At 59.2% G+C, this 109,744-nt stretch carries 117 protein-coding genes and 11 pseudogenes (2 of these 128 running past the window's edge); 65 read left to right on the forward strand and 63 right to left on the reverse strand.

Annotated elements, in window-relative coordinates:
• The 8 genes from MesoLj_RS22020 to MesoLj_RS22055 form a co-directional block, all read left to right on the forward strand.
• Positions 1–299 carry the 3' end of a hypothetical protein gene (locus MesoLj_RS22020; RefSeq protein ID WP_202322443.1) on the forward strand. Its footprint begins 349 nt before the window's first position, so only the last 299 of its 648 coding nucleotides appear in the window; its start codon lies off the left edge, out of view; it ends in the stop codon at positions 297–299.
• Between the two features lie 108 nt (positions 300–407).
• A complete protein-coding gene (locus tag MesoLj_RS22025) occupies positions 408–623 on the forward strand; it encodes a hypothetical protein (protein ID WP_202322444.1) in 216 nt (71 codons plus the stop codon).
• Positions 624–816: 193 nt separating this feature from the next.
• Positions 817–948: a hypothetical protein gene (locus MesoLj_RS36855; RefSeq protein WP_446720334.1), complete on the forward strand. Its 132-nt coding sequence runs from the start codon at positions 817–819 to the stop codon at positions 946–948.
• 126 nt (positions 949–1,074) lie between these two features.
• Positions 1,075–1,560 carry a YidB family protein gene (locus MesoLj_RS22035; RefSeq protein WP_202322445.1) on the forward strand — a complete coding sequence of 162 codons (486 nt, stop codon included), beginning with the start codon at positions 1,075–1,077 and terminating at the stop codon, positions 1,558–1,560.
• A gap of 55 nt (positions 1,561–1,615) precedes the next feature.
• Positions 1,616–1,882, forward strand: a complete 267-nt coding sequence (locus MesoLj_RS36860) for a DUF4112 domain-containing protein (protein WP_446720335.1) — start codon at positions 1,616–1,618, stop codon at positions 1,880–1,882.
• Positions 1,849–1,995, forward strand: a complete 147-nt coding sequence (locus MesoLj_RS36865; protein ID WP_202322447.1) for a DUF4112 domain-containing protein — start codon at positions 1,849–1,851, stop codon at positions 1,993–1,995. Before MesoLj_RS36860 ends, MesoLj_RS36865 begins: the two co-directional genes overlap by 34 nt.
• The gene (locus tag MesoLj_RS22050; protein WP_202322449.1) at positions 1,985–2,194 is read left to right on the forward strand and encodes a hypothetical protein; all 210 of its coding nucleotides are present in this window, start codon (positions 1,985–1,987) and stop codon (positions 2,192–2,194) included. Before MesoLj_RS36865 ends, MesoLj_RS22050 begins: the two co-directional genes overlap by 11 nt.
• A gap of 107 nt (positions 2,195–2,301) precedes the next feature.
• A complete protein-coding gene (locus MesoLj_RS22055) occupies positions 2,302–3,303 on the forward strand; it encodes a YihY/virulence factor BrkB family protein (RefSeq protein WP_202322451.1) in 1,002 nt (333 codons plus the stop codon).
• A 201-nt stretch (positions 3,304–3,504) separates the two neighbouring features.
• Here the strand turns inward: MesoLj_RS22055 and MesoLj_RS22060 are convergent.
• Positions 3,505–3,912, reverse strand: a pseudogene (locus MesoLj_RS22060) (IS5/IS1182 family transposase); the annotation flags it as partial.
• A gap of 280 nt (positions 3,913–4,192) precedes the next feature.
• Here MesoLj_RS22060 and MesoLj_RS22065 point away from each other — a divergent pair.
• Entirely contained in the window at positions 4,193–4,468 is a 276-nt protein-coding gene (locus tag MesoLj_RS22065; protein ID WP_202327393.1) for a hypothetical protein, read from the forward strand.
• A 570-nt stretch (positions 4,469–5,038) separates the two neighbouring features.
• On the opposite strand, the gene MesoLj_RS22070 is transcribed toward MesoLj_RS22065, so the two are convergent.
• From MesoLj_RS22070 to MesoLj_RS22085, 4 genes are all read right to left on the reverse strand, one after another.
• Positions 5,039–5,344: a hypothetical protein gene (locus MesoLj_RS22070; protein WP_244735126.1), complete on the reverse strand. Its 306-nt coding sequence runs from the start codon at positions 5,342–5,344 to the stop codon at positions 5,039–5,041.
• A gap of 397 nt (positions 5,345–5,741) precedes the next feature.
• A complete protein-coding gene (locus MesoLj_RS22075; protein ID WP_202322453.1) occupies positions 5,742–5,987 on the reverse strand; it encodes a hypothetical protein in 246 nt (81 codons plus the stop codon).
• A gap of 114 nt (positions 5,988–6,101) precedes the next feature.
• Positions 6,102–6,353, reverse strand: coding sequence for a DUF6894 family protein (locus MesoLj_RS22080; RefSeq protein WP_244735127.1), 252 nt, complete (start codon positions 6,351–6,353; stop codon positions 6,102–6,104).
• Positions 6,354–6,361: 8 nt separating this feature from the next.
• The gene (locus tag MesoLj_RS22085; RefSeq protein ID WP_202322457.1) at positions 6,362–7,087 is read right to left on the reverse strand and encodes a Crp/Fnr family transcriptional regulator; all 726 of its coding nucleotides are present in this window, start codon (positions 7,085–7,087) and stop codon (positions 6,362–6,364) included.
• On the opposite strand from MesoLj_RS22085, the gene MesoLj_RS36350 reads away from it, so the two are divergent.
• Positions 7,086–7,499 carry a hypothetical protein gene (locus MesoLj_RS36350; RefSeq protein ID WP_244735128.1) on the forward strand — a complete coding sequence of 138 codons (414 nt, stop codon included), beginning with the start codon at positions 7,086–7,088 and terminating at the stop codon, positions 7,497–7,499. The genes MesoLj_RS22085 and MesoLj_RS36350 overlap by 2 nt on opposite strands.
• A 46-nt stretch (positions 7,500–7,545) precedes the next feature.
• On the opposite strand, the gene MesoLj_RS22095 is transcribed toward MesoLj_RS36350, so the two are convergent.
• Entirely contained in the window at positions 7,546–7,962 is a 417-nt protein-coding gene (locus tag MesoLj_RS22095) for a hypothetical protein (protein ID WP_202327615.1), read from the reverse strand.
• A 216-nt stretch (positions 7,963–8,178) separates the two neighbouring features.
• Between MesoLj_RS22095 and MesoLj_RS22100 the strand changes: the two genes are divergently transcribed.
• Together MesoLj_RS22100 and MesoLj_RS36355 are read left to right on the forward strand one after the other, a co-directional pair.
• Complete coding sequence (locus MesoLj_RS22100) at positions 8,179–8,361, forward strand: hypothetical protein (RefSeq protein WP_202322459.1); 183 nt, start codon at positions 8,179–8,181, stop codon at positions 8,359–8,361.
• Positions 8,362–8,552: 191 nt separating this feature from the next.
• Positions 8,553–8,720, forward strand: coding sequence for a hypothetical protein (locus MesoLj_RS36355; protein WP_244735129.1), 168 nt, complete (start codon positions 8,553–8,555; stop codon positions 8,718–8,720).
• A gap of 144 nt (positions 8,721–8,864) precedes the next feature.
• Here MesoLj_RS36355 and MesoLj_RS22110 read toward each other — a convergent pair whose 3' ends face one another.
• The gene (locus MesoLj_RS22110; protein ID WP_202322461.1) at positions 8,865–9,620 is read right to left on the reverse strand and encodes a DUF1236 domain-containing protein; all 756 of its coding nucleotides are present in this window, start codon (positions 9,618–9,620) and stop codon (positions 8,865–8,867) included.
• 198 nt (positions 9,621–9,818) lie between these two features.
• Here MesoLj_RS22110 and MesoLj_RS22115 point away from each other — a divergent pair, with 198 nt between their 5' ends.
• The 3 genes from MesoLj_RS22115 to MesoLj_RS22125 all read left to right on the forward strand — a co-directional run bounded on the left by MesoLj_RS22115 (position 9,819) and on the right by MesoLj_RS22125 (position 11,876).
• Positions 9,819–10,118, forward strand: coding sequence for a DUF1236 domain-containing protein (locus MesoLj_RS22115; protein ID WP_202322463.1), 300 nt, complete (start codon positions 9,819–9,821; stop codon positions 10,116–10,118).
• Positions 10,119–10,447: 329 nt separating this feature from the next.
• The gene (locus MesoLj_RS22120) at positions 10,448–10,672 is read left to right on the forward strand and encodes a hypothetical protein (RefSeq protein WP_202322465.1); all 225 of its coding nucleotides are present in this window, start codon (positions 10,448–10,450) and stop codon (positions 10,670–10,672) included.
• A 907-nt stretch (positions 10,673–11,579) separates the two neighbouring features.
• Positions 11,580–11,876 (forward strand): ATP-dependent DNA ligase, encoded by a 297-nt coding sequence (locus MesoLj_RS22125; protein WP_446720336.1) that lies wholly within the window; start codon positions 11,580–11,582, stop codon positions 11,874–11,876.
• On the opposite strand, the pseudogene MesoLj_RS36360 reads toward MesoLj_RS22125, so the two are convergent.
• Positions 11,851–12,524, reverse strand: a pseudogene (locus tag MesoLj_RS36360) (IS5 family transposase); the annotation flags it as partial. The gene MesoLj_RS22125 and the pseudogene MesoLj_RS36360 overlap by 26 nt on opposite strands.
• Here MesoLj_RS36360 and MesoLj_RS22140 point away from each other — a divergent pair.
• Positions 12,517–13,098 (forward strand): hypothetical protein, encoded by a 582-nt coding sequence (locus MesoLj_RS22140; protein ID WP_202322469.1) that lies wholly within the window; start codon positions 12,517–12,519, stop codon positions 13,096–13,098. The pseudogene MesoLj_RS36360 and the gene MesoLj_RS22140 overlap by 8 nt on opposite strands.
• 90 nt (positions 13,099–13,188) lie before the next feature.
• Positions 13,189–13,410: a DUF768 domain-containing protein gene (locus MesoLj_RS22145; protein ID WP_202322471.1), complete on the forward strand. Its 222-nt coding sequence runs from the start codon at positions 13,189–13,191 to the stop codon at positions 13,408–13,410.
• 353 nt (positions 13,411–13,763) lie between these two features.
• On the opposite strand, the gene MesoLj_RS22150 is transcribed toward MesoLj_RS22145, so the two are convergent.
• The 8 genes from MesoLj_RS22150 to MesoLj_RS22185 form a co-directional block, all read right to left on the reverse strand.
• Entirely contained in the window at positions 13,764–14,060 is a 297-nt protein-coding gene (locus tag MesoLj_RS22150) for a DUF982 domain-containing protein (protein WP_342215770.1), read from the reverse strand.
• On the reverse strand, positions 14,038–14,370 hold the full coding sequence (locus MesoLj_RS22155; protein WP_202322475.1) for a DUF982 domain-containing protein: 333 nt from the start codon (positions 14,368–14,370) through the stop codon (positions 14,038–14,040). The genes MesoLj_RS22150 and MesoLj_RS22155 overlap by 23 nt, the downstream gene beginning before the upstream one ends.
• A gap of 132 nt (positions 14,371–14,502) precedes the next feature.
• Positions 14,503–14,715, reverse strand: a complete 213-nt coding sequence (locus tag MesoLj_RS22160; protein ID WP_202322477.1) for a hypothetical protein — start codon at positions 14,713–14,715, stop codon at positions 14,503–14,505.
• Positions 14,716–15,208: 493 nt separating this feature from the next.
• Complete coding sequence (locus tag MesoLj_RS22165) at positions 15,209–15,718, reverse strand: Hsp20/alpha crystallin family protein (protein WP_202322479.1); 510 nt, start codon at positions 15,716–15,718, stop codon at positions 15,209–15,211.
• 74 nt (positions 15,719–15,792) lie between these two features.
• Positions 15,793–16,260 carry an Hsp20 family protein gene (locus tag MesoLj_RS22170; RefSeq protein ID WP_202327397.1) on the reverse strand — a complete coding sequence of 156 codons (468 nt, stop codon included), beginning with the start codon at positions 16,258–16,260 and terminating at the stop codon, positions 15,793–15,795.
• 598 nt (positions 16,261–16,858) lie between these two features.
• On the reverse strand, positions 16,859–17,173 hold the full coding sequence (locus MesoLj_RS22175; RefSeq protein ID WP_202322481.1) for a DUF982 domain-containing protein: 315 nt from the start codon (positions 17,171–17,173) through the stop codon (positions 16,859–16,861).
• A 585-nt stretch (positions 17,174–17,758) separates the two neighbouring features.
• Positions 17,759–18,028, reverse strand: coding sequence for an usg protein (locus MesoLj_RS22180; RefSeq protein WP_202322483.1), 270 nt, complete (start codon positions 18,026–18,028; stop codon positions 17,759–17,761).
• A gap of 22 nt (positions 18,029–18,050) precedes the next feature.
• The gene (locus MesoLj_RS22185) at positions 18,051–18,398 is read right to left on the reverse strand and encodes a hypothetical protein (RefSeq protein ID WP_202322485.1); all 348 of its coding nucleotides are present in this window, start codon (positions 18,396–18,398) and stop codon (positions 18,051–18,053) included.
• 336 nt (positions 18,399–18,734) lie between these two features.
• On the opposite strand from MesoLj_RS22185, the gene MesoLj_RS22190 reads away from it, so the two are divergent.
• The 5 genes and pseudogenes from MesoLj_RS22190 to MesoLj_RS22210 form a co-directional block, all read left to right on the forward strand.
• Positions 18,735–19,049 (forward strand): co-chaperone GroES, encoded by a 315-nt coding sequence (locus MesoLj_RS22190; protein WP_202327399.1) that lies wholly within the window; start codon positions 18,735–18,737, stop codon positions 19,047–19,049.
• A gap of 56 nt (positions 19,050–19,105) precedes the next feature.
• Positions 19,106–20,737 carry a chaperonin GroEL gene (gene groL, locus MesoLj_RS22195; RefSeq protein ID WP_202322490.1) on the forward strand — a complete coding sequence of 544 codons (1,632 nt, stop codon included), beginning with the start codon at positions 19,106–19,108 and terminating at the stop codon, positions 20,735–20,737.
• Between the two features lie 428 nt (positions 20,738–21,165).
• Positions 21,166–21,745 (forward strand): annotated as a pseudogene (locus MesoLj_RS22200) (ATP-binding protein); the annotation flags it as partial.
• A gap of 788 nt (positions 21,746–22,533) precedes the next feature.
• On the forward strand, positions 22,534–22,845 hold the full coding sequence (locus tag MesoLj_RS36365; RefSeq protein ID WP_244735130.1) for a hypothetical protein: 312 nt from the start codon (positions 22,534–22,536) through the stop codon (positions 22,843–22,845).
• 49 nt (positions 22,846–22,894) lie between these two features.
• Positions 22,895–23,138 (forward strand): annotated as a pseudogene (locus MesoLj_RS22210) (chloride channel protein); the annotation flags it as partial.
• Between the two features lie 33 nt (positions 23,139–23,171).
• Here MesoLj_RS22210 and MesoLj_RS36370 read toward each other — a convergent pair.
• Positions 23,172–23,383 (reverse strand): annotated as a pseudogene (locus MesoLj_RS36370) (thiamine pyrophosphate-requiring protein); the annotation flags it as partial.
• Between MesoLj_RS36370 and MesoLj_RS22215 the strand changes: the two are divergent.
• The 5 genes from MesoLj_RS22215 (at position 23,333) to MesoLj_RS22235 (ending at position 27,713) form a co-directional block, all read left to right on the forward strand.
• Entirely contained in the window at positions 23,333–23,869 is a 537-nt protein-coding gene (locus MesoLj_RS22215; protein ID WP_342215771.1) for a hypothetical protein, read from the forward strand. The pseudogene MesoLj_RS36370 and the gene MesoLj_RS22215 sit on opposite strands and share 51 nt — an antisense overlap.
• A 604-nt stretch (positions 23,870–24,473) precedes the next feature.
• Positions 24,474–24,920 (forward strand): DUF2231 domain-containing protein, encoded by a 447-nt coding sequence (locus MesoLj_RS22220; protein ID WP_202322491.1) that lies wholly within the window; start codon positions 24,474–24,476, stop codon positions 24,918–24,920.
• The gene (locus MesoLj_RS22225) at positions 24,917–26,266 is read left to right on the forward strand and encodes a PQQ-dependent sugar dehydrogenase (protein WP_446720250.1); all 1,350 of its coding nucleotides are present in this window, start codon (positions 24,917–24,919) and stop codon (positions 26,264–26,266) included. The genes MesoLj_RS22220 and MesoLj_RS22225 overlap by 4 nt, the downstream gene beginning before the upstream one ends.
• 951 nt (positions 26,267–27,217) lie before the next feature.
• Positions 27,218–27,406 carry a DUF2934 domain-containing protein gene (locus MesoLj_RS22230; protein WP_202322493.1) on the forward strand — a complete coding sequence of 63 codons (189 nt, stop codon included), beginning with the start codon at positions 27,218–27,220 and terminating at the stop codon, positions 27,404–27,406.
• Positions 27,399–27,713: a DUF427 domain-containing protein gene (locus MesoLj_RS22235; RefSeq protein ID WP_244735131.1), complete on the forward strand. Its 315-nt coding sequence runs from the start codon at positions 27,399–27,401 to the stop codon at positions 27,711–27,713. The genes MesoLj_RS22230 and MesoLj_RS22235 overlap by 8 nt, the downstream gene beginning before the upstream one ends.
• A gap of 9 nt (positions 27,714–27,722) precedes the next feature.
• Here MesoLj_RS22235 and MesoLj_RS22240 read toward each other — a convergent pair whose 3' ends face one another.
• The 12 genes and pseudogenes from MesoLj_RS22240 to MesoLj_RS22290 all read right to left on the reverse strand — a co-directional run bounded on the left by MesoLj_RS22240 (position 27,723) and on the right by MesoLj_RS22290 (position 36,300).
• Positions 27,723–28,142, reverse strand: coding sequence for an HD domain-containing protein (locus tag MesoLj_RS22240; RefSeq protein WP_202322495.1), 420 nt, complete (start codon positions 28,140–28,142; stop codon positions 27,723–27,725).
• Between the two features lie 24 nt (positions 28,143–28,166).
• Entirely contained in the window at positions 28,167–28,598 is a 432-nt protein-coding gene (locus MesoLj_RS22245; protein ID WP_244735132.1) for a GFA family protein, read from the reverse strand.
• Positions 28,591–29,034 (reverse strand): PPC domain-containing DNA-binding protein, encoded by a 444-nt coding sequence (locus MesoLj_RS22250; protein ID WP_202322496.1) that lies wholly within the window; start codon positions 29,032–29,034, stop codon positions 28,591–28,593. Before MesoLj_RS22250 ends, MesoLj_RS22245 begins: the two co-directional genes overlap by 8 nt.
• Positions 29,035–29,051: 17 nt before the next feature.
• Complete coding sequence (locus MesoLj_RS22255; protein WP_202322498.1) at positions 29,052–29,369, reverse strand: plasmid stabilization protein; 318 nt, start codon at positions 29,367–29,369, stop codon at positions 29,052–29,054.
• A 68-nt stretch (positions 29,370–29,437) separates the two neighbouring features.
• Positions 29,438–31,030, reverse strand: coding sequence for a DHA2 family efflux MFS transporter permease subunit (locus MesoLj_RS22260; protein ID WP_202322508.1), 1,593 nt, complete (start codon positions 31,028–31,030; stop codon positions 29,438–29,440).
• The gene (locus MesoLj_RS22265; protein WP_244735133.1) at positions 31,027–32,001 is read right to left on the reverse strand and encodes an HlyD family secretion protein; all 975 of its coding nucleotides are present in this window, start codon (positions 31,999–32,001) and stop codon (positions 31,027–31,029) included. The genes MesoLj_RS22260 and MesoLj_RS22265 overlap by 4 nt, the downstream gene beginning before the upstream one ends.
• A 328-nt stretch (positions 32,002–32,329) precedes the next feature.
• On the reverse strand, positions 32,330–32,530 hold the full coding sequence (locus tag MesoLj_RS22270; RefSeq protein ID WP_202322511.1) for a hypothetical protein: 201 nt from the start codon (positions 32,528–32,530) through the stop codon (positions 32,330–32,332).
• 20 nt (positions 32,531–32,550) lie between these two features.
• Positions 32,551–34,263, reverse strand: coding sequence for an HAD-IIB family hydrolase (locus MesoLj_RS22275; protein ID WP_202327407.1), 1,713 nt, complete (start codon positions 34,261–34,263; stop codon positions 32,551–32,553).
• A 10-nt stretch (positions 34,264–34,273) separates the two neighbouring features.
• Entirely contained in the window at positions 34,274–35,242 is a 969-nt protein-coding gene (locus tag MesoLj_RS22280) for an SDR family oxidoreductase (protein WP_202322512.1), read from the reverse strand.
• A gap of 74 nt (positions 35,243–35,316) precedes the next feature.
• Positions 35,317–35,556, reverse strand: a pseudogene (locus MesoLj_RS22285) (pyrroloquinoline quinone-dependent dehydrogenase); the annotation flags it as partial.
• A 57-nt stretch (positions 35,557–35,613) separates the two neighbouring features.
• Positions 35,614–35,676 (reverse strand): annotated as a pseudogene (locus MesoLj_RS36870) (hypothetical protein); the annotation flags it as partial.
• 231 nt (positions 35,677–35,907) lie between these two features.
• A complete protein-coding gene (locus tag MesoLj_RS22290) occupies positions 35,908–36,300 on the reverse strand; it encodes a hypothetical protein (protein WP_202322513.1) in 393 nt (130 codons plus the stop codon).
• Between the two features lie 193 nt (positions 36,301–36,493).
• Here MesoLj_RS22290 and MesoLj_RS22295 point away from each other — a divergent pair, with 193 nt between their 5' ends.
• From MesoLj_RS22295 to MesoLj_RS22355, 14 genes and pseudogenes are all read left to right on the forward strand, one after another.
• A complete protein-coding gene (locus MesoLj_RS22295) occupies positions 36,494–37,150 on the forward strand; it encodes a cytochrome c3 family protein (RefSeq protein ID WP_202327411.1) in 657 nt (218 codons plus the stop codon).
• A pseudogene (locus MesoLj_RS36875) lies at positions 37,134–37,277 on the forward strand (TAT-variant-translocated molybdopterin oxidoreductase); the annotation flags it as partial. The gene MesoLj_RS22295 and the pseudogene MesoLj_RS36875, both read left to right, overlap by 17 nt.
• Before the next feature lie 18 nt (positions 37,278–37,295).
• Positions 37,296–40,118, forward strand: a complete 2,823-nt coding sequence (locus MesoLj_RS22300) for a 4Fe-4S dicluster domain-containing protein (RefSeq protein WP_244735135.1) — start codon at positions 37,296–37,298, stop codon at positions 40,116–40,118.
• The gene (nrfD, locus tag MesoLj_RS22305) at positions 40,111–41,484 is read left to right on the forward strand and encodes an NrfD/PsrC family molybdoenzyme membrane anchor subunit (protein WP_202322521.1); all 1,374 of its coding nucleotides are present in this window, start codon (positions 40,111–40,113) and stop codon (positions 41,482–41,484) included. The genes MesoLj_RS22300 and nrfD overlap by 8 nt, the downstream gene beginning before the upstream one ends.
• The gene (locus tag MesoLj_RS22310; RefSeq protein ID WP_202322522.1) at positions 41,481–42,008 is read left to right on the forward strand and encodes a DUF3341 domain-containing protein; all 528 of its coding nucleotides are present in this window, start codon (positions 41,481–41,483) and stop codon (positions 42,006–42,008) included. The genes nrfD and MesoLj_RS22310 overlap by 4 nt, the downstream gene beginning before the upstream one ends.
• Positions 42,005–42,544: a c-type cytochrome gene (locus tag MesoLj_RS22315; RefSeq protein WP_202322523.1), complete on the forward strand. Its 540-nt coding sequence runs from the start codon at positions 42,005–42,007 to the stop codon at positions 42,542–42,544. The genes MesoLj_RS22310 and MesoLj_RS22315 overlap by 4 nt, the downstream gene beginning before the upstream one ends.
• A complete protein-coding gene (locus MesoLj_RS22320; RefSeq protein WP_202322525.1) occupies positions 42,541–43,671 on the forward strand; it encodes a hypothetical protein in 1,131 nt (376 codons plus the stop codon). The genes MesoLj_RS22315 and MesoLj_RS22320 overlap by 4 nt, the downstream gene beginning before the upstream one ends.
• A gap of 4 nt (positions 43,672–43,675) precedes the next feature.
• A complete protein-coding gene (locus MesoLj_RS22325; RefSeq protein WP_202322528.1) occupies positions 43,676–44,164 on the forward strand; it encodes a hypothetical protein in 489 nt (162 codons plus the stop codon).
• Positions 44,161–44,916, forward strand: a complete 756-nt coding sequence (locus MesoLj_RS22330; RefSeq protein ID WP_202322530.1) for an SCO family protein — start codon at positions 44,161–44,163, stop codon at positions 44,914–44,916. The genes MesoLj_RS22325 and MesoLj_RS22330 overlap by 4 nt, the downstream gene beginning before the upstream one ends.
• A complete protein-coding gene (gene coxB / locus MesoLj_RS22335) occupies positions 44,913–45,872 on the forward strand; it encodes a cytochrome c oxidase subunit II (RefSeq protein WP_202322539.1) in 960 nt (319 codons plus the stop codon). The genes MesoLj_RS22330 and coxB (MesoLj_RS22335) overlap by 4 nt, the downstream gene beginning before the upstream one ends.
• On the forward strand, positions 45,869–47,509 hold the full coding sequence (ctaD, locus tag MesoLj_RS22340) for a cytochrome c oxidase subunit I (RefSeq protein ID WP_202322549.1): 1,641 nt from the start codon (positions 45,869–45,871) through the stop codon (positions 47,507–47,509). The genes coxB (MesoLj_RS22335) and ctaD (MesoLj_RS22340) overlap by 4 nt, the downstream gene beginning before the upstream one ends.
• Positions 47,509–48,147, forward strand: a complete 639-nt coding sequence (locus tag MesoLj_RS22345; RefSeq protein WP_202322551.1) for a cytochrome c oxidase subunit 3 — start codon at positions 47,509–47,511, stop codon at positions 48,145–48,147. Before ctaD (MesoLj_RS22340) ends, MesoLj_RS22345 begins: the two co-directional genes overlap by 1 nt.
• On the forward strand, positions 48,144–48,398 hold the full coding sequence (locus MesoLj_RS22350; protein WP_202322553.1) for a cytochrome C oxidase subunit IV family protein: 255 nt from the start codon (positions 48,144–48,146) through the stop codon (positions 48,396–48,398). The genes MesoLj_RS22345 and MesoLj_RS22350 overlap by 4 nt, the downstream gene beginning before the upstream one ends.
• 425 nt (positions 48,399–48,823) lie before the next feature.
• Positions 48,824–49,423: a cupin gene (locus MesoLj_RS22355; RefSeq protein WP_202322555.1), complete on the forward strand. Its 600-nt coding sequence runs from the start codon at positions 48,824–48,826 to the stop codon at positions 49,421–49,423.
• An 89-nt stretch (positions 49,424–49,512) separates the two neighbouring features.
• On the opposite strand, the pseudogene MesoLj_RS22360 reads toward MesoLj_RS22355, so the two are convergent.
• Positions 49,513–50,425, reverse strand: a pseudogene (locus MesoLj_RS22360) (IS630 family transposase).
• Positions 50,426–50,792: 367 nt separating this feature from the next.
• On the opposite strand from MesoLj_RS22360, the gene MesoLj_RS22365 reads away from it, so the two are divergent.
• Complete coding sequence (locus MesoLj_RS22365; RefSeq protein WP_244735136.1) at positions 50,793–51,023, forward strand: hypothetical protein; 231 nt, start codon at positions 50,793–50,795, stop codon at positions 51,021–51,023.
• A 29-nt stretch (positions 51,024–51,052) separates the two neighbouring features.
• On the opposite strand, the gene MesoLj_RS22370 is transcribed toward MesoLj_RS22365, so the two are convergent.
• The 4 genes from MesoLj_RS22370 to MesoLj_RS22385 all read right to left on the reverse strand — a co-directional run bounded on the left by MesoLj_RS22370 (position 51,053) and on the right by MesoLj_RS22385 (position 55,828).
• Entirely contained in the window at positions 51,053–52,846 is a 1,794-nt protein-coding gene (locus tag MesoLj_RS22370; protein ID WP_202322556.1) for a PAS domain S-box protein, read from the reverse strand.
• 267 nt (positions 52,847–53,113) lie between these two features.
• Positions 53,114–54,898 (reverse strand): thiamine pyrophosphate-requiring protein, encoded by a 1,785-nt coding sequence (locus tag MesoLj_RS22375; RefSeq protein ID WP_202327414.1) that lies wholly within the window; start codon positions 54,896–54,898, stop codon positions 53,114–53,116.
• A gap of 86 nt (positions 54,899–54,984) precedes the next feature.
• Positions 54,985–55,185 carry a DUF2934 domain-containing protein gene (locus MesoLj_RS36650; RefSeq protein WP_202327415.1) on the reverse strand — a complete coding sequence of 67 codons (201 nt, stop codon included), beginning with the start codon at positions 55,183–55,185 and terminating at the stop codon, positions 54,985–54,987.
• 406 nt (positions 55,186–55,591) lie between these two features.
• Entirely contained in the window at positions 55,592–55,828 is a 237-nt protein-coding gene (locus tag MesoLj_RS22385; protein ID WP_057143665.1) for a DUF6894 family protein, read from the reverse strand.
• 174 nt (positions 55,829–56,002) lie between these two features.
• Between MesoLj_RS22385 and MesoLj_RS22390 the strand changes: the two genes are divergently transcribed.
• Positions 56,003–56,722 carry a Crp/Fnr family transcriptional regulator gene (locus tag MesoLj_RS22390; RefSeq protein WP_202327416.1) on the forward strand — a complete coding sequence of 240 codons (720 nt, stop codon included), beginning with the start codon at positions 56,003–56,005 and terminating at the stop codon, positions 56,720–56,722.
• 136 nt (positions 56,723–56,858) lie between these two features.
• A complete protein-coding gene (locus MesoLj_RS22395; RefSeq protein ID WP_202322557.1) occupies positions 56,859–57,362 on the forward strand; it encodes a YciE/YciF ferroxidase family protein in 504 nt (167 codons plus the stop codon).
• Positions 57,363–57,452: 90 nt separating this feature from the next.
• Here MesoLj_RS22395 and MesoLj_RS22400 read toward each other — a convergent pair whose 3' ends face one another.
• From MesoLj_RS22400 to MesoLj_RS22415, 4 genes are all read right to left on the reverse strand, one after another.
• A complete protein-coding gene (locus MesoLj_RS22400) occupies positions 57,453–57,998 on the reverse strand; it encodes a hypothetical protein (RefSeq protein WP_202322558.1) in 546 nt (181 codons plus the stop codon).
• Positions 57,998–58,972, reverse strand: coding sequence for a hypothetical protein (locus MesoLj_RS22405; protein WP_202322560.1), 975 nt, complete (start codon positions 58,970–58,972; stop codon positions 57,998–58,000). The genes MesoLj_RS22400 and MesoLj_RS22405 overlap by 1 nt, the downstream gene beginning before the upstream one ends.
• 123 nt (positions 58,973–59,095) lie before the next feature.
• Positions 59,096–60,226, reverse strand: a complete 1,131-nt coding sequence (gene glf, locus MesoLj_RS22410) for a UDP-galactopyranose mutase (RefSeq protein WP_202322563.1) — start codon at positions 60,224–60,226, stop codon at positions 59,096–59,098.
• Positions 60,219–61,385, reverse strand: a complete 1,167-nt coding sequence (locus MesoLj_RS22415) for a glycosyltransferase family 1 protein (protein ID WP_244735137.1) — start codon at positions 61,383–61,385, stop codon at positions 60,219–60,221. Before MesoLj_RS22415 ends, glf begins: the two co-directional genes overlap by 8 nt.
• A gap of 171 nt (positions 61,386–61,556) precedes the next feature.
• Here MesoLj_RS22415 and MesoLj_RS22420 point away from each other — a divergent pair, with 171 nt between their 5' ends.
• Both MesoLj_RS22420 and MesoLj_RS22425 read left to right on the forward strand, forming a co-directional pair.
• A complete protein-coding gene (locus MesoLj_RS22420; RefSeq protein WP_202322565.1) occupies positions 61,557–62,381 on the forward strand; it encodes an amidohydrolase family protein in 825 nt (274 codons plus the stop codon).
• Entirely contained in the window at positions 62,381–63,577 is a 1,197-nt protein-coding gene (locus MesoLj_RS22425; protein WP_202322567.1) for a glycosyltransferase family 4 protein, read from the forward strand. The genes MesoLj_RS22420 and MesoLj_RS22425 overlap by 1 nt, the downstream gene beginning before the upstream one ends.
• A gap of 27 nt (positions 63,578–63,604) precedes the next feature.
• Here the strand turns inward: MesoLj_RS22425 and MesoLj_RS22430 are convergent, their stop codons facing one another.
• The 4 genes from MesoLj_RS22430 to MesoLj_RS22445 all read right to left on the reverse strand — a co-directional run bounded on the left by MesoLj_RS22430 (position 63,605) and on the right by MesoLj_RS22445 (position 67,460).
• Positions 63,605–64,273 carry a methyltransferase domain-containing protein gene (locus tag MesoLj_RS22430; protein WP_202322569.1) on the reverse strand — a complete coding sequence of 223 codons (669 nt, stop codon included), beginning with the start codon at positions 64,271–64,273 and terminating at the stop codon, positions 63,605–63,607.
• Between the two features lie 123 nt (positions 64,274–64,396).
• Entirely contained in the window at positions 64,397–64,585 is a 189-nt protein-coding gene (locus MesoLj_RS22435; RefSeq protein ID WP_244735138.1) for a hypothetical protein, read from the reverse strand.
• 884 nt (positions 64,586–65,469) lie between these two features.
• A complete protein-coding gene (locus MesoLj_RS22440) occupies positions 65,470–65,811 on the reverse strand; it encodes a hypothetical protein (protein WP_202322570.1) in 342 nt (113 codons plus the stop codon).
• Positions 65,812–67,268: 1,457 nt separating this feature from the next.
• A complete protein-coding gene (locus tag MesoLj_RS22445) occupies positions 67,269–67,460 on the reverse strand; it encodes a hypothetical protein (protein ID WP_202327616.1) in 192 nt (63 codons plus the stop codon).
• A 184-nt stretch (positions 67,461–67,644) separates the two neighbouring features.
• Here MesoLj_RS22445 and MesoLj_RS36880 point away from each other — a divergent pair, with 184 nt between their 5' ends.
• Positions 67,645–67,893: a DUF6894 family protein gene (locus tag MesoLj_RS36880; protein WP_446720251.1), complete on the forward strand. Its 249-nt coding sequence runs from the start codon at positions 67,645–67,647 to the stop codon at positions 67,891–67,893.
• A 238-nt stretch (positions 67,894–68,131) separates the two neighbouring features.
• On the opposite strand, the gene xth is transcribed toward MesoLj_RS36880, so the two are convergent.
• From xth to MesoLj_RS22470, 5 genes are all read right to left on the reverse strand, one after another.
• Positions 68,132–68,926, reverse strand: coding sequence for an exodeoxyribonuclease III (gene xth, locus MesoLj_RS22450; protein WP_202322571.1), 795 nt, complete (start codon positions 68,924–68,926; stop codon positions 68,132–68,134).
• A 37-nt stretch (positions 68,927–68,963) separates the two neighbouring features.
• A complete protein-coding gene (locus MesoLj_RS22455; protein WP_202322572.1) occupies positions 68,964–69,260 on the reverse strand; it encodes a SemiSWEET family sugar transporter in 297 nt (98 codons plus the stop codon).
• A gap of 480 nt (positions 69,261–69,740) precedes the next feature.
• Complete coding sequence (locus MesoLj_RS22460) at positions 69,741–69,932, reverse strand: DUF3606 domain-containing protein (protein WP_202322573.1); 192 nt, start codon at positions 69,930–69,932, stop codon at positions 69,741–69,743.
• Between the two features lie 654 nt (positions 69,933–70,586).
• A complete protein-coding gene (locus MesoLj_RS22465; protein ID WP_202322574.1) occupies positions 70,587–71,183 on the reverse strand; it encodes a general stress protein in 597 nt (198 codons plus the stop codon).
• 21 nt (positions 71,184–71,204) lie between these two features.
• A complete protein-coding gene (locus MesoLj_RS22470) occupies positions 71,205–71,945 on the reverse strand; it encodes a DUF4142 domain-containing protein (protein WP_202322575.1) in 741 nt (246 codons plus the stop codon).
• 255 nt (positions 71,946–72,200) lie between these two features.
• Between MesoLj_RS22470 and MesoLj_RS22475 the strand changes: the two are divergent.
• The 3 genes and pseudogenes from MesoLj_RS22475 to MesoLj_RS22485 all read left to right on the forward strand — a co-directional run bounded on the left by MesoLj_RS22475 (position 72,201) and on the right by MesoLj_RS22485 (position 75,559).
• Positions 72,201–73,350: pseudogene (locus MesoLj_RS22475) on the forward strand (zinc-dependent alcohol dehydrogenase).
• 361 nt (positions 73,351–73,711) lie between these two features.
• Positions 73,712–74,605: an SDR family oxidoreductase gene (locus MesoLj_RS22480; RefSeq protein ID WP_202322577.1), complete on the forward strand. Its 894-nt coding sequence runs from the start codon at positions 73,712–73,714 to the stop codon at positions 74,603–74,605.
• A gap of 33 nt (positions 74,606–74,638) precedes the next feature.
• Complete coding sequence (locus MesoLj_RS22485) at positions 74,639–75,559, forward strand: c-type cytochrome (RefSeq protein WP_202322579.1); 921 nt, start codon at positions 74,639–74,641, stop codon at positions 75,557–75,559.
• 2 nt (positions 75,560–75,561) lie between these two features.
• Here MesoLj_RS22485 and MesoLj_RS22490 read toward each other — a convergent pair whose 3' ends face one another.
• The 7 genes from MesoLj_RS22490 to MesoLj_RS22520 all read right to left on the reverse strand — a co-directional run bounded on the left by MesoLj_RS22490 (position 75,562) and on the right by MesoLj_RS22520 (position 83,645).
• Positions 75,562–75,978: a c-type cytochrome gene (locus MesoLj_RS22490; protein WP_202322581.1), complete on the reverse strand. Its 417-nt coding sequence runs from the start codon at positions 75,976–75,978 to the stop codon at positions 75,562–75,564.
• A complete protein-coding gene (locus MesoLj_RS22495; protein WP_446720252.1) occupies positions 75,971–76,849 on the reverse strand; it encodes a cytochrome c oxidase assembly protein in 879 nt (292 codons plus the stop codon). The genes MesoLj_RS22490 and MesoLj_RS22495 overlap by 8 nt, the downstream gene beginning before the upstream one ends.
• Before the next feature lie 292 nt (positions 76,850–77,141).
• Positions 77,142–77,744, reverse strand: coding sequence for a cytochrome c oxidase subunit 3 (locus MesoLj_RS22500; protein WP_202322583.1), 603 nt, complete (start codon positions 77,742–77,744; stop codon positions 77,142–77,144).
• A complete protein-coding gene (gene ctaD, locus MesoLj_RS22505) occupies positions 77,741–79,651 on the reverse strand; it encodes a cytochrome c oxidase subunit I (RefSeq protein WP_202322585.1) in 1,911 nt (636 codons plus the stop codon). The genes MesoLj_RS22500 and ctaD (MesoLj_RS22505) overlap by 4 nt, the downstream gene beginning before the upstream one ends.
• Positions 79,648–80,643, reverse strand: coding sequence for a cytochrome c oxidase subunit II (gene coxB / locus MesoLj_RS22510; RefSeq protein ID WP_202327422.1), 996 nt, complete (start codon positions 80,641–80,643; stop codon positions 79,648–79,650). The genes ctaD (MesoLj_RS22505) and coxB (MesoLj_RS22510) overlap by 4 nt, the downstream gene beginning before the upstream one ends.
• The gene (locus MesoLj_RS22515; RefSeq protein WP_244735140.1) at positions 80,634–81,218 is read right to left on the reverse strand and encodes a c-type cytochrome; all 585 of its coding nucleotides are present in this window, start codon (positions 81,216–81,218) and stop codon (positions 80,634–80,636) included. The genes coxB (MesoLj_RS22510) and MesoLj_RS22515 overlap by 10 nt, the downstream gene beginning before the upstream one ends.
• A gap of 30 nt (positions 81,219–81,248) precedes the next feature.
• Positions 81,249–83,645 carry an FdhF/YdeP family oxidoreductase gene (locus tag MesoLj_RS22520; protein ID WP_202327424.1) on the reverse strand — a complete coding sequence of 799 codons (2,397 nt, stop codon included), beginning with the start codon at positions 83,643–83,645 and terminating at the stop codon, positions 81,249–81,251.
• A gap of 414 nt (positions 83,646–84,059) precedes the next feature.
• Here MesoLj_RS22520 and MesoLj_RS22525 point away from each other — a divergent pair, with 414 nt between their 5' ends.
• Genes MesoLj_RS22525 through katE form a run of 3 tightly spaced genes read left to right on the forward strand, consistent with a single transcriptional unit; the run spans position 84,060 to position 86,998 of the window.
• On the forward strand, positions 84,060–84,368 hold the full coding sequence (locus MesoLj_RS22525) for a hypothetical protein (RefSeq protein ID WP_202322594.1): 309 nt from the start codon (positions 84,060–84,062) through the stop codon (positions 84,366–84,368).
• 12 nt (positions 84,369–84,380) lie between these two features.
• A complete protein-coding gene (locus MesoLj_RS22530; RefSeq protein WP_202322596.1) occupies positions 84,381–84,848 on the forward strand; it encodes a DUF6894 family protein in 468 nt (155 codons plus the stop codon).
• A 35-nt stretch (positions 84,849–84,883) separates the two neighbouring features.
• Positions 84,884–86,998, forward strand: coding sequence for a catalase (katE, locus tag MesoLj_RS22535; RefSeq protein WP_202322598.1), 2,115 nt, complete (start codon positions 84,884–84,886; stop codon positions 86,996–86,998).
• 155 nt (positions 86,999–87,153) lie between these two features.
• Here the strand turns inward: katE and lov are convergent, their stop codons facing one another.
• Positions 87,154–88,188, reverse strand: a complete 1,035-nt coding sequence (gene lov, locus MesoLj_RS22540; RefSeq protein WP_202322600.1) for a blue-light-activated histidine kinase — start codon at positions 88,186–88,188, stop codon at positions 87,154–87,156.
• Positions 88,189–88,421: 233 nt separating this feature from the next.
• On the opposite strand from lov, the gene MesoLj_RS22545 reads away from it, so the two are divergent.
• The gene (locus MesoLj_RS22545; RefSeq protein ID WP_202322602.1) at positions 88,422–88,667 is read left to right on the forward strand and encodes a hypothetical protein; all 246 of its coding nucleotides are present in this window, start codon (positions 88,422–88,424) and stop codon (positions 88,665–88,667) included.
• Between the two features lie 76 nt (positions 88,668–88,743).
• Positions 88,744–89,286 carry a cysteine hydrolase family protein gene (locus MesoLj_RS22550; protein ID WP_446720337.1) on the forward strand — a complete coding sequence of 181 codons (543 nt, stop codon included), beginning with the start codon at positions 88,744–88,746 and terminating at the stop codon, positions 89,284–89,286.
• Between the two features lie 60 nt (positions 89,287–89,346).
• On the opposite strand, the gene MesoLj_RS22555 is transcribed toward MesoLj_RS22550, so the two are convergent.
• Together MesoLj_RS22555 and MesoLj_RS22560 are read right to left on the reverse strand one after the other, a co-directional pair.
• Positions 89,347–89,877, reverse strand: coding sequence for a YciE/YciF ferroxidase family protein (locus MesoLj_RS22555; protein WP_202322604.1), 531 nt, complete (start codon positions 89,875–89,877; stop codon positions 89,347–89,349).
• Positions 89,878–90,599: 722 nt separating this feature from the next.
• Positions 90,600–93,941, reverse strand: coding sequence for a DEAD/DEAH box helicase (locus tag MesoLj_RS22560; RefSeq protein WP_202322607.1), 3,342 nt, complete (start codon positions 93,939–93,941; stop codon positions 90,600–90,602).
• 349 nt (positions 93,942–94,290) lie between these two features.
• Here MesoLj_RS22560 and MesoLj_RS22565 point away from each other — a divergent pair, with 349 nt between their 5' ends.
• From MesoLj_RS22565 to MesoLj_RS22580, 4 genes are read left to right on the forward strand one after another with little or no spacing between them, the layout of a single operon-like run.
• A complete protein-coding gene (locus MesoLj_RS22565) occupies positions 94,291–94,689 on the forward strand; it encodes a hypothetical protein (protein WP_202322608.1) in 399 nt (132 codons plus the stop codon).
• Positions 94,686–95,906 (forward strand): NRAMP family divalent metal transporter, encoded by a 1,221-nt coding sequence (locus MesoLj_RS22570; RefSeq protein ID WP_202322610.1) that lies wholly within the window; start codon positions 94,686–94,688, stop codon positions 95,904–95,906. The genes MesoLj_RS22565 and MesoLj_RS22570 overlap by 4 nt, the downstream gene beginning before the upstream one ends.
• Positions 95,906–96,265: a hypothetical protein gene (locus MesoLj_RS22575; protein WP_202322612.1), complete on the forward strand. Its 360-nt coding sequence runs from the start codon at positions 95,906–95,908 to the stop codon at positions 96,263–96,265. Before MesoLj_RS22570 ends, MesoLj_RS22575 begins: the two co-directional genes overlap by 1 nt.
• Positions 96,266–96,267: 2 nt before the next feature.
• Positions 96,268–96,600, forward strand: a complete 333-nt coding sequence (locus tag MesoLj_RS22580; protein ID WP_202322614.1) for a hypothetical protein — start codon at positions 96,268–96,270, stop codon at positions 96,598–96,600.
• Between the two features lie 63 nt (positions 96,601–96,663).
• On the opposite strand, the gene MesoLj_RS22585 is transcribed toward MesoLj_RS22580, so the two are convergent.
• Complete coding sequence (locus MesoLj_RS22585; RefSeq protein ID WP_202322616.1) at positions 96,664–97,533, reverse strand: alpha/beta fold hydrolase; 870 nt, start codon at positions 97,531–97,533, stop codon at positions 96,664–96,666.
• A gap of 309 nt (positions 97,534–97,842) precedes the next feature.
• Between MesoLj_RS22585 and MesoLj_RS22590 the strand changes: the two genes are divergently transcribed.
• The 4 genes from MesoLj_RS22590 (at position 97,843) to MesoLj_RS22605 (ending at position 105,548) form a co-directional block, all read left to right on the forward strand.
• Positions 97,843–99,873, forward strand: a complete 2,031-nt coding sequence (locus MesoLj_RS22590; protein WP_202322622.1) for a sensor histidine kinase — start codon at positions 97,843–97,845, stop codon at positions 99,871–99,873.
• 171 nt (positions 99,874–100,044) lie between these two features.
• Entirely contained in the window at positions 100,045–101,586 is a 1,542-nt protein-coding gene (locus MesoLj_RS22595; protein WP_244735141.1) for an alpha,alpha-trehalose-phosphate synthase (UDP-forming), read from the forward strand.
• A gap of 276 nt (positions 101,587–101,862) precedes the next feature.
• Positions 101,863–104,532, forward strand: a complete 2,670-nt coding sequence (gene ligD, locus MesoLj_RS22600) for a DNA ligase D (RefSeq protein WP_202322625.1) — start codon at positions 101,863–101,865, stop codon at positions 104,530–104,532.
• Entirely contained in the window at positions 104,529–105,548 is a 1,020-nt protein-coding gene (locus MesoLj_RS22605) for an ATP-dependent DNA ligase (RefSeq protein WP_202322631.1), read from the forward strand. The genes ligD and MesoLj_RS22605 overlap by 4 nt, the downstream gene beginning before the upstream one ends.
• Positions 105,549–106,023: 475 nt before the next feature.
• On the opposite strand, the gene MesoLj_RS22610 is transcribed toward MesoLj_RS22605, so the two are convergent.
• From MesoLj_RS22610 to MesoLj_RS22620, 3 genes and pseudogenes are all read right to left on the reverse strand, one after another.
• Positions 106,024–106,587, reverse strand: a complete 564-nt coding sequence (locus tag MesoLj_RS22610; RefSeq protein ID WP_244735142.1) for a hypothetical protein — start codon at positions 106,585–106,587, stop codon at positions 106,024–106,026.
• A 343-nt stretch (positions 106,588–106,930) separates the two neighbouring features.
• A pseudogene (locus tag MesoLj_RS22615) lies at positions 106,931–107,334 on the reverse strand (GFA family protein).
• A 138-nt stretch (positions 107,335–107,472) separates the two neighbouring features.
• Complete coding sequence (locus tag MesoLj_RS22620) at positions 107,473–107,712, reverse strand: hypothetical protein (RefSeq protein ID WP_202322646.1); 240 nt, start codon at positions 107,710–107,712, stop codon at positions 107,473–107,475.
• Positions 107,713–108,032: 320 nt separating this feature from the next.
• On the opposite strand from MesoLj_RS22620, the gene MesoLj_RS22625 reads away from it, so the two are divergent.
• Entirely contained in the window at positions 108,033–108,341 is a 309-nt protein-coding gene (locus MesoLj_RS22625) for a hypothetical protein (protein ID WP_202322647.1), read from the forward strand.
• A gap of 24 nt (positions 108,342–108,365) precedes the next feature.
• Here the strand turns inward: MesoLj_RS22625 and MesoLj_RS22630 are convergent, their stop codons facing one another.
• Both MesoLj_RS22630 and ku read right to left on the reverse strand, forming a co-directional pair.
• Positions 108,366–108,671 carry a helix-turn-helix domain-containing protein gene (locus MesoLj_RS22630; protein WP_342215773.1) on the reverse strand — a complete coding sequence of 102 codons (306 nt, stop codon included), beginning with the start codon at positions 108,669–108,671 and terminating at the stop codon, positions 108,366–108,368.
• Positions 108,672–108,705: 34 nt separating this feature from the next.
• Positions 108,706–109,734: a non-homologous end joining protein Ku gene (gene ku / locus MesoLj_RS22635; protein WP_446720253.1), complete on the reverse strand. Its 1,029-nt coding sequence runs from the start codon at positions 109,732–109,734 to the stop codon at positions 108,706–108,708.
• On the opposite strand from ku, the gene MesoLj_RS36885 reads away from it, so the two are divergent.
• On the forward strand, positions 109,733–109,744 hold the beginning of the coding sequence (locus MesoLj_RS36885) for an SDR family oxidoreductase (protein WP_446720254.1). Its footprint extends 189 nt past the window's final position; only the first 12 of its 201 coding nucleotides appear in the window; it begins with the start codon at positions 109,733–109,735; the stop codon falls past the right edge of the window. The two genes, ku and MesoLj_RS36885, sit on opposite strands and share 2 nt — an antisense overlap.

Here is a 109,744-nt window from a genome sequence, read left to right on the forward strand (position 1 = left end):
ACAGGGCTGTCACGAACCTTGATCGGGGCAAGGCGCTAGCCGCGTCTGCCGGAGGGCTATTGATTGGCCGCGCGATCGGCCAGGCGTTCGAGCCGACGGACAAGGAACGTTCGTTGTTCGGAAAGGCTGGAGCCGAAGTTCAGACCGCAGCTGCTGAATTCGTCAGGCAGCACTCGCATGGCGCGAAAGTGGCGGCTGCGCAGGCCTTTGGCTTCGCACGGTACTCTGCCGCTTTCCTGGCTATCATGGCGGCGATGAGCGACTACATGCGCAAGCCGGACGACGGTAGCTATACCTGACTGTTGTCATCTAGCCCTGGGAAAAGCCCGTGATCGCGAGATCATGTTCAAAGTCCGGCGAATACGCATCCCAATCACGACGTTGGGCGCTTTATTGGGAGGACAGACATGCGCAAGGTCGTACTGATCATGACTGCCTCGATCGACGGTTTCGTCGTTGCGCCGGCCGGAATAGCCGTCGGCGCGGTGGCTGAACCGGCAGAGCTGAAGCGCTGGAAACTTGAGCGCATTCGGCCCGCCGGAACGCACATCATGGGCCGGGTGACCTATGAACAGATGGCCTCCTTTTGGCCGACTCCACGGACGACTACGCCGCGCCGATGAATGAGATCCCCAAAGTTGTGTTCTCCAAGACGCTTCAGGCAGCCAACTGGCCCGAAAGCTCCATTGCGCGCGGAAGCCTCACCGAAGAAATCGCTGCATTACGCGAACAAGCAGGCGGGGAGATCATTGCCTGGGGCGGGCCAGCTTTGCCCAGTCGCTGTCGCAAACTGGACTCGTCAACGAATACGTCGTGGTGACGCGGCCGGTTGTCTATGGAGGCGGCAAGCCAATGTTCCGCGATCTGCCGGAGGCACTTCACCTCGAAGTCCTCGCCTCTACAACTTACGCGAACGGGACCACACTTCACTTGTACCAGCCACAGTGACCACGACCGTCGCCCGGCCAAGCACCCAGACCGTCAAGGTCGCATCATAGAAGTGTGTGCTTAAGGTCGTCGCTGGCGGAACTTTTGTGGGGTTTAGCCCTTCTCCTGTGAACCGTGGAGGTAGCAATGGCAAATCTGGGTCAATTGGCGATCGCGATGCTTGGCGTCCTAGCATACCAAAATCGCGACAAGCTCGGCGACATGATCCGTAAAGCGGGCGAGCGTAACCCAAACGATACGCAGGACGGGATTCTGGATCAGATCTCCAAAGGCGTCTCGGGGACCGCGCTTGGCGACATACTTGACCGGTTTAGAGGGGCGGGGGCTGGATCAAAGGTCGATTCTTGGGTTGGCACAGGGCCGAATGAGCCGATCGAGCCAAATGAGGTGGAAGCAGCGCTGGACGAAAACACGTTGACAGCACTCTCGATGCAGACCGGCCTTTCGCGCGAGGAACTTATCAGAAGGATCACTCGAGATTTGCCTGAGGCAGTCAGCAAGATGACGCCAAATGGTGAATTGCCACCTGCGGAAGGCAACGACGAGACGACGCTGCTTGACGACGTGCCTCCGCGCACGACCCGGGCCTCAGCCGGTCAAAGCGATCGCTAGGATTATGGCACGATCCAGAGGAGCCATGTCCATTCGTGCAGGCCCGGCAGTTGGGATGAACAGGCATGGATATGGTGGCGCCGAGACCGACAAAGTCATTGCAGAGTTAGACTTGTTGGCCGCACTGCTCGATTCCGGTTGGCTCATTCCGGGCACATCAATTCTCTTTGGACTGGATGCCCTCGTGGGTTTGGTGCCCGTCCTCGGAGACGCCGCAACGGGCGTAGTCTCGGCCTACATCGTTTGCGTGCCAGAAACTGCGGTGCTGGAAACGGCCTCGTCGCCCGCATGCTGGGAAACGTGCTGCTTGATACGGTCGTAGGAAACGTTCCCATTCTCGGCTCAATCTTCGACGTTTATTTCAAGGCGAACAATCGTAACGTCAGACTGCTTCGCCGTCACCTCCAGAGCCGGAGAGAACGACATGGACGATAATCTAAAACAGAAGTTGATCGATCACCGCGCGCTCATGCAAACCCGAGCTGCCGAGTTGGCGACGCCTGATGGTAACACCGATATCGCCGCGTTGATGTCAGGCATCGCGTTGACGCTTGAAGCCTTGCTGGTAGTGGCTGAAGAGAGCAAAACACCACGCTCGGGGCCAACGGTGGAAGCGGCTGATCAGGTGCAGTAAGGCGTCACTTCAGTTGGCGGCCTGCAAAAACTTGGCGACGCTCGCCAGCGGAACATCGCAATCGCTACTGCATTGCTAGTGAACGGCAATGCAGAACGGGACACAAGATGCGACGCGCGATGATGGATACATGGGCCCTGATGCGAGAAAGCGTCGTTGGCTTTGTAAACGACAATGCTCTTAGCCATGGCGCGGCAATGGCTTTTTACGCCACCACATCGTTGGCGCCAATTCTGCTTATCGTGGTGGCAATCGCAGGTCTTGCCTTCGGTCATGAAGCCGCGCAATTGGCTTTGTCTGCTCAGATCTCGGGCCTGATGGGTCCAGAAAGCGCAAATCTCCTTCGAACCGCGCTAGAGAGCGCATCCGGAAAATCATCCGGCACCTGGGCGGCGGTCATTGGCATCATCACCTTGCTCGTGACCGCTTCCGGGGTCTTTGGCGAAATGCAGCAGTCGTTGAACACAATCTGGAAGGTCGAAGCGCAGGGCAGTTCGTTGTCGCGCCTGGTGCGCGCACGCGCCGCAAGTCTAGGACTGGTCGGGGCACTTGGTTTCATTTTGCTCGTCTCTCTCGTGGCGAGCGCGGCGATCTCGGCACTGGGCAACATCATCAACGCTCAGCTGCCGTTGGGCACAATCGTCCTCAGCGTGATCAATGCGGTTGTTTCATTTGTTCTGATCGCAGCCATGTTCGCTGCCATCTACAAGATCCTGCCTGATCGAACCCTGGAATGGCGCGATGTCGGGATTGGCGCTGTGGTGACCGCTGCCCTGTTCACGCTCGGCAAATCGCTTATCGGTTGGTATATCGGCTCCAGCGCGATCGCTTCCTCCTATGGGGCCGCCGGCGGGCTGCTCGTCATTCTGCTCTGGGTTTACTACTCGGCGGAAATCTTTCTCCTCGGTGCGGAAATCACTCGCGCCTATTCCGTTCGACATGGCAGCAGACCCGATCTGGATGCGGTGGTTCACAGTGCTTTGCCTGCAACACCGGTCGTCGCATTGCGCGCAGTGCAAAAGTCCAACTCTGCTGGCGTTGTCGTGCTGTTTGCGGTGGCATGCGCGAGCGCAACACTGACCACCTTGATGCTGGGTCTTCGACGCTGACCAGGCGATGGTCGACTGCCTGACGCCGCCGCTCCTCGCTCGATGCTGGGTCCGTAAGGTCAGTCCGCCTCGTCGCTCGAAGGCATTCGGAAAGGTCCATCCACGCCCCCACGGCGTGGCCATCGGCAGCAGCGGGGTCGCGGTATACATGAACCCATGATCTTCGGTTGGATTGATGTCGCCAAGTATTTCGCGATCAACGACGTGTCTCCTCACATCATAGGCCTTGTCGGCCCCCAGTGTGATGCGCCGCCAAGATGGTCTGCGGTCCAACATGGCGAGCGCGGCATCACGCTCGCTCGTGCCCGTGGCCTGGGTAATGCCGCCATCGACCGCCAACCCATGACGGGTCTCCATCAGCGCATGCCCCATGTAGCAGAGCTTCGCCGGCTGCCCGTCGCCCTTCTTGTAGAGCCGCGCCTGCGGGTCGCTCGTGCTCTGGTGTGTGTCGTTGGAGCGCTTCTCCTTATGAAAGCCGCGCTCGGCGTTACGCCCCGCCCCATCCGGGTCGTTGTCGCTTCCGTCCTTGCGGCGGAAGCTCTTGATCGAAGCCCAGGCCTCGATCAGCGTCCCGTCCACCGAGAAGTGATCCGACGACAGAAGCCGCTGTCAGCGGTCTCCATAGGTGCCACTAGGCGGGCGGTCGTGACAAAGACTTCTTCCGCAGTGCCCACCATCTATACCGCAAGCTTTTCGCGTTCGGGGACAGATGATTGCATCAGCGTCAAACCCTGCCATTTCCGATCTTGACATTGTGTTGCGCGTCTCGAATGCGGCAACAGGTGAGGCGTTTTCAACCTCAAAGAAGCCGGGTAAGCAGTGGAACCGAGTTCAGCTGATGACGTTTTTCCGGAAGGTCACGCTGAATGACCTAACCACGGAGGAAACGATGATCAAGACGCTCACAACGGGCGCGATGGCGCTCACACTCATGGCTGGTTCAGCTTTGGCTGGCAGTACATCCGCGCTCGACGATCCGGCAAAGATGTCGCCGTTCTTCACCGACGCCGGCATGAAAACCTTGAAGACGGAAAAGGATTTCAAGACCGCATGGACGGCCATGAAACCCGACGAACAGAAGGCGGTGTTGAAGGACTGCGGCGACACCACAATCAACAAGTCGCATGCGGATTTCTGCGCTATGGCGAAGATGATGGGCGGCTGAATGTAGGTTGAACGTCGAAGGCGGGCGCACCGAGCCCGCCTTCGAGGTGACTACAGGCGAGAGCAATCGGTGGCCTTCGATGGCTCGTTATTGCGTGCCTCAGGTCCGAATCGGACACTTACGGCGAAGCCAAGCGCTTCTTCGAACTGCACGACTGGCAGTTGCACGAAATCGTCCTGCAGTTGCCATGCCGGTGCAACGATACGGTCGAATGGGCGGCCGGCAAAGTGCGCGGGATGCTCCGAGGCAATAAGGTTCTTACTTGGCTGAGACGTTTAATGGCTCACGGTTGACTGCCAAATGAGGTCCCATATTGCACCGGCCATCCTTAGGAGCGGAATATCGGGGCGCTTCCGCTCTTGAACTTATTGGGAAATTGCTTGCCTGTCCTGTCTGCCAGCATGTCGGCGGATTCAACACGTGAACATGCCCTGCGTGGGACTGTCGACAGCCCTTTTTGAGCCGACTTGCGTTACTTCATGAACGGGCAATCCGGGAGGCCGTGGCCACGCAGGCGTTAGCCACGGCTAGGGATTTCGTCCTCCGCACAAGCTCAATGCCGCGGATGGTCTAGGTGGCGCTTCGTTCTCGGGTCATGTCGTCGTCTGGATGATCAAGCGTCAATGTTCCGTCACCGTCGATGTTGGCCGCCACAACCTGCGAGGAGTTGAGCTCGTACGCCGCCAGGGCTGATGTTGCCCGCGGCGACGTTTCAATCGAATGTTGCAGGCGAAGCAAATCCTCAGCGCTGGTCTCGCTGACGAGGGCCTCGGTTTGTGCTTTGACGCTTGTGGGCAAATCCTGAATGGAGACAATCAGTATATTGGCAAACTTCTGATCAGACGAACTTTGAGCGGGTGGATTTTGGTCAGGCACGGCGTTTGGTGGCGTGGGCCCGGCGGGTGAAACCGTTGATCGCGCGAAAGCCGGCGAGCCGAGCCAGGCCAAAGGAGCAGGCAAGCAAAATCAGCGTTCGCATGATCGTTCCTTTCGGTTTTGCTCAGGAGGACCAACTTGATCACGATACATCCAGCGTCGCCGATAATGGTTCCAGGGCGTCGAATTCAATCGCAAATCCGGCATCGATCGCGCTCTGCTCAACGAGAGTGCTATTTGCCAATCAGTAAGTTCACAAAGCGGAAACGTTCTCCTTACGGCGCGGATCACCTCGGATATTGAAACGCACGGGTTGTCGACAAAATTCATCAGGTGGCGGACGATCACTCGGCGAATATCCGCTGAGGTGGGCGTTTGGTCGAGTGCGGGAATCTCCCTAGGAATGGAGCCGCTTTTCTGAACCACTGCCCGTTGTTATGTCGAAAGCGACCGGCACACGATGAGCAATGCATGCTTCCGCAAGCAATTCTTCCAACTCGTGGTCGGTGGCCTTGCAAGCCGGCATGAGGGTTCTAATGGCGCGGATCGCCAGCGCGATCGACAGGAACCCGGCTTTGCCTCGCGAGCGCACGTAGGCTTCGGCAGCTTTTTCAACCGTCACTGAATGAAAGGCGTGGGCCATCGAGTACTCCTCCCAGCAACCACTCTATGGCCGGGTTTCTCCACCCTTCAAGGCTTTGTATGATTCCGGACAATGGGTGGAGGAGGGCAGACCAAACCGGTCCTCCAGGGCAAGCTAGTCCGATGCCAAGTCTGCCCCCTGAACCACCTCGCTGAACGGCATCACCAGTACGGTCCTGCCGCTTTCATCGGTCACTTCGAAGCTGCAGTCGAACCAGCTGCGGAGCGTGTCCATGCGGGTGCGAAAGACGAGATCATGCGCGTTGGCAAGGGCATGCCCGTGCACGGCTTGCTCGTTCGCAAGCTCATCGCCTTCAGGGTCGGGTATCAGCCGGCCGCGGTAGCGAACATTCATGAAGTAGCGCAAGGTCCACCTCATCTCTCTCGCTTGATTGGGAACTGAAAGACGTTCGAATATTCCTTTTCGGCAAACCCGTAGGACTGACCCGCGATCTGTTCCAGCTTCTCGCGGTCTCTCACCGTGACGTGGCCGCGCGTGGCCCGGATCACGCCGGTGCCCTCCAGCATCTGCACCGCCAACGTCACACCGGGACGACGCGTGCCCAGCATGACGCTCAGAAATTCGTGGGTCACAGGCATGTCGTCTCTCTCCAGACGGTCATGGGTCATCAGCAGCCAGCGGGCAAGCCGCTCCTCGATGGAATAGCCGGCGTTCGCATAGGCTGTCTGGCTGACCTGCACGATGAAGGTGTGCACAAACCGAAGAAGCAGCGCGCGCAGCGCAGCGCTGTGGTCCATCGCTGCCTGAAGTTCGGCCGCCCCGATGCGAAAGGCTTCGCCGGCAGCCTGTACCATGCAGGTGTGAGGCGTGCGATCGACGCCGAGCACGACGGCGGTGCCCACCAACCCCTCCGACCCCACCATGCCGACCTCGAACCGACCTTCTTCGGTGTCGGCGACGATCGATGCAATGCCCTCTTCGGGGAAGGTGACATGCGCGATTATTTGCTCCGCTCTAAACAGGTGTTCGCGCAACCCGAACGAAACGGCTTCGAGATGCGGCTGCACGAGTGAAAAATCGTCGCGCGGCAGTGACGCAAGCAGACGATTGCGAATGCTGGATTGCTGAAGCTGAGCCATGCTCTCGCCTCCCGGTTTGGGGCAAGAGCACACGCATCTCTCAGTCACCTGCGCCCATACAAGTCGGCAGGCGATGGCCCACAATCCTCGCAAGTGTCACGGCAGGCAATTGCGAATATCACTTTTGGGTCTCAAATATGGCCTTGGGTACGATTTCGAACAGTCGCCGAGAGTGCAGGCGGCGTTCTCGAACCAGCGCTGCATGGTTCTGCCGGAACAATTCCACACGAGCATGGCAACAATGGCCCGAGAGCAACCTCGTAACCTCGTCGAATTGCTGCGACGGCAGTTTTCCAGTGAAATTCTGAGACGGCACCTGCGCGGCCTGCCCATCTTTCGCGTCGAAAAATGGCTTCCCGATCGACTGCGGAATCTGGTGGATCGTTTGTCGCGGAAGGGAACAGAAAAGTAGTCACGGGTATTTGGTCCAGCCGCGCGCGATCTGGCCGGGGTACGTCCTATTCGACCCGCTGTATACGGCCCTTGTTCAGGCGGAAGACACCATTCTGACCGCCTTGCCTCTCAAAGTCGGCTTGGAGTTCATCCCATGTGCCCATATACGCTTCACAATCATCGCAAAAAATCGGGGTGTCAGGATCAGCGTTGGCGGGAATTCTCAGCCGTATGGTGAGGCAGTATGGGCACTCAAGCTTATGGTCGAGGAATTTTGGCGGCGTTAGCCGAGAATGTTCCGACTTGCGCGCTATCCAATCCAGCAGGTCTGGATCCACGGTGTCAAAGCCGGTGTATTCACGGATCATCTGCGCGGCGAAGTCGCGCCATTGGCTTTCCGGGATCTTCCCTTCAATGATTGCGCGGCGAAAGGCATTTCGCAGGATATCGCCGTCGGCTGCAGACACCTTGGTACGTGACATTTCATCCTCCCACACGGAAAGGCGGAAGCATCGCCCGCTTCGAAGTGCCCCGCCAATTTCACCGTCCAATGCGTGCGGTCCAGGAATTATACGCCGGTTCGGAACAGTGCCGAGTCCCGGGAAACGGTGGGTACGATTCCGTACCAGCATTTCTTATTGAAAGGACGATTTTGGCCGCCCTACAAATTTGAAAGATTGACATGCAGGATAATTGGGATGGCTGAAGTGGCACCTGGCGATCGGCGCGTTGAAGTGGTGGAAGCTGACGATGAATGGTTGGTCCGCGTGGTCGAGGACGATCAGGAACTAACCCGATCATTCGCGCTCCAATCTATTGCTCTAGCCTTCGCGGAGGGCCAGCGGATACGGCTTGGCCTTGCTGATTTCAAACGGATTTAGACACCTTCGGGCTCGAGGCCCATGGCTTACGGCACGGTCGATGCCCCCGACGCGGCTGTCGAATGAACCTCAAGCTCGTCGCCAAACGGGGCTGGCGGCAGCGGCTAGGAGTAACTCAAGTTCGCCGGAACACGATATTCCGCTGATGCGTTTCATGATCCTGCGAGGGACGATTTTATTGGAGGCTGAACATGCGCAGCTTCGAAATGATCGATCTGCTTTGCGTGGTCGAGGCCTGCAGGCAAGATCGAGCGGTTGGAAATTTTGTCCCGATGGCTGAAGGCGTGGAAGAGTTGCGGGTGCTGACCGGCGATTTCGTGTCATCGGACGACGTCGTGGCAAAAGCCCTTTCATGGTAGCGCTTGCGCGAGGCTGCTCAGTGTTATTCGACGAACAGGCAGGCGCCTCCATGCTGCGAGGTGGCCATCGCTTAGTCGGTTCATCGGACCTATCATAGAACGCCCGCCACGTGGGTATGGCGGGCGGTGCGATGGGTATAAAGGTCAGGTCAGGATAAGGACGATCTTCAACGTATCGGGATCGACGATGACGATCCGACCGTCGGCCAATACGAAATACTCGTAGCTTTCGTAGGCTGGCACGATCTTGACGATGCGCGCCGGCAGACGATGCAGCCGGATCTTTTGCCGAGGCACCTGGATGCCGACCGAAATGTCGAAATCGACCTTGGACACCGGCTCGACCCGGGTCTCCTTGATGACCTGGGTGATCTGGTTTTTCTGTTCAACCGTCACATTGCTGATGGAAGCAGTCGACCCCTGATCAGTCTGTGTCGACGTCTTGCCTTGAGCCTGCTCGTCGGTCTGGGTCTTGGCTTTCCCTTGAGCCTGCTGATCCGTCGGCACCTTGGCCTTGCCCTGGGCCTGCTGATCGGTGGTCGCATTTGCCTTGCCCTGGGCCTGCTGGTCCGTCGGGACCTTGGCCTTGGCGCCCTGGGCCTGCTGATCTGTGGTCGCATTTGCCTTGCCCTGAGCCTGGTCAGTCTCGACCTTAGCCTTGCCCTGGGCCTGCTCGTCGGTCTTGAGCTTCGGCTTGCCTTCAGCCTGTTGGTCCGTCTGGACCTTGGCCTTGCCTTGGGCCTGCTCGCCCGTCTTCATCTTCTGGCCTTTTTGACAGTTGGCCGCGCCGGCCGCACAATTGGCGTCACCGCCCGACTGGGTTTCAGGCTGCGTCTGAGCTATCGCGACACCGCATCCGATGCCGAGCGCAAGCATACTGGTGATCAGAATTTGCTTCATGAGAAGTCTCCTCGAACGTATCAGTCCCTTCGCAGGATAAACCTCGACGAAAAAACTTCGTTCCAGGTGAATTGGCAAAAGCGGCAGGCGGAAATTTGAAGGAACAAGCCATATCCGACGGCGTTATGACGGGAGCCCGTTGCTGGCTGCGAATGATGTGTATCGCCAGCGCAGGGCTTGCAAAGGAAAGGAGACATCATGAGGATGCATCTTACCACTACCGCGGCAGGACTCTTGCTACTCGCTGGCGTTGGCGCTGCCGCCGCTCAGGATGTGGTCATCCAGCCTGAGCAGGAAACGGTGATCAAGGAGTATGTGCACAAGCAACCGCTGGCTTCCGTCAAACTTCCAGGGGTTGAGCTCAATGTCGGCACGGCTCTGCCCGATACCGTCGAACTTCATGAAGTTCCCAACGTCAAATACCGCTACGTTGTGGTCGACAACCAAACTGTGGTTGTTGATCCTCACACACGCAAGATCGTCAAGATCATTCAGTGATCCAAGGCCAAGCCCGCCGCTTCGCGGTGGCGGGCTTTTGCCGCTCCGACAAAATCTGTTCGCCCGCTACCCCACTCGTTTCGCCATAGGCGCGCCCAGCCTGGGGGACGCAGAACACGCTGGCGATCATGCGGACTTTGCAATAGTTCCGGGCTTTTGCCCCGCTGAGAATCCCCGGACTGCAACAATGCCCCCAGCGTGATGCTGTGGGCATTGTTCGCCATCCGTTGATGACGCTTTCATGGGCGAGGCCACAAACGGAACCGGGTGATAAAGCCGCACGTTCTGCGTCTAGCCGAGTTTTTGAAGTTTAGCCCAGGAGCTTGCAGATGGTTCGTCGATTCGCAATTGCTACCGCATCCGTCGGCCTGTTCACTGTTTCGGCCATCGCTGCCACGGAATATTGGGTGGCGAAAGATGCCGTTTCAAAGCAGTGCGAAGTGGTCACGAAGAAGCCAGACGGAACCCTAGTTATCGACCTTGCGAAGTCCACGTTTAAGAGCGAGGCAGAAGCGAACGATGCATTGAAGAAAATGCCAAGCTGCAAGAAGTGATGTCGGTTGCGTGCTAGGTGGTCCGTGTTGACGCCGCAATCGAACAATTGACGATCCGCATCGTCCGGACGTTTGCGTTGTTGCCTTTGGGTGGCCTGCGAAAGAAGGCCTAGTCTTGAAACGCGCTGATCAACCGTCTGACCGCAATTCTGACAGGCGTAAATAGTTGTCTTCCTCCCGAGCCGCCTCGCTTCCGTGGCGCTTCCGGTTGTGGGGTGGTCCAAGGTCTGAAAGCTTAGTCATGGCGCGTCAGTCCTGTTCATCGATCATGCACCGGGAGGGGCCGTTGGCTGCTTTGAGCCCTTGGCAGAGGGAAGCGTTCACCCCCCTGATGGGGCGTGATGGCGCGGCGCCGCTTCCATGCTGTTGCCGGCTTTCAGGTAGCTCGCAAAAATCGAGAGCTTCGTTTCATAGCCTAGCCGCACCAGAGCTCTGCAGTTGTCGCACCTGAAGCTTCCGATTGTGCGAAGCCAGGAACCGAACCGTACCATAGGGTGTGAACAGGCCGGACATTGGAACTCCATCGGCACGTCGCTCAACTCATCGCACAAACTCATTTCCGTCATTCTCCCAACCCGGTGTTCGGGCCCATGGGGCCGGTCCGCCCGAGGAAACAAGAATGGCGTGGAAGTGTTCCCGACTGGGCCTTCTGGCTGATCGGGAAACGGACTTCAGTCTTACCTTAAGCGGACCTTTCTAGTGCCCGGCCGGTTCGGCCAAACTAAAACTCAGCCTGGGCAGTCCAATTTTGGAACTATTTTAGCGAAATCTAATTTAACTTCGGTCTGTCAGAGTTCCGCGCATGCGTTTGAAGTTCGTCGCGCCATTGATGCCGACCCTGGTCTCCCAGCCTCCGGAAGGTGACGTTTGGAGTCACGATGTCAAGTTCGACGGCTATCGCTCGCAGATGATCATCGATGAAGACGGGACGCGCATTTACACCCGCAACGGCCATGACTGGACGCCCAAATATCGCGACCTGGTGCAAGAGGCGAGCCGCCTCGGAGCGGAAAGCGCCATCATCGACGGCGAGATCATCGTGCTTAATGCTGGGGGTCTTTCCGACTTTGGCGAGTTGCGCAAGGCGATCACCCGCCGGCAGCACGATCTCTATTTTGTCGCCTTCGATCTCCTGCATCTCAATGGCCATGATCTGCGCGACATGGCGCTGGATGAGCGCCGCGAGATTCTGGGCAGCATTTGAAGAAGCGCTCGACGAGGTTGCGTGCCTTGTAGAGGAAGGCGCTGAAGCAGATCGGGTCCTTGCGGTTGGCCTTGGGAGGGATGTTGGCCCAAGCCCTTCGCTCGGTGACGGCATTGCGCAAGGCGTTGGCATCATGGCCCTTGTCGGCAAGCAGCATGGCCCCTTCCGGCAATTCCGTTATCAAGTCCGCTGCGGATGCGATGTCACTCATCTGACCTGCCGTGAGCATCAGCTTGATCGGCCTGCCTTTGGCATCGACAAGAGCATGGATTTTGGTTGTCAGCCCGCCTCGGGATCGACCGAGACAATGATTGCGATCCCCCTTTTTGCCGTCGCACCCTGTTGGTGGACGCGAACAATAGAGGTGTCGATCATCTGCACCTTGCCGTCATGGGCTTTGGTGACCGCACCCATCAGGCGGTCCCAGACACCGGCTTTGCGCCAGCGGTTGAAGCGATTGTAGATCGTGGTGGGCGGTCCATAGCGTGCCGGCAGGTCGGCCCACCGCGCACCGGAGCGCAATACCCAGAAGATACCATTGAGAACCCGCCGATCATCCACGCGCGGCACGCCTCGCGGCTTGTTGGGCAGATGCGGCTGGATCGCGCGCCATTCGAAGTCGGTTAGATCGTATTGATTCATGGGCAGTCTGAATCACAAACTGGCGCAACAGGAAAGCCGCAGGCTTGACCGCACCGTGGAAGGCGGACATGAAAGGTCGATGATGAGCGAAGATATGCCCCAGTTGTTCTACCCAGGCATGCCGGAGCGCACGGAGCCTTGGACAGGTGACTACGAGATCTTATGGAGCATCTACATACGCTGCAACAATAGGCAGAAGCTGCGCCGTGTTCACATCCCTGCGCTCGAAGCGATCATTGGCCAGCCCCACGGTGGACGAGGTTGGGTCATCGAGAAAGAGAACGACAATCCGGGAGAATTGAGATTGATGGCCACCGAAATCCTGGCCGGCTCCTACTCTGATGCCATGCTCCTTTCGTTGCTCAGGAAGCTTTACGCGCTCAGGCCACACTGGCATCTCACCGCAAGGCTAAACGCTGAGCATCCTCGCGGCGTCTATATTATGGCCACCTATGCGGAGAAGGAACCGAGCAGCGCCGCCCCTGCCGTATCCAACATCATGGTTGAGTTGCAGCCGGACTTCTCATGCTTGATCGATGGCACCACATCGCATCACAGCGGGAGCGGCAAAGCGTTTTGATGACCTGCTGTGGTGAGGCCGTCGGACGGACGCCTCTTACCATTCTCAGACGTCGCTCGCTTATGGGTATACGGCCTAGCTTAATGCTCAATGAGCACTTGCGGAATCGACTTCCTGGACCGATGGCTGGCCAACAACGTCCCCGAGACACCGAGAGCCGATGTCATTTCCGTTGACGAACTCACCCACAAACTGACTGCGGATGCCAAGTCAATTGGCATCACTCGCGGTGAGATCGATGAAGAGGTCGACAGCCTCTATCATACGATCCTCGATGCCATTGTGCATTACCACCCTGGCTTGCCCGACTAACCCTTACTGCAGCGCTATGACATAGGCCTGCAAAAAGGCCCCGGCGGAGGGTGAATCGCCGGAGCCTTAGCCATGTACGAGCTACTCAGCATGTCCGCTTATTACGATGCGCTAACATGCTTCAAGAAGCCGTAAATCCGAGACACAACCTAAAGCTGGTTTCAGGCGAGGGGAGGACAGGAATGTAGTCCTCGCGGTGCGGCGAGCGCCTAAAACGGAGGACGCCAATGGTCACCAAACTTTACACCTATCTCGGTATCCACGAAACCGGCAGCAGGCCAGTCATCTGACACCAGACTTCGCCTTAGCACTGAGGGATGGCTGAGGCGGCGTCGACCGCCGCCTCGCCGGCTTCAGACGTGGGATGGCCTCGCCTCCCAATTGGGTGGAGGCATATCTCCATCCTCGATAAGGATGTCCTTCTTTCGGGCAAACGCGGCGAAGATCCCCCTGGCCGTTTCCGCCTCGATGTCTCCAACCAACGCCGCCTTGCATGCGCGGAGCGCAGCTTTCTGCTCCGGACTGTTGCCGCACCAATCGCTGGCAAACTGATACGCGTCAACTACGGTGTTGATCTGGCGGGGGAAGCCCATCCCAACCCAAACCCGGATGGGTTTTTCGAACGGCTTAGAAAGCATCGCGACCTCCATCGCGAGACTTCAAGCGGCTAAGCCCACCGCGGGCGCGGGTGCTCACCATCCATGGCGGCGGCGCGCTCGGTTCCTCAAGTATCTTGGCTGATTTCGCGAAACCGCGGAAGGCGTCCATCGCGGCCCTTCGGGGGTAGTCGCTGTCGAATGCCCTTTGGCAGGCTCGTAGCGCCGTCTCGTAGATCGGTCCGCGCCTATTTCTCGGCCATTCGTAGAGATATTCTAGTGCGTCCTCGACGCATGCGATTTCCTGGATAAGGCTGCCTCCGCTTTTAACGAAAACAGGGCTGTCGAACATCCGGTCGTTCATTAGATCCTCCAAATCGAACGAACAATTGAGTTTCAGGAGAGCCAGGGGCCTACAGCAATGTCCCTGGTTCAAGGTCGATATGGGTTTGGGGATTTTCGTCGTCAAGAGGGTCTCGAATTGAGTGGCCAGTGATCAGCGCAACTTAGCGCCGATCTGCTTGGCGAGCCCTTCAAGCGCCTCCACATCGGGCGCATAGTTCGCCACATGCGTCGGGTACCGTTCCATCTGCTGGCGATAGAAATTCAGCCAATCCGATAAATCGCCGATCGGGAATGTACCCTGCCATATGCCCTTCTTAAGCGTAAATGTATCCGCTTTCGAATCGTATGTAGCCGTCGTTTTCATGCCGCATATAACCAGACATGCCGCCGCTGGCGCACTTTGATTTTCGGTTTATTGGATTGCGGTTTGCGTGAACTGTGCATGCGTTTAAAGTTCATCTAGCCTTATTTCTAACCCTGAGCGAGAACCACCAAAGGGCGGCTGCTGGATTCACGAAGTAAAGTTCGACGGCTACCACTCTCAAATCGTCCGCCATGAAGACGGAATCCGGGTCTACCCTCGCCGCGGCTCCATCGGGTGCCTAATGACCTCTATGTCGTGGCCCTCTATCTGCGGTCACAAGCCATTCGCCGACAATCGTCTCCACGAATTCGGGATTGGCCGTCCCATCTCGGCTGTCTGGTCAACGCGTCGTCGGTGCGCGGGTTTAGGCGAGTCCACCAGACGTTGAGGTGATGTAGGCTCATTTGTTTGGCTCGAGTATCTCCGACATTTTTGACGTCCTGGCCATCTGCGAGGACCGGGGCTCATCGAGCCCCGGCCTTTTCCCCGACGGTCATTTGTTGCCGTTAATTGCAATGCGCTTGGCGTTTGCCTGCGCCTTCTTGGTCTTCGGCAGTGTCACGGTGAGCACACCGTTGTTGAATGTCGCCGCCACCTTGTCGTCTTCAACCTCACGACCGAGGCTGAAGCGCCGCTCAAAGCGCCCATAGTAGCGTTCGCTGAACTGCCGGTCCTTGTCCTCGGTCTCCGCTTTCTTCTCGCCGCGAAGCGTCAGAACACCATCATCGAGCATGACTTCGACGTCCTTTTCCTCGAGGCCGGGGATTTCGGCCGTCACCCGAATTTCCTTATCGGTTTCCGAGAACTCCACGCTTGGCCAAGTGCCATTGAGAGGAGCCATACGGCCCAATACGGAAGGTGTGTCAAAGCCGCGGAACACCTCGTCGAATAGCCGGTTGACATTGCGGTGCAGCGACATGAACGCATCCATGTCGTCGTTGCGATAAATGCTTGGTGCCTGGCTGCTGCCGCGGCTCCAGGGAATCAAGTCACGTACGCTCATTTGACTTCTCCTTTCAATGTTTGGGTCGCACCCGGACCCCACCCACGACAGGACCGGGTGCCGGGCGCCAAAGATCAGGCCGCCGCGCTTTCAATGCGCTTGGATGACGCCTTCTTGTCGGTCTCGACATTGATCGCGATGCGGCGCGGCTTCATCTCCTCGGGAATTTCTTTCTTCAGGTCGATGATGAGAAGACCATTTTCGAGCTTTGCCCCGACAATGGTCACATGATCGGCCAGTTCAAAGCGGCGCGCGAACGGCCTGAGCGCTAGGCCGTGGTGGAGGTACTGGACCTCGTCGTTCTCTGTTCTGGCGCCCTCGATCACGAGCATATTTGGCTCATGCGTGATGGTGAGCTCTTCTTCACCGAAACCGGCGACCGCAAGCACTATGCGGTATGTGTCTTCGCCGAGCTTGGCAATATCATAGGGCGGCCAGTTGTCCGCGTTCTGCGGGGGGCTGGCGTTTTCGAGCAGGTTGAAGATGCGGTCAAAGCCGATGCTCGACCGATAGAAGGGGGAAAAGTCCAGGTTCGTTCTCATAACTACATCCTCCTTGGAGCAACATAGATACGAGGGAACGCCAAGAAGCCTGGCGCTCCCTGACACATCGGCCCCTTGTGCGGCAACCGACGAGGAATGAATTGGGAATTGACTTCCGCTGCGTCAAGAGGGACCGCCAAGGCAGTTTCGCGACCGCCGTCGAAATGGCTGGTGTCGCGGGTTTTCGACGAAGGAAAAACCATAACACGCCAGTATGTTGTCCCGCCCCTCCGCCCACTGGACAACGCGACGATGCCGAAATCATCGCGTCCGGTGCTTCGCTTAAGAAGTTGAGAGAGGCATCGGCCGCCTTTGATGAGGCGTTGTGGCAGCGTTAATCGAGCTGATCGAGCCCCACGACGAACCGACCTGGTGGATCCGCCAAATGGTCCCGGCGCTGGCTATTGAATGGTGAAGATGCCGTCTGCGGCTTCCATTCAGGCAGACGCACTCATCCGTGCGATCGCTTGGCGAATTGTATGTGCCGAATAAGTCCTCCGAAATGTATGAAGGCAACGGTAAGGGCTTGGCTTTCCAGCGCCCATTGCCCCGGTGACGCGCCGCTCTGATGCTGCGGCGGTAGATTACCGCAGTTAATTTAGCCATCACTTTCCATAAGAGGGTCTGCTCTGCCGATCTTCGGCCCCGTCATCCACTGTGGCGCTACGGGCACGTCCTCGATGACGCCGACCCTGCGTGCCCAATTCGTAAAGGCCTTGTTCGCAGCCTCGACAGACTTCCGGCCATCGTAAGCGGAATAGCATGCATCGGACGCCGCTGCGTGGAGAAGGCCGCGCCTTTCAACCGGCCATTCTTCTAGAAACTCTATCGCATCCATAACGCAGCCGATCTTTTGGGCACCGTAGGCGTCGTCCCTTACGAAAACCGGCTGTTTGAACGTCTCACTTTTCATTGATGACCTCCCTTCAAACCGTACTGCATCTGGTCCTGCCTCATCCTGTGCCGAGACGATGTCCGCACCCGGCAAAGCCTGACCGCGAGCTTGGCGAGCGCCACGGCAAAGCGGGGTGGAAACGGGAAAATCGTGTCCATGCGGTTTATCCGGTCTTGGTTCGACTTGACATCCGTCAAGCCGCGCTCGGGTAACTGGAAAAAAGATTGGAAACGCCTCTTTTCAGTTCAAGGGGGAGACGGCGAACCGCCAGCACCTTTATCAATCCGGGGCAACTACAGTCCTATTGCCGCTTGGCAAGTCGCATTGGACCAGTACAATATGAAAAACACGAAGCCTGCTGACGTCGTGTACAAACCCGCCAGCGCACGGATTCCTGTTTCTTGACTGCAAGACCGTTCGCTACAGCTGAAGAGGGCTGCGGCATTCAATTGTAGGCGCATCGAGCGAAGTCCAGCTGGCACCCCTTGCAATGCTCGATCGACTGCTTCCTCAAATTCAGTGGATCGGACCGCTCCGGGTAGAATCGGATTTGTTGGCGTTGTGACTGCTGCACCGCTATCGCCACAACGCGCCCGGGCCCGGCTATTGAAATGTGAAGATGTCGTCTACAGCCTGCCATTCGGAAGGCCGGATAAGGCGATGATGGGCGACTCGCACGGAATGCAGCGCGCCTTCAAGTTCGCGCTCCCAGTAATTCAGAAACCCTTTCAGAGTGGGGAATTCCGGTGCGAGATCATATTCCTGCCAAACGTAAAGCTGCAAAAGGCTTGGATGATCGGGAAGGTGATAGTGGATCTCCGCAGTTGTGAGACCGTAGCCCTCCATCTGCAGCCGGAATTCCCTGCTGACCATGCGTCTCTCCTATCGCGCGCGTTCAGGCATCGAGTCTTTGCGGGCGATCTCGGACCCGGCGCTGCTCGAGGTTACCGCCCAACTCGGTGCGACTGTCGTCCAGTCGGCGAAGTGCATCCATCACGGCGTCAAACGTCACCGGACTCGAAGCACCAGGCGGTTTTCGCAGCGCAGGCACGGATTCGACGGCGCAGGCATCAGAAGCCCAAGAGGCAAGAATGGCCCGCTTTTCCTGGATGTGGAGGGTACGATCTCCCACCACCTCATCGGGGTGGCTAAAGTGCCGCGCCGGAAACAGCAGACGGTCAAGCGAAGGATCAGAGGTTTCAGGGGTAAACGAAGGGATGATTTTCGACAAGGTTCGTTCCATCGATTGGCTCCGCTTCCTAATAATCTCCTTGGCATCCGTGGGTGTCGCAGGGACCCTTCCGGAACTGTATCGGCAAGCAATTTTGTGGAGTTCCGATCGAATTTCAAGACTGAAAAATCACTCTGCGCAGCAAAATAGCTTCATGATTTCACGTCCCTAGACCTCCTGAATGCATAGCGCCAAAATTTTTACAGCGACCTCTTGAAACTCGAAAAATGCAAAACTAGCTCGATGTGCGCGATGCCTGAACAAGGGTCGCCGCGCGCCGCACCGGCCGACATTGCCGGTCCGGTGCGGAGGAATCTCAATGGTCTGTTTGTCCTGAAGGAGAACAATATGACGTTCCGTCCATTGCATGACCGTATCCTGGTCCGCCGCATCGAAGCCGGGGAGAAGACGGCCGGCGGCATCATCATTCCCGACACCGCCAAGGAGAAGCCGCAGGAGGGCGAGGTGGTTGCCATCGGCCCAGGCGCCCGTGACGACAGCGGCAAGCTCACGCCTCTCGACGTCAAGGCGGGCGATCGCATCCTGTTCGGCAAGTGGTCCGGCACGGAGATCAAGCTGAACGGGGAGGACCTCCTCATCATGAAGGAAAGCGACGTGATGGGCGTGATCGACGATATCGCCGAAGTGAAGAAGGCCGCCTGACGGCTTCTTCGAATTCAATCCAGTCACTGAAGCTGCCTAGATGAAGGAGTGATCCAATGGCTGCCAAGGAAGTGAAATTTCATACCGAAGCGCGCGAGAAGATGCTGCGTGGTGTCGACATCCTTGCCAATGCGGTGAAGGTGACGCTCGGTCCGAAGGGGCGCAATGTCGTCATCGACAAATCATTCGGCGCCCCGCGCATCACCAAGGACGGCGTCACCGTCGCCAAGGAAATCGAGCTCGAGGACAAGTTCGAGAACATGGGCGCCCAGATGGTGCGCGAGGTCGCGTCGAAGACCAACGACCTTGCCGGCGACGGCACCACGACTGCAACGGTGCTCGCCCAGGCGATCGTCAAGGAAGGCGCCAAGGCCGTCGCCTCGGGGATGAACCCAATGGATCTGAAGCGCGGCATCGACAAGGCCGTCGAGGCGATTGTCCAGGAGTTGAAGACCAACGCCCGCAAGGTGACCAGAAATGATGAGATCGCCCAGGTCGGCACCATCTCGGCCAATGGCGATGCCGAGATCGGCCGCTTCCTTGCGGAAGCGATGCAGAAAGTCGGCAATGAGGGCGTGATAACCGTCGAGGAAGCGAAGACCGCGGAAACTGAACTGGAAGTCGTTGAAGGTATGCAGTTCGATCGTGGCTATCTAAGCCCCTACTTCATCACCAATCAGGACAAGATGCGCGTCGAGTTGGACGAGCCCTATGTGCTGATCCACGAGAAGAAGCTGTCCAATCTCCAGGCGCTGCTTCCGGTGCTGGAGGCTGTTGTACAGTCGTCCAAACCGCTGCTGATCATAGCCGAGGATGTCGAGGGCGAGGCTTTGGCGACGCTGGTCGTCAACAAGCTGCGCGGTGGCCTCAAGGTCGCGGCCGTCAAGGCTCCTGGCTTCGGCGATCGCCGCAAGGCCATGCTGGAGGACATCGCCATTCTCACCGGCGGTACGGCCATCTCGGAAGACCTTGGCATCAAGCTGGAAAACGTGACGCTGCAGATGCTCGGCCGTGCCAAGAAGGTGGTGATCGAGAAGGAGAACACCACGATTGTCGACGGCGTCGGCAAGAAGGAGGAGATCCAAGGTCGTGTCGCCCAGATTAAGGCACAGATAGAGGAAACGACTTCCGACTACGACCGCGAGAAGCTGCAGGAACGGCTGGCCAAGCTCGCCGGCGGCGTTGCCGTCATACGCGTCGGCGGTTCGACCGAGGTCGAGGTCAAGGAACGGAAGGACCGCGTCGACGACGCGCTGCATGCCACCCGCGCGGCGGTCGAGGAAGGCGTCTTGCCGGGCGGCGGTGTCGCGCTGCTTCGTGCAGCGAAGGCCCTCGATGTGGTGCAGACCGACAATGCCGACCAGAAGACCGGCGTGGACATCGTGCGACGTGCCATCGAAACCCCGGTGCGCCAGATCGCTGAGAATGCCGGCGCGGAAGGTTCGATCATCGTTGGCAAGCTGCGCGAGAAGAGCGAGTTCGGCTGGGGCTGGAATGCCCAGACCAACGAGTTCGGCGATCTCTTCAAGCAGGGTGTGATCGATCCGGCTAAGGTGGTGCGCACCGCCTTGCAAGATGCCGCATCCGTTGCCGGCCTGCTCGTGACCACCGAGGCGATGGTGGCCGAGAAGCCGAAGAAGGAGGCGCCGCTCCCTGCAATGTCGGGCGGTGGCGGAATGGACTTCTGAAGTCTTAATGAAACTGCCCGCTCCCTGATTGGGAGCGGGCGTCTATCAGGCCGACTTCTGAGGATGCCATGAATATGATGAGAGGTATTGGAAGCGTTCCGTCTCCGACACACCCGGCGAATGAGTTTCTGGCCCACGAAACGGAGTGCAGGGAGGTACTAAAGCCGCTGCTCGATGGCCTGCTCGATATGGCCGAATCCGCCGGTTGGAGCCGTCGCACGGCTGCCTCGACATTGATGTTCCTCGCCGCGCAGCACGTGTCGGCATCGGCGACATCCGTGAGCAGCGGATCGTGAATCGCAGGCCTCGCCTCTGGCGAGGTCTTTCCAGCAGATAAGCTGCCAGAGGAGGAGCCGAACCTTGAGGCTTTCCGCTTTCCTGCCATTCAAAATCGAAATTGACAGTTTGCACACAGCATTGGCGTCGAGATGACGACACATACCACCGCAACGGAAACGAGAACATTCGAGGCGAACGTCGCACGGCTGCTCCATATCATGGTGCATTCGGTCTATTCCGACCGTGACGTCTTCTTGCGCGAACTGATCTCCAACGCCGCTGATGCTTGCGAGAAGCTTCGCTACGAATCGATCAGCCGTCCCGAATTGCTTGGTGACGATCCGAAAACGCGCATCACCCTCGCCGCCGATCCCGACAGAAAGCAGCTTATCGCGGAGGACAACGGCATGGGCATGAGCCGCGACGAAATGGCGGAGGCGCTGGCACCATCGCCCGCTCGGGCACGCGTGCCTTCATGGAGCGTATCGAAGCCTGTAGGCGAGCGAAGAAACCCAGCTGATCGGCCAGTTCGGTGTCGGTTTTTACTCCGCCTTCATGGTGGCTGCCAGAGTGGACGTGATCAGTCGACAGGCGGGCAGCGGGGAAGCCTGGCGCTGGTCCTCTGACGGCAAGGGTTCTTATGAGATTGGTCTGGTCGCACTTGAAGAAGCGCCGAAGCGTGGCGCCCGCGTGATGTTAAACCTCCGAGCCACGAATGCCAGTCCAACTCGGCCCCAATGTTGCTGGACAGCTTTGCGCCTCATATCCATCATCTCAGCGGTGAAGTGGACATCGCTGGCGAGGGTCCAACAAGCAAGTTTGCGTCAAAAACGAGATCATTCGACGTCACGCTCCAACTCTGTTACTGCGCACTGGAGACCGAGTTGCCCCATAGACGCGAAACTCCCTATCCCGGCAAAAGCAGGAACTGAAGGCTAACACAACCATGTGAATTGTGATTTGCGACGATGAGTAGGGCTGAGGTGATCATCTTACTGACGGCGCTAGCAGTGCTGATCGCGTTCTTATTTACCGTCTGGCTTCTGAATGCGCCCGACTGGTCCGCGCACCTTTGAATTTCAGCCTCAAATTTGAAACTGGCCCACTACCCGTAATCCCTTGCATGCGGCAGTGACTCATCGCGAATGTTCCGTCGCGGACATCTCTACTGACTGACTTGCCAAAGCCCGCACGCGTGAAGCTACGAAGGGGCGCATAGCCGAAATTGGCTGGCAGCGACCTCTAGCGTGCGGCTTTGATCTCTGCCCCCCACTTAGGAAATCCGATCGCTCCATCTCCCGCCGCGCCGGAACCGATCACATAGTCGTGTTGTCGTAACGATTCCCATCGCACCTTCGAAGTCTGAAGAGGGGAACCATGCCCTTGCTAAATGGGAGTATGCAGAATGAATTCGATCAAGCTCGCTGTCATCGTTGGCCTCGTCGGCCTTTCCTCATCTCAGGCGTTTGCCGAAGACGCGATGGGCACAATGACCATGATGAAGGGGCGGGGAAGTGATGGCGATCATGCCGGATGGGCATATGGGAACCATGATGCCAGACGCCAAGATGGGCGTCGAGATGATGAAAATGGCAAAGCCGATCAAACACTGCATGATTATGATGACCGACGCCAAAGGAAAAGCCTTCATGATTGATGCGTCGACCAAGAGGGCCATGGTGAGAATTGGGCCTCTAAAAACACACGTGCCGGCGGAACATATCGCGGACAGTATCTTTCGGCTCGCCAATGAGACCTCACTCCCTCGGCCACTGCCTTGGCAATGGGAGCCATACCTGTGCGGTAAACCGGCCGAAAAGCTGGCTTGATCGACTTCACGCTTGTGCTAGGCCTAGGGATTGATCTCGACGACGAGGCATGGCCGGCACACCCCGAAAATACCGTTGGCTGCGGCGTTCGCTCGATGTGGGGCTCGCGACGCGTCTGGCAGCCGCGACTGGTGTTTTGGGCTGGCGCCATCTCGATCAGATTGATTAGCGTGTTGTTCGCGCTGCTGGCCGACCAGGCGCAGGCCTTGTTCCACGTTGTAATCGGCAGTGCGGGCGGCTGGCGCTTCTATTTGCCGCTGGCGATGACGCCGCTTGGCTTTGTGCTGTCCGCTTGAGCAGGTTGGATTCCCCATGAAGTCGGCGATGATGTCCTGCAGGTCGTTCGGCAGGATCAAAGCCGTTACTGTACGATTTGCCAGCGCGATCCGAATAGCGCGGTCGACGAGATGACGCACCTGCCCGGGAACGGCAGCCTGATGAACGTAACCGCCGGCAACGTCCTTGAATAGGGAAGCGAGTCGACCTCTTGTTGGTAGTGCCCGCCGATCGCTGCTCGCGCCTGCTGGCCGACAATGGATCATCAGGTCGTGCAAGCCAAGAGCGAATTGTTGCGCCGCATGAACGCGGACGATTTTGCGCGCTTGCAGCCACATCTCGAGAGGGTATTCTTGAGTTGTGCACGCCGTTGGAGACTGCAGATCGAAAGATCGAAGCCGTCTATTTTCTTGAAAGCGGGCTGGCCTCGGTGGTGGCGAAGACGTCAGGGAAAGAGGAGGCGGAAGTCGTGATCATCGGGTTCGAAGGTATGAACGGATCGGCCCTGATCATGGGGTACGACCAGGCAAACTTCGATTGCTATATCCAGTCGACGAGCGAGGCCTCACGGATAGCCACCGGCCCATTCCTGGCGGCCTTGGAGGACAGCCACACCTTGCGGCCGTTCTTGTTGCGCTACGTCCAATATTTTCATGTTCAAACGAGCTACACCGCAGCGATCAATGCCCGGCAAAGCCTGGAGGTCCGACTGGCGAGGACCGCACTATCGGCGACAGGCTTGTTATAACCCATGAATTTCTGTCCATCATGCTCGGCGTGAGGTGTCCCGGCGTCACGGTCGGTCTCCAGATCATCGAGAGCTATGGCTATTGGCGAAATCACGGTCCGCGATCGCGATGGCCTTCTGAAGTTGGCGCAGGGGTCCTACGGTCCTCCGGAAAATCCAATATCGCCCGCTTGTCGGAGATCTCGGTTCAAAGACCCCTTCAAGGCAGGAGCGGCCCGGCGCTTGAATTCGAGCAGGCGCAGCGCGCCTCGAACTGATCGGATCAGGTTCATTTCGAAGTGGCCGGCACTATGATGCGGTGAGACACCATTGCCTGAGCCATCGCGCCGGCCACTGCGGCATGATTTGGGGGTGCCGCGTTGCCAAAATATTCAGCGCCATTCAACAGGCAATCTTTGCCAACGATTTGGTAAGAACCGTACATAGGCAGCCGCCTGCGTTGTTTCGATCGCTGCATGATGTCCGCAATCAGTAGTCGCCTACCTCCGAGATCGGATAGCAGGCGGGCTATCAGCGTCATCACGAGTTCTTGAACGCAAACCCGTGCGGGAACTTCTCAACCGCACGTTGGTTGGGGCCAAGGGCCGGCTTTGAAAGATGGAGGATGTCCGTGGCCAGTGCACAATCCATGCTCGTGGTCGCCAAGCGTCCGCTTCACAAAACACCGATGGCAGTCGCCAACGCGTGCTTCATTGGCACCTTGCTGACCGATATCACTTATTGGCGAAGCGCGGAGATGATGTGGGCCGACTTTTCCGCCTGGCTTCTCTTTGCCGGCCTGGTGGTAGGCGTGCTTGCAGTTCTGGCCGCGATCGTCGATCTGTTTACCGGTCGACTTTCCCGTGCGAATAGCCCTGTGTGGCCATATCTCCTCGGCGGTGTGGCTGTGCTCGTCATATCGTTCTTCAATGCGCTGGTGCACAGCCGTGATGCCTGGACCTCGGTCGTGCCGACAGGGCTGACTTTGTCTGCTGCGGCCGTGATCGTCCTGCTCCTCGTCGGACTGCTGGGATGGCGTTCCAGCCGCAATCGTGTGGAGGTCGTCGAATGAGCGCTATGTTGTTTTCCAGAAGAAATTTCCAGCGCGTCGCCAGCCTCGGCGTTCTGTGCGGATCGCTTCTGGTGCTGCCCGCATGCAGCGACAACGAGCCGGACCCCGGTGATCAGGTTGGAGCCAATCCGACGCTGCCCGAGCCGTCCCAATATCTAGTCCCGCCGATGCATATCGCGTCAATCATCGGCTGGAAACAGGATGAGACACCAATCGTCGCCAAAGGTTTGCAGATCAAGGCTTTCGCCAAAGGCCTGAAGCATCCGCGTTCGCTCTACACATTGCCCAACGGCGACGTTCTGGTCGTCGAGTCCGTGGCCCCGCCCGGCGCCCCGATGAAGCGGCCGAAAGACCTGATCATGGGTTGGATCGAGTCAATGGCGACGTCGGGCGGCGGCACCGAAGGAAGCAACCGCATCACGCTGCTGCGCGATACCAACGGCGATGGCGTGCCTGACGTGCAAGACGTGTTCCTCGACCATCTCAATTCGCCCTTCGGTGTAGCTCTGGTCGGCAACGATCTCTATGTCGCCAACACCGACGCCATCGTGCGTTATCCCTACGCGCCTGGCGACACCAAGATCACGGCGCCGGGGACTGTTTTGACGCCGCTTCCCGGCGGGCCTATCGATCATCATTGGACCAAGTCCCTGGTCGCTAGTCCCGACGGATCGTTGCTCTATGTCGGCGTCGGCTCCAACAGCAACATCACCGAGAATGGCATACAGGCCGAAAAGGATCGTGCCGCCATCTGGGAGGTCGACAGGGCCACAGGCCGCCATCGCATTTTCGCAAGTGGACTGCGCAATCCCAACGGCCTGAGCTTTGAGCCACAGAGCGGGGCGCTGTGGGCTGTGATCAACGAGCGTGACGAACTCGGTCCCAATCTCGTTCCCGATTATATGACATCGGTCAAGGATGGCGCATTCTACGGCTGGCCGTACAGCTACTACGGCCAGCATGTCGATCCGCGCGTGATGCCGCAGCGGCCGGATCTGGTCGCCAGGGCGATCCCTCCGGACTATGCCCTGAGTTCCCATGTCGCGCCTCTGGGTCTGGCCTTCTACGCTGGAACCAACCTCCCCGAGGCCTATCGCAACGGCGCGTTTGTCGGCGAGCATGGCAGCTGGAATCGCAAGAAGTTCAACGGCTACAAGGTCGTGTTCGTCGCCTTCAAAGATGGCCACCCCCACGGCAAGCCACAGGATATAGTCACCGGTTTCCTTGACAACGACAATCAGGCGCATGGACGGCCAGTCGGCGTTGCTTTCGACAAAGCGGGCGCGTTGTTGATCGCTGACGATGTTGGCAACACCGTTTGGCGAGTGACATCGGCAAGCCAGTAGCCATGCATCGGAATCGAGCGCTCAAGGCTTTGTGTCCTCCGTATCGAGAATTCCCAGCTCACGAAAGTTGGGCGAGGACAAACCGCTTAGTAAGATTCGTATAGTGAAAACGCATCAATTTTGAATGACGAAACTGCGGGTTGGTGGGATAAATACGGTTTCGTTAGCCTTGGGAGGATGCCGTGGATAACCCCCAGAACGGAAGCAATGTCGTATCCCAAATTGAGGTCGTTGAAGCGTGCGGCGAATGGCTCGTGCGATGAACGATGGTCAGGAAACCACCAGTCAGTTCGATCTCGAATCCCTTGCCGCTTACCTATCCCGAGGGCCAACGGCTCCGCCTGAAGGTCGAGGCGATCAGGCGCCTCTACGTTAAGTTCCCCGCGCCGCTCGGCGGCCGGTTGGACGGACTAAGCTGGAATTCAGCAGCTGTTCTAGCGTTTGGGGCGGTGCACCGGGATTTGCACCACATTTTCAGTGTCGGGCAGATCGAAGCCCGATGGCCAGCTGTCGCGCCGAGGCCATCTCAACGATCAGTTCCTCGATTGAGGAGTCAGGCGACCGTGTCGTCACTTTCCGCCTTACCCTGGCTGCAAGCTCATGGACCCGGACGGGAACAAACGCGGTTCTCCTCGAGCAGCCTGCCGATTTCGATCACCACGTCAGCGTCAATGTCCTTCGGCAAATTCTCGCATGGCGTCACCGTGGCATCGCCACAGCTCACACTGCGGGCAATTAGGCATTGGGCGGCATGCATCGGGTGGTTGCCCGTGCGCAGAGGCCAATTCATAAATCTGCCGGCGCTGCAGTGTCACGCAAAATTTTTGTACGAAAAATTACCAACCGAACTCATCTGACAGATTTCAACGCCCCCAAGCCGTTCTCCTCGGGGCCAGAGAGGAACTAAAAATATCCTGCCGAATTGGAATTGGAGTATCGGAGGATCAAACCATGGACAGCAGAGAAGAGCGCATCAAACGGCGAGCCTACGAAATCTGGGAACGGGAAGGGCGCCCAGCCGGCCGCGCCCAGGAGCACTGGGATAAGGCCGTGCAGGAAATAGAAGCGGAAGGCCCGGAGACTGAACGCAGGGAGGCCGGTCCAGTGGTTGGAGTTGGCTCAAAAGGCACCAGTGGTTGAAGGCCTTGCCAAAGCAACCAAATACGCTGCAACCGGAGGAGGCCTCATCCCGTTCGAGGACATCTATTTCGAGCTTTTCGAAAAGACCAACACCACGAGCGAATGCCCGCTGAAAGGCACGGCAAGCTATTGGCGCGTCCATGCCGTGGGCAGTTCGGCGAACGACGTCCTGTGGGCGTATGAGACACCAGACACTGGGGCGAGGGCGATCGCGGGCCACGGCGCGTTCGATCCTGAAAAGGTGCGGATCGAAGTCGAGCCGTCGGAAGACAAACGGCATACGCCTCATATAATCGAACAGGAATGAAGGGCGGCACTAGCGACGCGGGAGTTCCTTGTAGAGGATGCACAGACCCTCTTCGTATCTGGCCGCCGACGCTCCGATCTGCTGCGATTGCCAGATGTTGTCTTCCAGATCCGCACGCTTGACCGGCAGCGCCAATGGATTCGATGCCGCCCGCCGCACGAAGGCAAAATAGTCCTCGCCATCCCTGCGCGACATGGCGTCGACTGCAGAAGCAATCGCCGGACCAAAACCTGCCTGCTCGATCCTGGTCCGGCTCCAGCCGTCACCTTTTTCCAGCACATCATGGAGATAGGCTACAGCTTTCTGGTCGATGGTTTCGACGGCATCGGCGACACGGCGGCAATGCTCGATATAGGGCCGCCCGGTCTTGTCGTGCTGGCCGGCGTGAACGTCCTCGGCGATCTTGGCTGCCCGGTAGAGAATGCTCATCTGCTTCGGCTCCGTGGCATGGCTTCACCATTGCTCTTCGGTGTCGTGGTGCGGCAGGTCCAATCCGCAACAAACCCAACCGAGTCGCTGCCTCGAGCCATAATTGTAGCGAGGTTCCAGTCGCCCCGGATTGTCGAATGTGCCGACATGCAAGGCGATTTCGCCGGGTGAAGCGTCGTACGCGAGGCTAAGCGGCGAGCCGCAGGCCGGGCAGAATCCCCTCTGGGCAATCGGCGATGACCGGCGATAGGTTGGTGCTGCGGCAATCCAGGTCACGCTTTCGGACGGCAACCATGCCAGCACCGCGAAGGCACTGCCGGTCGCGCGCCGGCACATGTCGCAATGGCAGTAGTGGACTCTCGGTTCGCTGCTGACGCTGAAACGGATATTGCCGCAAAGACAGCCACCGAGCATGGGCATGCCGTTGCCGGAATCTCGGCCGCCGACGTTAGCCATCCAGATCGATCAGAGCGACGCCCAATCCGGCACGCTTGCGGCGGCGCAGATGACCAGGCGATTCCACCAACGTCACCTCAAGCGTTGGCCGAACGGTGCCCTCAAGCAAATGCCCGCCCCTGGTGGTCCCATCGCTCAATCCAAGCACTGCATGGACATGAAGGCTGGGCTTGCCATCGTCGCCCAGCGCTATATCGCCGATCGCGCTCAGCACTTCGCATTGTTCGTCAACGCGGATTTTGCGATAGGACTTCGTGTTCAGGTCGAACCAGCCGACGGTGGCTCTTTCGAACGCACCGATGGCTGTCAGGGACGCGCTGCCAATCCTTTGCTCAGCCGCGAATGCGGTCAGCGCACCGAACGCCTCTTCACCGGGATCGAGCACCACGACGAAGGTTCTTTGTTCGCCGACTTCATTGACGAGCTGCGCTTTCATAGCTCAATCCAGACCGGTTATTGAGCGCGATTCTCGGCATTGCGTTTCCGGGTCGCCGCAGCCTTCTTTGCCGATTCCGAACGGCTGGCGGCTGACCGCGATGCCGATGCCTTGCCGCCGATCCTGCCACCCTTGTGCGCGGCTGGGTGACCCGTGTGCTCACCGCGCCCGGAGCCGCCTTCCTTTTTGCCGCCGCCGTCGTCCTTGTTCACCGTCGCCCACGCGCGCCGTTCGGCCTCCTTGTCGGAGATCCCCCCCTTCTCATAACCCTCGGCAATATGGTCGGCCTTGCGTTCCTGCTTGTCGGTGTACTTCGATTTGTCGCCTCGTGGCATGATAGTTTCTCCTCTTCGACGAAGTTTGAACGTAATGCCGGCGCTCAGGTTCCAACCGGAGATAGCGGCTAATTTTTCCCAGATTTTGGCGAGCGCAGCAGCAGGGCAATCGGTACCAGCAGGGCTGTGATTATGGCGCTGTAGCGAAAGACGTCGATATAGGCGAGCAGGGAAGCCTGGCGGCCGATTATCTGCGCCAGCCAGCCGATTGCCTGCTGCTTCGCCTCTATTATAGGCGCTTCTTGCGAAGCGAAATGCTGCGTCGCCTGCTGCAACGCGTTCTGGTAAGCCGAGGATGACTGTGCGGTGTGAGCGACCAGGTTCGACTGATGGATCTGCGCGTTCTGCGCGATGACGGTGTTCGACAGTGACACACCTATGCTGCCGCCGATGTTGCGGGCCACGTTGATCAGGGCAGAGGCCTGGTTGGTCTCTTGCGGTCGCAATCCGACATAGGCAGCCGTCGAGATCGGAATGAACAGGAAGGGCAATCCGATTGTGATGAAGATGCGGGCGTAGACGAAATAGCTGAGGCCGGCATCGCCTGATAGCGTCGTCAGGTGCCATAACCCAACCGCGACAGCCGCCATGCCGATCATGATGAGATATTTCGGCTGCACCATGCCGGAGGCGAATCCGGAGATGGGCATCAGCATCAGCATGGCGATGCCCCCCGGCATCATCGAGAGCCCCGACAGCGTCGCGGTATAGTCGAATGTCTCCTGCTGCAGCTGCGGCAATATCTGGGTGGTGCTGAACAGGACTGCGCCGACGGCCATCATCACGATGAAGGCGGTGCCGAACTGTCGGCTGAAAATCAGCCGCATGTCGACGATCGGGTCGCGATTGCGAAACTCCCATGGGATGAGGATGAGGAATGCAACTGCCGAGATGACGGCAAAGGTGGTTATGAGACTCGATTGGAACCAGTCATTGCGCTGGCCCTCGTCAAGGAAGATTTCCAGGCAGCCCAGCGCCATCGCGACCAGGATGAATCCGACCCAGTCGATTTTCAGGCCGCCCTTGAGCCGTTCCTTGCGTTCGCGCTCGAGCACGTCGGGTTCGACGACAAGCCATTGCACAAGGGCAAGCGACATGATGCCGAACGGCACGTTGATGAAGAAAATCCAATGCCAGGAGAAATTGTCGGTCAGCCAGCCACCGATCGTCGGTCCGACGGTGGGCGCGACGATGACGGCGATGCCGTAAAGCGCGAAGGCCTGCGAACGCTTGGCCGGCGGGAACATGTCGGCAAGAATGGACTGCTCGCTCGGCGCCATGCCTCCGCCGCCGAGTCCCTGGAGAATGCGGAAGACGATCAGCATCGGCAGGTTTGTCGCCAGCCCGCAAAGCAGCGATGCGAGCGTGAAGGTCGCGACGCAGATCATGTAATAGCGCTTGCGGCCAATCACGCTGGATAGCCATCCGCTGATCGGAATGATCACGGAATTGGCGACGAGATAGGTGGTGATGATCCACGTGCTTTCGTCCATGCTCGCCGCGAGGCTGCCGGCGATGTTGCGCAAGGCGACGTTGGCGATGGATGTGTCGAGCACCAGCATGAAGGTGGCGATCGACACGACGGCAGCGATGATCCACGGATTGCGGCCGCCGGCGGCCGACCGGCTTTCGTCGCCTTGCGTCTGTGCCTGATCGCTCACCGCACCTTGACCGTTGGCACGACGGAAAGGCCCGGTCCAAGCAGCACGTCCGGCGGGTTGTCGAAGACGATCTTGACCGGCACGCGTTGCACGACCTTGACGAAATTCCCGGTCGCATTCTCTGCCGGCAGCACGCTGAACGCCGTGCCGCTGCCAGCCTGGATGCTGTCCACGCGACCCCGGAATGTCTTGTCGGGATAGGCGTCGATATCGATGTCGACGGGCTGGCCGGCCCGCATCAGATCGATCTGCGTTTCCTTGAAATTGGCCTTGATCCAGACGTCATTGGGCACGAACATCATCAGCACCTGGCCGGGCTGGGCGTAAGTGCCCTTGGCCGCTGAAATGCTGGTGGCGCGGCCGGCGACAGGCGCCACCACGGTGACGCGCGACAGAGTTGTGCGCGCCTGGTCCTGGCTGGCCTTGGACTGTTCGAGTTTGGCTTGGGAACTCTTTCCCTGCGCCTGCAGTACGGTGATCTGGTTCTTGGCGGCGGCGACGCTGGCCTCGGCACTGTCGAATGCCGCCTGATCCTGCCGCAACGTCGATGAGGCCTGCTGTGCCTGCTGCTGTGTGCCCGCGCCCTTCGCCAGCAGTTCGCTGTTGCGCTTGTCTTCGGCCTTGGCGAAATCGAGCGCGGCCTGCGCCTGCGCAACCTGCTTCTGCGCTTCATCGACTTTGGCGTTCTGCGCCTCGATCTGGGCCGCCACGTCGACGATATCGGCCTCCGCGGATGCGACTGCTGCATCCGCCTGCTTGAGGGACGCCTGATAGTCGCTATCGTCGATGCGCAACAGCACGTCGCCGGCTTTCACAGGCTGGTTATCGGTCACCGCGACATCGGTGATGCGGCCCGATATCTCGGCGCCGATCGTTACGGTGCGGGCATCGATGAAAGCGTCGTCGGTCGATTCATACTGGCGCGCGTTCAGCCACCACAGGATTAACCCGACGGCAGCGAGCAGCAACACGATCAGAATCGCGATGGAGATGAAGGGGTGCCGTCGTGGGAAGCTCAGCAGACTGGGCTTTGGTTTTTCCGCCTTCGCGTCGGGCTTTTTGGGCTCTGGGGTGTCGGCCTCAGCCGTATCGTTCCTGCGTTTTGGCGAGGCGTCGGATTTGACTTTGCGCGATGAGCCCCGCGTATCGCTGGTTTCGTCGGATTCTTTGGTTTCGGTTTTGGCGTCCACGGGAGAACTCTCAAGAAAGCGACGACCGCATTCTGGCAGCGGCGAGTCAACGACAACTGTTTGGAAAAGTTCCTGGCAAGCCGACTCGATGCACGTCAGGTAAGGCCGGTCAGCCGATTGCGAACCTGACCACGACCGCCAGGACCAGGATACCCACAAGGCCTGGGATGAATATGATCCGACGCGCGCAGGCCCGCAGAATGATCTCGCCCTGCCGCGCCTGGTGCGCCGAAAAGACACGCCCGTCCTCGCTGTCGGCAGGCTGGCTGCGCCTGTCGTCTCCGGGATCGTTATGCCGATCGTCGCTCATAGGTCATTTCCTGTCTGGCGCTACTCATCGGGCGCGGTCGCCGGTGCCGTGTACCGCCGGCGGACGGCGTCGAGCACGCGCTTTCGACTTTTCTCGGCTGAAAGCTTCTTGTCCTTCTCCGCCTCCGCGGTTTCGCGGGCGAGGTCCTTGTCGCGGATTTGATGGCGGAACCATTCGGAATAATCGCCGGACCGCAGATGGAACTCCCAGGTCCTGTCATCGATACCCTCGGCGATCTGGGCAAAAATCATCAGATTGTGAGCCCTGAGATTCATCGCATTGTCGGGGCCGTGGAAGTAGAAGCTGCCGGCTTCATCGAGTTGCCCCTCGGCATATTTGCGGCTGTGCCGCTTGAGCGATTGACGCGGCTCGGTGACCTTCACCGTCTTCAGCTTCTTGCCGGACTGCGGTCGCCAGAACAGCACGCGCGAGCCCTTCGGCGTGGGTATCTCTTTCGGCGGCTCCATGCCGGTCTCGTGACAAAAGGCCTTGAAGACATCCTTCGCCTTGGGGCCCAGCGCGGTGACAGCCGTTACCAGGCGCAAGACATCGGTCGAGATTGCCTCGGGATCAACGGTGATTAGGATCGTGCCCGGCAACTCTAGGGACAGGATCGCGCGCGTATCGTCGCGTCGCTTCGGCAGAAGATGGTGGGCTTCGTCGATGACCAGCCACTGTGGCCGCGCCGTGCGCCTGCGGAAGCTGCCGAGGTCGGGCAGGAGGTTGGCAAAGAAATCCGGCCGCTCGTCGACACGCAGTGCCAGCCCGTTGACGACGACATTGCTGTCGGCCTTGGCAATCAGGTCCAGAACCTGCGCCTTCGTCGGTGGGGCGGAGCCATCACCCAGCCGGACGGCGCCCTCAAGCCCGTCATAGTCGCCTTCGGGGTCGAAGACGCAGAACTGGAACTTGCCTTCGACAAGGCGTTCCGTCAGCGCAGTGGCCAAGGTGGATTTGCCGATGCCCGAGCTGCCGGCGATAAGGACGGTATCTGTCGGCGCCAAATAGACGTCGTCGCCACCGGCCGATCCGAGAACGATGCCGTCATGGCGCCTCGACACGATCCCATGATCGCGCTTGATCATTCTGTCGATCAGTTGCTCCACGCCTTTTCCACGCGCGCCGCGCATGACCAGATTGGCGGTGTCCTTGACCGCGGGGATGGCGTTGTCGACGGCGACGCTGCAGCCGCAAACCTTGAGGAAGGAATGGTCGTTTTCGGCGTCGCCAACACCAACGACATTGTGCGGCGACAGCCGAAGGTCCTGTAATGCCGCGGCCAGTCCGGTGGCCTTGTTGACACCGCTCGGCAGGATCATCACCGCGCCCTTGTTGAAGATGATTTCGAGCCCCACCCCCATCGTCTTGATGACTTCTAGGACGGTCGCCTGATGTGGCTCCCAGGTGGCGACGATCGACCTGCCGACCGACAGCGGCTTGACTCCCGCCTTCTTCAGTCTGGCGACGAATTTGGGATCGGGCGCCGGCGAGATCGTCCGCTCCTCCTCACTTGCCGGCGTGTAGATCATCGCGCCGTTTTCGGCGACGACCTTGTCAAACAGGCCAACTTCGGGAAAGACACGCTTGAGGTCGGGCAGTTCGCGCCCGGTGACCAAGATCAGCTTGCGGCCGCTTTTCTTGAAGCGCTCAAGCGCCGCAATTGTTTTCTTGGTGACGATCCCGTCATGCGCCAGCGTGCCGTCATAGTCTGTCGCCAAAGCAATGAAATACATCGCCTTGGCCTCAGTAGCCGCCGACAACCGGAAGGATCTCGCCGGTGATGTAGCTTGAGCATTGCGAGGAGGCGAGGAACACATAGGCCGGGGCGAGTTCCTCCGGTTGTGCCGGCCGTTTCATCGGCGTGTCCGCGCCGAATTTCGACACGTCGTCGGCTTCCTTGTCCGAGGGATTGAGTGGTGTCCACACAGGTCCCGGCGCGACCGCGTTCACGCGAATGCCCTTGTCGATGAGATTGCCTGACAGGGCACGCGTGAAGGCGTGAATGCCGCCCTTGGTCATGGAATAGTCGACCAGTTCCTTCGAGCCATCGATGCCGGTCACCGATCCGGTGTTGATGATCGCGGAGCCGGGTTTCATGTGCGGCACGGCTTCCTGTGCCATATGGAAATAGCCGTAGAGATTGGTCTTCAACGTCGTGTCGAAATGTTCCTCGGTCAGGTCGCTGAAATCGGTGGAATTGATCTGGAAAGCGGCGTTGTTGACGAGCACGTCGATGCGGCCGAATTCTTTCACAATGTCTGCCACCGCGCTGTGGCAATCCACGCGCTTGGCGACATTGGCTTTTACCAGCATGCAGCGCCGCCCTTCCTTTTCGACAGCGGCTTTGGTTTCTTCGGCATCTTTGTCCTCCGCCAGATAGACAATCGCGACATCCGAGCCCTCACGGGCAAACAACACCGCGACCGAACGGCCGATGCCGGAATCGCCGCCCGTAATAACGGCTACTTTGTCTTGGAGTTTTTTCGATCCGAGATAGTACGGCGCATCATACAGCGGCACCGGCTCGACCGCCCATTCATGCCCAGGCTTGGGTTGATGCTGCTTGGGAAAAAGTGGCTCCGGATAAGTGCGAGCACCGGCCTGCATTGCGTGGGTTTTGCCGTTGCCTTTCGATTTGTCCTTGGCGTCGATGCCGCGCTGGATATGGCGTTGCTTGGCTGCTTCCGCTGATGTCTGCGACTTCGTTTGCATGGTTGTCTCCTCGGCTTGGAGAACGGACAACGTGCGGCGAGCAAAAAGGTTTGCACAGTGTGTCGAAAGAGGCGTCAGCCTTTCGGCAATGCATAAGCGATGACATCGTCGCCGACTTTCGTCTCCCTGAAATGGTGGCCGCCCGGCGCAATGACGACATACTGCCTGCCGTCGATCTCATAGGTCATCGGGGTGGTTTGGCCGCCAGCCGGGAGGTCAGTCTGCCAAACCTCCTTACCGGTCTTGATATCAATGGCCCGCAGCTTGTTGTCCGTTGTCGCGGCGATGAAGATCAGGCCGCCCGCCGTCACCACTTCGAGCGGCGTGTTTTCGGGCGAATACTTATCCTTGACCGCCTTGTCAGGCATGTCGCCGGTGTGGAAGTCCCAAACCTTGGTTAGCTGCGAAACGTTGTCTGCGTTGATTTGCTTCACCGGCGAGTAACGGTTGCCAGTTCCGAGCCGCCATAGACCGGCCAATCGGGCCCGGCTGGATGCACCGTTGAATCGGTCTGACCGGATGCGGCAGTGGCGTTCGCCTGGTTCGGCACTGGCGAGTTGGTGGCAGGCGGAGCTTCCTGCGACTACGCCGCCACGGTGAAGTGGTGAAACCCGAGTGAGCAGGCAAGCACCAGAACAGTGGCAGATGCGGTCGCGTAGGCGCCGTCACCAAGCCGCCTCATGCGTCGGTGGCCAGAGGCGGGCAGGGCCAACAGCACGAAAACAAGGATGACCGTCGGCGCCAGCACCCCGGGGCATCAGTCCCCAACTGTCCATGCCGACTTCCCAATAGGCCCAGGCCAGCGTGGCAATCCAGGTCAGAACGTAAAGCCAGATGCCGGCGACGTTGCCGCTCAAAAGCAGACCGCCTGCTACCAGCAGCGCAATTCCAGTCGGCAGATAGTACCAGGAGCCGCCCAGCGCGATCAGCCAAGCGCCGCCAGCGCCGATCAGTAAGCCGAGGATCACGAGCAAACCTCCCACGAACATGGTCCACCAGAAGGCGAGGCCGGAACGGCGGGGCTGCGTGGAGGTTGGGTCGGCGGCGACGTGGGGCATGGCAAGATTTCCAAATGCGGATCAATTGTGATCATCCCGAACGCCGGCCGTTACACATGGTTGCGAACGGCTCTGATTTTCGAACTGCTCGCGGCTCACCATTTTGTGAGCACTCGGTCTTGACGGAACCTTTGTCACATCGGCGTCGTTAGGCGCTCGATTGACAAGCTTGCTCATGCAAATCGGCGAGGGGATGCCGCAGGTCTTTTCCAGCAACGCCAACGGGATTGCCCGCTTCGTGCTGTGGGGAGTTTGCTTTTTCTCCTTGTTTGTCGCCATCGGCGGCACCGCACTTTTGCGATCAGGCTTCGTCACCGGCGTCGGACAACCCATCGCCCAACCCATCCCCTTCAGCCATAAGCACCATGTCGGCGAAATCGGCTTGGACTGCCGTTACTGTCACAGTGGTGTCGAGACATCGGCTTCCGCAGGTCTGCCTGCGACTGAGGTCTGCATGACCTGTCACTCGCAGCTCTTCACCAATGCAGACATGCTGGCACCGGTGCGCGCAAGCCTTGCCTCAGGCCAGCCATTGCAGTGGCAGCGCGTCAATTCCGTGCCGGACTTCGTCTACTTCAACCATTCGATCCACATTGCCAAGGGCGTCGCCTGCGAGACCTGCCATGGCGAGGTCGATGACATGCCGCTGATGCAAAAGGCGCATTCGCTGTCGATGGAATGGTGCCTTGGCTGCCACCGCGATCCCGGTCCCAATCTTCGCCCGCCGCAGGATGTTTTCGAGATGCATTGGAAGCCGCCGCAGGACATCGAAGAGGTCAGGCGCTCGTTGATCAGCATCCTCGATATTCACACCCAGACCATGACGGATTGCTATGTCTGCCACCGCTGACATCAAGCCGGTCGCGGCTTCCGACCTTGCCGCACTTCGGCTCGCCGCTGCGGGGCGTGGACCATGGCGAAGCCTGGATGAACTGGCTGATAGCGCGGAATTTCAACGCTTTGTCGAAGCTGAGTTTCCAGCAATTGCGGAACGCATGCCGCTCAGTGTGGACCGCCGGATGATGTTGAAGCTGGTGGGAGCGTCGCTGTCGCTTGCCGGCCTGACTGCTTGCAGCGAGGCTGAAAATATCGTGCCCTATGTGCGCCAGCCTGAAAATGTCATTCCCGGCAAGCCGCTCTACTACGCGACAGCTCTCTCCAGCGATGGCTACGGCATCGGCGCTGTTGTCGAGTGCCATGAAGGCCGGCCAACCAAGGTCGAGGGCAATCCGGATCACCCGGCATCACACGGTGCAACGGATGCCGTCATGCAGGGTGCGGTGTTGTCGCTGTTCGATCCCGAGCGATCTCGCACGCCGCTCAGTCGAGGAGAGCCGGCCAGCTACGACGATTTTCTCAAAGATATCGCCGGGCTTGCCGGTGGATGGACCGCCTCAGGCGGACAAGGCTTGGCTCTGCTGATCGAAGCGACGACATCACCGACAGCAAAAGCTCAGATTGAAGCGCTTAAGAACCGATATCCCAAGCTCCGCGTCTTCCAGCACGATCCGCTCGCGGCCAATTCCGGCGAGCAGGCAGCGGCGAGACTGTTCGGCAAGCCGCTGGTGCCGGTCTACCATTTCGACCGGGCCGATGTGATCGTCGGCCTGGATGCAGACTTTCTGGGGGAAGGGCCAGGTCGTCTGGCCTATGCCCGAGATTTCGCCAATCGGCGTCGCATGCGTAAATCGGCCGACACGATGAGCCGTCTTTACGTCATCGAGTCGACGCCGACGATCACGGGTGCGGCGGCCGATCATCGTCGTGCCGTCAGGCCAAGTGCCTTAGAGGGTATTGCGGCTGCGCTCAAAGCGGCTCTCGAGGGCGACAAAGTGACAGCCGGTCCGTCGCCGCTCGAGCCAACGTGGACGGCTGCGCTTGTCGATGATCTTCGCAGCGCGGGACGCAACGCACTCGTGGTGCCCGGTGCGCACCAGGCACCGTTTGTCCATGCGGCAGCGTTTGCCATGAATGCCAGGCTTGGCGCCATCGGGAACACGCTGGAATTCATCGAACCTCCTGATGCCATGCCAAGCGATGGCGACCTTGCGATACTCTGTCAGGCCATTGCAGACGGTTCGGTCGACACGGTGTTCGTGCTCGGTTCCAATCCGCTGCAGACCGCGCCATCGGACATCGATGTCCGCAAGAGCTTTTCCAGGCTAAAGCTTCTAATCCACTGGGGGCTCTATCGCGACGAAACGGCATTCCCAGCGCACTGGCATATTCCCACCGCGCATGAACTGGAAGGTTGGAGCGATATCCGCGCCTACGACGGCACGGCTTCGATCGTACAGCCGCTCATTCAGCCCTTGTTTGGCGGCAAGAGCCTGCATCAGATGCTTGCCGCGCTCGGCGGCGAATACGACGCTGACGAACAGGCACTGGTGCGAGCGACGTGGAAGACCATGGATGAGCCGGCCTGGCGCAAGGCGCTGCGTGACGGTGTCATTCCAAACACCGCCGCCGCCCCCTTCGTGGTCACCATGCCGGCGGATATTGGCGGACCTGCCAGTCAACCTTCCGTCGCCGATCGATTGGAGGCCCGCTTCGTCGCCGATCCCTGGCTGCGTGATGGCCGCCACGCCAATTCGTCCTGGCTGCAGGAACTGCCGCGGCCGCTGAGCAAACTTGTCTGGGGTAACGCGGCTCTGGTCTCGCCCGGCACCGCGGAGCGCCTTCAACTTGAGAACGGGCAGATCGTCAACCTGGCGCGCGGCGGCAAGGATATGGACGTGCCGGTCTGGATTACACCGGGCCAGCCGGAAGAGACGGTGACGCTGTCGCTTGGCTTTGGGCGCAAGATCGGATCGGTTGCCGCGCTGGCTGGCGGGTATGATGCCTTCACTCTGCGGACCACTGGCGCTCTCTGGTTTGCCGATGACCTCGTGCTGACCGCGCGCGAGGATTCGGCGCGCGTGATCACGACCCAGCACCATCAGGCGATGGAGGGCAGGGCGATCGTTCGTCGCGCGACGCTCGATGCCTTTAGAGACGATCCACATTTCGTGCGCGAGAATGTGCCCGCGGCGCCCACCGAGTCCTTGTATCCAGACTGGACGTACGACCAGGAAGCCTGGGGGATGGCGATCGACCAGTCGGCGTGTATCGGCTGCATGGCGTGCGTTTCGGCATGCCAGGCTGAAAACAACATCCCGACCGTCGGTCCGGACGAGGCGGCACGCGGCCATGAAATGCACTGGCTGCGCATCGACCGCTACTACGAGGGCACCGTCGATGATCCCGACATCTTCTTCCAGCCGGTGCTATGCATGCAATGCGAGAAGGCGCCATGTGAGGTGGTCTGCCCGGTCAACGCGACGACCCATACGCATGACGGGCTGAACGCGCAGGTCTACAACCGCTGCATCGGCACGCGCTACTGTTCGCAGAATTGCCCCTACAAGGTGCGGCGCTTCAACTTCTTCGCCTATCAGGATTTCGACAAGGACGCGGCCGGACCCCAACAGGCCGTGCACAATCCCGACGTCACGGTGCGTTCGCGCGGCGTCATGGAAAAATGCACGTACTGCGTCCAGCGCATTTCCGAGAAACGCATCCGCGCGCAGATCGAGAACCGCGAAATCGCCGCCGACGAGGTGGTGACCGCCTGCCAGCAGGCGTGTCCGACGCAAGCGATCAGCTTTGGCGATCTCAACAGGAAGGGTTCGAAAGTCGTGCGCGAAAAGAGCGCGCCGCACAATTATGCCCTGCTCGAGCAACTGAACACACGGCCACGCACGACCTATCTCGGCAAGATCACGAATCCGAACAGCCTGCTTGCCGGAAAGCCCACGGGGGAGACTGGCGATGGCTGAAGAGATCGCCGGCAGAACGGGTCCGCCGCGCCCGCCAGTGCTGCGCGGCCATCACGATTTCCCCGAGATCAGCGGCCGCGTCAGCGCGATCGTCCTGGACGGAAAATTGCCGCGCCTGTTCTGGGCTGCATTCTTCGTCTGCTTTGTCTTCGTGCTGCTGTTTCTGTTTTCCATCACCTACCTGATTTCGGTCGGTGTCGGCGCCTACGGCATCAACATTCCCGTCGTCTGGGGCACGCTGATCTCAAGCTTCGTCTGGTGGATCGGCATCGGCCATGCTGGCACTCTGATCTCGGCGGTATTGCTGCTGTTGCGCCAGCCCTGGCGCGCCTCGATCAACCGCTTCGCGGAGGCAATGACGCTGTTTGCCGTGGCAATGGCCGGGCTTTACCCCATCTTGCATCTTGGCCGGCCGTGGTTCTTCTATTGGCTGCTGCCGCTGCCCAACACCCACATGCACTGGCCACAATGGCGTAGCCCGCTGGTCTGGGATTTTGCCGCGATTTCCACCTATGCCACCGTCTCGCTGCTGTTCTGGTATATGGGCCTGGTGCCTGACCTCGGCGTACTGCGCGACCGGGCAAAGTCGCGCACAGGACAAGTTTTTTACGGTATCCTTGCACTCGGCTGGCGCGGCTCGGCCTTCCATTGGGCGCGCTACCAGACCGTGTATTTCCTGATGGCGGCGCTGGCGACGCCGCTGGTGGTGTCGGTGCACTCGATCGTCGCGCTCGATTTCACCTTTGCCATCACGCCGGGCTACCACTCGACAATCTTCCCGCCTTATTTCGTCGCTGGTGCGCTGCTGTCCGGCTTCGCCATGGTGCTGACGATCGCCATCCCCTTGCGCTGGGCGTTCGCGGTCGAGGATCTGATCACGCTGCGCCATATGGAGAACGCCGCCAAGCTGATGATCGCGGCCGGTATGATCGTCATTTACGGCTACGCGTCGGAAGCTTTCTTTGCCTGGTATTCGGGGCAGCGCTACGAGCGAGCCATGATGGCTGAACGCGCCGTCGGTCCGTACGCTCCCTTGTTCTGGACGATGCTGTTTTGCAACTGTGTCGTGCTTCAGTTGCTGTGGTTTCGCCGTGTTCGGCTCAACATGCCACTGCTGTTTTCCATCGCGCTGGTCATCAATATCGGCATGTGGCTGGAACGCTATGTCATCGTCGTGACTGGCCCAAGCCGCGACTATTTGCCGTCTTCTTGGGGCGAACAGTCGCTGACCTGGCTCGATTTCGGTATCCTGTTCGGCTCGATCGGCACCTTCTTCGCGCTGGTCTTTCTGTTCATCCGCATCCTGCCGGCGATCACCATCTTCGAAGTCGAGGAACTGGCTGAGGAGAAAGGTGGTCGGGCATGAGCCTCTATGGCGTCATCGCGGCTTTCGCCGATCCGGATGCGCTGACGCAAGCGGCACGGACGATGCGCGACAAGGGCTATCGGCACATGGACGCCTTCTCGCCCTTTGAAGTACGTGGCCTTGCCGATATTCTGGGCATGCAAAAGACCCGGCTGCCTTGGGCCGTGCTTTTCGGCGCTGTTGCCGGCGCCGCGCTCGTCTATGGCCTGATCCTTTATTCGGTCGAGGTCGATTATCCTCTCAATGTCGGCGGGCGGCCGCTGCACTCGTGGCCGCCTTTCACGGTGATCGCGTTCGAGGCGGCTATTCTGGGTGCTGCACTGGCCGGCTTTGCCGGCATGCTGTGGGCGAACGGTCTGCCGCAATATTACCACCCGGTCTTCAACGCCAAGACCTTCACCTACGCGCGCGGCGGCAAGTTTTATCTGCTCGTCGAAGCGGTCGACCCGAAATACCGCAAGGGCGTCACCAAGGGTCAATTGACGCGGCTTGGTGCCGAAACGGTCGAGGAGGTGGAGGCATGAGGGGCCTTATGCTCCTGTTGTCGCTCCTAGCGCTGATCGCCGGCTGCAAGCAGGATATGGCCGACCAGCCGCGCTACAATGCGCTCGCAAGCAGCACGCAGTTCGCCGACGGCATGTCGGCGAGGACACCGGTTGAAGGTACAGTGACGCGGGACGCTGACCTGACCCCAACGCCCAACGGCATTCCCTATCCAATCACCATGGCGCTGCTCCAGCGTGGCCAGCAGCGTTTCGACATATTCTGCTCGCCCTGTCACGGCCGCACCGGCGACGGCCATGGCATGGTGGTCAAGCGCGGCTTTCCGGCGCCGCCGAGCTATCACCAGGACGCGCTGCGCAACGCGCCGGATCGACATTTCTACGACGTCATCACCAACGGCTATGGCGCCATGTATTCGCATGCCGCGCGCGTGCCGCCAAACGATCGCTGGGCGATCGTCGCCTACATCAGGGCTCTGCAATATTCGCGATATGCATCCGCCGACGCGTTGCCGGCCGCTCTTCGGACGAGACTCGATGCGGAGGCTGCGCGATGAAACGGCCTGCATGGTCCGATGGATATTTTGCTCCGGTGGTTATGCTGGCCGTCGCGGGACTTCTGCTGTGCAGCATCGGTCTGTTCCTCGATCCACGCAGCACGCTAGCCGGCTGGCTGACGGTTGCGCTCTTCCTGCTTGGATTGCCGCTTGGGGCAATAACGATCCTATTGGTGCATGCGCTGACCGGCGGTCGCTGGGGCGAGGCATTGCGTGCGCCGTTACGCGCCCTTGTCGCGACCTTGCCGCTGGCCCTGCTGTTGCTTCTGCCTGTTGTCACACGGGTTGATCTGGTTTTCCCATGGGCGGGAACAGACCCAACCATGCTGCCGGAGACGGTGCGGCAAAAGCTTGCCTATCTCAACGTGCCGTTCTTCATCATTCGCTCCATCGTCTGCGCCTTAATCTGGCTGGTGCTTGGCCGGCTGATCCTTGGATGGACAGCGCCTGATAAAAACAGGGCAAGAGCCACAACGAGCCGTCCCCAGGCAATCGGGCTCATCGTTCACGGCCTCGCCGTGACCGTGTTTGCCATCGACTGGATGCTATCGAGCGAGCCGGATTTCTATTCGACGATCTACGCCATGCTGGAGGCTTCAGCAGAGGTCGTCGGCGCCTGCGCACTGGCATTGGCTGTACTGGCCGCGGGCCGTGCGATCGAGACGATGCCGGGCGGCGAGGACGATACGGCGCTGGGCGAAGACGTCGCCAACATGCTGTTCGGTTTCATGCTCATCTGGGCCTACCTGTCCTTCATGCAATGGCTCATCATCTGGGCCGGCGACCTGCCGGAAGAAATCCACTGGTATATCCTCCGCGGCCAGCATGCCTGGCAATACCTGCTGTGGCTGCTGATCGCGCTGCAATTCGTTGTCCCATTCGCAGGCTTCCTCAACCGCTCGGTCAAGCGCAGTCATCGCGGCCTGCTCGGGCTTGGGGCGCTTGTGCTGGCCGGACATTTCGCCGAAGTCCTCTGGCGCATCCGCCCGGCTCTGTCGGCGCCGATGTCGTGGACGGACCTGGCGGCTGTCGCGGGTGCCGGCAGCGCATGGTGCGCGTGGTTCCTTTGGGCCTTGTCCGAGCCGAACCGGATTTCATTGTGGCGCTGGAGGCAGGTCCGTGGCTAAGGCCTTGCATCCCGAAACGCGCGATGTGCGCCCACGGTCGCTGCTGCTCTTCGGCGCCGGCCTGCTCGTCTTCCTGACGCTGGCCGCGATAGCGCTGAAGCTGATTTTCAATACGACGCCATACTGGCCGCTGACGGATGCCGGGGCGGACAACAGTGAAACAAATCCAATGTTGCAACGGGAGCCGGCAACCGACCTTGCTGCATTCCGCAAGCAGGAAGACGCGGAACTCGAAAAGCTCGATTGGGTCGACCGCAATGCCGGCCTCGCACGCATCCCGATCCAAGACGCGATGAAACTGATCACCGTTCAAGGACTGCCGGACTGGGCGAATCAAGTCGTTTCGACAGGTCAGGATTGTGCTTTGCTCAAGCAGCAGGTCCCCCGGAAGCCCCAAGCCCACAAATGCAACACGGCTGCTGATCCGGCACTCCCCAATGGCGCGGCGAAGCCGCACGACCTTGTCGCGCCGGCCCCTGCGGTGCGGCCATGATACGCTCGCTCCTGGTCTTGGCTGTGCTGCTCGCTTCAAACGCGGCCGGAGCGGTAGAGCGCCCATCCTTCGATCCGCATATCGGCGCGCAGCTCGGTCTCGACAAGGTCTTTCGCGATGCGTCGGGCCAAGAGGGCCAACTGTCCGAAATTCTCGGCGGCCGACCGGCGCTTGTCATCTTCGGTTACGACAAATGCCCCAATCTGTGCGGCGTCACCCAGCAGGCGGTTGCCTCGGACCTGAACAAGACGGGCCTCGATCCCCAGACCTACCGGGCGCTTTTCGTCTCGATAGATCCGTCCGAAACCACTCAGGACGCGATCACGGCACGGGCCGAAGTCGCGCCGTCTGCTGGCGAGGAGGGGCTGGCGGCGTGGCGGTTCCTGACCAGCGGCGACGATTCCGGCGCCGCGCTCGCCGCCGAAGCGGGCATCACTTTCGACCGGCGCGATCGGATCGCCCAATATGTCCATCCAATCGCCGTCATCGCGCTGACGCCGCAGGGACGGATCGCGCAGGTGCTGCCGGCCCTGACCTTCGAGCCGCGCGATCTCAGGCTGGCCCTGGTCGAGGCTTCGGCCGGCAGGTTGGGCACTATCGCCGACCATGTCTTCCTGCTCTGCTCCGGGTTCGACACGTCGAAGGGCCAGTACAGTTCGGTGATCCAGGCCATTGTGAAGGTAGCGGGCGTGGCGACCATGCTGGCGCTCGGCGCCGCCGTGTTCATGCTAACGCGTCGGAGGCAAATTTGAGCTTCGGCATCCCGTTCACGCCACCGGAAGCCTCGTCGATCGCCGGCGGCGTCGATACGCTGTTCTACACGCTGCTGGCCTTCACCGCGCTGCTCGGCGTGTTCCTGACCAGCCTCGTCGTCTTCTATGCCATCAAGTACCGGGCAGGTTCCAGCGCCGACCGCACAGGGCAGCGGGCGCGCAGCCTGCCGCTCGAGGTGACGTGGACCGTTGCCAGCCTGCTGATCGCCTTTGTCATCTTCGGTTGGGGCGCCGTGCTGTTCCTGCGTCGCGAGCATCCGCCTATCGACGCGCTCGAAATCGCCGGCTTGGGCAAGCAATGGATGTGGGAGTTCCGCCATCCCGGCGGCCAGCGTGAAATCAACGAGCTGCATGTGCCGGTCGGCAAGGCGGTCATCGTCTCGCTGGCGTCGCAGGACGTTATCCATTCGTTCTTCGTTCCGGCATTCCGGGTCAAGCAGGATGCCGTTCCGGGGCGCACCACGCATGTCTGGTTCATCGCCGACGAACCAGGACGTTATCATCTGTTCTGCGCGCAATATTGCGGCACCCAGCATTCGGAGATGGGCGGCTGGGTGACGGCGATGCCGCCCGAAGCCTACGCCGCGTGGCTTGGTGACCAGGGAAGCGGCGATACGCTTGCCGCCGCCGGTGAAAAGCTGTTTCGCGCACTGGGCTGCTCGGGCTGTCACGAACAGTCGAGCAAGGTGAGGGCACCCAATCTGGCCGGCATCTTTGGGCGGCCGGTGGCATTGGACAATCAGCAGACGGTCATCGCAGACGACCGCTACCTCCGCGATTCCATTCTCAATCCGAAAAAGGAAATCGCCGCCGGCTATGATCCAGTGATGCCGAGTTTCGACGGCGTGGTCGATGAGGGGGAGATGCAGATGCTGCTCGCCTATCTCAAATCCCTGTCGCCGCGCGCCGCGACCAAGAGCGAGGCAGTTCAATGAGCACCGGGGCATCGAGGCCGTCGAGCTATTTGGGGGAGGGTGCCGGTCCTGCTGCGTGGCTGCTGACAACCGACCACAAGCGCGTCGCCTGGCTCTATCTCATCTCACTCACCGCCTTCTTCTTCCTCGGTGGCGCCTTTGCCGTTCTCATACGCATAGAGCTTGCGACACCTGCCGGCGACCTCGTCTCGGATGACACCTACAACCGGCTGTTTTCCCTGCACGGCATCATCATGGTCTGGTTCTTCTTGGTGCCATCCATCCCCGCCACGCTCGGCAATTTCCTTCTGCCGCTGATGATCGGCGCGCGAGACCTAGCCTTCCCAAGACTTAACCTGGCGAGCTGGTATGTCTTCATGCTCGGCAGCTTGTTCGCCCTGGCTTCGGTGGTCTTCGGCGGCGTCGACACCGGCTGGACCTTCTACACCCCGCTCTCCACCCTCTACGCCAACGGCTTCGTCTCGATGGCGGCCCTTGGCGTCTTCATAGTCGGGTTTTCGACGATCATGACGGGCATCAATTTCATCGTCACCATTCACACGCTGCGGGCGCCGGGCCTGACTTGGTTCAGGTTGCCGCTCTTCGTCTGGACGATGTATGCCACCGCCCTGGTCATGGTGCTGGCAACACCGGTGCTCGCCGCCTCGCTGGTCCTGATCGTGCTCGAACGGGTGTTCGGCATCGGAATCTTCAATCCGGCGCTTGGCGGCGACCCGCTGTTGTTTCAGCATCTGTTCTGGTTCTACTCGCACCCGGCCGTCTACATCATGATCCTGCCCGGCATGGGGGTGGTCTCGGAAGTGCTGCCGTGTTTCAGCCGGCGCCCACTGTTCGGCTACAAGGCTGTGGCGCTTTCGTCGATGGCGATCGCGGTGTTCGGCTTCCTGGTGTGGGGTCACCACATGTTCGTCTCCGGCCAGTCAGCCTATGCCGGCGTCCTGTTCTCGTTCCTGTCGTTCTGCGTTGCCATTCCCTCGGCGATCAAGGTCTTCAACTGGAGCTTGACGTTGCGCAAGGGCGAGATCTCCTTCGAGACGCCGATGCTCTACGCCCTATTCTTCCTGGCTTTGTTCACCTTCGGCGGACTGGCGGGCCTGTTCCTGGCGGCACTCGCCGTCGACGTTCATGTCCACGATACCTACTTCGTCGTCGCGCATTTCCACTACATCATGGTCGGCGGCATGGTGACGGCCTACATGGCGGGGCTGCATTTCTGGTGGCCGAAGATGACCGGACGTCGGTATTCTGAAACCTGGGGCCGGATCGCCGCGACGGTCACGTTCCTCGGCTTCAACCTGACCTTCTTTCCGCAGTTCGTGCTCGGCTTCCTGGGTATGCCGAGGCGCTATCACACCTATCCGCCCGAGTTTCAGTTCTGGCACATATTGTCGTCGGCCGGCGCCGTCGTGCTGGCCGTGGGCTATCTGATGCCGCTGTTCTATCTCGGCTGGTCGCTGTTTCGCGGGCCGCGCGCGCCCGCCAATCCTTGGGGCGCAACAGGACTGGAGTGGCAGACTGCTTCACCGCCGCCGCCCCAAAATTTCGATACCATGCCCAGGGTCAACCGACCTGCCTATGACTATGCCATGAAAGGGCTTCAGCACGAAAAATTCAGTCCGCACAAGGACGAAGGCTGATGACTGCCTCGAATGAAAGCGTCGCCTTCGACACGCCAGCCCATGAACAGGCTGCCGATGCATTTGCCATGTGGGTCTTCATCGGTTCGGAGGCGATGCTGTTCGGCGCGATCCTGTTGGTGTTCTTGATCGGGAGGATCAGCTACGGCCCAGCCTTCGCCGCCGCATCACAACGCCTGTCACTGCCCCTCGGCACGCTGAACACCGTCGTGCTGATCACGTCCAGTTTCGCCATGGCGCTCGCGCAGCTCTTCGCCAACAACCGCCGCTGGCGCGCATCGACCTGGTGGCTCGCCGCAACGGTGCTTCTGGGTTCGGTTTTCCTGAGCATTAAGGCGGCGGAATACACGATGGAGTTCCGCGAGGGGATCGCACCGGTGCTTGGCGCCCCGTTCACCTATGATGGACCCGATCCCACGCATGCCGAGTTCTTCTTCGGCCTCTATTTTGCGATGACGTCGCTGCATGCACTCCATCTCATTGGCGGCATCGTCGCCATCGCAGGCGTGTTGGTGATGTGGTCGCGCGCGACGCAGTCCAGTAGACTTCGCCGTGTGCGGGCGATCGGCCTTTACTGGCATTTCGTCGACATCGTTTGGGTCTTCCTGTTCCCAATTCTCTACCTGATCAACCGATGAGCAACATTCGTAAACTCACCATCGCCTATCTGGGGCTCCTAGTCCTGCTGAGTCTGACGGTCGCCTCGTCGTTCCTCGACCTTGGTGGTTTGAATTCCGCGCTCAACCTGGTGATCGCCGCCGCCAAGGCCGCGATCATCGCTATTCTCTTTATGCAATTGACTGGTGAGGGTATCTTGCCGCGTCTGGCGGTTGGGGCGACAGGCTTGTGGTTGGCCATTCTGTTCGGGCTGACGCTGATCGGACGGTGAGAACTACCTGTCCTTCTCTGGTGTGCTGATGTGGAGGATTGGAGAAACGAGCGTCGGGATGGCTGCCCCGTCTCACTCGGCCGCAATAACGCCTTTCGAGAACCCGGCACCAGCCGCTTCGCAAGCTCCATCACCCGGCTTCGTCGTCGACCAGCAAACCGAAATGCCGCCCGTATCGCTTCGATGGACGCGTGGTGAAAGGGGGCGCGTGCGGTTGTATTTGCCGTCCCAAGTGACGAACATGCAGATGTCTATTTCTTTGGCGCGGTCACTCCGACGTTCCACTGCCGGTAATGACGATGGTACAGCTCTATAGCGTCCTTCGCACGACCACGTTTTTTAAGCACCGCCTCTGTTTGCTGGAACCGACAGAAGGTTCAACGGTTGAGAACATCGTCTTTAAAATCTGCACGCGAGGAAGTGCCATGAGTATTATCCAGGCCGCGAAAAAGGCGACCGAGCAGGTTACGAACATTGCCTCTCCTGGCAAACTTGATCTGATCGACGTGGTTAAACCGCGCAAACCTATTGCCTTTGTCTTCAAGGACGACGGGTTGATCCCAAATCACCCGGCGTGGCCACTGGTCGTCTATCGCGGTGCGGTCAAGCTGCCCGAAAAATTCGACCCCGCAGCCGTCATGGAAGCACTGTTCGAAGACAATGGATGGGGAAGTACTTGGCGCAATGGCATCTACTGCTACGCCCACTATCACTCGCAGATCCACGAGGTCCTCGGCGTTGCACGTGGCACTGCGAAGGTCCGCTTCGGCGGCGAGGGAGGCAAGACCTTGATTTTGAAGGGCGGCTCCGTGGCGGTTCTACCGGCCGGCACCGGTCATCAGTGCATTGCGGCATCGGACGATTTTCTCGTCGTCGGTGCTTACCCGCAGTCCGGAACCTATGACGAATGCACGTCGAAGGAGCAGCACGACAGCGCGGTTCTGAAGATCGCCAAGGTAAAGCGACCTCGCAATGATCCAGTCTACGGCGCGAATGGCCCACTCCTTGCTAGTTGGGGGAACTAGGTCAGCGTCGGCTGCGAAGCAGGGTCTATGTTTCCGGTCCAGGTTCGTGCATGAGTACCTATTGGTGCGGCCTCGGAAATTAGGGCGTTTCACGTTTCGACGGAAGCGTAGCCGGCGTTTACGAAGTATTTCCTGCATTCGGCCGCTTCGATGGTTTCGACGAGGTGGCCGATGTGGCGCCATGTGTCCTCAACGGTGCGTTTCTGAAGGCCTGCTCGATCGGATTGAGGTCCGGAGAGTAGGGCGGCAGGTACCAGAGCCTGGCACCGGCAGCCTTGATCAGCTGCCTGATAGCCGCCGACTTATGGCTTCCCAGATTATCCATGACGACGATGTCGCCGGGCTTCAGCACGGTGATGAGCTGCTGCTCGACATAAGCGCGGAAGCATTGGCCATTGATCGGGCTGTCGAAGATGCAAGGCGCTGTGAGCCGATCCCAGCGCAGCGCGCCGAGGAAGGTCAGCGTGCGCCAGTGGCCGTGCGGAGCCAAGCCGCGCAGCCGCTTGCCCTTCGGCTCCCAACCTCGCAGCGGAGCCATGTTGGTCGTGATCCAGGTCTCATCGATGAAGACCAGGCATTGCGGATCGAGGCTGCTCTGCCAGGACCGCCATCGCTGACGCCTGCGGGCAATATCAGCGCGCGCCTGCTCAAGGGCGAACAGCGTTTTTTTTGAAGCTCAGGCCCTCGCGGCGCAGGAACAGCCACACCGTATTGTGCGAGACCTTGACCCCGCGCGCATCCAATTCGTCCTTCAGCCGATGCAGCGTCAGTTCAGAGGTCTGATTGATCCGCTCCCCGATGAAGGCCCGATGCGGCTCCAGAACGCGCTTGCGGTGTCCGCCCATCTTGCCCGGCGCCACCGGTCGCACGGTAACGCTGCGACCACTTCACTACAGAGGAAACTGCAACGCCAAAGCGCGAGGCAACCGCACGTCAGGTCTCCCCCTCACCAACTGCCGCTACTGCAGGCTCACGAAGATCATTTGACAGCGCTCGCGTTATCAGATGCTGGCCTCCAATCCAGCCAGCATCTTGAATCACAAACACCCTTCTTTGGGAATCCTACGATTCTCTCAAATCAAGAAACGCTCTAGATGAATCGCGCGGCAGCGACACGGCGTCGGGTAGGATGTCGCCGGCGCTGGTCGAGATTACGCATTGGCACTTGGTCTTGGCCGGGCTCGAAAACAACTTGCGCTGGCAAATGCTGATCGATGGTTGATGCCCTTCAGGACGCCGTGCGCCTAGGCATGCACCGCTCGAATCGTATGGCCGCAGTCTTTGGATGGGCGCTCTAATCGCCGCTTCCTGCCGGTCTAGGGGTTTCGGCAATACCATCGGCCTTGCAAACGGGGCATTGGAGCGTAGATTGCGTTACGCCGTGACTAGCCAATATCTGAATCATCGCCTCGAGTGCCCGCACTGCCTGACCATCCGGCTGAGAATCCCCGCTGATGCTCAGCCCGACACCTGGATAGTCTGCAGCGACTGCGGCGAACCCCTAGGTACTTGGGACGACCTGCAGACCGATTTTGAAAAGCAGGGTGGCAACGCGGGCGTATTCCGTCTCGATAAAGGTCGCATCAAGCGAATCGAGTGACAAGAGCCGTAGGCAGGATAGATCGTGCTTTAGGCGTGATTGGCAATCGAACCGACCACGCCAGCCAAGGGCGCCTCCAGCTTCCAAATGATCCCGTGCGGACCGTAATCGAGATTTCCTTGCCCGCCCACCGCAGTGGGTGCAACCCGTTTTAGGACCACGGTGCCAAAGCCGCCCTCTCCGAGGTTTTGGACACGCGGCCCGTCTATTTCAGACCAGGTGAGGTGAAAGAGCCGCGATGCTCCGGAACCGGTGATGGTCCATGTGACCGATATCTGCCCATCATCCCCTGAGAGGACGCCATATTTGGCCGAGTTGGTCGCAAGTTCGTGGAAGGCAATCCCAAGATACTGGACCGCGTTCGGACTAAGCACCAGCGATGGGCCTGACATATCGATAACATCACTCCGCGGGAATGGCTGGGCCTGGGCAGCCAATAGCTCTCCGATTGTTGCTCCCTTCCAGTCGGCCGACACCAGCAGGTCGTGGGATCGCGATAGCGCCATGATGCGTTCGCGCACCTGCGATTCAAACTGCTTCGGCGTCTCCGACCGCTTGTTGGTCTCCCTGATCATCGACAGGATCACAGAGTACTGGTTTTTGACCCGATGGTTGACCTCGCGCATTAGCATGTTGATACGCTGCTCGTTTTCCCTCGCCGACGTGATGTCCCGCGCAATCTTAGATGCGCCGACGATCTGTCCCGTTGCGTTACGCACAGGCGATATCGTCAGTGAAACTGGCACCAGGCTGCCATCCTTACGCTGCCGCATCGTTTCGAACGGTTCCACCCGCTCGCCGCGGCGAATGCGTTCGAGGATGCGCGGTTCCTCGTCCTGGTGGTTGTCCGGAATCAACATGGTCACCGACTGGCCGATCGCTTCGTCAGCGGCATAACCGAACAGCCGTTCGGCGCCATGGTTCCAGCTTTTGATGATGGTATTCAGATCCTTGCTGACGATTGCATCGAACGACGACTCTACAATCGCCGACAGGTGCTGCCTGACCTCCTCGGCACGTTGGCGGTCGGTCAGATCGAGCAGCATGTTTACGGCCCCAATCAGATTGCCATGCTCATCACGCAGCGGGGTGGGATAGGGCAGGAACGGAAAAAAGGATCCGTCAGGACGCTGCGCTGTGGCCTGCTGGTTGCGGACCGGCCGGTTTTCCTTGAGCGCGATGGCCATCGGACACTCGTCGTGCGGGAGTTGCTTGCCGTCGGCCGTGAACAGCTTGAACGTCACGCACCATTTGTCCTTGCCGATGCGGGGCTGCCGTCCTGCCAGGTCGGCAGCAGCGCGATTATAATACGTGATGGTTCCATCCTTGTCAGTCGTGTAGATGGCGACCGGAAGGCCGTCGAGGATCTGGTGATAGGTCCTGTCCTGCTGCTTGAGCTCGTTGCGGGTGCGTTCCAGATCGGTCACGTCGACTGTGAAGCATCTGGTGTTGATCAGCTTGCCGTCCCGGAAATGACCGCTTGAGGTGATTTCGACATGCTTGATCGAACCGTCGCGGGCCCGTAAACGCGCCGGATACCTCGCGATCTTCTCCCCACGGCTGAGCCGAGTTAGAATGTCGTCGATCATGTCCCGCTCGGGATAGAATTCGGCGATATGGCGGCCGACGTAGTCTTCTGTCGGATAACCGAGGAGATCGAGTTCAGCCTTGTTGGCGTGCAGAATGACACCATCTGCGCTCACCAGATGGAGGGCAACGGCACCGTTTTCGAAGAAATCGTGATAATCGAAATCGAGGCTATCCTCTGAGGACATTCCCGGATTGTTGAAGGCAACAACGTTCCCCTGTGGTAGTTCATTCATTCCGGAAATCCCGATACGCCATAACGTGCAATAACGCAGCACTTAGCCTATCGTTCCAAGCCCTCGCCGTTCACAACCTGCGCATTTGCGGCAGAGCACGCCGCCCGGCACCAGCGGCCCGAAACGATGCTGGACATCTCACTTCACCTGCTTAAAAGCTTGACGGAACTGGCAAAGTCATATCTGTCGACCGGCGTAAATGGCTGAACGAGCACTGCTCACCTGGAGCAAACCCGTCGCTGCACGAACACTGGCATCGACCGCACTCTAACCCTTGCCTGGCAAGATCGAACCGAGCACCTGATTGACTGTGCCCCGGATGACGCCGGCTTCATTCGGGTCGCCCTTCGCCAGCGTCGCCGTCAGGTTTTTGACTTGCGCAAATGTAAGATGCGGTGGCAGCGGCGGCACTTCGGCATCGGTCTTGACCTCCAGTACAACCGGGCTGTCCGACGCGAGTGCCTCGTCCCACGCAGCCGCAAGGTTTTCAGGGCGATCGACGAACAGCCCCTTGAGACCGATCAGTTCGGCGAACCGATGATAGGGCACGTCCGGAATATTCTGCGAGGCCTCGAATTTCGGATCGCCTTCCATCACGCGCTGTTCCCAGGTGACCTGATTGAGGTCCTTGTTGTTGTAGACGCAGATGACGAACTGGCCGTCTGCCCAACCCTTCCAGTATTTCGCTACGGTGATCAACTCCGCCATGTTGTTCATCTGCATCGCGCCATCGCCAACCAGTCCGACCACCGGCCGATCTGGATGGGCGAACTTCGCGGCGATCGCGTAGGGAACGGCTGCTCCCATCGAGGCAAGCCCGCCAGAAAGAGAGCCCATCATTCCAGGTCTCATCTTGATATCGCGCGCATACCAGTTGGCGCAGGACCCTGAGTCGCTGGTCAGGATGACGTCGTCTGGCAGCCTTGACGACAGTTCCCATGCGACCAGTTGAGGGTTCACGGGATCGGCCTTCGCGTGTGCCCGCTTGTCGAGGAGCTTCCACCACTCGATAACACCCTTCTCGACCTGTTTGCGCCATTTGCCCTTCTTCTGCTTCAAGAACGGCAGCAAGGCCTTGAGCGTCTCGGCGGCGTCGCCGACAAGGTTGATCTCCATGGGATAGCGTAGCGACATCATGCCGGGTTCGATATCGATCTGAACGCCTCGAGCCTGGCCTTCTTTCGGAAGGAATTCCGAATACGGAAATCCCGACCCGATCATCAGCAACGTGTCACACTCGCGCATAAGATCCCAGGACGGCTCGGTGCCGAGCAGTCCTATGGAGCCCGTGACCCAGGGAAGGGTATCCGCTAGCACAGCTTTGCCGAGAAGTGCCTTGGCGGCCCCGGCATCCAGGCGGTCGGCAACGGCAATGACTTGCGCCGTCGCGCCAAGAGCGCCAGCGCCAACGAGAATCGCGACACGTTTGCCGTTGTTAAGAACACTCGCCGCGGCCTCCAGATCGTTACGGTGGGGAACGATCAACGGCGGTGCGTAGCCGATGCCGGAATGCACCGTGCCGTGCGCGCGCGCAGGTTCTTCGTACGCCATCTCCTGCAGGTCGTTGGGCAGGATCAGCGCTGTCACCGTGCGGTTTGCCAGCGCGATCCGAATGGCGCGATCGATGAGATGGCGCACTTGCCCGGGGACGGCAGCCTGGTGAACGAAATCGCCGGCGACGTCCTTGAACAGGGACGCGAGGTCGACCTCTTGTTGGTAGTGCCCGCCGATGGCAGCGCGCGCCTGCTGGCCGACAATGGCAAGGACTGGTTGGTGATCAAGCCGCGCGTCATAGAGCCCGGTAACAAGATGCGTAGCGCCTGGACCTGAGGTCGCAATGCACACCCCCAGTTCGCCGGAAAACTTGGCGTAAGCGGACGCCATGAAAGCAGCCATTTCCTCATGCCGCGCTTGGATGAATTCGATTGCGCCGTCCGCCCGATTGAGCGCGCCGAACACGCCGTTGATGCCGTCACCCGGGTAGCCGAATAGCTTCCGTACGCCCCAGGCGTGAAGGCGTGAGACAAGAAAATCGCCAACGGTCCGAGACATGAGGAAGAACCTTGTAACTGCTGTTGTGAACGCAAAGGCCGGTACTCGCATAAAGCAGGTCTGCGAGTTGGAGCGATTGTCGCGCGTTAGGAATCCCGCTCAACGTTCGGCTCGTCAGGCACAGCGCCATCTGCGTCTTCGCCGTCAATCTCTGTCCCAGCTTGGTGCCAATGCTGTTCATGGGAGCCGTGGCGACGGCCTTCGCGTTCCCAGATTTCGTAAGCTCTGGTTCGAATGCGATCGGTTCGCGTGTCCGCTGGCGGGTCTCGGCCGAAAGCATCGCCCAGATCGCCGTCGAAGTCCTCAAGGACCTCGCCAGCTGCGTCCGGATTGCTTCTCGGGTCATCACTCGCTGGGAGATAGCCCCGGGGCCTTGTTTCCGGGGGGCCCTCCCAACGCGGAGACTGATCAGTTGTGCCCGGTGGGCCGTCTTTCGGTTTTTTGCTCATGAGTGTCTCTTTTTTCTACATCAGTGACCGAACTGCGACAGCGCGATGAAGTTCCATTTCGTCCATTCTTTCCGCGAAAAATGGCCGAAGGAAATGCTCAGAACAACTCAGGGGCGACTGGCATGCGGTAGCCTACGCTTTACTCCTGAACCGTCAGGTGCTGGATCGTGCAAGGCTCTGGCACGAACGGATGGCCGCCATCTTCGTCGCGGCTGCTAAATCCCGGCGCAACTGTGACACGATCCTAAGCACTCCAGCCCGATGTCAGAATGAGCGACGCTTCGAACATCTGTGCCCCGCCATCACCCCTGACCTTCACTGTAAGCTTGACCAGGTCGCGGTCAGGCATCTCATCGCGCGCGATGTCGTGCAGGATTCGCAGAGCCTCCGCTCGGGCGCGGTCGCGCGACTCGAGAAATTGACCGTCGTCGTCGAGAACCTGGCCGTCACTGTTGTAAACATCGAAAAAATATCGGTTCATTGAGAGGCAACTCCGAGAGATCGGATTCTAAATCTCCTCGATGAATCGTGGTTCCTTCACTGCTGGCGTTTCGGAAAATAATACATCAGATTGTGCCGGCGAATTCATTTGGAGTTGCCGGACTTGCAGCTCTTCCTGCGTGATGGGCGGTTCTCCTCATCTAAAAGACATGTGATGCTTGAATCTCTCTTTTTGCAGCTTGAACAGCACGATGTCGTCTCAGATGCCGAACGGGATTTGCTAAAGCAGGCGATATCAACCGGACGTGATTTCGCCATCGGCCAGGATCTCGTGTCTGCCGGATCCCGTCCGACCTACAGTACCCTGTTGGTCGAGGGACTGGCGGCGCGCTACAAAGTGCTGGAGGATGGCGGCCGACAATTCACGTCGCTTCAGGTGCCGGGCGATTTCGTCGACCTTCACGCTTTCCTGCTCAAAACCATGGACCATGGCATTATCGCCTTGTCGGCTTGCCGTGTGCTTTTCGCTGATCATAATCAACTGCGAAAGATCACGGAGACGGCGCCACATCTTACGCGCCTTCTCTGGTTGGACACACTGGTCGACGGGGCGATCCATCGGGAATGGATCGTTGCTATGGGACGCCGGTCGAGAATCTCCCATCTGGCCCATCTCATTTGCGAACTTTACGTCCGGTTGAAGGTGGTGAATCGCACAACTAGCCTGAGTTTTCGCCTGCCGATAACGCAAACGGAACTCGCCGACGTGTTGGGACTGTCGGTCGTTCATATGAATCGCATCGTGGGCGAACTTCGCAAGCTCGGCGCCATCACCTGGGCGGATCAGTCGTTGACGATTGTCGACTGGGAGCGCCTGCAGGAGATCGCGGAATTTGATCCGACCTACCTAAGTATGGTGCGAGATCCGCGCTAACCGGCGCCATCAACTCAGCGACGGAACCGTCGCACTTATTACACGTTGCAGCCCTGATACGCGCTGAACCGACCGTTGCCCGCGCGCCGTCGCTTCTGCGTGTCAACCGCCACTCGAACAGAAGAAGGATAACGCTATGGGATTTTTCTCCAAGGACATCAAAACTCTCAATGACCTGTTCGTGCACACATTGCAGGACATCTACTATGCCGAGCAGCAGATCGAAAAATCACTACCCAAGATGGTCAAAAAGGCGACCGACCCCGACCTGAAAGCTGGCTTCGAGGAGCACCTCGAACAAACGAGGGAGCATATCGTCCGGCTCGAACAGGTATTTGAAATTCATGGCGAAGCCGTGAAGGGCGTCGATTGCCCGGCCATCGACGGCATCCTTGAGGAAGCCGACGAAGTGAGCGGTGACGTCGATGACAAACAGGTGCTGGATGCCGCGTTGATTGCATCGGCGCAGGCGGTCGAACACTACGAGATGACCCGCTACGGAACGCTGATCGCCTGGGCCAAGGAATTGGGACATGAAGACTCTGCCAGCATCTTGGCGGAGACGCTTGAGGAAGAGCGGGCGACGGACCAGAAACTGACCGAAATGGCCGAAAGCGGCGTGAACCGCCAAGCAGCATAAAATCCTAGGCGCGGCGGCGGATCGCCGTTCCCTGCCGCCGCGTTTTTCAGGCAGGTCAATAGCTCCGGCCGGCAAGATTATCAGGATGGATCAGCGCTGATGTGCCGTGGCAGAGGTATGTGCTGCCGGGGGTTCGGCGACCCGGTACTGGTTGTCGCGATTTGCGGCAACCAACTCGTAGGTCCCGGTAAGTCCGTCGATCACAAGGTCGAGGAATGCGTTGCAGGCGGCAACCCAGTCCACACCGTCACGCACCGTGAGCGAGAAAGTCTTGCCCGGGCAATAGCTGGCAAACAAGACAACTGGGGAGCCGCCTCCGGTGTCCCCTACGCTCAGCTCAACCCATGCATTCGGCGATCCTGGCTGCTGGGGTGCAGCCCTGGCTGGAAGTCGCCGGCGGCTGCAACATTCTCCCAGGATCGATAGCCGCCGGTCGAATCCTCGGAGCCGGATCGCGGGCGATTTGCCCAACCTCTTTCGCGGCGCACGCCACCAGCCCGTCTGGGCAAGCACGGGATGGCCGAACGACTGCTTATTCACCAAGGCCGATATGGCGTCAGCCATAATTGTTCTGCGCGGAAGGTGTGCCCTCACATCGAACACCCCGCATTCGTAGTACCCATCGTCGCGCATCATCATGGAATTCCAGTCCACGGCGCCGAACAGTGACCAAGACGTGACGGCACGTACGTCAATGCCCGCAACCGCGCATTCGACTGCGGCGTCCCATCCCTCCATGAACCAGCGGAGCTGTTCTCACGGGTGCAGGCATTGTGCACTTCTCCGATTGCAACCGGCAGGGCGTAGCGGCCCCACACCTCGCGCAGGCGGGAGGCAAATCCGAGTTCGCACTCCGGCACGCCAGCGCGGATAGCCGCAATGTCGACATACGGCTCGATGCCGTTGCCACCGATAGGTTCTTGAGGGTGCCGTTCGAGGCGATGATCGAGGAACCTGTCGCTGGTGAGGTAGTAATCAACGCCGATCAGGTCCGGAGGGCAGGGCGCGGCCGCCAAGTCGGCCAGATGGTCGGGATCGACACCAGCGTTGAGGAGGCGTTCATGGAACGGATGACGCGGACCGACATGTCCACAAAGCAAATCCAGCGATAACCATCGCCGGCCATTCTCGTACTCAGCCTGGTATGCCAGCTTTGGCGTCGCAAAAATCTTTCCGAAATCCTCGGTCTGCAGAAGGCGGGCATCGGGGATGACCTTTCGGATAGCTGACATCGTCATGGCTATCGCACGGCACTGGGCAACAAGAAGCCGCAGGCAACTTGGCTCGTCAGCGCGGTGCGGATGCCAAAACCCATAAAGGCCGCTTAGACGGGCGGTTGCCATCGGTTCGTTGATCGGCGTGAAAGTCTTTACCCAGGGGTACCGAAGAGCAAGCCGCCCTCCAAACGCCGCGAGGCGTTCTGCAAAATCCGGCGCGAGAATGGACGTCCAGGATGGCCCGCTCCCGTGGTGGATAAGGGCTGCGATCGGAGTGATGCCGAGACGGCGCATCCTTTGATATCGCTCGTCGTGCCAGCTCCAGTCATCCCGCCCCTCCACGACCTCGACGTGTTTCCCACAACGCAGGATATCGAAGCGTTTTGATGCCAAGGGAAGCGACGAGGTCTAAATCCTCGATGCGGTTTGAATGACCGGTTTCGGCGAGCTGATCGCGGATCTCGCCACCGACACGAACCACGCTGCATTCAATACCGCCCCAAACTTCCACCATGACTATCCCGCCGCGCCCTTGGCAAGGGATACCTCCGGCGCGCCCGTCTTCTGAATGCGATTGAACGCGGCCAGCGCCTGACCAATCACCTGGTCCATATTGTAGTAGCGGTAGGTTGCCAGCCGACCGACGAAAATCGCATCGGTTTGCTGGGCAGCGAGTGCCTCATATCGCTTGTAAAGCACCTCGTTCTCTGCCCTGGGCACGGGATAGTAAGGATCACCGTCATCCGTTGGATATTCGTAAGTCAGGCTGGTTTGCGGATGTTGCTGTCCCGTCATATGCTTGTATTCCGTGATCCTGGTGAAGGCCTCGGTCTGCGGGTAGTTGACGACGGCGACCGGCTGAAACCGTGGCGTGTCGAGTGTGACGTGCTCAAACCGCAACGATCGGTACGGCAATTTCCCCAGCCTGAAGTCGAAGAATTCATCGATTGGACCGGTATAGATGAGGCGGCGATAGGGGATGACCTCTCGAACCTCGCGATAGTCCGTTTGCAGCATCACCTTGATATTGGGATGGGCCAGCATCCGTTGAAACATGCGTGTGTACCCGCCCGCCGGCATGCTCTGGAACGTGTCGGCGAAATACCTGTCATCACGATTGGTTCGTGTCGGCACTCGCGCGGTCACTGACTTGCTCAGTTGCGAGGGGTCGACGCCCCACTGTTTTCTCGTGTAGCCCTGGAAGAACTTCTCGTAGAGCTCCCGCCCCACCGTTCCCACGACCACGTCCTCGGCGCTGCGGATCTCTTCCACGCTCTCCCTGCGTTCGGCCAAAAACCGCTCCATCTGGTCGGAGGTCAGGTCGAGGCCATAGAGGCGATTGATCGTGTCCAGATTGATCGGGATTGGCAAAAGCTGACCGTCTACCTTGGCCAGTACACGGTGCTCATAGGGACGCCACGCCGTGAACTGGGACAGGTAGGCGACAATGGCCTCAGCATTGGTGTGGAAGATGTGCGGCCCATACCGATGCACAAGAATACCGGCTTCATCGTACCAATCGAAAGCGTTGCCGCCGATGTGACTGCGACGGTCGACGACCATCACTGTCTCTCCGCGCTGACTGGATAGGCGCTCTGCCAAAACGCTTCCGGCAAAGCCTGCGCCGACAACAAGCCAATCAAACATGGTCCACCAAGCTCCTGAATGCCTGATGACGCAAAACCTTCGCAGGCTTGAGCAAATCGTGCATTGTGCTCCAGGTCGTGTCCCAAGACATTCCTGAGAGGAACGCGTCGACCTTGGCCGTTTCACAGCCCTTGCGCAGAGCGGCATCGAGGGCGGCTGGCATCGAGCCTGCATCAGCAATGTCCACCAATCCGCGACGGCCGTAGGTTTCCACCACATCAACGATTGCAGTCGACACCACAGGCAGTCCGCCGGCTAAGAATTCAGGGGTCTTCGTCGGACTGATATAACGCGTCGCATCGTTCAAGGCGAAAGGCATCCACCCTACGTCCCAACCGGCCATGTATCCGGGCAACTCGGCATACCGCTTGGCGCCCAACCAATGAATGTTTGAGCCGGTGGGCAGCGTGGCCGGGTCGATCTTGACCACTGGACCGATTGTGACGAACTGGACGGTAGGCATCGCTGCAGCGGTTCGAGCCATGAGGTCAATATCGAACCGCTCGTCGATGACTCCGAAGAAGCCTACGCGGGGATGCGCAATGCTCTGCTGGTCTGCAGGGTCTGCCTGAGGCCGGCGCGCCTGATGGAAGTGCGCCGTGTCAATGCTGCTTGGAAACGCGTGGACGGAGGGATGCCGGCGGCGCTTGGACTCATAAAGGCTCATTCCACCGGTGAACACGACGTCGGCCTTGCCAAAGAGCTGCTCTTCCAGTCGCTCGAGTTCGGGAGGCGCGTTTTTGAAGGCAGAGAGTTCGTCCATGCAGTCATAGACGCAGACATCCTCCTGCAGCGCATCGGTGAACTTCAGGGCCATGGGGGTGTAGTACCAAGTCACCAACTGGTCGTGCTCGATGCCTGCGACGAGATTCTCAAGCAGAATGGCGATAGCTCTGTCGACCTCAATTCCGGACTGACACTGCGGCAGTATTGGCGTCACAACTTCCAGGCCTGGCGCAACCGCCTTGCGGCGCAGAAGAGGCATCTGAACAGCGTCGAAAAGGGGTTCCTCGAAGAACACAACGGCGTAGTCGGCTGCCGCGCGCGTCATCAAATGCTGCGGGCGTTGAAAAACAAAGTCCCACCGCAGGTGGGAAAAACATATCAGGAGTGGGTTGTCAAAAGGCACGAGCAAGGGGTTGGATACGGTCTGATCCATTGAAACAATCCGCATTAGGGTTGGCTTATGGTGGATCAAGCTCCGTTCGCAGATCGGGTTCCACGGCAACGCGGAATTTTGTCTTTCTTAGCCGAACATCAAAGGCGCCACGATTTCTCGTTATGGCTGGAACGGGCCTCGCCTCCGTAAGTTGTCGGCGGGGAGGCGCCAATGATCGTCGATGCACATCTTCATACGTCGGGCCGCGAGACAACAGCGGATGTACTGCAGTCACTTGACGATGCGGGCGTGGATATCGCGTTCCTGCTGGCGCCGTTCCTGACACCGCCCTATTCGCTTGATGACCGCGAGTCGCTACGCGCCGGAAACCGGTACCTTTCCGAGCTTGTCAAAGGCCACTCGGATCGGCTCATCGGGTTCGCGGTTGTCAATCCGCTCCATCCGCAATCGGCCGACGATCTTGAGGAGGCAGCTGCACTTCCCGGCATTCGCGCGCTGAAAATGGTTCCCACCGGCTGGTATCCGTATGATGAATGCGCTCATCGCGTATACGCGGTCGCCGCAAGGCTCGACCTCCCCATATTGTTTCATAGCGGAATATTCATTGACGGCCGATCTGGCCGGTTCTGCCGGCCATCCTTCTACGAGGCGGTTCGCGATCACCCCGGCCTTCGCGTAACTTTGGCTCACCTTGGCTGGCCATGGTGTGACGAAGCCAACGCAGTTGGCGTTATCGATCGGATCAATGGCGTCGAGCCAGCGGACAGCCAGTTTCGCTTCGACCTGTCCTTTGGACCGCCTCCGATCTACCGCGGCGAGGTCTTTCGCAAGGCGATCGACGTGATCGGCCCACGCTCACTGCAATTCGGCAGCGACCGTTTCTTGCCGTGCAGCGGTGCCCACATCCACGCGGCAATAGGCGAGGTCACGGCAATTCTAGATCAACTCGACGTCGCAGCCGATGACCGAATTGCGATCATGTCGGGGACGGCAATGGATTGGCTGAGGCTGCACCCGTCGCAAGGAGGAAACTGATGGCCCGGACCCCACGTGTCCTGCCAGGCGGCCAAACTGATGAGCGCGCGCACGTCCTTGAGGTCTTGGGCAACGCCATTGTGGGCGGCATGGAAAATTACGTTCGCAATCTAGCTGCGAACCTGCCCTCGAACGAGTTCAAAGTCTCGCTCCTGTGCCCGTATGAAAGCCAATACACCGCACTGCTCCGGTCTGAGGGCAGGGACGTCTACATTGCACCTCTGCGTGACGATCCACCTTGGAAGACAATCGAACTCATCTGCACGCTCGTTCGCGAAACCGGTATCGACCTGCTCCATGCTCACCTGATGAACGCGCATACCGTGGCTGCTATGGCCGGCCGACTGAGTGCGACGCCGACAGTTGCCACGCTGCATGGGATGAGCTTGCATCCGCAGGAAACCAGTGTGGCGCGCACAACCGGGAGCCATACCATTGTGGTGTGCCGCGAAGCATGGTCGCAAGCACTTGCGGTGGGATTGTCGCGCGAGAATGTAAGTCTCGTTCCTAACGGGGTCGATCTCGCAATGTATCATCCAATGTCGGCTGACCCCTTGGAATTCCGGCAAACGATCAACGTCGCCCCTGACGATATGTTGGTCGGGTTCGTTGGCAGGCTGGCCTGGGAAAAGGGCCCCGACAAATTCCTCAAAGCAGCCGAATTCATACTGCAAAGGCGGCCCGAGGTGCACTTCGCAGTGGTTGGCACGGGGTCGATGGAAAAGGATCTGACCGCCACAATTCGTCGTGCGGGACTCGAGTCGCGCATCCATATGGTCGGGCTCGCGCGCGAACCCCATCGGATCTATCCGGCCCTAGATTTGCTGTTGCACACGTCGCGCGCTGACGCGATGCCGCTTACCATTTTGGAGGCTATGGCATCTGGCGTGCCGGTCGTGGCTATCGGCGTCGGCGGCGTCCCGGAAATCGTCTCTGCGGGGGAGACCGGGATTCTTATAGGAACCACCGAATGGCCCGGCATCGTCTCGGAATATCCCGGCGACTGGGAAGGTGTTGCCTTGGCGGCAATCTCGCTGCTATCCAATCCCGCCAGGCTAAAGTCGATGGCTGGCGCGAGCGTGAGGCGGGCGCAATCCAGCTTCGATATCCGACAGTCGGCCACTATGACGAGCCATATTTTCCGTCAGTTGCTGGGACCTCGTACCGACAAGGCGCGCCTCCACTCCGTTCCCTGACCTCAGGATAGCACGAGCACAGCAGGATCAGAATTTGGTGGCCCTGATCCCGGTAATGACAGGGTAGAGCGGATCAACAACGTCAAGGCTTGCGCGGTCGATCTCCTCGAAAGAGAGGCCTTGCAGAAAGGCTGTGGCGGCAAGCACGTTGCCGAATTGCTGGACCTCCAATCCGGCCGCCCCGAACCTTTCCACGAACAGGCGTCGTGCGGCACTCTGTGTCATGGCCCAGAACCATTTTTCTGGCCCGTCCTGCGCGTCGATGGGAGTGATGCCTGGTACCGTCGCCAACACGACGCCACCTGGTGCCAAGGCGCGATGGATCGTAGCAATTGCACCACGTACGTCGTAGATCATGTGCAGCGTCTGGGTCACGATGATGCAGTCAAGGCGCCCGGCCTCCACTTCATTCTCGTTCTGGAGATCGATGCAAATCGTGGCCTGAGGATTGGCACTTTCGGGTGAGTCGATGATGTCGGAAGTGACGACTCGTGCCGAACCAAAACGGTGCGTATAGACATTGTCGCCGATCTCCGCGACGCGTCCTCGAATGTCCCCCGCATGACGCTGTAGGAAACTCTCGATGTAGTAACGGTCGAGTGGCGTGCCGCGATCGCCGCCAAATTTACGGCTTAGGGGCTCGACATCGCCGAGGTCTCCAAAGACCACCGTACCGGGCGCCGGGATAGTTCGCATGTGTGATTAAACCGCGGGGGCGTAGCGCATCAAGGATCGTACCGTGTCGCACCGTTCAGGCCACCCGACCTGGGGGCAGATCGCTGGCACAACGGTGAGGCATCTCTGCGGAAGCCTTCTGGATCAGCCATCGGCTTTCTTCCTCGCTGCCGTCGCATTTTGACCGCTGGGAGCTGTTGTCTTTACGTCCTTTGAGTGAGCTGCCAAAGCGGGACCAGCGCCGGTCGCTTTACGCATGTCGCCGCTGCGCTTTTCTGGCGGTTCTTTTTTGCCCAAGAGGCCGGAAAAATACTTCCCGAAAAACCCCATCATTTCCTCCTCGTTCAAGCGTTTCAGATATGCCTAATAGGAATTTTCCGGGAGATGATTTGTTCCCTCCGGGAGCACTTCAAGGTTTGATGTCGTTCCAAACCAGCAGGGTCGCGCGATGCGTCGCTTTTTGGAAGACTTCGATTTGCGGCCGAGGCTGTGGAACGTCCTTAGCTGATCCACGTTGCCGATAATCTCCACTGAGGACACTCGGTATGATGATGTTCGCCGAGACCAAGGCTCAACAGATAGCTGAAGACGGACTGCTTTCGACTGAAGAAAAGATCGCGCAGTTTGTGCGAATTGGACGCTCCTCTCGACGCGTCAAGGTTGGTCTGTAACGTCGCCCCTTGTTGGCAGTTTGTTGGCCTAGATGCACTGAGGAAAGCGTTCACCGCAGCGGTGGGCACGGTGTCCAATTGAGCGAATTGCCTAAGCAAACCGGGATCTCGCGGTTCAATAGACGGCGAGCGATTGTCATGGTCAACTACCGTTGCATAAAGCCGGCCGCAAAGTCTTGACGTTGCCGCTATGCGCGCGAATTTTGTGATCGCCTATCCACCTTGGCGATCGAGGAACGAGCAATGCAGGGCCGAAGGTCACATGAGCGGACGGGGCAATACGGCGCAGATGAATTCGCTTCGAAGCACGGCTTGTCCGAGAAGTCGGCTGCGATCATCCTCAATCTTTATGGACCATCCAGGCCGGCGTGCGATGCCGCTGCAGCGGCTTTCAAGGACGCGGTCGCACAGCGGCAGGCAGGCCGGTTGATAATCCTCCTAAACATCGACTAGGACGCGCGGATCCCTACGGATCAGAGCCCGCACCGATTCAATGCGGACGAGAACCTAACGACGCTATGTGGTGTCGGTGGACCCGATTAATCCTCAATGTGCCGCGGGTTGTGACGGCTGCACCCCTTGCTGGTCACCGCCTGTGCTGGACTGCGGCGTTGGATTCTTGTCCACCTTGGGATTTTGGTCGATCGGCTGGCTGTTGATACTATCAGACCGAGATTGAACGGGATCTGTCGATGCCGGATTTGGGCTGGTGGTCGCATGCGTCTGGCTGTCTTGCTGGTCTGTCGACGGCCCTTTGATGACCACCCCATAGATTTCAGCGACACCCCAGGCGGCAATGGCTAGCAGCAGCGCGGCTATGAGCACAACAAGGACGGGCCTGCCAAGAGGGCCTTGTCGGGCTTGGTTCTCGGGAACGTTGTTCGTCATAGGACACCTCGGGAAAAAATCTGGCCCTTGCCTGCGACCGGCGGGCCGACCGAGACGAGGAACATCTTGGCCAGCGGCAGGGCCGATGAACGTAGTACGTCAGTTCAACCTTGACTGGTCTCAAAGGTTCCGGCCGGTGAGAGACAGTTCCATGACAAACGACAATGAAGCATCGATTTCTGCGACTGCCCCAGTCGCTTGGACCTGGGTCGGCAAGTCTCCGATCGGCTTGGAGTGCCGAAGCCAATGTGACGCGCATGCGCCTCAGGAAGACTGTAGGCAGCCAATTGCAAAGATGTGGGGACACAAGCGCTCATAAACGAGCAAATATGCGTATACTTTGGCAAGAGCCAAGTCTTGGCCTGCGCTGAGCCTCAACTACTCAGCCGGGCGGTCTTGGCATCTCTGGCCTGGCGTTCGGCGTCGATCAGCTTGCGCGCTTCACGATCGGCTCGTTCAAATTTTTCCTTGTCGATTCGACATTTTGCCAAGGCAGCCTCCTGTTTTGCCGGCTTGTTGGAAACTTCGCCGTCTAGATCAATGCGGACTTTCCAATCGGCTCATCGAGTCTATATCCGCGTAAAATCTGCGAGTGCTAACCTCCGCCGTTGGCCCTCCGCGTAGGCCAAGGCAAACGATTCGATCTCGAAAGAACGGGTGTGCTCGTGGTCTTCCTCGATCACACGGACGTGCCATTCGCCGTAACCTTCGACCAATTCAACGCAGCGAACGTTCATTTCGGATTTTTCCACCGGTTGTCTCACTTCTAGATGACAATGGAATCTTATCTTCGTGGGACTCGGCTGCATTAAGAAATGTTGGTACGGAGTCGTAGCCAAGTCGCCTGTGGCTTCGGAAAATGCTCTTAGCCATTGCGCTGGCTAGGACGTGGCGGGATAATTAAGTCATCGCTTGCCGACTGTTCGGGCGCCAGCGGCTGAGAGATAGCGGTGCTCGTCCTCTTGCCCGAGACCGGAGGCTAAGAGCATGAGCCAGGCTCCTCAATCGACCGTTCGCAACCGTCTGTTGGCTTCGCTGTCGGCGGATGACGATGCGCTTTTGCGACCGCACCTATAGACGGTACATTAGAGGTGCGCGACCATTTGTTTCGAGCAGATCAGAAGATCGCACATGTGACTTTTCCGGAATATGGAATCGCCTCCATCGTGGCGGATACCGGGGAGGGGAGGTTCGAAGTCGGCAATCGCGTTTGATGTAGCAAGGGCTTCGGGCTCAAAAAGTCTGCGCGCGCAGAGCCAACGTCCTCGACAGTCTAAGGAAGACGTTGCTGCTTGACCAACATACCGATCGGGAGGTGACGATCTCATCGCGCTGATTGCTGTCGATGCTGGATTTGCGATGGAATTTGATGGCTCGGCTCGCGCGTTAAAGGCCAGCATCTGGATGTACCGGAAACTGGCTCCCGCTCGGCATCGAGCTGATCTCCACCGGCGCCGTCACCCGAACTCCCGCAGGTCTTTCGCTTCTCTTTCGAGGATTTCCGCCACCTCCTCATGATCGAGATGGGTAAGCATTACCGCGATGCAACATTCAAGATATGTGAGCGACGAGCGGCGGAGAAAGTCGGCAGTGGCGCCTTCTGCCAACTCGTCGATCCGCTTCACCTCGCTCCGACGAGCCTCACTCATCGCCTCACCTCAGCATTTTTCGATCCGGTCAATCGCAGGACCAGCATGACAACTTCCGACATGCGAAGAAGTGGCATCGCCGTTTCAATTGTTCTTCCACAGCGATGCACTATTGGATCGCTCGCGCGTCCGGTCGGTTTAAATCGAATATTGAACCTTTTCCAATCCCGCAAATTAGACGGCTATGGCGAGATATTTCTTCGACGTACCGGATGCTGACATCGCTGATCCAAACGATCTTGTCGACGTCCACGACGCGCGTGAGGCAGGACTGCGAGCCCTCGCAGCGATCATGAGGGAAGCACATCCGGACGGCACCAAGCGTGCCTTCGAATTCAACGTTTGTGATGAAGCAGGCCGACACCATCTGCACCTCACCATCACGCTTGAATGGAGGGATGCACCGGGCCATCCTTCCATGGCAAGCCATTAACCCGGCGACCGCAAGGACGTAACGTTGTCAGGCTGGTCGCGACTTGAGGTGTGCACCTGCCGATATCGGTGGTCGTTGTTGCTTGATCTGGTGCGGGCCTTTACTTTAGCATTGCTCGCCGATCTTCTTTGCGGGCCTCCATGCGACCTGAAGCCCAGAAATGTTCGGTTGACCCGTCGTGAGAGTGAGTGGGGAACTGATGCTGAATTTGCGGATGCCATATAGCATTGCGCACCGTTCAGCTTCGGCCGTTCTGCTCATCGATCTCGATCCAGGCCGGCGCGTGATCGCTTGGTTTCTCCCATCCGCGTGTCTCCACATCGACGCCGGCACTGCGCAAATGGGAAGAGAGGGAAGGACTCACCAGGAGATGGTCCATTCGAAGTCCTGAACTCCGGTCGTATCCGACTCGATAGGAGAAGTTCCAGTAGGTGTAGATGGCGTTCCCTGGATGAGTGTGACGAACGGCATCGATCCATCCTTCAGCAAGCATCCGGCTGTAGGCGTCCCTGCTTTCGGGGAGGTACACCGCGTCGCCGGTCCATCGCCTCGGCACGCCCGCATCGAGTGCGGTCGGAACCACATTGTAATCTCCGCAGAGCACAGTTGGCCTGCCGGCTTCAAGCAAAGACTGACCGTAGCTGATAAGCCTTTCAAACCAGCCGAGCTTATAATCGAAGTTGGGACCTGGCGCTGGATTGCCATTAGGCAGGTAGAGACAGCCGATCACAAGCCCATTTACGTCGGCCTCGATGTAGCGGCTATGCGTATCGTCGGGATCGCCAGGCAAACCGCGTCGGCGTTCTACGGGATCCGTCCCGCGGGCAAGGATTGCAACGCCGTTATAGGACTTCTGGCCGTGCCAGATAGCGCCATATCCAGCGTTGCTGATCGCATCCAACGGAAACTTTTCGTCAGATGTTTTGAGTTCCTGAAGGCAAACGATGTCGCACTTGGCTTCATCCAGCCATCTGAGAAGTACTGGCAGTCGACCGTTGACGCCGTTTACATTGAAAGTTGCAATACGGGTCATGCGGACCTCTTATTGCGCTGTGCGTTCTGGATGCGCGTTAATGATCCGGATCAAGAACGTCGGCGACTGCATCCTTCTCATCGCGAGGTAGAACCGTCATCGTAAAGATGAAGGCTGACAGCAAAAGGCAGACGCCGTTGGTTATGATTATGGGCCATTCCAGCTTCATCATGCCAAAAGCCAACCACAACGCAAAACCCAAAACGGTGATTCCATACATCGGCGCGGAGATCCCGCCTGTGTCTCGCGTTTTGATGATCTTCCAAGCCTGTGGTGTAAAGCTGGTCATGGAGCAGACAGTTGCGAGGTAACCTATAAGCGTGACTGCGTTCATGCGTGCCGCCCTAATGAAGCTGGTCTTCGGACATGCGTGCCAGCTGTCGCGCAAGCAGGCGTCCGAGCTTCCCGCCTAAGGTGCAGACCCATTCCCGGGAATGGGGTTTTCGGTTACTTTTCCGCCTGCTCAATAACGTGAAACGCGCTCGTTTTTCCGCCCGCAGCAGGTCTTACCCTAATCCACGGTTTTCCGGATGCTTTCCCGGGCATCATAGGCTTAGGGACGGTCTCAACCACCGCGTGCACATGGCTTTGCGCCGCAACTGAAAGGCTCCGCACGACCTTTTTGCCATTCATCAATTCGACCCGAAAGCTTTCCATCAGCTTGCCCCCCGCACCTAGAGTTTAGCGAACGTCCCAATAGAAAAAATTAACAAAAGGACGCGGCGAGGCCGAGTATCCCTCACAAGCCAATTTTTGGGATCGATCGGGCGGCACAAATACGCGCCGCAACCGACAGGATTCAACACCTACCTCATCAGGCTCGGCCTCTCAGCGCCAGTGCTTCCCTTTCCAGTGTCTCACGGCTGTTGCCGTGCCTTGCGATGAGTTCCCTCACTTGCTGGGGGGTGATGCCTGTCTTGCTTGCGAAATATTCGACCTCATAGTCCTCGTCAGCCGATACACGATCGCGGTCGCGAAAGTCTCGTTTGCTCTTATCATCAGCCATTTTGTTTCTCCATACAAAGCGATCGACGGAAACGCCATTCGATGCGATTTGTTTCAACCTATCTCATTGGCGGGCTAGCAAATTTTTTGACGCTGACTTGCATCCCGAATTCGTGAGGCAACTCATATCATGACATCCGCCGGGCTCTTGGGGCGCATCTTGTCGAGACGTGGAAGCGCGACACATATATACAAGATATCGTCGAACCTGGCGGACGTATCCAGAAGCTAAAGCCGGGCGAGGCCAAGGCGATTTTCCATCTTATCGGCGGTGTTGGACTGACGCGGCTGCCACACGTTAAATATCGTCAGTCTTCGGTTTTAGTGCTTCAGCTTCCCGCTTGAGTTTGGGCCAGTCGGCGCCGTGCTTTTGAAGGAGCCTGCGTGCCTGCCTCGGTGTTATCGATGCGACCTGTGTAAGATGGTCGATCTCAAGCTCTTTCCCTTTTACGACGCGACTTGAATCGTTCGACTTGTTTACGCTCATAGAATTGAATCCTGCTCCAGCCAGCGAACAGCAACGAACGTTACGAAGCGCGGTTTCGATTTTGGGCGCCTGACCTCAAAATCTGGCGAGGGGCTCGGCTCCCGCTGATGAGCGATGAGCGGATCTGAAAAGGAGCAAGGCGGCCTTGGCCGCCTTGCGAGTGTCACATCAAAGATCGCGTCCACGTCGAGCCCGCTGTAGGTCTTCTCCGCTATAGACGTCGGCGTTCGGGTCGAAACCGGTCCAGCCGCCAGCCTCGTATTCATTGCGTCTGCCAGCGACGTCGACCGAATTGTATTGCTTGAGGATTTGTTCGGCATTCGGCGCAAGATTATCGTCGACCTTGGCCGTGACCATCGTCCCGCCGCGACGAACGCCTTCGGCATAGACATGAGCGTCGTTTTCAGGAACGCCGGCGTTTGTCATGGCGCCGATGATGCCCCCTGCTGCACCACCGACCACGGCCCCGCCAACCGCGCCGACAGCAGTGGCAGCCAACCACCCGGCTGCAACCACAGGTCCTACCCCAGGAATGGCCATCAGACCGAGGCCTGTTGCCAGGCCGCCGGCGCCGCCAATGACGGCGCCCACGCCAGCGCCAGTGGCCGCGTCCTCGCCAGCGTCGGTCTCCTCATCCTTGTGCCAGCCGGTCGCATTGTTGGCCACAATGCTGATGTCATCGCGCGGGACGCCGGTGGCCACGAGTTCGCCTACGGCGTCATTGGCATCGTCATAATTGTCGAACAGTCCGGTTACGGTTTTCATCTGGTTCTCCTCGCTTTCTATTCACTTGGTGCCGGCAACAACGTTGCCTTGGTAATCGAGCGCGATCGGCGTCGACTTCCCGTCCTTGCTCGCTGTTCCGCGCCAGATGCCGTTGTCATCCTTTGTCAGGGCAGAGACGTCGGCATAACCCGCCTTTTCGATCGCGCTCTTGGCCTGGGCTTCGGTAAAACTGTTGGCGCCGGGGACTGGAGCTGCCGGATTGGTGGCGCCGCTGGTGACAGCCGGTGTGCTGCCGTCAGAAGCAGGCGCCGTCGTTGCAACCTTCTGAATCATGTCCTGATGCATCTTGAGTGTGGGCAGCGTGTCAGCCGCAAAAGATTTCAGGGCGGCGTTGTCGCCGTCCTTGGCATAGGCCTCGAAGAGGCTGACCGCATCGGCATGGGCCGCCTTCTGCATGTCTGCATAAGATGCGTCTACTGGCGCCGCACCCGCCTGCAGCTTGTCGACATCGCTTTTGTGTGCAGCATCGAGGTCGGCGGGCACCTTCAGCTTCTGTTCGCCGGCGATGCTTTCAAGCTTCGCATTGGCGGCGCCATGATCGGAGATCATCTTCTGGGCGAAGTCCTTTAGGCCTTGGTCCTGCAGCTTGTCTTGGGCGACCTTGCTCGACTGGACTTCGAACATTCCGCCGATCGCGGCCTTGGTGACGAAATCCTGGGCGGTCTCGGCAGCGAGCGATGGCCAAGCAAATACCACCGACGCGGCTAACGATAGCGACGCCAGACGAAGACTGTTTCTCATGGTGATGTTCCTCAGTTGAGATTGGTGAATCCAAACCTGCTCGCGGCGTGTTTGTTCCCAGGCAAATACGAAGCTACCAAATTCACTGACGGCGCTGTTCGTCGTTCACATGCGTTGAAGCAGGCGAAAAAGTTTTGCGGGCGAGTTCATTGGTTGTTTGCGGTGTGAATATCAAACCTAGCAAAGGTTCGCGCTGGATCAGGAACATTTTGTCAAGCGGCAGGTTAGCCGACGCACAACCAACGGAGAATGACAATGAAGGCGCTCACCTGGCACGGCAAAAGTGACATATGGTGCGAGCAGGTGGATGACCCGATCATTGAGACGACCGCGATATTATTATCAATACGGCTTGTGCGATCTGCGGGTCAAACCTTCATCTGATGGGAGGATTTGTCCAGAAATGCACGCCCATGACGTGCTTGGGCACGAGACCATGGGCGAGGTCGTTGAAGTCGGGAAGGGTCACTCCAAGTTCAAGATGGGCGAGCGCGTCGTGGTGCCGTTTACGATCGCCTGCGGCGAGTGCCGGATGTGCAAGTGGCAGCTGTTTTCGCTCTGCGAGAGATCGAACCCAGCCGGCGCCAAGCAAGCCATGCAGATGGGGTATCCAACTGCTGGGCTGTTTGGCTATTCTCACATGTATGGCGGCTTCGCGGGTGGCCAGGCAGAATTCCTGCGCGTACCCTATGCCGACGTTGGCCCTATCAAGGTGCCAGATCGCCTGACGGACGAGCAGGTACTGTTTCTCTCCGATATTTTTCCCACCGGGTATCAGGCGGCGGAAAACTGCCACATTCAATCCGGTGATACAGTGCTGGTCTTCGGCTGCGGACCAGTTGGCCAGTTCGCAATCAAGTCAGCCTTTCTCCTAGGCGCGGGCCGGGTCATCGCGCTGGACATCGTCCCCGAACGGCTCGCGCTTGCGCAAGCGTCGGGCGCGGAAACGCTGAGATATGACGGCGAAGATCTGCAAAAGCAGATCCTGGCTATGACAGGCGGTAAAGGGCCGGATTCTGTCATCGAAGCGGTCGGCATGGAGAGCCACGGCCCCGGTGGCGTCATGGAGACCTTGCAAACGGACCTTACGGCGATGGAGAGGCCTTATGCGCTGCAACAGGCGCTGATGGCCTGCCGACCGGGCGGCACTGTCTCGTTGCCGGGGGTGTTCGTTGGAAGCGTTACTGTGCCCATGGGAATGTTCGTCGGCAAAGGGCTGGCAATGAAAACGGGCCAAACACATGTCCAGCGCTACTTGGAGCCGTTGATGAAGCTCATTGAGGACGGAAAAATCGACCCGTCCTTTCTGATTACCCACCGCATTGGGCTCGGAGAAGGACCGGAGGCTTACAAGACCTTCCGCGACAAGAAGGATGGTTGCATCAAGGTCGTCATCAGACCGTAGGCTCAATCACCTGCCCGCAATCGCCTTCAATTCGATGGAAACTTACTTCGATTGCGCCACGTTGAGGGCTGCGGCGGGGGAATTCCATCTTGCATGGGTGCGAACTGCCCGAGATGAAGCTTCCTGCCATATTACGACATGCAGCAACTTTGTGTGTTCCTTTGCGCAGTAGACCGAAGCGAATGATGCCACGCCAGGTGATGTCGACCGTTGCGGCTTTGTCGCGTGCCGAGGCCGACGCAACTATTGGGCGGGAGATGACTTCTGCTGCGCGGCGACTGATTTCTAACCAGGCTCTCAGCGGAACAAAGGGTTTCTCCTCGCGTTGCGGCAAGGTCAACGAGGATATGGAGGCTTCACGGTGAATGATCGTGCATTACTTCGGGATCCGCGTCAGGAGTACCCGGTGCCGCCTTTTCCAAAACAGCCGCAGGCCATGCCTGGCCTTGCCGGAAATATGGACCCGGTGCCGGACCACGGCGAGGAAAGCTATCGGGGCTCTGGTAAGCTAGCTGGGCGCAAGGCGCTCGTGACAGGGGGCGATTCCGGGATAGGGAGGGCCGTCGCTATAGCCTTTGCGCGGGAAGGGGCGGACGTAGCCATTTCTTACCTTGCGGAAGAGGAAGCGGACGCCAAGGAGGTCATCGACCTTATCGAAACCGCGGGCAGGAAGGCGCTGGCGCTGCCTGGTGACATCAAGGATGAGGCTTGGTGTCGGGGTTTGGTAGACAAAGCTGTCTCCTCCCTCGGTGGCCTCGATCTGCTTGTGATCAATGCCGGGAGGCAGCAATATCGCGAGAGCATTGATGAGTTGACGACAGACGATTTCGACAAGACCATGAAAACGAATCTGTACGCGCTTCATTGGATCGCTCAAGCAGCCGCGCCGCATCTCCCTGCCGGCGCCTCCGTCATCACCACAGCGTCGATCCAGGCCTACGATCCTTCGGCGATCCTACTCGACTATGCCACCACCAAAGCCGGCATTGTCGCTTATACCAAGGCACTCGCCAAGCAATTGATCAAGCGGGGCATTCGGGCCAATGTCGTGGCTCCCGGACCTGTCTGGACCGTACTGCAGCCAAGCGGTGGTCAGCCGGATGAAAAGGTCGAGCATTTTGGCGAGGACAGCGATTTCGGCCGTCCTGGACAGCCAGTCGAGCTAGCGCCCGTCTATGTGCTGCTGGCCTCGCGGGAAGCCAGTTTCATAAATGGCGAAGTTTATGGCGTCACTGGCGGCAAGGGAATCGCGTGACCCTATATTGAGACATCGAGCTTCAAGGACGCCATGCGGCGCATCGTATACAAAGTTGCTGTCGCCATTCTCCTGACCGCAGCGGCTGCTGCGATCGCCGCTTTCTTGGTGACCTCGGCTCACCCGCCGTTCTCGCCAGACGATCCGCGATTCGAAGTGAAAGGGGATGTGGGCCGCGGCAAGCTGGTCTTCGCGGCGGGGGACTGCGCCTCCTGCCACGCTACCCCCGGACAGTCAGATCGACTACAACTGGGCGGTGGGATGGCGCTCGGGTCGCCGTTCGGCACTTTCAGGCCGCCCAACATTTCCCCTGATCCTGTTGACGGCATCGGCAGATGGAGAGCCGCCGATCTGGCAAATGCGCTGATCGGTGGAGTGTCTCCCAGGCGCGAACACTATTACCCGTCCTTCCCCTACACCAGCTTCACCGGCATGACCGTCGCCGACATCAACGATGTCTACGCCTATCTCATGACGCTGCCAAAAGTGTCTGGACGTGTGCCGCCGCACGATCCCGCAATCCTGTTCAGCATTCGCCGGTCCGTCGGATTTTGGAAGCTGATTTTTTTCCGCCAGGGCCGGTCGGCTGCGAACGCAGACGGCAAAACGATGCCTGATCGCGGCGCATACCTCGTCGAAACCGTTTCTCATTGCGCGGAATGCCACTCCAGCCGAAATGCGTTTGGAGCAATCCGATCCGAAACGCTGTTTGCCGGCGGCATCGACCCGCAAGGCACCGGGTTCGTGCCCAACATTACGCAGGAACGATTGGGGGCTTGGACCGAGACCGATATTGCCACGATGCTTAGAACCGGAGAGACGCCCAACCACGGCCGGGTGGGATCGTCGATGGCCGACGTGGTGACGAATACCGCCATGCTGCCTGAGGGCGACCGCGAGGCGATCGCCCACTACATCAAAGCGCTTCCGCCGGTCGCGACTCCACACCCATAGGTTCATTGGGCATAAAGATAAGCTGCAAGATCCCGCGCTTCTTGTTCAGAAATCCCCGATTGCGGCATGGCGGTCTGCGGGGAGAAGCGCTGCGGCGAAACGATCCAGGCTACGAGATTGGCCGGACGGTTTTCCAGGACACCCGCGATATAGACACGCTTCGACAGCTCCGCCAGTGGCGCCCCAGCCTGGCCGTCCGCCCCAGGAATCCCGGAGATTGTGTGGCATCCGGCGCAGCCATAGCGACGAAAGATCGCCGGCGCTCGACCGGGATCGCCCCCGGTCATCATCCTGGCGATGGAGGCTTTGGTGTGCTTGTCACGCACGAAAGTGGTCGTCACAAACGCGGCGGAAGCCACGACAACAAGCACCGTAGCCAAGGCGGCCCGGCCGGGGACCGAAGCGAGCGGACTAGACATTCTGCGCCTTTCTCTCGCTCGAGCCTCTGATCCAAAGCGCCAGCATCGTCAATGCCGCGCCTGCATAGATGGTGCCGGCTGGGACCCACATGATCATGCCTGCTAGTTGTTGGTCCTCAAGCGGCGTCAAGCCCCAGGCCATCGCGGCTTGCGTCTGCGCGACGTACAAGACGCGGGGAGCGAGAGCCATCAATGCGCCCAGAACGCTCGTGTGGATCATAGTGAAAAACAGATGCCAGGCAGCCGAGCCGTAATCACTTCGCCAAACAAGCGCCCACCAGAACAAGATCGCCGTGGCGAAGAAAGTGAGGTGCTGAAAGCGATGCACTGCGGGGTTTGTCACGGCGGCGTCGAAGACTATCGGCACGTGCCAGGCCCAGATTGCAACGCCATGCAAGATGGTTGCGCAGGTCGCGCTTGTGCCCCTGTCCCACGGCCCGCGCAATAGAGGCGCCCGCATCAGCATTCCCGCCGCCATACGGGCCCTGGCGGGCAATCCCCAAAGCAGGATTCCAATCGGCCGCGCCAACACGATCAAAGGGGCCGATACAGCCATGACGATCTCGTGCTCGATCATATGAAAGGTAAAGAGGTGTTCGCCAAGCCAGTGAAGAGGGGACAGCAGCGCACCAGCCAGGGTGAGCGTTCCAGCGCTGTAAAGGCAGATGCGGCGGTGCATGCCCCCGGGCCGCCTTGTGCGTCGGGCCAGCCTTGCCGCTCCCACGCAATAAAGTACGGCCATCATCCCGAGTGGCACCACAATCCACGGATCGAAAGTCCAGGCCGGCTCCAAGCCATGCGCTTCATCGCCATGCGCCATGGCCGGCCAGGCCATCATACCCCAGATCAGGGCGCAGATCAGCGTTGGCATGCGTCCAGCAGCATCGTGGCTGCCTCCTGCAACAACAGGGCAAAGACAAATGCCAGCGCGATCAGAAATCCCGCGTCAACAATAAAGCGCCTGGTCTGGACAGTCCCGTGTGAAGCCGTACGCGCTGCAGTTAGGCCAGCGATCGAAACAACCAGAAGAACCCCGCAGAGGACGGCGCTCCACGGACTATTCTGTCGGCAGTCAATGTAGGGCATGATCTGGCCAAGCTGGGTGCTGAGCGCCCAGGCTAGCGGCGCGACACCAAGTCCGGTCCATTGCAGCCATGTTTTTCTCAAAGCCGAGGTATCCAATAGAGGCAGGCATACATGGGCAACCACGTCGCAACCACGAAGTTCCAGTACATCGCGTTGTCGCTGACATCTCCGAACCGGCGCGGCGTGTCGCCATGCCGGGAAAACATCAGGCAAGCGAGTACCAGCGTCTCGATCACATCAGTCAGGATGTGGGTGGTGTGGAGGCCAAGCATAACCCATACAATCGAACCGTATGCGTTTTGATCCCACTTGATATGCATCGCCGGAAACTCGAAGACACGCAGGACCAGAGGCACTATTCCCAGTATGGCCATGACGATCAATCCGAGGCGAACCTTTCGCAGATCCTGCTCGCGCGCCCAGCGTGCGACGAGGATGTTGGGAACAAGGCTTGCCAGCAGAAGGGCTGTCAGCGCCGTGCCGGCCAACAGATCCGGAGGCGGGGCGCCCAATGGCCATCGCGGCGCCAGGCTCATCAGGTAGAGATAGATCACGATCGAGAGGGCAAAGCCTGTCCCTTCGATGAGCATGAAAGCGAGCGTTCCCCACCATGACGGGCTTGCGGTGCCAAGGCCGTGCGCTGGAAGCTCGGTCAGATCGAGCACGATATCTTCTTTCATGACTCGTCCTCCGGCACGCCCTTGGGCCAGAACCAACCTATCAGTGAGACCGCGACCGGGATGGAACCCCAGACAACCGCCCATGGGCTGAATATGGACCAGACCAGCGTCAAGGTGGTGGCAAGCGCTGCCCAAAGCGGCCAGATCGAATTGCCGACCGTTGATTCCCGCGCTTCCGGAATGCCCTCAACGACGCTGGTGATCAAAAGCTCACGCCGGTCGACCCGCAAGCCGGCAGCGACGGGCAGGGCGGCCGCCTCGGCCCACAGGGGCTCTCCGTTGCTAACCACGGGTGGCCTGGCAAAATTGTAGGGTTTCGGCGGCGACGCCGTCGCCCATTCAAGCGTCGAGGCTCCCCAGGGGTTAGCACTCGCGACGGCGCTTGACCTGGCACTGCGGATGGCATCGATGAAAAACAGAAGGAAGCCAGCGGCCAGGACGATTGCGCTAAGGCTAATGAACATGTTGAGGCCGGCCCAAGGCATCTCGGGCTGATAGGTGTAGATGCGACGCGGCATGCCTTGAAGACCCAGGATGTGCATGGGAAAAAACGTCAGGTTGAAGCCGACAAAGATCAGGCCGAAGACCCAGCGGCCAAGGGTCTCGCTCATCATTTTGCCCGTCAGCTTCGGGAACCAGTAATAAATCGCGCCGAGCAGCGGAAAAACCGCGCCGCCGACCAGGACATAATGGAAATGGGCGACAACGAAATAGGTGTCATGGACCTGGGTATCGAACGGAACCGAGGCCACCATCACGCCGGTGAGGCCGCCAATCACGAAGATCACCATGAAGCCGATGACGAACAGGAACGGCGTTTTGAAGATCGGCTTTCCCGCCCAGATGGTGGCAAGCCAGCAGAAAATCTGCAATCCGGCCGGTACCGCAATCGCCATGCTGGAGGCGGTGAAAAAGCTCTCTCCCAGTCGTGGAAGACCGGCAACGAACATATGATGGACCCAAAGGCCGAAGGCGAGGACCCCCGTCGCCACCAAGGCCATAACCATCGCCGGGTAGCCAAACACTGGCCGACGCGTAAACGTCGCTACAATGGTCGACACCATGCCCACTGCCGGCAGGAAGATTATGTAGACCTCGGGATGACCGAAGAACCAGAACAGATGCTGCCACAGCAACACATCGCCGCCTTCGGCAGGGTTGAAGAAGTGCGTGCCGACAAGGCGATCGAGGATAAGGCTCGTGCTTGCGATCATGATCGCCGGCATGGCCAGAATGATAAGAAACGACGTCACCAGCATCGACCAGACAAATAGCGGAATCCTGTCGAGCGACATCCCCGGCGCGCGCTGCTTGAACACGGTCACAACGATCTCGACGGCGATGGCGAGGGCGGAAACCTCGGTGAAGGTGATCATCTGTGCCCAGATATCGGCGCGTTTGCCCACGCCATATTGCGGCCCCGACAGGGGCACGTAAGCGAACCATCCGACGTCCGGGCCGGTGTCGACGATGAAGGCAATCCACAAGAGCAAGCCGCCCGCGACATAGATCCAGTAGGAAAATGCGTTGAGGCGCGGGAAGGCGATGTTGCGTGTCCCCACCATTAAAGGCACGAGGTAGACGGCCATTGCCTGCATGACGGGGACGGCGAACAGGAACATCATGTTCGAACCGTGCATGGTGAAAATCTGGTTGTAGCGATCGGGTCCGATGAACCTGGCTTCAGGCTGCGACAGTTGCAGCCGCATCAGCAGCGACAGCACCCCGCCAAGCGCCAGGAAAACAAAAGCTGTCGCGATATAGCGTCGGCCAATTACCTTGTGATCCACTGTCGACAGGGCGCCCCACAGCCCCGGCTGCGCTGACCAGGTCGAGGCGAGGGCCCGGTTGAGTTCCTTGTCGCTGAATGCCGTGTCCCTGAGCCCATCATCCTTCGAGCGGGTCATTTCAGGCTCTCCATATAGGCCGAGATATCCTGGAGCTCGATACTGGTCAGCGGCACCATCGGCATGTTGTTTCCGGGCTTCAGCGTCTGCGGATCGGCGATCCATGCCGCCAGTGAACCGCGCGTGGTCTCGACGAGGCCGGCCGCGATTGTTTGACGACTGCCGACATGGGTAAGGTCAGGTCCGGTGGTGCCGTTGGCGGCTGTGCCCCGGATGATATGGCAGGCGGCGCACGGCTTTGCCAGGAAAGCCGTGCGTCCGGCGGCGACGTCAGGGCCCGTCGTCGGGATTGCGTCAGCACTCTGTGACGCGATCCAGCGTGCGTAGTCGACTGGCGCTTCTGCGATGACCATCACCGCCATATGGCTGTGCTGCAGTCCGCAGAATTCGGCGCACTGACCGCGATAGACACCCGGCTTTTCGGCCCGCAGCAGCAGACTGTTGGAGCGCCCCGGGACAAGATCCTGCTTGCCGGCAAGACTGGGGATCCAAAAAGAGTGGATGACATCAGCGCTTTCAAGCCGAACATGAACATCCTGACCAACAGGGATGTGAATTTCATTGGCGGTCTGAAAGCCAGGTGTTTCGGAGGAACTGGCGTAGAAGACCTGCCACCACCATTGCTGCCCTCTTACAGTGATCGTTATAGAGGCTTTTTCCGGAAGGCCGATGCCGCGGGTGGTGTAGAAGCTGGCAACCGTCATGCCGGCAATCACAATGGCGGTCGCGGCCACTGCCGCAGTTACGACCACAGTCAGCCGCCGTTGCCGGATTTCCGTTTCGTCCTGCTGGCGTTTGCGCCACAGTGCGCCACCAAGCACGAGCATCACAGCAAGCCAGATTCCCGAGCACAGGGCGACGATGCCGATAATCAGGTGTTCGATATGGAGCGCGGGCGCGCCAGAGGGGTCGAGCGCGGACTGGTTTCCGCTGCAGCCGCACGCGATCGTAGCGGCCCACAACGCGATGACGCGCGCGCCTCTCAAGGCGATGGCCCCTGGTCAGGGTGAACCCCCGCCGGCCCCTGGTCGAAGAGGATTTTTGCCGGACCACGATTTTCGGCAGGGCGGGTCTGTTTGTCATCGTTGCGACTGGGCGCCGCAACTTTGGGCTTATAAGCGCCAATCGTTTGAACGTAGCCGGCGAGCTGCCACATCTGCTCGGTCGTCATCCGGTCGCGAAAGGCCGGCATCCCATGCGGCCGGCCGTCCCTGACGGACGCAACGATGGACACGATCTCGGGCCCGTACAGCCACCAGCCGTCCAGGAACGACGGGCCAGCGCCGCCGCGACCATCACCATGGCATGCCGGGCAGCCGAACCAGGTGTAAAGACGCTTGCCCTGGCTTAGATTGTAGGCGTCCGTTTCGTATGGCTTGCCCGACGCAAAATAACTCTCGGGCGGCGTTCCGCTGATGCCATTTGGCATCAGCCGGAATCCATCAAGATCAGACGCGACAGGCGGATTCAGCCGAAGCTCTCGCGGCTCCCGAAGCCATCCCAAGGCTGCGCTGGCAATGCCGAGCGTTATCGCCGCAGCCGCAAGAGCGCCATTCGAATAGCTCATCTCCCTCTTCATCATCCGCCTACAAGGGATTCAACCATGCTGTGACTGGGCTGATCGGCTCAAACGCACCGGCAAAAGTTTGTACGAAGGGGTCTTGGACTTTGGATCGTGATGGGCCAAGGGAAACAGCGGATTTGTCTCAGGATAGTAAGCCGCACAACAGCCCTTGGGAATGTTGTACCGGACGATCCTGAGGCCACCGACGCTGCGAACGCTGTTGCCATCGATTGCTGTCGTCATGTCGACGATGTCACCATCGACGAAGCCCAGGCGAGCGATGTCTTGTGCATTCATGAATACAATCCGGCGCGTGCCCTCAACGCCACGGAAGCGGTCGCTATAGCCGTAGATGGTGGTGTTGAACTGGTCGTTGGAGCGCAGCGTGGCGAGATGCAAAACACCTGCTCTGTCGGCGGTTGCAAAGTCAGGGAAAAGCTTGTCCGGCGTGATGAAGTTCGCCTTCCCCGTTTTCGTCACCCATTTGCGCTCGCGCGCCGGCAGCGGTCTCGCGAATCCGCCGGGCTTGAAAAGCCGTCCGTTGAAATCCTTGAAAGTCTCGGGGTAAGTCCGCTCAATAGCATTGCGGATCTCGGCGTAGTCGCCAACCCAGGCGTCCCATGGAACCTTGTTTTGCCCAAGCGTAGCCTTGGCAATGCCGGCAATAATGGCCGGTTCGGAGAGAAGTTCAGAGCTCGCCGGTTTGGTCTTGCCCCGCGAGCCATGGAAATGAGCGATCGAGCTTTCCATGGACACCGCTTGCGGCCCACTCGCCTGCTGGTCGAGTTCGATGCGGCCAAGGCACGGCAGCAGATATGCGACCTCTCCATGCAGGACATGGCTGCGGTTGAGTTTGGTGGCTATCTGAACGCTCAAACGAAGTTTGCGCCATCCCTCTTCCATGGCGGTGGTGTCTGGCACCGCTCTGAGGAAATTGCCGCCAAGGCTGATAAACGCACGGGACTGACCCGTCATAATCGCTTCGCACGTTTCCACCGTCGAGCGACCGGTCCATTGCGGCGGCTCAAAGCCATAGAGCTCGGAAAGTTTGTCGAGGGGCGCCAGGCCTGGCTTCTCCGTAATCCCGACGGTGCGCTGGCCCTGCACGTTGGAGTGACCACGAACGGCGCAAATATTCGCCCCGGGCTTGCCGATGTTGCCGCGCAGCAGCGCGAGGTTGCAGACCATGTGAACGTTCTCGACGCCCATGAGCTGCTGTGTCAGGCCCATGCCGTAGACCATCATGACTGCGTTTGCGTTGGCATAGGTGACGGCGGCCTTCTTCATTTCGGCGCGTGTCAGCCCCGATACACGCTCAAGCTCGTCCCATTGGTGGGCGCGCGCAGCTGCTGCGAATTCCTCGAAGCCGGTCGTGTGTTCCTTGATGAAATCGTGATCGAGAACGTGCTTCTTGGCAGCGGATGCCATCGATGCCGCAAAGGCAATCATGGCTGCGTTGTCCGGATCTTTTGGCGTCGCATCGCGTCCGGCGACAGGGTTTCGACCGGAGGCCTTCAGAACGTCGTCTGCTTCGATGAGAGCCTTGCAGACGCCGAATAACGCTGCGATATCGCCGCCGTTGTTGACCTGATAATATTCCGACGAAATCGGTGTCTCTTTCCCGGTCAGCATCTGGACGGGTGATTGCGGATTGACGAAGCGCTCCAGCCCGCGCTCCCGCAGCAGGTTGAAAGTAACAATTTTCACGCCCCGGTTGACTGCATCTTGCAGATCATGAAGCAGGCGTGGCGAGGAGGTCCCGACATTCTGGCCAATGTAGAATATACAGTCCGTGTTCTCGAAATCGGACAAAATGGCGGTGCCGACCGATGCGCCGATGCTCTCGGGAAGCGCAACGGAGGAGCTTTCATGGCACATGTTCGAGCTGTCGGGCATGTTGTTGGAGCCGTACATCCGGGCGAACAGCTGGTACATGTAGCTCGCCTCGAGTGACGCCCGGCCGGATGTGTAAAGATCGGTCTGATGCGGGTCCAGAGCGCGCAACTCCCTGCCGATCTCTTCGAATGCAGCGGGCCATTCGACCGGCACATATTTGTCGCTGGTAGCGTCCCAGCGCATTGGGTGCGTCAGCCGACCCTCCTGTTCGAGGTCGTGATCCGCCCATCGCTCGAGTTCGCTCAGCGTGTGCTTGTCGAAGAACGCCGGGCCTGCACGTCGCGACGTGGTTTCCCAAGCTGTCGCCTTAGCGCCGTTCTCACAGAATTCGAGCGGATGCGGCTGCGCCGGCTTTGCCCAGGCGCAGCTCACGCACATATAGCCTTCAGGCTTGTTCTGGGTCGACAGCAACCGGGTCCCTTTCAAGGGAACATGTTCTTTTAGGAGAACACCAGCCACGGATTTCGCTGAGCCCCATCCACCGGCGGGCCCTTTATACGGCTTGACAGTGGCTGTTCTCGTATTCGACGTCATTTCCTGCCTCGTTTGCCACAGCGAGATTTTCGTCGGTCTCGCTCTCATTTGCCGTGGACGCCCAAGCAACGCCACCTGGCCCGCGACCTTCATTTCGCCAGCCATGGGATGACTTCCTGGCTGCGACATGCTCGACAATGCGAAAGGTTGGCCAATCAGCGTTTCCCGGAATATGAAACTTGGGATCTGCCTGACGGTTCCACGCATGGACTGACTGCGTTTTCCTCAACTTTTGCCACCGATTCCTGACGTCAGAAGAAGCGTTGCGTCGGCCGCTTCGGGATCGCATGGCGGCTCTGGAACCTCGTCTCGCGTGGAAAGTTGTCCAACGTCCCGAAGGAGATTCCCCATGGCGCGTCCAGCTTGCAGACCCGTTGATTCGCCGACCATCGGAAGCGTGATGGAGAAAAATAAATGAACGTCGCCAACCTACAGGTGGAGGGGCTGCTGATGGCGGTCGCAGCGGTCAACAACGCCCTGGTACGGAAGGGACTCCTCTCCATTGATGATATCGATAGGGCCTTGAAAACGGCGGAAGCCTCGTTCGCCGGCGACGAGCGCATGTTCGAGGACATGTCACCGGCAAACCGCGATGCCGTCTGCTTCCCTTTGCGACTTCTGCAACTGGCGAACACGAGCCAGTCCGAAGCCGGCGTGCCGCCGTTTTCAGAGTTGGCCACGCAGGTCGGGATCACCAAACAGCCTTACAACGACCAGATGTGAAGGAGCATAGGTATGGAGGTTCTGGAAATCGTCGTTGCCAACAACGTTGTGGAATTCCGCGGCGAGGGTGGTGACAATATACTCGTCACCGTTGCGCAACCGGCGGTTTTATCCCCTGAAGAGCTGATCGAAAAATCCAAGATCATGCTTTTGCATGCCGCCAAATTTGGTGTCGAGGAAGAGAATTCTGGCGAACAGCGGATAGCCGATGCGGGGGATGAGTATCGGCTTGAGTATCATGACAATGGGGAGATCCGTGACGTGAGTGGCCTGGTCTTTCCCGATCTGGACGCGGTGCGCGACGAATGCTGGCGCTCGGCGGAGGATTTGTGGAAAGACGCCCTGTCTCGGGGTGAAGCACCGGTGGGCTGGGCCGTCAGGGCGCGTGACCGTCGCGGTGACATCGTCGCCACAGTCGATTTTTCCGACTTGCAACGCGCCGCCGCCGAGCTGGACCAACGACCTCGGTCCGAAATTTGAGCCCGTCATTCTCAAGCGTTTCAAAGGAGAGCACTATGCCGCGTAAGCCAGCAGCCGGAGCCAACGCACCGACAGCCACCGTCCACGACTTGACCTTGGTCAGAGGCCAAGGCGGGGAATTGCATCAAGTTGCGGAGGGCGACACTGACGTCCTGACAACAGCCCAGGGCGGCCCGGTTTCAGATGACCAGAACACGCTCAAGATCGGCGCACGTGGTCCCACGCTGATCGAGGATTTTCATTTCCGCGAGAAGATTTTCCACTTTGACCATGAGCGCATTCCTGAGAGGGTAGTGCATGCGCGTGGCTACGGCGCCCACGGCTTTTTCGAAACCTACGAGTCGCTCGCAAAATATACGCGCGCCGACATCTTCCAGCGAGCTGGAGAAAAAACGCCGGCATTCGTGCGGTTCTCGACGGTGGCCGGCAGCAAGGGGTCATTCGACCTTGCCCGCGACGTCCGCGGATTTGCCGTGAAGCTTTATACCAAAGAGGGCAACTGGGATATCGTGGGAAACAATATCCCGGTGTTCTTCATTCAGGACGCGATCAAATTTCCCGATGTAATCCATTCGGTCAAGCCGGAGCCCGACCGTGACTTCCCGCAAGCGCAGTCGGCGCATGACACGTTCTGGGACTTTATCAGTCTGACGCCGGAATCGATGCACATGATCATGTGGGTGATGTCGGACCGCGCCATCCCGCGCTCTTTCCGCTTCATGCAAGGGTTCGGCGTGCACACCTTCCGGCTCGTCAATGCGGCCGATGAATCGACTTTCGTGAAATTCATCTGGAAGCCCAAGCTTGGCATGCAATCAGTCGTTTGGAACGAAGCGGTCAAGATCAACGGCGCCGATCCCGACTTTCATCGCAGGGACCTCTGGAATGCCATCCAATCCGGCGATTTCCCCGAATGGGAGTTGTGCCTGCAATTGTTCGACCAGGAGTTTGCCGACAATTTCGACTTCGACATCCTTGATCCGACCAAGATCATTCCGGAGGAGATCTTGCCGCCCATACCTGTCGGGCGTCTTGTCTTGGACCGGATGCCGGACAATTTCTTTGCTGAGACCGAACAGGTCGCGTTCATGACCCAGAATGTTCCGCCTGGCATCGACTTCAGCAACGATCCGCTGCTGCAGGGCCGCAACTTCTCCTACCTCGACACGCAGCTGAAACGCCTGGGCGGCCCCAATTTCACGCATCTGCCGATCAACGCGCCGAAATGCCCATTCCATCATTTCCAGCAGGACGGCCATATGGCGATGCGCAATCCGGTTGGACGGGCCAACTACCAGCCGAATTCATTCGGCGTCGGCCCTCGCGAATCCCCGGAGCGTGGGTTTCGGTCCTTCGCGGACGGGGAGGAGGGCCAGAAGGTCCGGCTGCGGCCCGAAAGTTTCGCCGACCACTACAGCCAGGCCGCCCAGTTCTTCAACAGCCAGACCCCGCCCGAGCAACGCCACATCGCTCAGGCCTTGACCTTTGAATTGAGCAAGGTTGAAACCCCAGCCATCCGCGAGCGGATGATCGCGCACTTGCTGAACATCGATGAGGGGCTGGCTGTCACGGTCGCCGACAAGCTCGGCATGACCGAGATGCCGAAGCCGGCCGACGCCGCTGTATCGCCGCGCACGGATCTTGAGCCCTCGCCAGCGCTGAGCATCATTGCCAATGGTCCGGAGAGCTTTGCTGGCCGCAAGGTTGGCGTCCTGATCGGCACTGGCACGGACGCCGGTCTCTTCAAAGCCTTGCAGGCTGCCATTGAGAATGAAGGGGCCGCCATGGAAGTTATCGCGGCAAAGGTCGGCGGCGCGGTGGCCAGCGATGGCACCAAGATTGTGGCCAAGCATATGATCGATGGCGGCCCATCGGTATTGTTTGACGCGGTCGCCATCCTGCTCACCGAAGAGAGTGCCAATATGCTGGCCGGCGAAGCAGCGGCTCGCGATTTCGTCGCGGATGCCTTTTCTCATTGCAAGTTCATCGGCTTCACACCGGGCGCCGTGCCGCTTCTGGCCAAAGCGGGCGTGGAGTCCGGGGCTGACGAGGGGATGCTGCCGCTGGCTGACAAGGCGAGTGCCACGGATTTCATTGAAAGTTGCAGGGGTCTGCGGCTGTGGGCACGGGAAGCCGCGGTCAAGCTGTGAGGCCGCGTATTCAGGCTTGAAAAGAGGGGCCCGCAGAGTGGCCCTTCATTTTGATGAATTTCTTCAGAGCACAGTTCCGAATGGTGTGGACATTGTGTCGGGACCAACGGAGCTTTTGCCGCGACGACTGCCCGCTCACGTGTGTTGAGCGGGTGCTACGTTTCGCTGGTGACGTTAGGCACTTCGACGACGATTCTCACGCCGCGATCTAACCATTCGCGCTCGGTAGATCCTTGAAGCTGCCGCCGTATCGTAGCTTCGGCGATCACAGTGCCAAAGCCTGCCTTTCGGATGCCCGCAGGCGGCGGGCCTCCCGTTTCTTCCCAAACGAGCGCAAGCCCTTTGGTCTGCGGGATTTCGTTCCAACTGATTGCGACCTGGCCAGTGTCCTGCGAGAGCGAGCCATGGGACGCCGCGTTTACGGCGAGCTCATGGATGAACAACGCAAGCGGTTGGACCGCATGAGCTGCAAGCATGATCTCCGGGCCGCTTAAAACTGCCCGTGTCGCCCCGTAGGGCTCTATCTGAGTCCGAATGGCCTCCCGTAGCGGAATTTGATGCCAGCCGCGCCGGGAAAGCAAAGTATGGGCTCGGGCCAGAGATTGCACTCGCTGCTGGACCGAGGCCGCATACAAGGCGGCGTCGTCCGATCGAGTAAGCCGAACGATGCTGTCGACAAGCGCAAGCACATTGTTGGCGCGATGGTCTACCTCTAGAAGAAGCCGGTGCTCGGAGTCTTCGAGAGACTGGATCCTGCGATACTCCGTGCGGTCGATTTGAGAGCCAAAGTGATACACAACACGGCCACTGTCATCGTGAATTGGGCTGAAGTGAAGCTGGTTCCAGAAGGGCGATCCATCCTTACGGTAGTTGAGGAGTTCGACACTGGCCTCGCGCTCCTCTCTTATCGCGGCCCGTATTTCGGAAACGGCGATTTTGGATGTTGCCGGACCCTGCAGAAACCGGCAGTTTTTGCCGAGAACCTCTCCTGCATCGTATCCTGTTAATTTCAGGAAAGCTTCGTTTGCCAGGACTATAGGGTAATCCTGCTGGGTGGCATCGGTGACCACCATCGGCATGCGTGTCCGCTGAAACGCTGTCGCCGCCAACTCTTTGCGGTCTGGCAGCGCATCCGCCGTCACTGCGGCCGGCTGATCACCGTGAATATGGGACAGGTCTTTTTCGTCCATTAAGGCTTCCTTGGTGCCGATTAAGACCTTGAACGTGAGAGGCGTTAAAGCGTTGCCGATCGTTGGCGAATTCGCTGCGGATGCCAATCTGGTCGCGACAATCGTTGACGACGTTGACGCCTTCTGCCCGAGCGGTGGAACAAGGATCGGGGCCGCAGATTAACAGCAATCGAAATCCCGGCGGGTGCCACAAGGGCACCGCCGGCCGCGGTTGATCTGGGTGGAGGATCAAGATGTCACACGAGGTCGAGGAGCGCCGCCTCAAGATGCTTATCGAGCAGTACGTCGAGGTGCGGAAGAAGCGGCACGATGTTGTGTCGGTGAGGCAAGCAGCATCGGCTGTCCTGACTGTCATGAAAGCCTGTCCGGTTTCCAGAAGCGAGCTCGACGACATGATCGCCGCAAGCGCCGTGGCTCATGGTCTGGGTGTTGCGTTCGATGCGCAGCAATCCCCGTCGCAGTTTTCGATCTCGCGCTGACATGGCCGCTGACCCTACGCTGCGCGAGGAACCCATTGGCAGGAACGCAGTGCACATCTGCGTCGACATGCAGGCGATGTTCCGCGAGCCGTCGCAATGGTCGTTGCCATGGATGGACCGTGTGCTTCCCAGGATCGTAGATCTTTGCAGCACACAGCCGTCGAGATTGGTCTTCACGCGGTTTATACCGGCTAGGCGGCCCGGCGCCGGGCAGGGGACTTGGAAACGCTACTATGAACGATGGGCAGACATGACGCTTGAGCGCCTTGGCCCGGGAAAGGTGGACTTGGTCCCGGAACTTCGAGCGTTTACGCCGCCGGCGCCAGTTGTAGACAAGCCGGTGTATTCGCCTTGGCTTGGCTCAAACCTTCGCACTCTACTGGCGCAGCGGCGCTGCGACACCGTAATCGTCACCGGCGGCGAAACAGACATGTGCGTGCTTTCGACGGTGTTGGGCGCGGCAGACTATGGCTTGCGTACCATCGTGGTCCAGGATGCGGTCTGCAGCGCCTCGGATGAGTCCCATGATGCCATGATCGGGCTGTTCAGCAATCGCTACGGCCAGCATATCGAGACCGCGACCACTGAGCAGCTTGTACACTGTTGGATTGGTGGGTGACCGACCCTAACGGTAAGGGCCACGACGATGTCGCCGTGGCCCTTTTTTAAGTGCGTGAGATCAAGCCGCTTTTTGCTGCTCGGCCGCCCTGTCGTTCACGCCGGACTCACCGAGTGAGGTCAGGGCATCGTCGGTGGCCTTCTCCTCTTCGAGTGTGGCGTTGAGGAGTTCGACGATGTCATCCTTGCCCAGCGATGTCGCCCAGGCGATCAGCGTGCCATAGCGCGCGATCTCATAGTGTTCGACAGCCTGCGCGGCGGCGACAAGGCCTGCGTCGATCGAGGTCGAACCCTTGTATTCCTCCAGGATTTCGGATCCTTCCTCGATGATGCCGTCGATGGCAGGGCAGGTCTTGCCGCGCGCAGCAATGCCAAGGATATCAAACACCTGCTCAAGTCGCTCGACCTGGCCCTCCGTCTCGACAAGATGTTTCTCGAAAGCGGCGGACACCTGGGCGTCCTCTGCGCCCTTGGCCATCTTCGGCAGGGCTTTGAGGATTTTCTTTTCGGCGTAGTATATGTCCTTGAGGCCGTCGAGGAACAGATCCTCGAGGCCCTTGGGGCTGGCACTGGCTTTCTTGGTGGCTGCCATCTGACAATCTCCTTTTGGTTGAAATCACCCCTTCGGGTGCTAATCCAACTCGGATGATCGCGGCGGGTTCCTCCGGAAATCAGGTGTGATCAATTTTCTTTTTAGGCTCGAAAAGCTCTTCAAAAGCGACGCGAACCGTGACCGACGTTTGTGCTCGGCGCACCCGCTCGGTGCCATCGTTTGAACTCCATTTTCTGCTGGGTGTTTCAACGGATGACCGCCTTGATGCACGATGAAGGGCGCCATACGGGGGCTTCACCGACGCTGCAGGGGAACGAACTGCTTCGGCGCGGGTTACGCTTGTCCTTCATCCGGAGTCTCGGGGAGGTCCGTTTGGCAAGCCGAGCGACCCCGAGCAATCAAGTAAACATTTCACCAACGATGGAGAACAAGATGACTGAATTTGTGGTGACTACGATTGACGGGAGGCAATTTCGTGCCAGCAGCAAGAACGCTCGATTGTCGAGCCTCGTAGACCAGTGCAGCACGAAAGGTTATTGCGAACTTGCTGTCAGGCCAGGCGAGCCTGAGTATTCCGGCGGGGAGACAAACACCGTCTTTTTCAAGCACGGGATCATATCGATCAGTGAAGGAAGCCAGGTACAGTCGGATTTGCCGGCGGATAAGCCAGTATCTGCCTAGACGCTCGCCGTGGCAGGCCCGTCCCCTCAATGGGAAGACGCACCGTCCGTGGACCTTCCCCAGCCAGTGCTAAGCTTCGATCACGCCGGATGGGCCGGTTCCAAAGCGTCTAGCACCAGTTCATGAACGGCGGCTATCCGCTCCGGCCCGGGTTGGGTGGCGATCTTAAAGATGAGCCGCCCGTCACGTCGAACGCAGTCGGTGCGCTCGGCCAAGCGGCTGTAGGATTTGGAACCGGGCGTCGTAAATTCGATGGCTATGGCAACGGGGCCAGCGCCGATCTTGGAGATGCCCGCCTTCACCGCCGCAAGCTTAAGGCGTGCGAAATCGAGTAGCATGGTCGCCTCAGGTGGCGGCTTTCCAAACCGATCTTCAAGCTCCTCGGCAAAAGCATCGATTTCAGCGAGGGTCTCAAAGCGTTGCAGACGCGAGTAGAGATTGAGGCGCACCACAGCCTCGGGAACATAGTCGAACGGAAGAGTGCCCGAGAATTGCAGTTCGATCTCGGTTTCAAGGGTCGAGGTGTCATTATTACCCCGCACCTTATCGACCGCCCGCGCCAACAGCCGCTGATAGAGACTCAACCCGATCAACTTCATGTGGCCGGCTTGTTCCTCTCCAACCAGATCGCCCGCGCCGCGCAGGTCGAGATCGCGGGCACTGATGGCAAGCCCTGAACCGAGCCGGTCGAAAGCGAGCAGTGTCGAGAGCCGCGAGCGCGTTTGCGGCGCGATGTCCTTCCCAGCCTCGGTTAACAAGTATGCCAAACCTTGCACCCGCCCCCTGCCGACACGGCCGCGCAACTGGTGCAGTTGAGCCATCCCGAACCGGTCCGCTCGAAACACGACGATGGTGTTGGCGCGTGGCACATCCAGGCCATTCTCGATGATGTTTGTTGACAGAAGGATGTCGCCATCCCCGTTGGCGAAATTCACGATAGCGTCGTCCATCTCGGCGGTGTTCATGTCGCCATGGGCCACCAGCACGGATAATTCGGGCAGCAATTTGCGCAGTTCAGCAAGCGTGGGCTCGATGTCCTCAATGCGTGGGACCACGCAGAAACTTTGGCCAGCCCGTCGATGCTCGCGGATCAATGCTGTCTTGACCGACGCTCTATCGAATGGGGCAAGTTCTGTGCGCACCGGACGCCGCCTAGCCGGTGGCGTAGAAAGCAGGCTGGCTTCCTGCACACCAACCATGGCTGCCGCAAGCGTACGCGGTATGGGAGTGGCACTCATCGACAGAACGTGCAGCTTCTGGCCGAGGCCGCGTAGCGTTTGCTTGAGTTTGACGCCGAAGCGGTGCTCCTCGTCGATAACGAGCAGACCGAGGTCGGCAAAGGTGACGCCCTTGGCCGCGATGGCCTGCGTCCCAACGACGACTCGAAGCGATCCGTCCGCGAGCCCTGCCTTGACCTTTCTTGACTCGGCCTCGCTGACGACGCGCGAAAGAAGGGCCACACTCACCTCGGTGCCCTCAAACCTGCGGGAAAATGTTTCGTAGTGCTGGCGCGCCAACACCGTAGTCGGTGCGACGACGGCGACTTGACAACCATTCAACGCGACAACGGCGGCAGCGCGCAAGGCCACTTCAGTCTTGCCGAAACCAACATCGCCGCAAATCAACCTGTTCATCGCCTTGCCAGATGACAGGTCGTCGAGGACGGCGGCAATTGCTTCTGCCTGATCGGCGGTTTCAGGATAGGGGAACCTTCCGGCGAAACGAGCATAAGCAATACGTGGCGGCTTCAAGGCCCGGGCACCTGTTCTGTGACGCTCGGCAGCCAGTCTGACAAGCTGTTCTGCCGCCTCAGCAATCTCCATGTCGAGCTGTGCCCGGCGCTTGGCCCAGCCATCCCCTTTCAACCTGTCGAGTGTCACTGCCTCTTCATCGGCCCCGTAACGCCAGATGCGGCCGAATTCCTCTACGGGCGCCAGAAGCGTGGCTCCTCCATTATATTCAAGCCGTACGGTATCGGTGACCATCCCCTCGACCTCGACGGTCTCAAGGTCTCGCAGAACGGCGATGCCGTGATCTTCATGCAAAACGACGTCGCCGATTCGCAACTCTGGCTCCTGAGCGAGAGAGGGGGCTCCATGATCTCCCGGGTTTAATCGTGTACCGAAGACGTCGGCGGCCGTTACGATCGCAAGCGCGGCCTTGTCATCGACAAAGCCATCGTCGATATCGATATTGAGGCTGACCAAGGTTGCGGGCTCGACGCCCAGTGCCGATGCCCAGCTTTCGGCGTGGCCGACATCAAGCGTCAGATGACGGTGCAGCGTCTTGACCATTCGATCGAGGTCCACCGCAGGGCCGGCGAGGGCGACGCGCCGGCCGCCGTGGATCTGTTCGGCAATAAAGTTCGCCATGGCCTTTGACGGGTTGACCTCAACGATAAAATCGGGCGTTGGCGACAAGCCCTGCAAATCAAGCTTCATCCGACGTTTCGCCAGTTGCTTATCAAGGGTCGGGCGATCCAGGTAGAAGCGTTCTGCGGTTGACTTGCGGCCTTGCTGCCTGTCGCGCATCCGCCGGGCGTCATCGATCAACGCGATCGCGGCGTCGAAGCGTTCGTCCACAGCCGGCTCCACTGCGATACGGGCGTGCGGCAAGAGTTCGAAGATGGTGTTGAGCTTGTAGCCGGCCCCGACCATCTGCATTTCCATGCTTTGTGCTTCCGTAGGTCCAGCCGGCGCTGAGCTGCATTCCAGCAACTCCGTCGAAGGCGCGAGCATGATGTTCTCGAAACTCTCATCTGTGCGTTGCGACACCGGGCTGTATGAACGAATGCTGTCGACGACCCCACGCTCGATTTGAATCCGATAGGGATGTGGCGCTGCTGATGGAAACACCTCGATGCCCTGACCAAGCAAGGCGAATTCTCCAGGCTCGTCGACCCGATCGTCCATCAGGTAGCCATAAGTCTGCAGGCGATCGAAAAATGCCTCAACATCAACGCGGTCGCCGGTGGCCAGGGATGTGAAGGCCTTCGCAATGGCTTCGCCAGGAAGAAAGCGCTGCAGGGCCGCCTCGGGTGACATGACGATCAGGCGAGCGCGACTGTTGGCTGGCTTGGTCAAAGCGAGAAGCGCGGTTGCACGTCGTCCCATGCTTTCACGCGATGGCTGGATACGGTCGTACGGCAGGCAGTCCCACGGCGGCAATAAAATCACCTGCGTTTCCGGCATAAACTGCTTGAAAGAAATTGAGACTTCTTCTGCCTGGTTCTCGCTCCGTGCGATGAAAATCATGTCAGCCGCGCCGCCATCCCGTACAGCCTGGACCAGCCGCGCGGCAATCGCCGCAGCTGGTATACGACGCGATCTTGTTGCGTGTTCTTCGCTCGGAACGCCCGATTCTGAAAGCGTGCTCGACCCAACCACGTCGATCGGCGGTTTTAAGTTTTTTTGTCGTTTCATGAAATATCGGTCCGAGGTTGCCCGCTTCTAACGAGCTTGCGCACGGTGTGTTCCAAAGGCCGCGGGCGCGCTTCAAGAGGGCGTGTAGCCCGAATGCGGCGGCCAGCGGACAGCGTGCCATTGGCTGTTCTTCGACCGTTCGCCGAGTGACCCCCCGGCGGCAGGACGTGCAGGATGCAGTCGGGTCTCCGGATACGGTCGTTAGCAAAGCCCGCAATGAAATCGCGTCGAACGTGACGATCACAAGCAGGGAGGGTAATTCCTGAGCCGAACGCTTGCGGAACCTTTTCGACCGCAATGCTTTACGCATCCGATGTCACGCAGCGTCGTAGCGTTCGCCAATACCATCATGTCGCGTCTGCTGGCGGCCTTGTTGCTCGTCAGCCTAGCCGCCTGTTCTTCATCCGATGCTGAAGACAAGCAGGCGCAGAACGCCAAGTCCACCGCCAATTCAGCGATCATGGTCATCGACAGTTGGAGCGCCGGTGCCACGCCCTCCCACTATGCGGGAGCCACGTTGCGGTCTTTGTCCGAAGTGTTAGCTGACTACGATCGGCAACTACAAACGGCGGACGGTTCGGACTCCTCCAGGCGACTGGCGCGACAACTCACAGCCGCTGCCGAGCGGGCCGAAAATGCTGTCACGAGCGGCGACAGAGCACAAGCCGGGCAAGCCGGTCAGGAGCTTCGAACTGTCATTGCCAAGTTCGTTGTGGCAGATCCCGCAGATCGAGCGACAAATCCATGAAAAAATTGCTGGAAATCTCGCTCGGCGTGGTGACCAGCGTTGGCGGCTTCCTTGAGGTCGGATCGTTGGCGACAGCAGCCCAGGCCGGTGCATTGTTCCACTTCCAGTTGGTCTGGGCCATTCTCCTCGGGACTATCTGCATCATTTTCCTGGTGGAGATGGCCGGCCGTTTCGCAGCCGTCAGCAAGCACACGATAGCCGACGGCATTCGCGAGCGCTTCGGCATCAATGCGTTCCTTTGGCCTCTTATCAGCACATTGCTGGTCAATTTCCTGGTGCTGTCTGCTGAAATCGGCGGGGTTTCCATTGCGGCCGAACTCGCCACCGGGATCGGCTTCCAATGGTGGGCGCTGCCGGTAGCTTTCATTGCATGGCTCTTGCTGTGGAAAGGCACTTTCGGCCTGATTGAGAAAGGCGTTTCGCTGTTGGGGCTGGTAACGCTCTGCTTCGTCGTAGCGGCGGTCCTCCTCAAGCCTGACTGGACGCGGGTCGCCGTCAGTTCGGTGCCCTCCTTGCCACATCACGACACCGCTACTTACTGGTTCATGGCTGTCAGCATTCTGGGTGCTTCCATCTCGCCATATCTCTTCATGTTCTATTCCGCGGGAGCGATCGAGGACAAGTGGGACAAGAGTTATCTCGGTATCAATCGCGCCATTGCCGGGCTCGGCATGAGTTTCGGCGGGACCATCTCCATAGCCGTGCTTATCGTCGCTGCGTTGGTGCTTGGAGCGAACGGCATCACGCAAGTGGACGACTACCACCAATTGCCATTGATGCTGACTCCGGTGTTCGGTTTCTGGGGCTTTGTGCTGTTCGTTGCGTCGCTCGGCATCGCCTGCTTCGGCGCGACGGTCGAGATCGCCCTTCAGCAGGCATACCTCGTCGCGCAGGGGTTCGGATGGAATTGGGGCGAGGACCGCAAGCCTCGCGAGGATCCAGGCTTCACGATTGTCTATACCGTCACAATCTTCGCGGCCGCCATTCCGATTGCGCTCGGCCTTGATCCGCTGAAGCTTACCATCTTTTCAATGGCCCTTACGGCCGCAAGCCTGCCTCTGGCGGTCGTGCCATTTCTGTTTCTGCTCAATGACCGGTCTTATATGGGCGAACATCGCAACGGCGTGATCTCCAACGCGGCAGTGCTCTTTGTTATCGCGCTTGGCTTCATCCTCGCGGTTGTCACCATTCCTCTGCAAATATTTGGAGGCAGTTGATGCTCATGATACGCGACGTTTTGGACAAGCAGGTTGTCGACCGCAACGAGGTCAAGATCGGCAAGGTGGACGGGATAGTGGCCCAGTTGAGAGAAGGTAAGCCCCCGAGGATCATCGCCGTCGAGATCGGCTCGATTGCGCTGGCGCGCCGCTTGGGACCGCTCCCTGGACGCTGGATGGTCATTCTGGCCGCCAAGCTGGGGGGCGAACGCCATGCCAAGCCTCATCGGGTGGCATGGAGCAAGGTTCGCGACATCGGCCTTGACATCGAGGTCGATGTCGATGTGCGCAAGACTGCGATTTTTGACTGGCAGGGCTGGTTGCGCGACCACGTCGTCGGAAGGATTCCGGGAGCTTGACGATGGCAACGGCAAATCTCGACCAACTGGCAGGCCGGCGCGTATTCTCGAAGGAGGGTCAATGCATCGGCCACTTGGAAGAGATCGTCGCCGAAGCAGATGGCAACGACCTTGTCGTCACTGAGTATCATGTCGGTATTTTCGCGGTGTTCGAGCGTCTGTCCGCCTCGTCAATCGGCACGGCCCTGCTCGACCTCGTTCGGCTGCGCCATCGCAAAGGGATCTATCGGATTCCGTGGGACAAGCTTGACATTTCCGACCCCGCGGCGCCGGTCCTTCGCTGCTCTGAGCAGGAGCTCGCAACGATGCAATCCAGCGTGCGGGTCGAACGCTGAGGTCCGGTCGCCGGGTCAGTCGAGCTTCAGACGATCAGGTAACTGGCACGCAACGGCGATCGATCAACCGATATCATTTTGGAGAAAGGACTTGAATGCTGCTGCGAGAGCGGCTGGATTTTCTTCGGCGACATGGTGCCCACTCTTTATCCCAAAGCCTCCCACGTCGTCGGCCCAGTGCTTCCATATTGCGACCGGATCGCCATAGATCTGCTCCAAGTCATCGTCGAGCGACCAGAGGCAAAGCATCGGACAGCGCACCTTCCGGCCTGCATCTCGATCATCACGGTCGTGGCGATGGTCGATCCTGACACCTGCGCGGTAGTCTTCGATCATCCCATGGACGACAGCAGGATCGTGGATGAAGGAAACCAACTCGTCATAGGCCTCACGTCCCATCTCATCTGGCCGCAAGGCGCTGTACCATGCCATTGGGTCTGCCAGGATGGCCCGTTCTGGCTTCTCGGGTTGAGCGAAGAAGAACCAGTGGTACCAATCGCGGGCAAATTTCCAGTCGGCACGCTCCAGATGCTCGATAACTGGCAATCCATCTACCGTAATCAACTTTCGCACCAAATCGGAATGGTCCATAGCCATTCTGAAAGCGACCAGGCTGCCACGATCATGCCCGGCAACGAAGAAAGTGTCGTGGCCCAACCCTTTCATGACCTCCACGAGCGCCGCCGCCTTTGCCCGCTTGGACGAGAACCTGCTTTCCGGGTCGTCCGCCGGTATGTAGGAGCGCCCGAACCCGGGAAGATCCGGGCACACAATTCTGAAATCTGCTGACAGCAAGTCCGCGACCTGGCCCCACGTCATATGCGAGCGAGGATGGCCATGGATCAAAAGGAGAGGCGGCCCAGATCCGCCGTGCCGAACCCGTATCGGTCCGCCCTCGGTATCAATCATTTCAAGCTCGAAGTTGTCGAACATCTACCATCTACCCACAGGTCAACCAGAGCTTATAGAACCTTCTCACCGAGGAACGGTTCACGGCGGGATCGCCATTTCTCCGTGCCACAGTCGGAATGCTCCCGGACGTGACGGGCTCCCCGTCAGATAGATTTGTCCTTGCCATCAACACTTGATGGAGCGAAAAGCTTGCAAGCCGTTGCAGAGCCGCCGGTCGGTAGTATCAAAGCAAACCAAACCTCGGGGTATCGCTGGCGCTCTCATGCCTCCGCGCTGTCCCTTGTTGTTTGTTTTCTTGTCTCTATGGTTAGCCCATTTCCGGAGGGTGGAATGCCTCGTCGATCGGCTCGGGCTCATTTGCTTGGTCTTATCGCGGTGGCCGTTTTGCCAGTCTGGCTGTTTGCTGCCTACCTCCTTGTAGAATATGCGCTTCATGAACAAAGCCGCTTTGAACAGGATGCCTTGCAGACGGCACGACAGGTCTCCTTGGTGGTCGAGGCCGAACTCCTCAATTTACAGACGACCGTCGATGGGTTGTCAAAATCGGGGTCTCTCGCAAAGGGGGATCTGAAAGTGTTTGAGGATGAAGCGCGTCGGCTTGCGCAGGGCACGGATAAGATCATCGCATTGCGCGACCTCGATGGCTGCCAACTTGCAAACACACAGATTGCACAGGGAGAGCCATTGCCGCCCGTCGACCCTGTGACGACCGACGAGCGCGAAAAGCTGAAATCGGCCGGCGTCTCGGTCAGCAATGTGTTCGTGGCCAAAGACTCCACGGACTATCGGGTGGCGGTCGAGAGACGCGTGTCCGGACCGAACGGTGAAGAGTGGCTGCTTTCGGTATCCGTGCCGACTGCCCTCATTCGCGATGTCATGTTGCCCGCCGTGCCGCAAGGCTGGACTGTGGGCATTGGCGATCGCCACGGCAGTTACGTCGCACGGTCGAAGCAACACGAGGAGATGACGGGAAAGCCTGGGTTGCCGGAGTACGTCGAAAAAATCGTCAGGCCTCATGGCAGTTTCACGGCCCGCAATTTCGAAGGGACAACGCTGCTGGCAGGTTACTACCGTTCTCCGTACTCTGGATGGTTTTACACCGCCAATGTGCCGCTCTCGGAAGTCCAGGCGCCGCTTTGGCGTTCGCTCGCAGCGATTGGTGGAATTGGCGCGGCGGCGCTCCTCATCTCCCTTGCCCTCGCTTACATCGTTGGAAAAAAGCTGACCCAAGCCACGATTGATCTTGCTGGCCGCGCAGAGTCGCTTGGTAATGGCCGCGAAGTCCGGCCAATGTCCACCTCGGTGGCCGAGTTCGCCACGATCGCCCAGGCGATGGTCAATGCAGAGCACGCTATTACGGAACGCACGCGAGAGCTGCAGACCGTGCTTGAGACGGTGCCCGCAGCCGTATGGTTTACTTATGACCCTCAAGCTCGCCAAGTTATCCGAAATCGCTTCGCGGCCGAGTTGATGGGTCTACCGACGGTAACGTCCAAGTCATTCGGCGCGCCCGATCTCGTTATCGACACGGTGGCCGTCAAGGACGGGCAGCGTGTCGCTCGCGAAGATCGTCCTTTGAGCCGGGCGATGCGCGGCGAGACGATCGACAACCAGGAATTTGCATACATTCTGCCGTCGGGTGCTCACCGTTACCTGCTCTCCAGCGCACGTCCAATCCGCGAACCGAGCGGATCCATCATTGGTGCCGTGCAAATCAGTTTGGATATCTCGGAGCGTAAGCGCGGCGAAGAGCAACGTCAGCTGCTGCTCAACGAACTCAATCACCGGGTGAAGAACACGCTGGCGGTTGTCCAGTCGATCGCCACCCAGACTATCCGCAACGCCGCGGATCTGCCGGAGGCAGGACGCAACCTGTCCAGCCGGCTCGTCTCGCTGGCGAAGGCTCACGATGCCCTGACACGCCAAAATTGGAGCGGTGCGGACCTCGGCGATCTGATCGCCAACTCGATCACCGCGCACGCACCGCTCGACCGTTTTCGGATCAGCGGCGAGGATGTCTGGCTTTCGCCAACCGTAGCGCTTTCATTTGCTTTGGCACTTCATGAGCTCACGACCAACGCCATCAAGTACGGGGCGCTCTCCAACGGGGCCGGGACAATTTCAATCGCCTGGACAATTAACGGCGAGGAGGGTGGGCGTAAACTCAAGCTGGAATGGCGTGAGTCAGGAGGGCCTCTGGTCACACCTGCAACGCGCAAGGGCTTTGGAACGCAATTGCTGACGCGCGTTTTCGACAATGAGCAATCTGGCGGAGTTGTCTTGCGATACGAGCCATCCGGCCTGCTTTGCGTTTTCCATGTGAGCCTCTCCAGGCAGACAATTGCGGGGGCAACGACCTAAAAGTTCATCTCGCCATAATATGAGGCACTACGCAAAGTGGGATTGCGAACGCTGGCTCCGGCCCAACTCCCTCGCGTGCGCAGGTCTTTCGTGTTGCGTGCGCATTTCTGGCATGGCCGGCGCGAGGCCGAAAATTTGCGTGGCACAGCAAGACAATCTACGGCGAATTTCGTGGAACAATCGGATGCCCAGACCGTTGCCAGGCGGTCTTCAAGCTCAGGATTTGCCTTGTTTCAGCGACCCAACGAAAGTCTCGCTACCTCGCAAAGGTCTGGCGATGCCACTCATCGCCAGGGCGGATTGGCCGAGCCCAGGCAAATCGCCAACGTTGCGCGCCGACTGGTTGTCATCTCGAATAGGTTGGGTAACATTCGCGATCTGTCGCAAGCCGGCGGGCTAGCGGTTGGTGTCGCGGATGCGTTGGCCGAGCGTGGTGGCTTATGGCTCGGAGCAAGCGACGAACATCAGGACTCTGTCGCGAGCGACCAACCGCTGATCCGCCTCGAACGCTTAGGTAGGATCGAGACGGCTGCGCTCATCCTGCCGCGCGAGGAGTATTCGCTATATTACAACGGCTACGCAAACAGTACGCTATGGCCGCTGTTCCATTATCGGCTAGACCTGGTGAACCACCGGGCAGAGTTTCTAGACGCCTACCGGCAGATCAATGCGCGGTTTGCGAAAGCGCTCGCGGGACTGTTGTCGGGCAACGACGACCTAATCTGGATTCACGACTACCATCTTATCCCCTTGGGCGCCGAGTTGCGGCGGCTCGGAATCCGCAATCGGATAGGCTTTTTCCTGCACATTCCGTTCCCGCCGCCTGACCTGTTTGCAGCCACACCCGACCATGAAGAACTCATCGGCGATCTGCTTCAGTATGATGTTGTGGGTTTCCAGACCGAAACGGACGTGGCGAATTTTCGGCGCTCGGTGCAGGCGACCAATTCCACGACCTTTGATACCAACGGCGCAGCTGAGGCAAATGGCCGGACAGTGTTGTCGAAGTGCTTCCCAATAGGCATCGACGTCGATTCATTCTCTCGCATGGCCAACGACGCGGCCGAGGATGTCCAGATTGATTCCATGCGCCGCCAGATTCTGGGACTGAAACAAATCATCGGCGTCGACCGGCTGGACTACTCCAAAGGTCTGCCCGGCCGCATGCAGGCTTTCGCTCGCCTGCTGGAAAGGCACCCTGAACAAGAGCGGGCGGCAACTTATTTGCAGATTGCGTCGCCCACGCGCGAGGAGGTTAGCGCCTATGCTGACATCCGGTCACAGCTAGAAGCAACTGCCGGCGCGGTGAACGGGAAGTACGCCGATCTGGCCTGGACCCCGATCCGCTACATCCACCGAGCCGTAGCGCGCTCGCGGCTAGCTGGTCTGTTGCGCGCTAGCCAGGTCGGCTTGGTCACGCCTTTGCGTGACGGGATGAACCTTGTGGCAAAGGAATACATAGCCGCCCAGGATCCAGCCGATCCCGGAGTGCTTGTATTGTCTCGTTTTGCAGGTGCGGCGGAAGAGCTTGCGGAGTCCCTGATCGTGAATCCTTATGCGGTTGACGAGGTTGCCGATGCCATCGCAAAAGCGCTCGTGATGCCACTTGATGAACGAATTGCTAGGCACGGCGCACTGGTCAAGCGCATCAAGCGCAACGACGCAGCAGAATGGCGGCGAGCATTTCTCGCCGCGCTCGCGGGCGAGGGGTAGCGTGCCATTGCATTAATCCTGCAAGCGGCCTGACTACACCGAGTTTACAAAGGGAAGCAGCTGTGTGGCGGCGAGCAGGCCGCTTTCATGCGGAATTACCAAGTTCGGCGCCGCGATGCAGGCCGGTGCGCGAAAATATCCGGCGCCGCCGTTTCCGAAGCAGGCGGCGCCAGAGTTCCAACCGAAACACGGCAAAACCGGACTGGAACGCCGCGGACCGAACCAAATGTCGCCAAAGGCGTTGAGTCGCGTTGCGTCATCAGCCGGGGCATTTCCATGACAAAGGCCGAGCTATCTACCTATCGGACCAAACGCGATTTCACCAAAACGAAAGAACCCAGCGGCGAGCGTTTGATCGCGAAATCAAACCGGCTGCGGTTTGTAATCCAGAAACACGCAGCCACACGGCTCCACTACGACCTTCGCCTTGAGCTCGACGGTGTCTTCAAGTCCTGGGCCGTCACCAAAGGTCCGTCGCTCGATCCTCAGGATAAACGCCTTGCGGTGGAGGTTGAGGACCATCCGCTGGACTACGGCGACTTCGAAGGCACGATCCCCAAAGGGCAATATGGTGGCGGCACCGTGCAGCTGTGGGACGGTGGATATTGGGAACCAGAAGGCGCTATGTCTCCTGAACAAGCCTTGGAGAAAGGCGATCTGAAATTCACGCTCGACGGCAAGCGCCTGCATGGAAGTTTCGTTCTCGTGCGCATGAAGCATGACCGCACTGGCGGGAAGCGAACCAACTGGCTGCTAATCAAGCATCGCGACAAATACGCGACCGACGGCGATGGCGACGCGGTGCTGGCGCTGGACCGATCCGTCGCCTCCGGGCGCAGCATGGACACGATCGCTGCTGGGAAGGGGGCCGGCCCGAAGCCGTTCATGACGCAAGTCTCATCGGTGCCCGATGCGGACGCCGTGTGGGACAGCAATCGCGGCCTCGCCGCTGAGGAACGCGCAAAGTCGTCAAAGGCATCGCCAAAGCCGTCCCCGAAAGCATCGCCCCGTCCGAAACGTGCCGTTCGTGCTGATGCGGTCAAGATGCCCGACTTCATCGCACCACAGCTTTGCGCGACGCTCTCCCGGCCCCCTGTAGGAACAAACTGGGTTCACGAAATCAAGTTCGATGGCTATCGCGTCCAGCTGCGGGTCGAAGATGGCGTCGCCACGTTGAAGACCAGAAAAGGCCTGGACTGGACGGAGAAGTTCGGCGCCATTGCAAAAGAGGCGGCCAGCCTTCCCAACGCTATCGTGGATGGTGAGATCGTGGCGCTCGGCGAAAATGGCGCACCGGATTTCGCCGCCTTGCAAGCGGCGTTGTCGGAGCGCCGGACGAAAGACCTGATCTTCTTCGCATTTGATTTGCTGTTTGCGGACGGTGTCGATCTGCGAAAGCTGCCCCTCTCGGAACGCAAGGTAAGGCTAAGCGAGATGATCGGCGAGGTTGAGCGCGGTGAGGAGAACCTCATCCGCTATGTCGAGCACTTCACCAATGGCGGTGACGCTGTGCTGCAGTCTGCCTGCCGACTTGAACTCGAAGGCATTATCTCCAAAAAAGCTGATGCACCCTACGCCTCTGGCAGAACCGACACCTGGGCAAAGTCGAAATGCCGCGCCGGGCATGAGGTTGTTATCGGCGGCTGGTCGACGACCAACGGAAAATTCCGCTCATTGCTGGTCGGCGTCAACAGGGGCGAACATTTCGCCTATATCGGCCGTGTCGGGACCGGGTACAGCGAGGCAAAGGTCAGGCAACTGCTGCCGAGGCTGAAGGAGATGAAGGCAGCCAAGTCGCCGTTTACAGGCGATGGCGCACCGAAAAAGGATTCAACCGTCTTTTGGACGAAGCCGCAACTGGTTGCGGAAATCGAGTTCGCCGGCTGGACCGGCGGCGGCAATGTCAGGCAGGCGGCCTTCAAGGGCCTTCGCGAAGACAAGCCAGCAAAGGAGGTAGAGGCGGAGCGTCCCGCCAATCCACAAGAGACGCAGATTGCCGAACCTGCCAGAGGGGCCGGCAGGACCGGAAAAACCCCAATCGTCATGGGCGTCATTATCTCGAAACCTGACAAGCCGCTTTGGCCGAATGCCGGTGATGGTGGGAAGCCAGTCACCAAGCTCGACCTCGCGGAATACTTTGAGGCCGTTGGCCCTTGGATGATCAAGCATCTCAAGGGCCGCCCCTGTTCACTCGTGCGCGCGCCGGACGGTTACGCCGGCGAGCAGTTCTTCCAGCGCCACGCCATGCCTGGCACGTCCAATCTGCTGGAACTGGTGAAAGTCTTCGGCGACCACAAGCCGTATCTGCAGATCGACCGCGTCGAGGGCCTGGCTGCGATCGCCCAGATCGGCGGCCTGGAACTGCACCCCTGGAATTGCCACCCCGCTCATCCCGAGATTCCCGGCAGGCTGGTTTTCGACCTGGATCCCGGTCCGGAGGTTTCCTTTGGCGAAGTTGTCGCGGCCGCCAAGGAGATGCGCGACCGTCTCGAAGATTTGGGGCTGGTCAGCTTTTGCAAGACCACGGGCGGCAAGGGCCTGCACGTTGTGACGCCGCTGGCAGGCCAGCGCAGCAAAACGAACTGGCCCGAGGCCAAGGCCTTCGCGAAGGCGGTGTGCGTGCAAATGGCGGCGGACCGTCCGGATCTCTACCTCGTCAACATGGCCAAGAAGTTGCGGACGTCCCGGATCTTTCTCGACTACCTCCGCAATGATCGCATGGCGACGGCCGTTGCACCCCTGTCACCGCGTGCCAGAGAAGGTGCAACTGTTTCCATGCCACTGACCTGGAGCCAGGTGAAGGCGGATCTCGACCCGAAAAAATACACAGTCCGCACCGTGCCGGGGTTGCTGAAGAAGACGGTTGCCTGGGCCGACTACGACGATGGCGAAAGGTCTATCGCGAGCGCAATCAAACGGCTCGGTTCAGCAAAGCTAGCGGCATGACGTCGAAACATGCAAAACCGTCTTTCGCCGTCCCATTGGACACGGAACCGATGGAGGCAAAGGCTGCCGCCACGTTGCCTGACAGCGCTGGCCAATGGCAGTACGAACCCAAATGGGACGGCTTCCGCTGCCTTGCCTTCAAAGCTGGCGATGAGGTCGACCTGAGGGCAAAGTCTGGCAAGCCGCTCGGCAGGTACTTTCCGGAAGTCGTCTCGATGCTGCGTGTTCTGAGGGCCACTGATTTCGTGGTCGACGGTGAGATCGTCATCGAGGTGAATGGCGCGCTCTCTTTCGATGCGCTGCAGATGCGATTGCATCCAGCGGAAAGCAGGGTTCGAAAGCTGTCTGTCGAAACCCCCGCCAGATTGATCTTGTTTGATATGCTGGCTAGGGCGGACTTCAACGTGATGGACCAGCCGCTGTCCGAAAGGCGCCAAGCTCTGGAACTGTTCGTAGAATCGGCTGGTCATGCCGATATCGAACTGTCTCCTTGTACTCGGGATTTGGCGATAGCAACGAAGTGGCTTGGCGCATCCGGTCACGGTTCGAGGGACGGCGTTGTCGCCAAGCTTGTCGACGACGAATATCGGCCCGGCGAACGCGCCATGCTCAAGGTCAAACGGCTGCGTACAGCCGATTGCGTGGTCGGAGGCTTTCGCTATCTGGCAAATGCGCGTGAGGTCGGTTCCTTACTGCTGGGTCTCTACAATAACCAGGGCAAGCTCGACCATGTGGGGTTCACGTCGACAATCGCGCGGGAGGATCGACCGCAGCTGACCCGACAACTCGAGGCTTTGCGGTCGCCTCCTGGTTTTACCGGCAAGGCTCCGGGCGGCCCAAGCCGCTGGAGCACCGAGAGGAGTGGGGAGTGGGAACCGGTTCACCCCGAATTGGTGGTCGAAGTTCGCTTCGATCACGTCACGAATGATCGCTTCCGGCACGGTACCAAATTTCTGCGATGGCGCCACGACAAGAATCCCAAGCAGTGCACCTTCGAACAGATGCTGAAAACATGAAATCGGCACGCGGTCTGTAGCGCGCGTTGCGCTCAAACCTTAGGCCTATGCGCTCGACTGCCCAGTGTTCGCTTCTTGATCCCTTTCGTAGTGAGGCTGGGCCTGTGGCGTGATTCCCGCAACGACCCACTGGCTCCGGCGGCGGCGCTAATAGATCAGCGCGTCAATCCGCCTGGGACTATCCATTCCTGAATCCGCCGAGCCAAATTCCGCTGCAGTGACTCGTTCGGCGTCACCGAAAGTTCTCATACCCGCTTGGTGCCTTCGGTGAGTGCTGAGGTTGCACCGCCTGCTGCTGAGCGGATTTAGACAGCGGGAGCTCTCCCCCGTTGATGGTCCGAAAAACCTCGCTGGCAGGCTGCTCAACCATTGGGTTAGGTGGCATTGGTGTCGATTGCGTCATTGTGGAGTCCTCCGGTTACTGCGCTGCACGTGCGCCCATGAGCGTTACTGTTTGCGTAATTGCGGACCTGACCTAAGCAGCATCGACGCGCTGGAGATCAGAGACGCGGACCACGCCGTGCTGGCTGACGAAGGTCAGGGTCGTGTCCGTGCTCTGGCTCTGTGAAACACCAGATATGCGATGATCTCCGGTATCGTAGATTATCGTATTTCCATGATCGTCGATGACCAGACGGCGCTTCTCGTTAAACGCCGCGTAGCGCATATGGTTCTGGGAGCCAGCTGCAGACGGGCTTCCAAACTCGTCAGGCCACCACGAGCCGGCGGTTGCCAAGCCAGCCGAGCGATAGCTCACATTCGTATCGTCGTTGCGCCCCTCGGCTGGATGATCGCGGAGGTAGGCGGACAGCTCGCCCGCGATAGCGTTGAGCTTCGCCTTGAGCCTGCCGTTGAACATGTCGCCGACCATCGTCATGCCGGAAGACCATTGCGACATGCCTCCGAAGTCGAGATGGCTGAACTGGGCCATGGTCCCGCCGCCACGCCGCAAAGCGTCTAGAACAGCGGTGACCGCGCCTTCGGAGATGCCATGCTCGCGCGCAAGACGGGCGGTCAGTTCGGTGTCGTTCTGGGTCATCATGATGTCCTGAAAAATCGATGGAACAGCGTACGGCCGCGCATGCAAGCTTGTCGGGCCGTTAGTCTGCGCAGCACGGAAGTAACGAGCGTCGAGAGGCGCGGTTCCCGTACCCGGCAGAACGGCAACACATTCGACAGTCCCCCCACCCAGCAATCGTGTAATCGCCGCGAAATATCGCGGAACATCCGTCAACGTCATTTGACGGAAACGCTTATTTGTCGTAAACATTTGCACCCGGTCGCACTTTTGGGGGCCAGACCAAGGGAGGCTGCCATGACAAGACGCATCGATCGCGAGAAGATCGCGAGAGCGGACCGCGAGAGCAGATGTGTCCGGCGGCTCAAGCCGAGTCGGGGATTTCGGTCTCTTGATCATGTTGGAATTGCTCTGCCCATTGCAGATCCATCAGCCAAGGCTCGCGCCGGCCGATCCAGAGTTCATAGCCTGGAATGATGTCGCTCGGGGCGAGGTCCAGAGCGCCCAGCATGATCTCCGCCTCGTCGTCCCGCAACGAGGCGATGCGCGATCCGCAATCGGCGCAAAAGCTTCGGCCATTGAACGCCCGTAGTCGCCAGTGCCCTGATAATCCGACCGTGCCCAAACACCGAAGAAGTTGAACGCGCTGCCGCTCGAGCGGCGGCAATCCTGACAATGGCAAAGGCCAACACGAAGCGGAGCGCCTTTGACCGAGAAGCGAACCGCACCACAGAGGCACCCACCCCTGCGAATATAATCTTCGCTCATGTCAGAGCTCGCTTTGGAGGGCCACGGTTCTCGTCGGGGTTCGGGACGGGCAATTCGTCCGGCAAGAGGTCAGGGTCAGGGTCCAGCTTGGTGCATCCACGGGCGGTTCTTCGTTCAGCTCTGGTTTGGGCGGCATGACTATTCTCCCGGTCTGTCAACTGGGCGCGGTGTCTTGCCGGCCACCGGACGTGCGTCGCTTCGTCTGGCCGTGAAGGGGTCCGCCAAAGCGCTGGTACGTTTGGGCGGAGCGCCTGCCGTCTTGGGGCTGGCTGGCGCCTGGCCGGAGTCATTGGTGCCAGGGTTTTTACGCTGGATTTCGACACCGGCCGTCTCCGGTTCCCTGGCAATTGCAGAGTTGAGGTTTTTGATTTTGGCCATGCCGTCATCTCCTTTGCTGGCCAACGACCGGCCGCCAGGAATGTTCCATGCAGCGCGGAACCCGCAGGGTGCAGGCCTGTTATCGATGATCACACAGGAGCAATGAAAATGTCTGGAAACGAAAACCATCGCGAAACAGGTGCGACGAAGTATCCGGCCAGGACTGGCGCTGACCCTTCCGATTCATTCTCCCAAGATGCGGCGAGCAACAAGAAGCCCAAGGACGGGGTTGGATTGACGCGGCCTGTGGACGAAGTCGATGACAAGACGCATCAGTCGGACGGGCAGAACCCACTAGGCCAGGTAAAGAGCTCTCGGCCATGAACGTCGCCAATCTTCAGCTCGAAGGTCTGATGATGGCAGTCGCGTCGATCAACAATTTGCTGGTCCACAAAGGCCTGCTTTCAATAGACGACATCGACATCGCGCTGCGAAAGGCCGAGGCCAATGTAACGGGCGATGAGCGGACATATGAGGATATGTCGCCGGCCAATCGCGACGCCATCTGCTTCCCGATTCAGCTTTTGCAGATCGCGAACAATGCCCAGGGCGAGGCCGACGTTCCACCGTTTTCGGAACTGGCGAAGATGGTTGGACAAACGAAAGAGCCGTACAATGATCAGCGGTAATGACGGGCTCGACTTCGTTGCGGCTTACATTTCGCTGTTCTGAATAATTCCCGCTTCGCCATCTTGGATAGGCCTGCGCGATACCGTTGAGTTCTTGAGCCGAACGCCAGGGCCGCCATGGATCGTCTCGCCATCACTTAGAAAGGCAACTCCCGCCAGTTCGAGCGCCGATCGCATCGCGACAATCATGCCGGCGGCCGGAATGCGCTTCCCTTTCTCGAAGTCCCGAACCGTCCCCTCGCTGACCTGCGCTTTGGCGCTAAGCCTGGCTTGTGACCAATCCAGCAGAGCACGCGCCGCCCGGCATTGCTCGACAGTCAATTGGGTCACAAACTTCTCCTCGATCGACACGGTGCTCGTTGGCCTACGCGCTCTTGCGCTTCGGCTCGCTCTTTTTGGGTGTCGCTAGCCCCTCCTGCTTGAGGCTCTTCTTAAGCACCTCGGCCAGGTTGATAACGTTCTCTTTCGGCTTAGGAGCCGCCTTCGGTGGCGCCTTGCCCTTGCGCTTCGCGTCAATCATGGCAATCAGCGCATCTTCGTAGGTGTCCTCGAATTTCGAGGGATCGAAAGTTGTCACCTTTTTGTCGATCAGCATGCCTGCGATTTCGAGCAATTCGGGATCGTATTTCGCCTTGGTCAAACCATCGAAGACACTGTCTTCGGAGACCATCTCGTTGTGGTTTCGCAGCTCGGTCATCACCATGCCCTTGCCATAGGGCTCGATCACAACTTCCCGGCCGCGCTGATAGAGCACGATGCACGACCGTGCTGCGACGCCCTTGTTCTTCATCGCGTCGCGGATGACACCGTAGGCTTCGACGGCCGCGCCGTCGGCGGGAATGAGGTAGTAGGGCTTCTCGAGATAGCGGGTGTCGATCTCGCTGATCGCAACAAACTCGCCTACTTCGAGCGTGTGATCCGAGGTGAGCTTAAGCGCCTTGATATCCGCGGGCTCGATCTGAAGGAATTCATCCTTCTCGACCTCGAACCCCTTGACCTGGTCTTCTGCGTCGACCGTCTTTCCTGTCTTTTCGTCAGCGTAGACGCTTTTGACAGGAAGACCGTCCTTGCGGTTCAAGATTTTGAAGTGGATCTTGGATGCCTCGCTGGTGGCGCCGACAATCTTCACCCCGCAAGTCACCGATCCAACCTTCAAAAAGCCCTTCCAGACAGCACGTGGCGCGACCATGTCGTTTATCCTGTTTCGGGTCAGGGCAAACGAGTTTTCTTTCAAATCGTTCCCTCTGCCGCGGGTTCGGCGGAGTCGACTGAATCCAGCAAGAAGCTTGAAAGCCAAACCAACCGGGAGATGGCGGATCGACCATGTCGCGGCGCCGGCGATCGTCAACAGCGGTTCGGCAACCGGCTTCGACGTCTCCAAGGTACTGATCATGACGAAGAGC

It is taken from the genome of Mesorhizobium sp. 113-3-9 (genome assembly GCF_016756515.1).
Classification (GTDB): Bacteria; Pseudomonadota; Alphaproteobacteria; order Rhizobiales; family Rhizobiaceae; genus Mesorhizobium.

Excerpts from the sequence above, each read along its gene's own strand:
- MesoLj_RS22025 (WP_202322444.1), top strand. The coding sequence starts at position 408 with ATGCGCAAGGTCGTACTGATCATGACTGCCTCGATCGACGGTTTCGTC.
- MesoLj_RS22035 (WP_202322445.1), top strand. The coding sequence starts at position 1,075 with ATGGCAAATCTGGGTCAATTGGCGATCGCGATGCTTGGCGTCCTAGCA.
- MesoLj_RS36860 (WP_446720335.1), top strand. The coding sequence starts at position 1,616 with ATGAACAGGCATGGATATGGTGGCGCCGAGACCGACAAAGTCATTGCA.
- MesoLj_RS36865 (WP_202322447.1), top strand. The coding sequence starts at position 1,849 with ATGCTGGGAAACGTGCTGCTTGATACGGTCGTAGGAAACGTTCCCATT.
- MesoLj_RS22050 (WP_202322449.1), top strand. The coding sequence starts at position 1,985 with ATGGACGATAATCTAAAACAGAAGTTGATCGATCACCGCGCGCTCATG.
- MesoLj_RS22055 (WP_202322451.1), top strand. The coding sequence starts at position 2,302 with ATGCGACGCGCGATGATGGATACATGGGCCCTGATGCGAGAAAGCGTC.
- MesoLj_RS22065 (WP_202327393.1), top strand. The coding sequence starts at position 4,193 with ATGATCAAGACGCTCACAACGGGCGCGATGGCGCTCACACTCATGGCT.
- MesoLj_RS22075 (WP_202322453.1), bottom strand. The coding sequence starts at position 5,987 with ATGGCCCACGCCTTTCATTCAGTGACGGTTGAAAAAGCTGCCGAAGCC.
- MesoLj_RS36350 (WP_244735128.1), top strand. The coding sequence starts at position 7,086 with ATGCTCTCGCCTCCCGGTTTGGGGCAAGAGCACACGCATCTCTCAGTC.
- MesoLj_RS22085 (WP_202322457.1), bottom strand. The coding sequence starts at position 7,087 with ATGGCTCAGCTTCAGCAATCCAGCATTCGCAATCGTCTGCTTGCGTCA.
- MesoLj_RS22095 (WP_202327615.1), bottom strand. The coding sequence starts at position 7,962 with ATGTCACGTACCAAGGTGTCTGCAGCCGACGGCGATATCCTGCGAAAT.
- MesoLj_RS22100 (WP_202322459.1), top strand. The coding sequence starts at position 8,179 with ATGGCTGAAGTGGCACCTGGCGATCGGCGCGTTGAAGTGGTGGAAGCT.
- MesoLj_RS36355 (WP_244735129.1), top strand. The coding sequence starts at position 8,553 with ATGCGCAGCTTCGAAATGATCGATCTGCTTTGCGTGGTCGAGGCCTGC.
- MesoLj_RS22110 (WP_202322461.1), bottom strand. The coding sequence starts at position 9,620 with ATGAAGCAAATTCTGATCACCAGTATGCTTGCGCTCGGCATCGGATGC.
- MesoLj_RS22115 (WP_202322463.1), top strand. The coding sequence starts at position 9,819 with ATGAGGATGCATCTTACCACTACCGCGGCAGGACTCTTGCTACTCGCT.
- MesoLj_RS22120 (WP_202322465.1), top strand. The coding sequence starts at position 10,448 with ATGGTTCGTCGATTCGCAATTGCTACCGCATCCGTCGGCCTGTTCACT.
- MesoLj_RS22125 (WP_446720336.1), top strand. The coding sequence starts at position 11,580 with ATGATCATCGATGAAGACGGGACGCGCATTTACACCCGCAACGGCCAT.
- MesoLj_RS22140 (WP_202322469.1), top strand. The coding sequence starts at position 12,517 with ATGGGCAGTCTGAATCACAAACTGGCGCAACAGGAAAGCCGCAGGCTT.
- MesoLj_RS22145 (WP_202322471.1), top strand. The coding sequence starts at position 13,189 with ATGAGCACTTGCGGAATCGACTTCCTGGACCGATGGCTGGCCAACAAC.
- MesoLj_RS22150 (WP_342215770.1), bottom strand. The coding sequence starts at position 14,060 with ATGGAGGTCGCGATGCTTTCTAAGCCGTTCGAAAAACCCATCCGGGTT.
- MesoLj_RS22155 (WP_202322475.1), bottom strand. The coding sequence starts at position 14,370 with ATGAACGACCGGATGTTCGACAGCCCTGTTTTCGTTAAAAGCGGAGGC.
- MesoLj_RS22160 (WP_202322477.1), bottom strand. The coding sequence starts at position 14,715 with ATGAAAACGACGGCTACATACGATTCGAAAGCGGATACATTTACGCTT.
- MesoLj_RS22165 (WP_202322479.1), bottom strand. The coding sequence starts at position 15,718 with ATGAGCGTACGTGACTTGATTCCCTGGAGCCGCGGCAGCAGCCAGGCA.
- MesoLj_RS22170 (WP_202327397.1), bottom strand. The coding sequence starts at position 16,260 with ATGAGAACGAACCTGGACTTTTCCCCCTTCTATCGGTCGAGCATCGGC.
- MesoLj_RS22175 (WP_202322481.1), bottom strand. The coding sequence starts at position 17,173 with ATGAAAAGTGAGACGTTCAAACAGCCGGTTTTCGTAAGGGACGACGCC.
- MesoLj_RS22180 (WP_202322483.1), bottom strand. The coding sequence starts at position 18,028 with ATGGTCAGCAGGGAATTCCGGCTGCAGATGGAGGGCTACGGTCTCACA.
- MesoLj_RS22185 (WP_202322485.1), bottom strand. The coding sequence starts at position 18,398 with ATGGAACGAACCTTGTCGAAAATCATCCCTTCGTTTACCCCTGAAACC.
- MesoLj_RS22190 (WP_202327399.1), top strand. The coding sequence starts at position 18,735 with ATGACGTTCCGTCCATTGCATGACCGTATCCTGGTCCGCCGCATCGAA.
- groL (WP_202322490.1), top strand. The coding sequence starts at position 19,106 with ATGGCTGCCAAGGAAGTGAAATTTCATACCGAAGCGCGCGAGAAGATG.
- MesoLj_RS36365 (WP_244735130.1), top strand. The coding sequence starts at position 22,534 with ATGGCGATCATGCCGGATGGGCATATGGGAACCATGATGCCAGACGCC.
- MesoLj_RS22220 (WP_202322491.1), top strand. The coding sequence starts at position 24,474 with ATGTCCGTGGCCAGTGCACAATCCATGCTCGTGGTCGCCAAGCGTCCG.
- MesoLj_RS22225 (WP_446720250.1), top strand. The coding sequence starts at position 24,917 with ATGAGCGCTATGTTGTTTTCCAGAAGAAATTTCCAGCGCGTCGCCAGC.
- MesoLj_RS22230 (WP_202322493.1), top strand. The coding sequence starts at position 27,218 with ATGGACAGCAGAGAAGAGCGCATCAAACGGCGAGCCTACGAAATCTGG.
- MesoLj_RS22240 (WP_202322495.1), bottom strand. The coding sequence starts at position 28,142 with ATGAGCATTCTCTACCGGGCAGCCAAGATCGCCGAGGACGTTCACGCC.
- MesoLj_RS22245 (WP_244735132.1), bottom strand. The coding sequence starts at position 28,598 with ATGGCTAACGTCGGCGGCCGAGATTCCGGCAACGGCATGCCCATGCTC.
- MesoLj_RS22250 (WP_202322496.1), bottom strand. The coding sequence starts at position 29,034 with ATGAAAGCGCAGCTCGTCAATGAAGTCGGCGAACAAAGAACCTTCGTC.
- MesoLj_RS22255 (WP_202322498.1), bottom strand. The coding sequence starts at position 29,369 with ATGCCACGAGGCGACAAATCGAAGTACACCGACAAGCAGGAACGCAAG.
- MesoLj_RS22270 (WP_202322511.1), bottom strand. The coding sequence starts at position 32,530 with ATGAGCGACGATCGGCATAACGATCCCGGAGACGACAGGCGCAGCCAG.
- MesoLj_RS22275 (WP_202327407.1), bottom strand. The coding sequence starts at position 34,263 with ATGTATTTCATTGCTTTGGCGACAGACTATGACGGCACGCTGGCGCAT.
- MesoLj_RS22280 (WP_202322512.1), bottom strand. The coding sequence starts at position 35,242 with ATGCAAACGAAGTCGCAGACATCAGCGGAAGCAGCCAAGCAACGCCAT.
- MesoLj_RS22290 (WP_202322513.1), bottom strand. The coding sequence starts at position 36,300 with ATGCCCCACGTCGCCGCCGACCCAACCTCCACGCAGCCCCGCCGTTCC.
- MesoLj_RS22295 (WP_202327411.1), top strand. The coding sequence starts at position 36,494 with ATGCCGCAGGTCTTTTCCAGCAACGCCAACGGGATTGCCCGCTTCGTG.
- MesoLj_RS22300 (WP_244735135.1), top strand. The coding sequence starts at position 37,296 with ATGCCGCTCAGTGTGGACCGCCGGATGATGTTGAAGCTGGTGGGAGCG.
- nrfD (WP_202322521.1), top strand. The coding sequence starts at position 40,111 with ATGGCTGAAGAGATCGCCGGCAGAACGGGTCCGCCGCGCCCGCCAGTG.
- MesoLj_RS22310 (WP_202322522.1), top strand. The coding sequence starts at position 41,481 with ATGAGCCTCTATGGCGTCATCGCGGCTTTCGCCGATCCGGATGCGCTG.
- MesoLj_RS22315 (WP_202322523.1), top strand. The coding sequence starts at position 42,005 with ATGAGGGGCCTTATGCTCCTGTTGTCGCTCCTAGCGCTGATCGCCGGC.
- MesoLj_RS22320 (WP_202322525.1), top strand. The coding sequence starts at position 42,541 with ATGAAACGGCCTGCATGGTCCGATGGATATTTTGCTCCGGTGGTTATG.
- MesoLj_RS22330 (WP_202322530.1), top strand. The coding sequence starts at position 44,161 with ATGATACGCTCGCTCCTGGTCTTGGCTGTGCTGCTCGCTTCAAACGCG.
- ctaD (WP_202322549.1), top strand. The coding sequence starts at position 45,869 with ATGAGCACCGGGGCATCGAGGCCGTCGAGCTATTTGGGGGAGGGTGCC.
- MesoLj_RS22345 (WP_202322551.1), top strand. The coding sequence starts at position 47,509 with ATGACTGCCTCGAATGAAAGCGTCGCCTTCGACACGCCAGCCCATGAA.
- MesoLj_RS22350 (WP_202322553.1), top strand. The coding sequence starts at position 48,144 with ATGAGCAACATTCGTAAACTCACCATCGCCTATCTGGGGCTCCTAGTC.
- MesoLj_RS22355 (WP_202322555.1), top strand. The coding sequence starts at position 48,824 with ATGAGTATTATCCAGGCCGCGAAAAAGGCGACCGAGCAGGTTACGAAC.
- MesoLj_RS22370 (WP_202322556.1), bottom strand. The coding sequence starts at position 52,846 with ATGAATGAACTACCACAGGGGAACGTTGTTGCCTTCAACAATCCGGGA.
- MesoLj_RS22375 (WP_202327414.1), bottom strand. The coding sequence starts at position 54,898 with ATGTCTCGGACCGTTGGCGATTTTCTTGTCTCACGCCTTCACGCCTGG.
- MesoLj_RS22385 (WP_057143665.1), bottom strand. The coding sequence starts at position 55,828 with ATGAACCGATATTTTTTCGATGTTTACAACAGTGACGGCCAGGTTCTC.
- MesoLj_RS22390 (WP_202327416.1), top strand. The coding sequence starts at position 56,003 with ATGCTTGAATCTCTCTTTTTGCAGCTTGAACAGCACGATGTCGTCTCA.
- MesoLj_RS22395 (WP_202322557.1), top strand. The coding sequence starts at position 56,859 with ATGGGATTTTTCTCCAAGGACATCAAAACTCTCAATGACCTGTTCGTG.
- MesoLj_RS22400 (WP_202322558.1), bottom strand. The coding sequence starts at position 57,998 with ATGATGCGCGACGATGGGTACTACGAATGCGGGGTGTTCGATGTGAGG.
- glf (WP_202322563.1), bottom strand. The coding sequence starts at position 60,226 with ATGTTTGATTGGCTTGTTGTCGGCGCAGGCTTTGCCGGAAGCGTTTTG.
- MesoLj_RS22415 (WP_244735137.1), bottom strand. The coding sequence starts at position 61,385 with ATGGATCAGACCGTATCCAACCCCTTGCTCGTGCCTTTTGACAACCCA.
- MesoLj_RS22420 (WP_202322565.1), top strand. The coding sequence starts at position 61,557 with ATGATCGTCGATGCACATCTTCATACGTCGGGCCGCGAGACAACAGCG.
- MesoLj_RS22425 (WP_202322567.1), top strand. The coding sequence starts at position 62,381 with ATGGCCCGGACCCCACGTGTCCTGCCAGGCGGCCAAACTGATGAGCGC.
- MesoLj_RS22430 (WP_202322569.1), bottom strand. The coding sequence starts at position 64,273 with ATGCGAACTATCCCGGCGCCCGGTACGGTGGTCTTTGGAGACCTCGGC.
- MesoLj_RS22435 (WP_244735138.1), bottom strand. The coding sequence starts at position 64,585 with ATGATGGGGTTTTTCGGGAAGTATTTTTCCGGCCTCTTGGGCAAAAAA.
- MesoLj_RS22440 (WP_202322570.1), bottom strand. The coding sequence starts at position 65,811 with ATGACGAACAACGTTCCCGAGAACCAAGCCCGACAAGGCCCTCTTGGC.
- MesoLj_RS22445 (WP_202327616.1), bottom strand. The coding sequence starts at position 67,460 with ATGAGTGAGGCTCGTCGGAGCGAGGTGAAGCGGATCGACGAGTTGGCA.
- MesoLj_RS36880 (WP_446720251.1), top strand. The coding sequence starts at position 67,645 with ATGGCGAGATATTTCTTCGACGTACCGGATGCTGACATCGCTGATCCA.
- xth (WP_202322571.1), bottom strand. The coding sequence starts at position 68,926 with ATGACCCGTATTGCAACTTTCAATGTAAACGGCGTCAACGGTCGACTG.
- MesoLj_RS22455 (WP_202322572.1), bottom strand. The coding sequence starts at position 69,260 with ATGAACGCAGTCACGCTTATAGGTTACCTCGCAACTGTCTGCTCCATG.
- MesoLj_RS22460 (WP_202322573.1), bottom strand. The coding sequence starts at position 69,932 with ATGGCTGATGATAAGAGCAAACGAGACTTTCGCGACCGCGATCGTGTA.
- MesoLj_RS22465 (WP_202322574.1), bottom strand. The coding sequence starts at position 71,183 with ATGAAAACCGTAACCGGACTGTTCGACAATTATGACGATGCCAATGAC.
- MesoLj_RS22470 (WP_202322575.1), bottom strand. The coding sequence starts at position 71,945 with ATGAGAAACAGTCTTCGTCTGGCGTCGCTATCGTTAGCCGCGTCGGTG.
- MesoLj_RS22485 (WP_202322579.1), top strand. The coding sequence starts at position 74,639 with ATGCGGCGCATCGTATACAAAGTTGCTGTCGCCATTCTCCTGACCGCA.
- MesoLj_RS22490 (WP_202322581.1), bottom strand. The coding sequence starts at position 75,978 with ATGTCTAGTCCGCTCGCTTCGGTCCCCGGCCGGGCCGCCTTGGCTACG.
- MesoLj_RS22495 (WP_446720252.1), bottom strand. The coding sequence starts at position 76,849 with ATGCCAACGCTGATCTGCGCCCTGATCTGGGGTATGATGGCCTGGCCG.
- MesoLj_RS22500 (WP_202322583.1), bottom strand. The coding sequence starts at position 77,744 with ATGAAAGAAGATATCGTGCTCGATCTGACCGAGCTTCCAGCGCACGGC.
- ctaD (WP_202322585.1), bottom strand. The coding sequence starts at position 79,651 with ATGACCCGCTCGAAGGATGATGGGCTCAGGGACACGGCATTCAGCGAC.
- MesoLj_RS22515 (WP_244735140.1), bottom strand. The coding sequence starts at position 81,218 with ATGAGCTATTCGAATGGCGCTCTTGCGGCTGCGGCGATAACGCTCGGC.
- MesoLj_RS22520 (WP_202327424.1), bottom strand. The coding sequence starts at position 83,645 with ATGACGTCGAATACGAGAACAGCCACTGTCAAGCCGTATAAAGGGCCC.
- MesoLj_RS22525 (WP_202322594.1), top strand. The coding sequence starts at position 84,060 with ATGAACGTCGCCAACCTACAGGTGGAGGGGCTGCTGATGGCGGTCGCA.
- MesoLj_RS22530 (WP_202322596.1), top strand. The coding sequence starts at position 84,381 with ATGGAGGTTCTGGAAATCGTCGTTGCCAACAACGTTGTGGAATTCCGC.
- katE (WP_202322598.1), top strand. The coding sequence starts at position 84,884 with ATGCCGCGTAAGCCAGCAGCCGGAGCCAACGCACCGACAGCCACCGTC.
- lov (WP_202322600.1), bottom strand. The coding sequence starts at position 88,188 with ATGGACGAAAAAGACCTGTCCCATATTCACGGTGATCAGCCGGCCGCA.
- MesoLj_RS22545 (WP_202322602.1), top strand. The coding sequence starts at position 88,422 with ATGTCACACGAGGTCGAGGAGCGCCGCCTCAAGATGCTTATCGAGCAG.
- MesoLj_RS22550 (WP_446720337.1), top strand. The coding sequence starts at position 88,744 with ATGTTCCGCGAGCCGTCGCAATGGTCGTTGCCATGGATGGACCGTGTG.
- MesoLj_RS22555 (WP_202322604.1), bottom strand. The coding sequence starts at position 89,877 with ATGGCAGCCACCAAGAAAGCCAGTGCCAGCCCCAAGGGCCTCGAGGAT.
- MesoLj_RS22560 (WP_202322607.1), bottom strand. The coding sequence starts at position 93,941 with ATGAAACGACAAAAAAACTTAAAACCGCCGATCGACGTGGTTGGGTCG.
- MesoLj_RS22565 (WP_202322608.1), top strand. The coding sequence starts at position 94,291 with ATGTCGCGTCTGCTGGCGGCCTTGTTGCTCGTCAGCCTAGCCGCCTGT.
- MesoLj_RS22570 (WP_202322610.1), top strand. The coding sequence starts at position 94,686 with ATGAAAAAATTGCTGGAAATCTCGCTCGGCGTGGTGACCAGCGTTGGC.
- MesoLj_RS22575 (WP_202322612.1), top strand. The coding sequence starts at position 95,906 with ATGCTCATGATACGCGACGTTTTGGACAAGCAGGTTGTCGACCGCAAC.
- MesoLj_RS22580 (WP_202322614.1), top strand. The coding sequence starts at position 96,268 with ATGGCAACGGCAAATCTCGACCAACTGGCAGGCCGGCGCGTATTCTCG.
- MesoLj_RS22585 (WP_202322616.1), bottom strand. The coding sequence starts at position 97,533 with ATGTTCGACAACTTCGAGCTTGAAATGATTGATACCGAGGGCGGACCG.
- MesoLj_RS22590 (WP_202322622.1), top strand. The coding sequence starts at position 97,843 with ATGCCTCGTCGATCGGCTCGGGCTCATTTGCTTGGTCTTATCGCGGTG.
- ligD (WP_202322625.1), top strand. The coding sequence starts at position 101,863 with ATGACAAAGGCCGAGCTATCTACCTATCGGACCAAACGCGATTTCACC.
- MesoLj_RS22605 (WP_202322631.1), top strand. The coding sequence starts at position 104,529 with ATGACGTCGAAACATGCAAAACCGTCTTTCGCCGTCCCATTGGACACG.
- MesoLj_RS22610 (WP_244735142.1), bottom strand. The coding sequence starts at position 106,587 with ATGACCCAGAACGACACCGAACTGACCGCCCGTCTTGCGCGCGAGCAT.
- MesoLj_RS22620 (WP_202322646.1), bottom strand. The coding sequence starts at position 107,712 with ATGGCCAAAATCAAAAACCTCAACTCTGCAATTGCCAGGGAACCGGAG.
- MesoLj_RS22625 (WP_202322647.1), top strand. The coding sequence starts at position 108,033 with ATGAACGTCGCCAATCTTCAGCTCGAAGGTCTGATGATGGCAGTCGCG.
- ku (WP_446720253.1), bottom strand. The coding sequence starts at position 109,734 with ATGATCAGTACCTTGGAGACGTCGAAGCCGGTTGCCGAACCGCTGTTG.